Genomic DNA, 115,343 nt, shown 5'->3' with positions numbered 1-115,343 from the left:
AAAAGCCGCGCCACTGCGGGTGCTGGCGATGCACGCCTGCGGCACACCACGAATCCGCAGCCAGCCTTCCAGGTCGCTCATCAGCGCACGTCCTGCGCCACGGCGAAACCATTCCGGCTGCACATGGCAAAAGCCGATGTCACCGCTGGCTGTGGCCATGCCGACCCCCACCGGTTTGTCCTGTAGCAGGGCGACGTTCAGGTAGCAATGCGAGTCGACAAGTCGCGCACTGATGATGTCGGCGGATTGCCGGTCAATCCAGCGGTTGACCTGCTGCGGGTCGTTGCGGTGTTCCAGCGCACAACCGACGCGAATCGAGCGCTCGATGATGCGACTGATGAGGCCGGCGTCGGCAGGTTTCGCTGGACGAATGCAGATCGGTGCTTGCATGGCGCGTTCCCTCAATCCATTGAGTCAGAGCAGCCCCGACCTTAGCGTCGAGAGCTGTGAATCACTAATGGAGAGAAGTTACATTTGATGTAGACCAACACAAATCCCCTGTAGGAGCTGCCGCAGGCTGCGATCTTTTGATTTTGATTTTTTCAAGATCAAAAGATCGCAGCCTGCGGCAGCTCCTACAGGGGGGAAGTGTTTTCAGAGGGGCTGTAGCGGCATGGTCAGCTCAACGCGCAGCCCATCCGCGCGGCTGTCGAAATGCAGGGTGCAGGCGCAGCGCTGGACGATAGCCTGGACGATGGCCAAGCCGAGGCCGCAGCCGGTGCTCTGGCCGTTGCGCCAGAAGCGTTGGGTCAGGTGCTGCAGATCTTGCGCCGCAATCCCCGGGCCGTGGTCGCGCACCACAAAACGGGCGCGTTGGCCGACCGTTTCCAGACTCAGCTCGACCTCAGCATCCGCCGGGGTATGGCGCAGGGCGTTGTCGAGCAGATTGCGCAACGCGGCAATCGACAGCACCGCCGGCATTTGCACCGGCGCACTGGAGAGCTGCTTGGGCAAGTGCAGTTTGATGCGCTGACGCTCACCGCCCGCTGCATCCTGCATCGCCAGTTTCGCCACCTGCTCGGCGCTGCACTGCACGCCATCATCGAACGACAGACTGCCCTCGACCCGCGCCAGCAACAGCAGTTGCTCCAGCGTGCGGTGCATGCGGTCGGCGCCCTCCTCGGCCCGCGCCAGCGACTGATCGCGGGCACTGCCTTCGGTCATGCGCGCCACTTGCAGGTGGGTCTTGATCGCGGTCAGCGGGCTGCGCAGTTCATGCGCGGCGTCACCGGTCAGGCGTCGCTCGCGCTCGATGGTCTTGCCGATGCGCTGGAACAGCTGGTTCTGCGTATCGAGCAACGGTTTCAGTTCGCTGGGAAACGACTGCAACTGCAACGGTTCCAGCGAATCGGCGTTACGCCGCATCAAGGCTTCGCGCAGGCGATTGAGCGGCGCCAGGCCCTGGCCGATGCCCAGCCACAACAGGCACAGACAACCGAGCAACGCCACGCCGACCGGCACCGAGGCCGCCAGCAGGATCGACATGTTCAGCGCTTCGCGTTCGATCTGCCGATCAGCCGTGGTGATCCGCACGTCGCCTCGCGCGAGGGTAAAACTGCGCCACGGCGCGCCATCGATCATCTGGTCATGGAAGCCCATTTTTTCTGCTTCCAGGGTTTGCTCGGGACTGCTGTGACTACGCGCGAGAATCTCCCCGCGCAACGAACTGACCTGACAGGCCATGCCGCCGGGAATGTTCAATTGTTCGGCGCTGAAATGGGTGCCCTCGCCCTTGCTCGGCAGCGCCGGCAGTTGCTCCAGCAGCCCGGCGACCATGCGCGCCGAAGCCACCAACCGCTGATCAAGGGAAAACATCATCTGATTGCGCAAGTCGCTGAGCATCCAGGCAGCGGCCAGGGCCCAGATCAGGGCAAACGCGGCGCCGAGGGTCAGACTCAGGCGCAGACGCAGGCTCATCACTTCTGTTGTTCTCCACCATCGGCCGGCCCAAGGCGATAACCCAGACCGCGCACGGTTTCGACGATGCCCTTGCCGAGTTTGCTGCGCAGGTGGTGGATATGCACGTTGAGGGCGTTGCTCTCCAGTTCATCATTGAAGCCGTAGACGCTGTCCTTCAACTGCTCGGTGGACAACACCCGGCCACGGTTGTGCAACAGCGCCTGCAACAGCGATTGCTCGCGGCGCGACAAATCCACCGGTTGCCCGGCCAGAGTGGTTTCGCGGCTGCTTGGATCGTAGGTCAGCGCACCGTGCTCAATCAGGTTGACGCTACGCCCGGCGACCCGGCGCAGCAGGGTTTGCAGGCGCGCGAACAATTCACGCAGATCGAAGGGTTTGAGCAGGTAATCGTCAGCCCCGGCTTGCAGGCCGTCGACCCGATCGGTCACCGAATCGCGCGCAGTCAGGATCAGCACCGGAATTTCCAGGCCCTGTTGACGCAGTTGTTGCAGCAACTTGAGGCCATCTTCGTCGGGCAGGCCAAGATCGAGCACCATCACGTCGAATTCGGCGACCTTGAGCATCGCCCGTGCTTTCGAGGCGGTATTGACGTGCTCGACCGTCAAGCCTTGGGCTGTCAGGCCGGCGACGATGCCACTGGCGATCAACTCATCGTCTTCGCAAACCAGTACGTGCATGGTGGTTCCCTGAAATAAAAGGCAAGTCGAACAGAACAGGATTAAGCCGCAATTATGGCAGGGCGACAACCAACACGGCAGCGACTCGTTTGTTCGCCGGGTCCGGACTCAAAACTGCCAACAGACAACTTGCGCAAGAACAAGGCTCAATCAACATAAAAACAAACTAGCCGACATGAAATTCAACACCTTCAAACTATACAAACCCACAACTAAAAACTAATCTCGCTTTCGCAAGTTACATACAACTAATCAAAACTTTAAAAACATAAATCAACCTATTAAAGGAACCATGAATGAGCATTACAAAAAACTTCGTAGCCGTTGACTGGCGCACCGGCCCCGACCGCATTTATTTCTTCTTCCCGGAGAAAAACAGTTATTCCCGTTTCGACTTCGAGGATAACAAAGTACTTTCCGGCTTCCCCAAGCCGGTGGATGGCAAATGGGAAGGCTTCGACAAGACCGCTGCAGACTTGCGCTTTGGCTTTACCACGACGACCACCCACTGGAACGGTGGCGTCGACACGCTCTGGCTGTTCTACGACGAAGGAACAACACCCTCCGTTTGTGAGTTCAGCCAACAATCCGACAAGGCACTCTCGAAAACCCCCATCGCAAAATCAAAGTGGGAAAAAATATTGCCTTACTACGACAAAATCGTTGGCGTCATGTGGGCTGAAAGCACTGCGCAAAGAGAGAGTTACTGGTTCTTGTTAAATGACGGAAACTATCTGATCTACGAAATATACTCAAAGACCCTGGAACTACTACCTCTTAAAGGTTCGCCCTGGGCATCGCTGGAAGAATATAAAAGCCAAATGATGACAGCCGTCACCAATGACTACCCGACCTTCGACACTTACTTTTATGTTTTCCTGAACGACAACCGCTACCTGCGTTATGAACAGAGCGCGAAAAAAGTATTTGGCCCGTATACAATCTCCGACTCAACCTGGCCGGGACTGCTGAAGGACTGAGCCACTCGCAGGCACCAGTGAATCGGCGTCGGGTCGCCCATCCGACATCGTGCGGGGCGGTTAATCATCGGTTAATCGCCACCCGCCACTGTGCACCAGACTTGCACAGGGACAAGGCTCCTCCATGCGTCATTTTTTTCTTTTGTTTGCACTGCTGATCTCCAGCCTGGCCCAGGCCGGGAACAATCCATTCGAGACCAAACCGGAATTTCTGCCGGTCGACAAAGCCTTCGTGCTGACCTCCGAACGCCTGGAATCCGGGGAAACCCAGCTGTTCTGGCAGATCACCGACGGCTATTACCTGTACCAGAAACGCCTGAAATTCGACGGTTTGTCGGCAGAGCAGCAGCCGACGTTGCCCGAGGGCGAGTCGCACAGTGACGAATTCTTCGGTGAACAACCGGTGTATCGCCAAGGGCTGGAAGTGAAAGTCCCGGCCTCGGCCAGCGGTCAGATCAAGGTCAGCTATCAGGGCTGCGCCGATGCCGGCCTGTGTTATCCGCCGCAGACCCGGGTCATTGACCTGGGCGGCAAAGCAACGCCAACGGCCAGTGCTGAAGCGCCGGATCAAGCCTTGGCCAGCAGCCTGCAACAACGGGCGCTGGGCTGGAGCCTGCTGGTGTTCTTCGGCCTCGGCCTGTTGCTGGCGTTTACCCCGTGTTCGTTGCCGATGCTGCCGATTCTGGCGGGCATGATTGTCGGCAGTGGTGCCACCCCGCGCCGTGGGTTCGCCCTGGCCAGCAGCTATGTGATCTGCATGGCGCTGGTGTATGCCGCGATGGGTGTGATCGCCTCGTTGCTCGGCGCCAACCTGCAGGCGTGGCTGCAAAATCCGTGGCTGCTGGGTGCCTTTGCGGCGATTTTCGTGGTGTTGGCGCTGCCGATGTTCGGCTTCTTCGAATTGCAATTGCCGGTAGCCTTGCGTGATCGCCTCGAACACGCTTCGCGCAGCCGTAACGGCGGCAGCCTGATCGGCGCCGGAGTGCTCGGCGCGTTGTCCGGTCTGCTGGTCGGCCCGTGCATGACCGCACCGCTGGCCGGCGCCTTGCTGTACATCGCGCAGAGCGGCAATGCGCTGCACGGTGGCTTGATCCTGTTCGCGCTGGGCATCGGCATCGGTGTGCCGCTGTTGCTTTTGGTGACCGTCGGCAACCGCTTCCTGCCCAAACCGGGGGCGTGGATGAACCTGCTCAAAGGCATCTTCGGTTTCCTGTTCCTCGCGACCGCGCTGCTGATGTTGCGCCCGGTGCTGGACTCGTCGCTGTGGCTGGGCCTGTGCGGCGCGCTGCTGCTGATCGCGGCGTTCTGCGCCTGGAAGCAATCGGAAGGCTTCGGCCGCGTCGCCCAGGTGTTCGGCGCCAGTTCGTTGCTGCTCGGTCTGTGGGGCAGTCTGTTGCTGATCGGTGCCGCTGGCGGCAGTGACGACCCGTATCAACCGTTGCAGGTGTACAGCGCTGGCCGGGTCGCCAGCACCACGCCGAGCGGGCATGACGCGTTCACCACGATCAAGGATCCGGCAGCCCTGCAGCGCGAACTGGATAGCGCCAAGGCTCAGGGCCAATGGGTGCTGCTCGATTACTACGCCGACTGGTGCGTGTCGTGCAAGGTCATGGAGAAACAGGTGTTCGGCAAGGACAAGGTCATGCAGGCACTCAGCGATGTGCGCCTGCTGCGCCTCGACGTCACTGCCGACAATGCCGCCAGCCGCGAGCTGCTTGGCCGCTACAAAGTCCCGGGGCCACCGAGTTTTGTCTGGATCGGCACCGACGGCGAAGAGCGGCGCAGCCAGCGCATTACCGGCGAAGTGGATGCCGAGACGTTCCTGCAACACTGGACCACCACCCGAGACGCCAATTAAATGCTGACGTTCACCCTCGGCACCTTTGCCATCGCGCTCAACCACCTGTTGCTGATCAGTGCCTTGGCGCTGGCGACCTTTGTCGGCTGGCGGGTGGCCAAGCGTGGTGGCGATAACCCCGAGTCGGCGCTGTTCAGCCTGTTCCTGCTGGGCATGCTCGCGGCGCGCGTGGCATTTGTGACCCTGTACTGGGGCCACTATCGCAACGATCCGTGGCAGATCATCGACCTGCGCGATGGCGGTTTCCTCGCCTGGCCGGGGGTGATCGTGCTGCTGCTCGCCGCTCTCTATCGCGGCTGGCGTCGCCCGGGGCTGCGTCGGCCACTGGGCTTTGGCGTGGCCAGTGGCGTGCTGTTCTGGCTGTTGGCGACCCTGTCACTGAATATCTACGAACAAGGCACGCGCCTGCCGGACATCACTCTGCGCAACGCCGCCGGGGAGACCATCCAGCTCAGCGACTATCAGGGCGGCCCGCTGGTGATCAACCTGTGGGCAACCTGGTGCCCGCCGTGCCGGCGCGAGATGCCAGTGCTGGAAAATGCGCAACAACAACGCCCGGACCTGACCTTTCTGTTCGTCAATCAGGCCGAAAGCATGCAAAGCGTTGCGACTTTTCTTGAAACCCAGGGCCTGAGCCTGAACAACGTGCTGTTCGACCGCAGTGGCCGATTCGGCCAGGCCGTGGGTTCCATGGCGCTACCAACTACGCTGTTCTATAGCCCTGACGGCCGCTTGCTGAGCAGCCATCTGGGCGAACTGTCGAACGCCAGTCTGGCCCGCGCCCTGGAAAACTTCGACACCCCGAATCCAACTGCCGCACCGGCCACCTCTGCAAGGAAACTGCCATGCCCCGCCTCCGCCACCTGCTGACGCTGACCCTGGGCACTGCCCTGCTGCACCTGCCGTCGGTGCAGGCTGCCGAAGAATTGCCCGCCGCGATCAAGCAGATCGAAGCCAAGGGCGCAAAAATCGTCGGCCAGTTCGACGCCCCGGACGGCTTGCGCGGCTATGCGGCGCAGTACCAGAACCGTGGCATGGCGCTGTACCTGACGCCGGACGGCCAGCATGTGTTGCTCGGCAATCTGTACGACGCCGACGGCAAGGACTTGAGCAGCGAACCGCTGCAAAAACTGGTCTACGCGCCGATGGCCAAGGAAATCTGGGGCAAGTTCGAAGCCAGCAACTGGATTCAGGACGGCAACAAGGATGCGCCGCGTACCGTGTACCTGTTCAGCGATCCGAACTGCCCGTACTGCAACATGTTCTGGGAACAGGCGCGGCCATGGGTCAAGGCCGGCAAGGTGCAACTGCGGCACATCATGGTCGGGATCATCCGCGAAGACAGCCCGGCGAAATCCGCCGCCCTGCTGGCCGCGAAAGATCCGGCCAAAGCCCTGGAAGACCATGAGAAAGCCGGCAAGGCCAGCACCCTCAAGCCCTTGAAAGACATTCCAAAAGCGGTGCAGACCAAACTCGCCGCCAACATGCAATTGATGGAAGACCTGGAACTGCAAGCGACGCCGGCGATTTTCTATATGGATGACAAGGGTGAGCTGCAACAGCAGCAAGGCGCGCCTTCGCCGGAGAAACTGGCGAAAATTCTCGGGCCGAAATAAGCCAGATCAAGAGATCGCAGCCTGCGGCAGCTCCTACAGGGGAACGCGTTTTCTGTAGGAGCTGCCGCAGGCTGCGATCTTTTTCAATGTCGCTCAGCCAGGAAGGCGAACAACACCTCAGTAACAAACTGCGGATTCTCCAGACTGGAAATATGCCCCGCCTCCGGCACCAGCACCCACGGGCAGCCGATCAATTCGGCCATTTCCTGTGCTTCGGACGGCGGTCGCGGTTTGTCCTGATCGCCGCACAGCACCAGCGTGGTTGCGGCATTCAATTCGCCCAGACGCGGCAGCAGGTCATCCCGACTGAAGGTGATACGCCCCATGGGCACGATGCTTTCGCGCAGGCGATCCGCGGTGTACGCCGCCAGTTTCGCGCGGAAGTCCTGATACAGCGCCGACTGCGGATCGATGCCCGGGCGGAAGAAGATCGGTACCACGATGTCGAGCAACTGTTCGGAGATCTCGCCGCTTTCCTCGATCTGCTTGAACAGCGAAAAGTAGTACTGGCGGGTGGGTTCCGGCTCCATGCCAACGTACGTATCCATCAGCACCAGGCCATTGAGCCGCTGCGGTGCCGACAAGGCCAGGCGTACGCCCCACATACCGCCGACGGACAATCCGATCAATGTGACCCGGTCGATACCCAGATGATCGAGCAAGGCCTCGACTTGCCGCGCGATGTCATCCAGCGACGTGGTGCCTGAAGGTAAACGCCCGGACTCACCATGGCCCCACAAATCCAGCGCAATCACCCGATAGTGCGGTGACAGTGCAGCGATCTGCGGCGCCCACATGGCCGTGTCCCACAGATAACTGCCCGCCAGCAACACGGCCGGGCCGGTGCCTTGATCAATGTAGTGCAGCGCTTGTCCGTCAACCATGAAGAAAGGCATCGACCACCCCCGCGATGAAAAAGAGAACCGGCAGACTGAGCTGCCGGTTGTTGATCGTCAACCCTGGATATGTACGTGAATATGCCGGTTTATCGGTGTTGAATGCACTGACGCCATCGCTGGCAAGCCAGCTCCCACAGTGATCGAATGTGTACACAAATCATGTGTTCACCATGAAACTTGTGGGAGCTGGCTTGCCAGCGATGGGGCCGGAACAGGCGCTGAAGATTACAAGCCTTCCAGCTCCGCCATCAGATCATTCAAGCGATCCACCTTGTCCTCGGTCATGTCACTCGCCGCCAGGCCTTCGATGTACTCGGCCAGCGCCTGCACCGTGCTGCACTCGAACATCGCTCGCAGCGGCACATCGCGTTGCAGGGTTTTCTGCACCCGCGAGGCGATCTGCGTGGCCAGTAGCGAGTGACCGCCCAGCTCGAAGAAGTTGTCGCGCACGCCGACCTTGTCGACCTTGAGCACTTCGCCCCAGATATCGGCCAGGGTCTGCTCCAGCTCGTTGCGCGGGGCCAGGTAATCCTGGCTTTGCAACTGGCCGATCTCCAGCGCCGGCAAGGCCTTGCGGTCGAGTTTGCCGTTGGCGTTGTGCGGCAGCTGATCGAGCCACAACCAGTGCAGCGGCACCATGTACTCCGGCAATTCGCTGCGCAGGCGCTGCTTGATCCGCTCCAGACGTTCGCTCGAATTCAACGTGCTATCAGCCGCCACCAAATAACCCACCAGGTGCTTGCCGTTCGCCCCCTCCTGCACGCCGACCGCCGCATCGCGGACTTCCGGTTGTTCGTGCAGACGCGCTTCGATTTCACCCAGTTCGATGCGGTAACCGCGAATCTTCACCTGATGGTCAACCCGGCCGACGTACTCCAGCACCCCGTCACTGCGTCGCCGCGCGAGGTCTCCGGTGCGATACAGACGCTCGCCCGGCGCGCCGAACGGGTTCGGCACAAACACCGGCGCGGTGCGCAACGGATCGCTGACGTAACCGCGACCGACGCCGGTCCCGGCCACGCACAACTCACCCACCGCGCCCAGCGGCACCAGTTCCAGCGCGCCATCGACCAGGTACAGCAAGTTGTTGTCGGTCGGCGTACCGATCGGCAAATAGCTGCCGCGAGTCGAGGCCAGGTCGACGCGGAAGAACGCCACGTCATCGGAGCATTCCGCCGGGCCGTAAGCGTTGACCAGACCGATGTCCGGATAACGCAGCAGCCATTGGTGCGCCAGTTCCGGCGGCATTGCTTCACCGGTCGGCAGCATCCAGCGCAGACCATCGAGGCTCAGGCGTTCCGAGGCGAGCATGCCTTGAATCAACGACGGCACGCTCTCCAGCACGGTGATGCCCTGCGCCTGCACATGCACCAGCAGACCCTGCGGATCGTGAGCGATAGTGTTCGGCACAATGTCCACCCGCGCACCGAACAGCGGCGCGGCGAGGAACTGCCAGACCGAAATGTCGAAGCTTTGCGAAGCGGTCTGCGCGATCACGTCGGCGTCCGTCAGTTGCAGGTACGGCACCTTGCTCAACTGATTGTTGAGCATGCCGCGCTGCTCGACCATCACGCCTTTCGGCAACCCGGTCGAACCCGAGGTGTAGATCACGTAGGCCAGGTTGTCCGGGCCACAGTAGATCCCCGGGTTGTGCAGTGATGTCGCCAGCGCCTGCACGTCTTCCCAGACCAACAGCCGTGGTCGATTGGCGCAGCTGAATTCATCGAGCAAGGTCTGCGCCTGTTCGCGGCAGGCTTCGCTGCACACCAACACCGGCGTGCGGCTCAGCTCGATGATCCGCTGCAGACGCTGGCTCGGCAGGCCCGGATCCAGCGGCAGGTAACCGGCACCGGCCTTGAAGCTGCCGATGATCATCCCCAGCAGATCCAGATTGCGCTCGCCCAGCAGCGCCACCGGTTGATCCATCTGCACCCCGGCCGCTACCAGCGCATGACCGAGACGGTTGGCGTTGTGGTTGAGCGCCGCATAGCTCAGTTGCTGATCAAGGCACGTAGCGGCGATGCGCTGCGGATGCGCCGCGACCTGCGCTTCGAACAGCGCCACGTAGCTCTGCTCCAGCGGATAATCGTGCGCGCTCTGGTTGCAGCCGTGCAGCAGGAAGTCCTGTTCCTCGTGGCCCACCAGCGGCAGGTCGGCCATGTCGCCGTGGAAACCATCGACCAGCGCCAGCAGCAGGCGCTTGAACTCACCGAGCATGCGCTCGATGGTCGATTCGTCGAAGTAACGCTGGTCATACGACAGATGCAGACCGAGGTCATCGCCCGGGTAGCACACCGCCGTCAGCGGGAAGTTGGTGTGGGTACGACCGGAGTCCGATGTCGCGTTGAGGCTCTGCGCACGGTCCAGCACCGAGACTTCCACCGGCGCGTTCTCGAACACAAACAGACTGTCGAACAGCGGCTGGCCTTTCGGCAGTTCGCTCTGTTCCTGAATGCTCACCAGCGGCAAGTATTCGTACTCGCGCAGTTGCATGTTGCTGTCGAGCAGTCCGCTCAACCACTGCCGCACGCTGGAGCGTTGGTCGTCCGCCGGGATCTGCACCCGCAACGCAATGCTGTTGATGAACAGGCCGACGGTGCGTTGCATCTCCGGCAACTCCACCGGGCGCCCGGCCACGGTCACGCCGAACAGCACGTCGCGATCACCGCTCAGGCGTCGCAGCACTAAGGCCCATGCCGCCTGGGCGAAGGTGTTGATGGTCAGTTGATGAGCCTGGGCCAGCTCGCGCAGACGGGCGCCATCTTCAACGTTCAATCGGGTATAGCGGTCACCAACGATCATGCCGCCGCTTTCACCCGCATGTTCACGCAGGAACGGCCGGTCGCTCGGGATCGGCGTGGTGCGCTCGAACCCTCGCAGGTTCTGCTGCCACCACTGGCGTGCCTCGGCCAGGCTCTGGCGTTGCAGCCAGCCGATGTAGTCGCGGTAACGCGGCGGCAGCGACAACTGTGCTTCGCGACCTTCACCGAGGGCGGTGTAGATCTCGAAGAAATCGTTCATCAGCAGCGAACGGCACCAGGCATCGATGAGGATGTGGTGGTTGCTCATCATGAACCAGTAACGCGCCGCGCCGACCTTGATCAGGCGCAGGTGGAACGGTGCCTGATTGAGCAGATCGAACCCGGCCTCGCGCTCGCTTTTCAGCAGCGCCTGCAGCTTCGGTTCTTGCTCTTCTTCGGCAACGGCGCTCCAGTCCAGGTACTCGATCGGCGTGCGCCCCGGCGTGTGGATCACTTGCAGCATGTCTTCACCGACGTTCCAGCAGAACGATGCACGCAGCGCTTCATGACGGGCGACCACCGCTTGCCAGGCCTGGGCGAAACGCTCGGGATCGAGCTCGCTGTTGATGCGGTAGCGATCCTGCATGTAGTACAGACCGGTGCCCGGTTCGAGCAAGGTGTGCAGCAACATGCCTTCCTGCATCGGCGTAAGCGGGTAAACATCTTCGATCTGCGCCGCCGGCACCGGCAGTGCATCGAGTTGCGCCTGGGTCAGTTTCGCCAGCGGGAAGTCCGACGGCGTCAGGCCGCCAGAGTCGTCCTGCAAACAATGTGCGATCAGGCTTTGCAGCTCGCCGAGGTAGGCGTCGGCCAAATCGCTGATGGTCTGCGCGTCATAACGTTCGGCGCTGAAGGTCCAGCGCAGCAACAGTTCACCGCCATACACCTGACTGTCGATGCTCAGCTCGTTTGGCAGCGGCGCCTGCGGATCGTGGGCTGCACCGACCGGCTCATCCAGCGGACGGAACAGTGCATCGCTGGCGAAACTCTGGTCGAACTGGCCGAGGTAGTTGAAGGTCACCGGAGCATTCGGCAACGCCGCCATGCTGCGCTGGCTGAGGTCATCGGCCAGATAACGCAGCACGCCATAACCGAGGCCTTTGTGCGGCACGGCGCGCAGTTGCTCCTTGATCGCCTTGATCGAAGCGCCCTGCCCGGCGGCCTCTTCGATGTTATGCGGGGTCAGGCGTAATGGATAAGCGCTGGTGAACCAGCCGACGGTGCGGGTCAGGTCGATCTCGTCGAACAGGGTTTCGCGGCCGTGGCCTTCCAGTTGGATCAATGCCGACGGCTGCCCGCTCCAGCGGCACAGCACGCGGGCCAGCGCGGTCAGCAGCAGATCGTTGACTTGCGTGCGGTAGGCGCGCGGCGTCTGCTGCAGCAATTGTCCGGTACGCTCGGCATCCAGGCGCACGCTGACGGTTTGCGCGTGACGATTCTGCTGTCCGCCCTGCGGGTTTTCGCACGGCAGCTCGGCGTTCGGCCCGGCCAGTTGGGTTTGCCACCAGTTCAGTTCCTCGCGCAGCGATTCGCTGCCGGCATAGGCCTGCAAACGTGCTGCCCAATCCTTGAAGGCACTGGTTTTCGCCGGCAGTTGTACCGACTGTTCGGCGTCGAGCTGGCGATACACGGTTTGCAGATCGTCAAGCAGCACGCGCCACGACACACCGTCGACCACCAGGTGATGGATCGCAATGAACAGGCGTTGCTGACCTTCGGGACCATCGACCAGCAAGGCGCGCAGCAACGGGCCATTTTGCAGATCGAGACTGCGCTGGGCATCGGCAAACAGCGCTGCGCACTTGTCCATCGCCGCCACCCGCACCTGCCACAACACCTCGGCGTCGGACACCGGTTGATGCGTGGCCTGCCATTGATCGTTGGCCTGAGTGAAGCGCAGACGCAGGGCGTCGTGCTGTTCGATCACTGCCAGCAGCGCCTGCTCCAGACGATGCGGTTCCAGCGCCACGCTCGGCTCCAGCAGCAGCGCCTGGTTCCAGTGCTGACGCTCGGGGATTTCAGTGTCGAAGAACCAGTGCTGAATCGGCGTCATGGCCGACTCACCGAGCACCAGTCCCTGCTCGGCAGTGACTTGCTCGCTGCGGCTGGCAACAGCGGCCAGGGTCTGCACCGTCTGATGCTGGAACAGATCCCGTGGACTGAAATGAATGCCCTGCTGCCGCGCCCGGCTGACCACTTGAATCGACAGAATCGAGTCGCCACCGAGTTCAAAGAAGTTGTCGTTGAGACCGACCTGTTTGACGTTGAGCACCTCGCACCAGACCTGCGCCAGGGTCTGCTCCAACTCATTGCTCGGGGCGACGTAGTGCTGACGGTTCAGCTCGGGATCCGGCGCCGGCAAGGCGCGGCGGTCAAGTTTGCCGTTGGCGGTCAGCGGCATGCTCGCCAGCAGGATCAGGTGCGTCGGCACCATGTAATCCGGCAGTTGCGCCTTGAGGTGTGACTTCAGTGCTTCACGCAGTTCGGCCTGTTGCGCTTCGCCTTGCTCGGCGACGTCGCTGACCAGATAACCAACCAGTTGCTTGCCGCTCGGCGCATCCAGCGCCAGCACCACCGCTTCGCGGATCGAGTGGTGATCGAGCAGACGGGTTTCGATCTCGCCCAACTCGATGCGGAAACCACGGATTTTCACCTGATGGTCGATCCGCCCCAGATATTCCACCAGCCCATCGGCACGCTGGCGCACCAGATCGCCGGTGCGGTACATGCGCCCGCCATCGGCGGCAAACGGGTCAGCCACGAAACGCTCGGCGCTGATGCCTGGACGGTCGTGATAACCCTGGGCCAGACCGGCGCCGCCGACGAACAACTCACCGGTCGCGCCTTGCGGCACCAGTGCCAGATCGGCGTCGAGAATGTACGCCACACGGTCACCGATCACGCTGCCGATCGGCACGCTGCCGGCGCCCTCTTCCAGCACTTCCGGCGCCAGACTGGCCAGCGGCATGACCACGGTTTCAGTCGGGCCATAGGCGTTGAAGAACAGGCTCGGTTTGAACGCGGCGCGAATCCGTTGCAGGTGCTCGCCAGTCAGCGCTTCGCCACCGGTGATGATCATCCGCACCGGCAGAACCTGGTTTTGCGTCGCGAGGAACTGCGCCAGCTGGCTGCCGTAGCTCGGGGTGAAGCCGAGCACATTGATCCGATGAGTGTGGATCAAGTCGCAGATTTCTTCCGCGTCCCACTGCCCTTGCGCTCGCAAAACCACCTGCGCGCCGCTGAGCAACGGCACCAGCAGACGCTCGGTGGCAGCGTCGAAGTTGATCGAATAGAAGTGCAGTTCGCAGTCGTCCGGACGCATGCCGAAACGTTCGATCACGGCCTGGCAATGCATAGCGATTTCACCGTGGGACACCACCACGCCTTTCGGCTTGCCGGTCGAGCCCGAGGTGTAAATCAGATAGGCCTGATGCTGCGGCAGGCTGATAAAAGGCAACTCGCTGACCGGGTAATCCACCAGCGCCGCGCTGTCATCTTCCAGGCACCAGCGCGCCACGCTCGACGGCAAATCGCCGAGGGCGTTGAACATCGCGCGGTCACTGAGCAGCAGACCGATGCGGCTGTCTTCGATCATGTAATGCAGACGGTCGAGCGGGTATTCCGGGTCCAGCGGCACATAAGCGCCACCGGCCTTGAGAATCGCCAGCAGGCCGACGACCATTTCCAGCGAGCGCTCCAGCGCCAGACCGACCCGCACCTGAGGACCGACCCCACGCTCGCGCAGGGCCCAGGCCAGACGATTGGCGCGGGCATCGAGTTCGGCGTAGCTCAACGTCTGCCCGGCGAATGTCAGCGCCGGCGCGTCTTTGCGCGCCAGCGCCTGCTCGGCGAACAGGTGATGGATGCACTGGTCGAGACGACGTTCGCCCGGTTCGACGCCGAGGCTGTCGAGCAATTGCTGTTGTTCAGTCCGGTCGAGCAGCGGCAACTGGCTCAAGCGCTGTTGCGGATCGGCGATCAGCGCTTCCAGCAGGTTGCGCCAATGCCGGGCCATGCGTGCGATGGTCGGCTCGTCGAACAGATCGGTGCTGTAGGTCAGGCAGCAGCCGAGGCGATGGTCGAGGTCGGTGACTTCCAGGTTGAGGTCGAATTTGGTCGCCCGCGCATCGTTGGCCAGGTACTCGACGGTCATCCCGGCGAGCATGCGGCTCTGCTGGAATTCCCAGCGCTGCACGTTGCACATCACTTGGAACAGCGGGTTGTACGCCGCACTGCGTGGCGGTTGCAGTGCTTCGACCAGATGATCGAACGGCAGGTCCTGATGCGACTGGCCTTCGATCACGGTGTGGCGCACTTGCTCGAACAATTCGCCCACCGACATCTGCCCGTCGAGCTGGCAACGCAGCACCTGAGTGTTGAGAAATGCGCCGATCAGCCCTTCGCTTTCCGGGCGGATCCGGTTGGCCACCGGTGCGCCGATGCGCAGGTCGGTCTGGCCGCTGTAGCGGTAGAGCAAGGTGGCGAGCGCGGCGGTCATGGTCATGAACAGGGTCAGACCGTTTTGCGCATTGAACGCTCGGACGCGGGCGGCGAGATCATCGCTGAGATCAAAACGGAACAGTTCGCCCTGATGGCTTTGCACCGGTGGCCGCGGACGGTCCCCGGGCAGTTCCAGCAACGGATGTTCGCGACCGAGTTGCGCGGTCCAGTAGTCGAGTTGGCGCTGACGTTCGCCGGACTCCAGCCACTGCCGCTGCCAGACGCTGTAATCGAGGTACTGCACCGGCAACGCTTCCAGCGGCGAGTCGCGTTCATCGACGAAGGCTTCGTACAGCGCGCTGAGCTCGCGGGCAAAAATGTCCATTGCCCAGCCTTCGGTGACGATGTGGTGCAGGGTCAGCACGAAGTAGTGCTCGTGCTCGGCGGTCTTCACCAGGCAGGCGCGCAGCAGCGGGCCGCTTTCCAGGTCGAACGGCAGATGCGCTTCTTCGTCGGCCAGTTGCTGGACTTTCTGTTCGCGCTGGTCAGCCGGCAGTTTCGAGAAATCCTTCCAGTCCATGCGCACGCCAGTCTCGGCATGCACCTGTTGACGGGCCACGCCATCGACGCTCGGGAATGTGGTGCGCAGGGTTTCGTGGCGCAGAATCAACGCCTGCAACGCCGCTTCGAAATGCTCAACGTGCAACACGCCGCGCAGGCGCGCCATGCCGCCGACGTTGTACGCCGGGCTGTCCGGCTCCATCTGCCAGAGGAACCACATGCGTTGCTGCGAATAGGACAGCGGCACCGCCTGGCGGCGATCGACTTTGGCAATCGGCGGCTGTTGGTTGGTCTGACCGCTGGCCTGGATCAGGCGGATCTGTTCGGCGAAATCACCGAGTTCGCTGTGTTCGAACAAGGCGCGCAGCGGCAGCTCGACGTCACAGGCCTGACGGCTGCGCGAGATGATTTGTGTGGCCAGCAGCGAGTGCCCGCCAAGGGCGAAGAAATCGTCGCGCAGACCGATCCGTGGCAGACCCAGCACTTCACGCCAGATCGCGGCGATCTGTTGTTCCAGCTCGGTGGCCGGCTCGACGTGCTCACGCACTTGCCACTGTGGCTCCGGCAAGGCGCGACGGTCGAGCTTGCCGCTCGGGCTCAGGGGCATCGCGTCCAGGCGCATCAATTGCGCCGGGACCATGTATTCCGGCAGTTCGCCGGCCAGTGCGGTTTTCAGGCGGGCGATCTGTGCGTCCTGATCTTCGCTGGCGTCGACAGCGGTGAAGTAGCCGATCAATTGCGCGCCGGCCGCGGTTTCGCGCACCAGCACCACGGCCTGGGCGACGCCGTTTTGAGCCAGCAGGCGCGCTTCGATTTCTTCCGGCTCGACGCGGAAGCCGCGCAGTTTGACCTGCTGATCGAGACGGCCGAGGTATTCGATCACGCCGTCAGCGCTCCAGCGAGCACGGTCACCGGTGCGGTACAGACGCGCGCCCTGCTCGCCCAACGGGTCGACCACAAAGCGCTCGGCCGTCAGTGCCGGACGACCAAGGTAACCCCGGGCCAGACCGATGCCACTGATGCACAGTTCACCCGGTACACCGGCCGGCACAGGATTGAGATCGGCGTCGAGCACGCGGCAGATCACGTTGCCCAGCGGCCGGCCAATCGGCGAGCGCTCGCCATCGGCCGTGGTGCAGTGCCAGTGAGTGACGTTGATCGCGGTTTCGGTCGGGCCGTAACGGTTGTGCAGTTGCACCGCCGGCAGTTGCGCCAGTACGCGGTTGCGCAGTTCCGCCGGCAGCGCTTCACCGCCGGAGAATACCCGGCGCAGGCTGGTGCATTCGGCGCTCAGCGGCTCGTCGATGAACAGCGAAAGCAGCGGCGGTACGAAGTGCAGCGTGGTCACACCGTATTCCTGCACCAGTTGCGCGATGCGATGCGGATCGCGATGCTCGCCCGGCGCGGCAATCAGCAAACGCGCGCCAGTGATCAGCGGCCAGAAGCACTCCCACACCGACACGTCGAAACTGATCGGCGCCTTTTGCATCAGCACATCGCTGTCGTTCAGGCGATAGCTGTTCTGCATCCACTGCAGCCGTTCGGCCAATGCGGCGTGGGTGTTGCCGACGCCTTTCGGTTGCCCGGTGGAACCGGAGGTGTAAATCACATAGGCGAGGTTGTCGCCGTGCAGGTGCAGACCGGGCGCCTGGCTCGGCCAGTTTTCCAGGTGCAGCGCGTCCATGGCGATGACGCTGACGCCGTCACTGGCAGGTAGACGCTCGAGCAAAGCAGTCTGGGTCAGCAGCAGTTCGACGCCGCTGTCGCTGAGCATGTAGGCCAGACGTTCGGCCGGGTAATCCGGATCCAGCGGCACGTAAGCGCCACCGGCCTTGATGATCGCCAGCAGGCCGATCAGCAGTTGCGGCGAACGCTCGGCAGCGATTGCCACGCACACATCCGGGCCCACACCTTTGTCGCGCAGATAGTGCGCGAGGCGGTTGGCCTGGGCGTGCAATTCGGCGAAGTCGAGGCTGCCGCCGTCCCACACCAGCGCGGTGCGTTCCGGAGTCTGCCGCGCCTGTTCGTTGAGCAGTTCCGGCAGCCAGTGTTGCGCCGGGGTGCAGGGGGCGATGCTCCATGCCTGTTGCTGTTCGTGCTCGCACGGCGTCAGCAGTTGCAGGTCGCCGATCGCCTGTTGCGGGTGTTCGCACACACTGCGCAGCAGGTTGCTGAAGTGTTCGGCCAGACGCTCGATGGTCGGCGCCTCAAACAATTCATCGGCGTAGTCGAAGGACAAGGTCAGGCGTCCGTTGCGATCTTCTTCGCTGTGCAGTTGCAGGTCGAACTTGGCTTCGCGGCTGTGCCACGGCAGTTCTTCGGCGAGCAGGCCCGGCAAACGCTTGAGCGCACTCAGGTCGCGTTGCTGGTGGTTGAACATGACCTGAAACAGTCCCTGTTCGCGAGCCTGCGGGAACGCTTCGAGCAGTTGTTCGAACGGCAGATCCTGGTGGGCCTGCGCACCCAGCGCAGCCTCGCGGGTCTGCGCCAGCAACTCGACAAACGACAGCCGCGAATCAACCTCGGCACGCAGTACCTGGGTGTTGATGAAGAAGCCGATCAGGCCCTGGGTTTCCAGGCGCGGACGGTTGGCATTGGGGATGCCGATGCGGATATCGCGTTGACCGCTGTAGCGATGCAGCAGACTCTGGAACGCCGAGAGCAACAGCATGAATGGCGTCGATTGATGCGTCTGCGCAGTCTGCTTGATCGCATCGCTGAGGCTGACACCGAGGCGCACGCTGTGGCGCGCGGCGCTGTGCAATTGTCTGGCCGAGCGCGGGTGATCGGTGGCCAGCTCCAGCACCGGATGGTCGTCGCCCAGCCGGGCTTTCCAGTACGCCAGTTGCCGCTCGCCCTCGCCTTGCGCCAGCCATTGGCGCTGCCAGCTGCCGTAGTCGGCGTATTGGGTGAGCAGCGGCGCGAGTTCGGCGCGCTGCCCCTGGGATGCCGCAGCGTACAGGCGCGAGAATTCATCGATCAGCACGTTCAGCGACCAGCCGTCGGCGATGATGTGGTGCAACGTCACCAGTAACTGGTGATCTTCGTCGTCGAGGCGCACCAGCGTCACCCACAGCAGCGGGCCTTTTTCCAAGTCGAATTGTGTGCGTGCTTCGTCTTCGCGGATCTGTTGCGCGCGGGCTTCACGCTCGTGCACTGGCAAGTCGCTGAGGTCAATCAGTTGCAGATTGAATTCAGGCGCCGCCTCGACCTGTTGCAGCGCCACACCATCACGTTCGAAAAAGCGCGTGCGCAGCGATTCGTGGCGTTCGATCAGTTGCTGGAAGCTGGCGCGCAGCACATCTTCATCCAGCTCGCCACGCAGACGCAGGGCGCCGGGAATGTTGTAGGCGCTGCTGTGCGGATCGAGTTGCCAGGTGATCCACAGACGGTTTTGCGCCAGCGATTGCGGCAGTGCTTCGTTGCGCGACAACGGGGTGATTGCGCCTTGGGCGCTGCCGCCGTCCTGTTGCTGTTGCGCCACGGCAGCGGCGAACGCGGACAGGGTCGGCGCCTCGAACAGCAGACGCAGGTTCAGCTCCAGGCCCAGTTCTTCGCGCACCTTGGCGATCACTTGAGTTGCTGCAATCGAGTTGCCGCCGAGCAGGAAGAAGTGGTCGTCGGCGTTGACCTGTTTGAGATTGAGTTGCTCGGCCCAGAGCTTGCCAATCAAGGCTTCCAGCTCGGAAGCCGCCAGGGTCGATTCGGTATTTTGCACCTCGGCGGACGGGAACACCGCGTAGCTGTCGAGGCTGCCATCGGCCAGCCGCGTGCGGCACGCCGAGCGTTGCAGCTTGCCGCTGGACGTCTTCGGCAATGCGCCGGGGTTGAGCAGCACCACCACGCTCGGCGCTTCCTGACAGGCCTCGGCCACCGACTGGCGAATGGCTTTGATCAGCGCTTCGGGCGGCAGGATTTTCTGCACGCTGCGGCTGATTTCCGCCGCGATGCCAATGCCTTCTTCACCGCCCTGATTGACCGCGAATGCGGCGACGCGACCTTTGCGCACCACTTCCACTTCACGCTCGACGGTTTGCTCGATGTCCTGCGGATAGAGGTTGTGACCGCGCACGATCAGCATGTCTTTCAGGCGCCCGGTGATGAACAGTTCACCGTCGCGGATGAAGCCCAGATCGCCAGTGCGCAGCCAGGTCTGCCCGGCGTGCTGGACAAAGGTCCTGGCGCTGGCCTCGGGGTTGCGCCAGTAGCCGTGAGCGATGCTCGGCCCGGCTGCCCAGACTTCACCGACGAAGTTGTCAGCTCGTTCTTTGAGCGTGACCGGGTCGGCAATCAGCACCGCGTGATCGGGCTGGCTGATGCCACAACTCATGATCGCACTGCCGTCGCCCGGCTCGGCACGATTTTGCGCCAGCGCTTGATCGTCCACGCGTAATGCAGGAATACCGGTGCCACGCGGTGTGCCGGCAACGAACAGGGTCGCTTCGGCCAAACCATAGGACGCCATAAAGCTGTCTTCGCTGAAGCCGCACGGGGTGAACTTCTCGGCGAAGCGCTCGAGGGTGTCGAGACGGATCGGTTCGGAACCGGAATAGGCCACGCGCCAGCGGCTCAGGTCGAGTCGTTCCAGCGCCGATTCGCTGACCCGCTCGCTGCACAAACGATAGGCGAAATCCGGCCCGCCGCTGATGGTGCCGCCGTATTGGCTGATCGCTTCAAGCCAGCGCAACGGGCGACCGAGGAAGTACGCCGGCGACATCAGGATGCACGGCACGCCGCTGAAAATCGGCTGCAGTAATCCGCCGATCAGGCCCATGTCGTGGTACAGCGGCAGCCAGCTGACGATCACGTCGTCGGGGTTCACGTCAATGCCGAAACCGTGGCGAATCAGCAGCTCGTTGGCCACCAGATTGCCGTGGCTGACCTGCACGCCTTTGGGCAACGCGGTGGAGCCGGAGGTGTATTGCAGAAAGGCGATGTGGTCCTGCGGCAGGGTCGGCTCAACCCAGGACTCGGCCAGCGTGTTGTCGAGCGTATCGACGCACAGCAATGGCGGCGCGCCTTCGATGTGTTGCAAGGCATCGCGCAGGCCGGCGCTGGTCAGCAGCAAACGCGGTTCGGCGTCGGCAATGATCGACAGCAGGCGTTCCTGATGATGACGACGGGCGGACTCCGGGGGATAGGCCGGCACCGCGATCACCCCGGCGTACAGGCAACCGAAAAACGCCGCGACGTAATCCGCACCGCTGGGGAACAGCAGCACCGCGCGATCACCGAACTCAGCCTGGGCCTGCAATGCGGCAGCAATGGTGCGCGCGCGTTGATCCAGTTCGCGGTAACTGAGCACCACGCCCTGCTCCTCGGTTTCGGCGAGAAAGCGCAGGGCCAGGCGCTCCGGCGTGTGTGCCGCACGGCGCTGGAGGGCTTGGACCAGAGTGCTGGGGAGTTCGAACGCGTCGGTCATGAGGTTTCCTGCCTGAATTCGGCTTGCTAGTGGAATCGAGGTGCTGCGTCACGCCGGTCGAGGGCGTGCAGGGCGTGGTCTGTGCCGACCGCGCAAGGCTTGGGAATGCTGTCTGGCCGGGGCTGTGCGCCCGAAGCCATTCACCAATGAGAACGGATGACGTCTGCAAATAATTAGTCAGCGGGCAGGATCGCCAACGGGGGCCGGGGTGTGGCGGTGTGTCGCAGTTCTCGATTCGCACCTTTACGGAGCATTAGTTCTCTTTCTCAATTGACAATCATTATCATTCAACATAATTTGTCGCTCGATGTGTAGGACGGCCTCGTCCCCCGGCGTCCCACTAACCTATTGGCAGCAAGGTGATTTCCATGACGGAACAAGTATCCACAAGCAGGTGCGATTCACCGCTACTTCAGGCCTTCGTCGACAATCGACTGATTCTGGTCAAGATCGCAGCGCGCATTACCGGTTGCCGTTCGCGCGCCGAAGACGTGGTGCAGGATGCGTTCTTCCGCTTGCAATCGGCGCCGCCGATCACCTCGTCGATCAAGGCGCAATTGAGTTACCTGTTCCAGATCGTGCGCAACCTCGCCATCGATCACTACCGCAAACAGGCGCTGGAACAGAAATACTCGGGCCCCGAAGAGGAAGGGTTGAATGTGGTCATTCAGGGCGCTTCGCCGGAAACCTCGCACATCAATTTCTCGACGCTGGAGCACATTGCCGACGCGCTGACCGAACTGCCCAGCCGCACCCGGTACGCCTTCGAGATGTACCGCCTGCACGGCGTGCCGCAAAAGGACATCGCCAAGGAACTCGGCGTCTCGCCGACCCTGGTCAACTTCATGATTCGCGATGCACTGGTGCACTGCCGCAAGGTGTCGGGCAGCCGTGGGGATGCGGCCTCGATGGGTCGGCGCTAAGTCCGGTTCATCGCAGAAAAAAGATCGCAGCCTTCAGCAGTTCCTACAGAGGAATACCTTTCATGTAGGAGCTGCCGAAGGCTGCGATCTTTTGCTTTTACGCCAGCTTGCACCGATCAAAAAACCGCTCACGCCCCAGAATCATCAACGCCGCGCGCTTGTGCGGAAAGTCGAACTCCTTCTCGCAGTGGAAGCACTGGTTGTGCATGTGGCCGATCATCTTCGCGTTATCGGCACGCGGTTCAGCGACCACCCGCTGGGTCCGCGGATCATCCAGAAACAGGTAGTGCACCAGCGCCGACAGCCAGCTCGCGACCTTGTGCGGGCCACGGTGGTTTTCCTCTCCCACCAGCATGTGAATGCCACGGTCGTAATTGTCGGCGTCGTAGAACGGCGCGATACGGTCTTCCTTGGCCCAGTAGGCCTCGAAATAGGCAAACGGTTGATCGTCGAAACAGCCGATCAGCGTCAAGGTGTGCGGATCGGCATCGAGCTTGCTCAGGTACTCGCGATGCTGCTCGAGACTGCCCTCCTCCTGCCAGAAACTGGCGACTCGCGGGCTGTTCTGCCAGCGATTGAAACGCGCCAGATCCTGCTCGATCTCCACCGTACGCAGGGAAATCCACGCACCGAGACGCGCATCGAAACGCCGATAGACCTCGCCACGCGGCTTCGCCGGGCGCAGCGGATGGCGCTTGCCGTGACTGATCACCATTTGTTGCGGGTAGCTGCCGGTCAGCGACGTGCCCAGCCAGGGTTGCGGCAACTGCCAGAACAGGGTGCGTTCGCAGCGGTATTCGCCAGCCACTTCGGTGCTGACCAGCAAACCGCTGAGCAACGCTTCAGTGGGTGGTTGATCGAGTTGCCAGAGCAGTTGCTGACAGTCCGGATCGCGTGCGAACAACCAGTAACAGGCCGCCCACAGCGCCTGCCCCACAGGCAGTGCATAACGCTCGTCGAGCTGGATCGGGCCTTTGCCCAGACGATCCAGGCGCAGGCGAATCAGCGGTTGCCCGTCCAGGCTCAGGCTCAGACGGCTTTCAGTGGCATCGGCTACCAGTTGGCTGCCCGAAGGCAGGGCCAGGGCAGCCAGGTCATTCAGATTGGACATGGGTCGGGCTCACGATAATCGTCGACAGTTCAACGATGGGACGTGAGCCGAGAGGAGAAATTTAGCCGCCTGGATGAAAATCGGTCAGGGATGAGCCACCGGCACCACGGCAATCTTGTAAGGATCGAAGATCTTCAGCATCTGGCCATTGTTGCGCAAACCCTGCAGCAACTTGCCGAACGCCTCGCCAGTGATCGGTGCCGTCGGACGCAGAATGGCGTAATGGTGGTAGACCTGATCGATGCGTTGCGACACCAGCAATTCGTCACGCACTTTTTCGTTGCGCAGCAGATAATCGAACAGGTACGAGCGCGTGACCAGAGCGATGTCGGCGCGCCCGCGCAGCACCATCAGCAGGTTGCTGTCGTGGGAATAGGTCAGCGTCGCGTTGAAGGTATCGGCGAGGTATTTGGGATCGGCGTTGAAGTTGGCGAACTCATAGTGATAACCGCTGTAGAGCGCCAGGCGTTTGCCCTTGAGGTCGGCGAAATAGTTCTGCTGGCGACCGTCTTCACGTTGCGCGACGAAAATCTCGGCATCTTCCAGGCCCATATCGACGTCGGTATGAGGAATCTCCTTCCAGCCCCAATCGGGGTTCTCGAAGATCGCCATGTCGATCCGGCCCTGCTTGAAATCACCGAAACGCCGAGGAATCGAAGTCGGTACCAGTACGAACTGATAGTCCGCCTGCAGTGCATTGAGCGCCTCGACCAGTTGCGGCAGCAGGCCAGTGTCGGCACCACTTTCCGGACGCACGGTGTAAGGCGGAAAATGCGCCGCGCCCACCCGAACCAGTTGCGCTGCCTGTGCGGGTAGCACCCAAAATACCGCCAGCGCTACGAGCAAAAGCCCTGCGGTCGTCCGAATTGGCGAAGACTTCAAAACACCCCACTCCCCGAAAAAATGGCAATCAATGCATTCAAGCTAGGCGGTTTCGCCCAGTTAGCCAGTTTCCCGGCCTGTTAGAAAGTGGACTGGCGCTCTTCGAGCACCAGAATCAGCGCTTCATCGGCCAACTGATCAAGGCTCAGGCTGCCGCCAGCGCGGAACCAGGTGGTGGTCCAGGACAGTGCGCCGGTGAGGAAACGTCGGGTAATGAAAACATCGCCACGGATAAACCCGGCGTCCTTGGCTTCGCCCAGCACTTGCAACCAGATCTCTTCATAGACGTCACGCAGGGCCAGCACTCGGGCCTGCCCCTCCTCGGACAACGAACGCCACTCGTAGACCAGCACCGCCATCGCTTCGCCGCTGCCGCCCATGATCGACTGCAACTCGCAACGAATCAGCGCCAGCACCCGCTCCCGCACACTGGCGGCTTCGGCCAGCGCGGCGCGCATCAACGCGGTGTTGTAGACGATGGTCTCTTCCATCACCGCACGAAGGATTTCATCCTTGCTTTTGAAGTGATGAAAAATGCTCCCGGACTGAATCCCCACCGCCCCGGCCAGATCGCGCACGGTGGTGCGTTCATAGCCTTTGTTGCGGAACAGGTGGGCGGCCACTTGCAGCAGTTTGCCGCGAGCGCTGTCAGGGTCGGTCAGTTGGCCTTGGTCGACCAGTTCGCGCATGACCCTCAGGGCTTTTTGCTCGTCCACCCGTTCTCTCCTACAGTCGATCAGTCTGTTGCCCCCTGAACACGCAGGGTTGCGCGCAATTTAAGCCGCGGACCGCGACCAAGCAAGCGCTTGGGCAGAAGATATTTCAGCTGTTTACAAACCAAGCGCTTGCTTGGTAGCCTCCAGACACTTCTGTCGCAGGTTCCTGAGTCGGAGATCACCATGCCCACGACCGTTCGCATCGGATGCGCCAGCGCATTCTGGGGTGACACCAGCACCGCCGCCGCCCAGCTCGTGGCAGGCGGGCGCCTGGATTATCTGGTGTTCGATTACCTGGCCGAGATCACGATGTCGATCATGGCCGGCGCCCGCATGAAGGACCCACAGGCCGGGTTCGCCGGGGATTTTGTCGAAGTGCTCGCGCCGCTCCTGCCGCAACTGGTCGAACAGAAGATTCGCGTGATCAGCAACGCTGGCGGGATCAATCCGAAAGCATGTGCCGCCGCCCTGCAGGCCGCCTGCGACAAGGCCGGGGTCAGTCTGAAAATCGCCGTGCTGCTCGGCGACGACCTGCAACCGCAATTCAAGCAACTCGCCACTCAAGGCATCCACGAAATGTTCAACGGCGCACCGCTGCCGCCGATGTGCGTATCGACCAACGCCTACCTCGGCGCGCCGGGCATCGTCGAGGCTCTGCGCCTGGGCGCCGACATCGTCATCACCGGGCGCGTGGTCGACAGCGCGGTGGTCAGCGCGGCGCTGGTGCATGAGTTCGGCTGGGCGTGGCACGACTACGACAAACTCGCTCAGGCGGCGTTGGCCGGGCACATCATCGAGTGCGGCGCACAATGTACCGGGGGCAATTTCACCGACTGGCGCGATGTGCCGGATTACGAACACATCGGTTTTCCCATCGTCGACGTCAGCGCCGACGGCCAGTTCATCGTCAGCAAACCCGAGGGCTCCGGCGGGTTAGTGACGCCACTGACGGTTGGCGAGCAGATACTCTATGAAATCGGTGATCCACAGGCGTATCTGTTGCCAGACGTAGTCTGCGATTTCACTCAAGTGAAACTGCAGCAACAGGGCAAAAACACCGTGCATGTGCACGGTGCCAAAGGCTTGCCACCCAGCGATAAATACAAGGTCAGCGCCACTTACCCGGACGGCTTTCGCTGCACCGCCAGTTGCCTGATCGCCGGCATCGATGCGGTGGACAAGGCCCGGCGCGTGAGCCAGGCGATCATCGACAAAACCTCGGAAATATTCAGCCAGCGCGGCTGGCCGCCCTACAGCGAAGTCAACATCGAACTGCTCGGCAGTGAAGCCACTTACGGCCCTCACGGTCAGCGCCGTGACAGCCGCGAGGTGGTGATCAAACTCGCGGTGCGCCATCCACTGAAACCGGCGCTGATTTTGTTCTCCCGGGAAATTGCCCAGGCCGCGACCGGCATGGCGCCGGGACTGACCGGCATCGTCGGCGGGCGGCCGACGGTCTATCCGCTGATCCGCCTGTTCTCGTTCCTGATCGACAAAAACGCCTGCACCCTGCAAATCGACATGGCCGGTGAGCAATACCCCTGCGCCCTGCCTGCGCAAACACCACTCGACAGCCACGCTCTGCCAACTCCCGAACAGCCACCCAAACCCCAAGGCCGCGCCGACGCCAGCGTGGCGTTGGTCAAACTGGCGGTGGCGCGCTCCGGCGACAAGGGCAACCACAGCAACATCGGCGTCTTGCCGCGTCGGCCGGAATACCTGCCGTGGATCGCCGAAGCGCTGACGCCGGCGGTGATCGTCGACTGGATGCGCCACGTGCTCGACCCGATCCATGGCCGGGTCGAACGCTGGTACCTGCCCGGCACCCACAGCCTGAATTTCCTGCTGGAAAACGCCCTCGGTGGCGGTGGTGTGGCAAGTCTGCGCATCGATCCACAGGGCAAGGCCTTCGCCCAGCAATTGCTGGAAATCCAGATCCCGGTGCCGCAGAGCATCGCCGAACAACTCGACTAGAGGTTGGGCTTCATGGCTTACGCATCGATTTTCAAAGCCGATCTGTTCAACGGCCAGACCCTCATCGTCACCGGTGGCGGCAGTGGCATCGGCCGTTGCACCGCCCATGAACTGGCAGCGCTCGGCGCCAGGGTGCTGCTGGTCGGGCGCAAGCCGGAAAAACTGCAAAAAGTCGCCGCCGAAATCGCCGAAGACGGTGGCCGCGCGCACTGGCACGCCTGCGACATCCGTGACGAAGACGCGGTAAAACAACTGGTCACTGAGTTGATCGCCGAGCACGGGCCGATCCACGGCCTGGTCAACAATGCCGGCGGCCAATACCCGTCGCCACTGGCCGCGATCAATCAGAAAGGCTTCGAAACCGTGCTGCGCACCAATCTGGTCGGCGGCTTCCTGATGGCCCGGGAAGTGTTCAACCAGTCGATGAGTAAACACGGCGGCAGCATCGTCAACATGCTCGCCGACATGTGGGGCGGCATGCCCGGCATGGGCCATTCCGGCGCGGCACGTTCGGGGATGGACAACTTCACCAAGACCGCCGCATTCGAGTGGGGTTACGCCGGGGTGCGGGTCAATGCGGTGGCGCCGGGGTGGATCGCGTCCAGCGGCATGGACACTTATGAGGGCGCGTTCAAAGCGGTGATCCCGACCTTGCGCGAACACGTACCGCTCAAGCGCATTGGTACCGAATCCGAGGTCAGTGCGGCGATCGTTTTCCTGCTTAGTCCGGCGGCGGCGTTCATCAGTGGCAGCACCTTGAAAATCGATGGTGCGGCCAGCCTCGGCAGCCGTGCATGGCCGCTGCACAAGGCGAGCCACAGCGAGTCGTTCAACGGGTTCCATCGGGCGTACCTGCCGGACGTCCTCAAGGACAAGGAGTAAGCCATGCCGCAGATCCAGTCCCAACTCGATCCGCACAGTGATGCTTTCGCCCGCAACCGCGCGGCAATGCTCGCGGCCATCGAGCACGTCCAGCAACTGGAACAGAACCTGTTGAACAAGGCTGCCGAAGCCAAGGGCAAATTCGACAAGCGCGGGCAACTGCTGCCCCGCGAACGCCTGAACCTGTTGCTCGACGCCGGCGCACCGTTCCTCGAACTGGCGAGCCTGGCCGGCTACAAGCTGCACGACGACAAGGACGGCAGCGCCGCCGGCGGTGGCCTGATTGCCGGCATCGGTTACGTGTCCGGCATACGCGTAATGGTGGTGGCCAACAACAGCGCGATCAAGGGCGGCACGATCTCCCCCACCGGCCTGAAAAAATCCCTGCGGCTGCAACAGATCGCCCTGGAAAACAAACTGCCGGTGATCACTCTGGCAGAGAGCGGCGGCGCCAACCTCAATTATGCGGCGGAGATATTCGTCGAAGGCGCACGCAGTTTTGCCAATCAGGCGCGCATGTCAGCCATGGGCCTGCCGCAAATTACCGTGGTGCACGGTTCGGCCACGGCCGGTGGCGCGTATCAACCGGGGCTGTCGGATTACGTGGTGGTGGTACGGGGCAAGGCCAAGCTGTTTCTTGCCGGGCCGCCGCTGCTCAAAGCCGCGACGGGCGAGGTCGCCACCGATGAAGAACTGGGTGGCGCCGAAATGCACGCACAGGTTGCCGGCACCGCCGAATACCTGGCCGAGAACGATGCCGATGGCGTGCGCCTGGTGCGCGAGATCCTGCGCATGCTGCCGTGGAACGAACAACTGCCGTGGCTGCCGGAGCCGCAATACAAGGCGCCGCTATACCCGATCGACGAGTTGCTCGGGCTGATTCCCGAAGACCCGAAGAAGCCCTACGACGTGCGCGAAATCATTGCGCGGATTGCCGATGAATCGGAGTTTCTCGAATTCAAAGGCGAGTTCGATCAGCAGACCATCTGCGGCCAGTTGAAAATCCACGGCCGTGCCTGCGGCTTGATCGGCAACAACGGCCCGATCACCCCCGCCGGGGCGAGCAAGGCCGCGCAGTTCATTCAACTGTGCGATCAGAGCCAGACGCCGCTGCTGTTCTTCCACAACACCACCGGGTTCATGGTCGGCACCGAGTCCGAGCAGCAAGGCGTGATCAAACACGGCTCGAAACTGATTCAAGCGGTGGCCAATGCCCGAGTGCCTAAACTGACGATTGTCGTCGGTGGCTCCTACGGTGCCGGCAACTATGCGATGTGCGGGCGCGGTCTCGATCCACGCTTCATTTTCGCCTGGCCCAACAGCCGCACCGCGGTGATGGGCGGAGCACAGGCCGGCAAGGTGCTGCGCATCGTCACCGAGGCCAAACAGCTCAAGGAAGGCCTGGTACCGGATCCGAAAATGCTCGACATGCTCGAACAGGTCACCGCGCAGAAACTCGACAGCCAGTCCACCGCGCTTTACGGCAGCGCCAACCTGTGGGACGACGGCCTCATCGACCCGCGCGATACGCGCACCTTGCTCGGTTACCTGCTGGATATCTGCCACGAAGCCGACATCCGCACGTTGCAACCCAACAGCTTCGGCGTCAGCCGCTTCTGACTGCCACGGATCCCAAGGAGAACAATAAAAATGATCTTCACCCCGGAACACGAAGCACTGCGTCGCACCGTCCGCCAATTCGTCGAACATGAGATCAATCCACACGTCGATGAATGGGAAAAGGCCGGGCGCTTTCCGATCCACGAGATTTTCCGCAAGGCCGGCGACCTTGGTCTGCTGGGGATTTCCAAACCGGAAAAATTCGGCGGCATGGGCCTCGACTACAGCTATTCGATTGTCGCCGCCGAAGAGTTCGGCACCATTCATTGCGGCGGCATTCCGATGTCGATCGGCGTGCAGACCGACATGTGCACTCCGGCGCTGGCCCGCTTCGGCTCCGATGAATTGCGCGACGAATTCCTCCGCCCCGCGGTTACCGGCGAGCAGGTCGGTTGCATCGGCGTCTCGGAAGTCGGTGCCGGTTCCGATGTCGCGGGTCTAAAGACCAGCGCGCGCAAGGACGGCGACGATTACGTGATCAATGGCAGCAAAATGTGGATCACCAATTCACCGAGTGCCGATTTCATCTGCCTGCTGGCCAACACCTCGGACGACAAGCCGCACATCAACAAGTCGCTGATCATGGTGCCGATGAACAGCCCGGGCATCAGCCTCAGCTCGCACCTGGACAAGCTCGGCATGCGCAGCTCGGAGACCGCCCAGGTGTTTTTCGACAACGTGCGTGTGCCGCAGCGCAACCGCATCGGCCACGAAGGCGCCGGGTTCATGATGCAGATGCTGCAGTTTCAGGAAGAACGTCTGTTCGGCGCGGCCAACATGATCAAAGGTCTGGAATATTGCGTCGACAGCACCATCGAGTACTGCAAAGAGCGCAAGACCTTCGGCAACGCGCTGATCGACAATCAGGTGATCCACTTCCGCCTCGCCGAATTGCAGACCGAAATCGAATGCCTGCGGGCGCTGGTCTATCAGGCCACCGAGCAATATGTGAAGGGTCAGGACGTCACGCGTCTGGCCTCGATGGCCAAGCTCAAGGCCGGGCGCCTCGGTCGTGAAGTCAGCGACAGTTGCCTGCAATATTGGGGCGGCATGGGCTTCATGTGGGACAACCCGGTGGCCCGCGCCTATCGCGATGTGCGGCTGGTGTCGATCGGCGGCGGCGCCGACGAAATCATGCTGGGGATCATCTGCAAACTGATGGGCATTCTGCCGGGGAAAAAGAAATGAGCCCCCTGCCGGAATGCCAGACACTGCTGCTGGAGCTGCATGGCGGCGTATTGCACATCACCCTCAATCGCCCGGACAGCCGCAATGCGATGAGCCTGCACATGGTCGCCGAACTGCGTGCGGTCTTGGCGGCGGTACGCGATGAGCGCAGTGTTCGCGCCCTGGTGCTCAGTGGCGCGGGCGGGCACTTCTGCGCTGGCGGCGACATCAAGGACATGGCCAATGCACGCGCCCGGGGCGCCGATGCCTATCGCGATTTGAACCGCGCTTTCGGTGCGCTGTTGCAAGAGGCGCAGCAGGCGCCGCAAGTGCTGATCACGGTATTGCAAGGCGCAGTGCTCGGCGGTGGTTTCGGGCTGGCATGTGTGAGCGATATCGCCATGGCCGATCATCAGGCGCAATTCGGCCTGCCGGAAACCAGCCTCGGGCTGCTGCCTGCGCAGATCGCGCCGTTCGTGGTGCAACGCATCGGCCTGACCGAAACCCGTCGGCTGGCACTGACCGCCGCGCGTTTCGATGGTCATCAAGCGCGACGCCTGGGGCTGGTGCATTTTGTCGAGCAGGATCCGCAGGCATTGGCCGAACGCCTCGACGAAGTACTCGACCATGTTCTGTGCTGCGCACCGGACGCGAATGCGATGACCAAAAAGCTGTTGCTGGCCAGCGCCGGACAGCCATCGAATGAACTGCTGGATGACGCAGCGCAATGGTTCAGTGAAGCGGTGACTGGTGTCGAAGGGATCGAGGGCACGATGGCTTTCGTGCAAAAGCGTAAACCGCGATGGGCCACCTGAAAGCTTCACGAGCAGGCCCGCTCTCACAGGTTTTGTGAACGATGCAAATTCCTTGTGGGAGCGAGCCTGCTCGCGAAGAGGCCAGCCAACCCACCGCCAAATACTCAGGAAGATCACCATGCCCGCCCTCCACAAAATCCTGATCGCCAACCGCGGTGAAATCGCCTGCCGCATTCAGCGCACCGCCCAGGCCCTCGGCTATCGCACCGTCGCCGTATTCAGCGATGCCGACGCCGATGCCCTGCACGTGCAGATGGCCGATCAAGCGGTGAACATCGGCGCCGCACCGGTACACCAGTCTTACCTGAACATCCCGGCGATCCTCGCTGCCGCGCGCCGCAGCGGCGCCGACGCGATCCACCCCGGCTACGGCTTTCTCTCGGAAAACCCAGGATTCGCCCGCGCCTGCGCAGAAGCCGGCCTGACCTTTATCGGCCCCAGCACCGACGCCATCGAGCTGATGGGCAGCAAGCGCCTGTCGAAAATCGCCATGCTCGACGCCGGCGTTCCCTGCATCGCCGGCTATCAAGGCGCCGCGCAGGACGACGCTACCTTGCTGCGCGAAGCCGAACGCATCGGCTACCCGCTGATGATCAAGGCCAGCGCCGGCGGCGGTGGACGCGGCATGCGCCTGGTGCACAGCAGCGACGAGTTGCCGGCGCAATTGCGCACCGCGCGCTCCGAGGCACTGAATGGTTTTGGCAGTGACGAACTGATCCTCGAGCAGGCACTGATCGAACCACGGCACGTCGAGGTGCAACTGTTCGGCGACTGCCAGGGCAATCTGATCTACCTCGGTGAGCGCGATTGCTCGGTGCAGCGTCGCCATCAGAAAGTCATCGAGGAAGCACCCTGCCCGGTGATGACCGGTGAGTTGCGCCAGGCCATGGGCGAAGCAGCGCTCAAGGCTGGTCGGGCGGTGAATTACGTCGGTGCCGGCACCGTCGAGTTTCTGCTCGATGCCCGTGGGCAATTCTACTTTCTGGAAATGAACACCCGTCTGCAGGTCGAGCATCCGGTGACCGAACTGATCACCGGGCAGGATCTGGTCGCCTGGCAATTGGCCGTTGCCGAGGGGCAGCCGCTGCCGTTGACTCAGGATCAGGTCGCGCTGAACGGTCACGCCATGGAAGTGCGTCTGTATGCCGAAGATCCGACGCAGAATTTCCTGCCGCAGACCGGTCGTGTACAGGCCTGGGAACCGGCGTTGGGTCCCGGCGCGCGAATCGATCACGGCGTGCGCGAAGGTCAGTTGATCAGCCCGTTCTATGACCCGATGCTCGGCAAGCTGATCGCCCACGGCGCGACCCGCGAAGAGGCACGGCGCAAGCTGTTGCGCGCAGTGCAGGACAGCGTGCTGCTCGGTGTTCAGAGCAATCAGCGTTTGCTGGTCAGCCTGCTGCAACATCCACAGTTCATCAGCGGTGAATTCAGCACCGCATTCATTGCCCAGCATTTCACTGACCACCCGTGCCTGCACACTTACGCCCCCACCGCCGAGGAACTGGCCATCGCCGCCGTGCTGTTTTATCAGTCTGGCGCGCAGGCGCATCGCGCGCCGCTCAAGGGTTGGCGCAACAATGTCGGCGCGCCGCTCGATTACCGCCTCGGGCTGGAACAGCAGGACTGGAGCTTGCAACTGCTTGCGAACGGCGCTGGCCGCTTCACCGTGAACGTGATGCAGCGCGCACTGGCGCTGACCGTCATTGAGTGCAACGAACGCTCGGTGACGCTGGAAGTCGACGGCCTGCGCCAGCGTCATGCGTATCGGATCGCCGGCGAAGAACTCTGGCTGTTCACCCACCCCGGCAACCTGCGCCTGGAGGATCGAACTCATGCGCTGATCAGCAGTCAGAGCAGCGTCAGCTCCGGCACACTGAAAGCGCCGATGGACGGTGCCATCGTCGACGTGCTGGTCAGCGAAGGCAGTCGGGTCAGCAAGGGTCAGTTGCTGGTGGTGCTGGAGGCAATGAAAATGGAGCATCCGCTGAAGGCCGGTATCGACGGCGTGCTCAAGCGGGTGCAGGTCAAGGTCGGCGATCAGGTAAAAAATCGTCAGGTTCTGTTGCAGGTCGAGTGAGTCGCCAGGCGCAAACGCAAGGTTTGACTACGCTCTGATCTATCAGGACGCGTAAATCAGGAAACCTGCGATGCCCCATTGGCTGGTCATTGATCTGGAAGCCACCACAGATGAAGGTGGCTGGCCGGTTACGGAAATGGAAATCATCGAAATCGGCGCGACGCTGGTCGATCGAGCCGGTCGCGAGCAGGATCACTTTCAGCGGTTCGTCAAACCGACCCGGCGGCCGTTATTGACGGCATTTTGTCGTGAACTCACGCACATCACCCAGGCCAATATCGATGCCGCGCAGCCGTTGAACGAGGTCTGGCCAGTCTTTGAGCGCTGGCTCGGGCAACACCAGACGCGCCTCGAGGGCTGGGCCAGTTGGGGAGATTACGACCGCAAGCAGTTACTTCAGGAATGGCAGCGCCTGCAGCTCGACAGCGTGCTGGGCCGAGTGCCGCACATGAATCTCAAACAACGCTTTGCCAAGGCCCGCCGCCTGGAACGACCGTTGGGCCTGAACGGCGCGCTGCAACTGGCCGGCATGCAGTTCAGCGGTCAGCAGCATCGGGCCCTGGAAGATGCGCGCAATACCGCGCGGTTGCTGCCGTTGGTCTTGCCACTCTGAAGTCGGGGCGAGAACTCGTCGGACACGCCCCGGGCAGGTGACGGCGCCGGGAGCGTTGTGCATACTGGCCAGCCTTTTTTAACCCTTTTTTGCCCTTTTCGAGAGGAATCGCCCATGTTCAAAGTCAACGAGTACTTCGACGGCACCGTCAAGTCGATCGCTTTTGGCACCGCTGAAGGTCCGGCGACCATCGGCGTCATGGCCCCGGGCGAATACGAATTCGGCACCGCTCAGCGCGAGATCATGCACGTGGTCTCCGGTGCGCTGACCGTCAAACTGCCGGACAGCAGCGACTGGGAAACCTTCGCCGCCGGCAGCCAGTTCAACGTTCCGGCCAACAGCAAGTTCCAGCTGAAAGTCGCCGTTGATACTGCTTACCTGTGCGAATACCGCGGCTAAGCCCACGGCTTTTCCCGGTAAAAAAATGCCCGTGTCCATGGACACGGGCATTTTTCATTTCCGGCCTCGGTTATTCGAGGATTTCCACCGGCATACCGACTTCCAGCCGACCATTGCTGTCGTTGACCAGATTCTGCCCGAACATCGCGCCATCAGCCTGGGCACGGTACTTCTGCAAGGTCGCCAGCGGTTCGCGATCGGCACTGCGCTCGCCAGTCTGCGGATCAATCGTGGTCAGGATGCAGCGCGAGCAAGGCTTGACCACGCGGAACTCGACATCGCCGATGCGGATGCGCTTCCAGCCATCTTCGGCAAATGCCGTACTGCCTTCGATCACCAGATTCGGCCGAAAGCGCAGCATCTCCAGCGGTCGTCCGACCTTTTGCACCAGATCGTCAAGCGACGCCTGGCCAATCAACAACAGCGGGAAACCGTCGGCGAACGCGACCTGATCGTCGTCGCGGCCATACCCGGCCTGCGTCATACGCGCGCGATCAAGTGGCACCTGCACCAGACGGGTCGGTTTGCCGATGAAATCGCTGACCCAGCGGGCCGCTGCATCACCGGCATCCGGAACGCGCAGGGTGTCGCGCCAGATGGTCACACCGCGCAACTCGGCATCGTCCTGCGGTAACGCAATATCCAGCGCGGCATGGTCGGGCGCACTGAGGGTCAGCCCGCCCTGCGCATTCCACAATGCCGACAGCTGGCTCATTTTCGCCTCGGCCCTTTGGGTCAGGAAGCGGCCGCTGGCCTCGTCCACCAGCATCCAGCGTCGGTCCCCTTCAAGGCCCAGTTTATCCAGGCCAATCGATTGCAGAATCTCGGGCTTGCCGGATTTCAACGGGTAACGATAAAGCGCACTCAGACGCAGCATGTCCAGCTTCCTGATGGGCAAAAAAGCCACCCTATACGAGCTTTATCTGTGAATCAAAGCCTGATGCACGCGCCTGCAAAGATAGTTTGTGGCGAGGGGATTAATCCCCGATGGGGCGCGAAGCAGCCCCACTTGAATCAAGAAAGCGGGACTGCTGTGCAGTCCATCGGGGATAAATCCCCTCGCTACAGGATTTCCTCAGACCGGCACTTCATCCAGCATCAGACGCTGACGCACGACATCGACCAGTTTGTCCGGCTGGAACTTGGAGAGGAAGTTATCGCAGCCGACCTTCTTCACCATCGAATCGTTGAAGCTGCCGGACAGCGAGGTGTGCAGCACCACATACAGACCGCGCAGGCGCGGGTCGTTGCGGATCTCGGTGGTCAGGCGATAGCCGTCCATTTCCGGCATTTCCGCGTCGGTGAACACCATCAGCAGTTTGTCGGTCATGTTCACGCCGGTATCGGCCCAGGCCTTGAGCATGTTCAGCGCCTTCAGGCCATCACTGGCGATGTGCATTTTCACCCCGAGCTGGCCGAGGGTGTCACGCAATTGCGAAAGCGCCACGTTGGAGTCGTCCACCAGCAGTACTTCGCGACCACGGGCACGCTCCAGCACCGGATCGTCGAGTTTGTCGCGCGAAACCTTGGCGTTGTACGGAACGATTTCGGCGAGCACTTTCTCGACGTCGATGATTTCCACCAGTTGATCGTCGACCTTGCTGATCGCGGTCAGGTAATGCTGGCGTCCGGCGCTGGTCGGCGGCGGCAGGATGGCTTCCCAGTTCATATTGACGATGCGATCCACGCCACCGACAAGGAACGCCTGCACCGAACGGTTGTACTCGGTGACGATGATGGTGCTGTTCGGGCCCGGCACCAGCGGGCGCATGCCGATCGCCTGGGACAGGTCGATCACCGGCAGCGTCTGGCCACGCAGGTTGACTACACCGCAGACAAACGGGTGACGTTGCGGCATCAGGGTCAGCTTCGGCAATTGCAGAACTTCCTGAACCTTGAACACGTTGATCGCGAACAATTGGCGTCCGGCCAGTCGAAACATGAGAATTTCCAGGCGATTCTCACCCACCAGTTGCGTGCGTTGGTCTACCGTGTCGAGAATGCCGGCCATCAATGACTCCTGGGCTTGTTCTGATGAATTCACTACTAAGTGGGGTTATCGGCTGTTTATGGCGATTCTTGACCCCCACAAAATCACCATCAAAATGCCACACGCAGGCATTGATGTCACATTAACATCATGGTTTACTGGCCCGGCGTTTTCATCTGCTACATTCTCTTCTGGCGCGACCACAGTTTGCGCCACAGGTTCCCGCGTGTAAGGGAATCCCCTAGTAACAATCAGGCCCAACCTGATGTTCGCAATATCCAATAGCCATTAATGTGACGCCATTCTCATTGCATGAACGGAGTCAGGCTATTGTGTGCGATCGCAGGTCAGTGGAAACCCACCCTCTGGAAAACCTCAGCCAGTGCACTTGCACGGCGGGGCGCGATCTCCCGACGGTTCATGATCGTCGACACACACGGCATTCCCTCATCAGACATGACGCTGTGGAGATAAGCATGCCAATCGACCGTAAAGACTGGGCACAACGCTTTCCCGAATTTCTCGTCGAAGCGGAAACACTCCTGGCCAAGTCGGAAGAATGCCTGAGCCACCTGCAATTGATCAGCAACGACAAGGATGCGATCGACTGCATGCGCAGCACCCTGCTCAAGCTGGCGAGCCGTGCAGAAGCGTTGGCACTGGAAGCGATTTCCGAGTTTTCCCTGCACATTCACAGCTTGCTCGATCATGCCCCGGACTCTATCGATCTGCACGCTCAGGCACTGAATGCGCTTCAGGACTGTTTCACCCTGATGGCCTGGCAGATTGAACTGGTCGATCACAATACCGGGCAACTGAGCCTGGATAGCAGCGAGCAAACCTCGCTGATCGAAGCCTTCGCGTTCCAGGTCGGTCAACACCAGTTTCAGCCTTCGCTTTCGCCCCGGCCAATCCCGCTCTTGTCTTATTCCGAGCGCCAGGCCTGATTCGCAGCGGTTAATGCGCACATCGCGGCTGTAGAGCCGAATCGCTGAATGTCGCAAATGAATAGTTCATGCCCGCCAGCGACAATTCGAATTAAATAATCACACCTGACACCCGCAGAAATTTTCCCGCGCCTCAGGGTTTGCCTGTGTCCGTGTAACGATCAACTTCAAGCGACACGGGATATCTATCCAGCATAATAAGGTGACTTTTTTCCATTATGGAACTCACGTCCAACATGGCGACTTTCCTGACCCTTTGGACATATATGGCAAACGCGACCAACGGTATCTTAAGTGGTATTATGCCGCCCGTTAGTTGCTATCAATTAATGGCAAAGTGATTCAGTGACAGTCCTCCCCAACGAAGTTGGCGGTCAAACATCGTTCACTGAACCTCGTTCAAATCAATAACATAATTGACAGCATTTTCAGACAGAGACCCGCCAGCCAACGGCCGGTCTGCCCGCAGCGAATATCCATTGGCTCCATCCGATATGTACGCCAGCCTCAAGTCAATCACCACTTGGCCACCGTCCCGGGAAAATGCACGCCGGTTCACACTCATATTGTGTGTCACTGCCACCGCCGGCTGCCTGCTGACCTACGGTTTGTCTGCACCGCTTTCGCTGGGACTGCTGCTGTTGAACATGGCCGCCACTGCTTGTGTCTGGGTGCAATATCGGCTGTCGCGCAAATCGATCAAGTTCCAGCCCCAGGAACTCGCCGACCGCTTGCTGGAAGTCCAGGAAAACGAACGCCACCGCCTCAGCCGTGAACTGCATGACGACATCGGTCAGTTACTGACAGCAGCCAAACTGCAAAGTGAATGGCTGAAAAGACGTTTGCCAACCGACTTGCAAGAGCAATGCTCGACACTCTGCGACACCCTCGAAGAAACCCTCAACAAGGTGCGCGACGTCTCAGCCATACTCAACCCACGCCAGTTGACCAGCCTCGGACTGGAAGCCAGCCTGCGTGCGCACTTGCTCAAGACTCTGGCCAACACATCGGTGCACTGGAGCCTCGATTGCCAGCAGCGACTCAACGGCATTCCGGAAGAAATGGCGGTCGCCGCCTTTCGCATCACCCAGGAAGCGGTGACCAACATTCTGCGCCACGCGCAGGCCAGCAACCTGTTGATCCGTGTGCAGCGCCTGCCACAAGGGCTGACGTTGTTGATCAGCGACGACGGCCAAGGCTTCGCGCCTGCTGCAGATCCGGGTCGGGAAGGACAGCGTGGAATGGCCGGGATGGCCGAGAGGATCGAACAATTGGGCGGCACGCTGAACGTCATCAGCGAGCCGGGCAAAGGCACTCAAATCGAAGCACTATTCCCCTGGGCGCCCCGTGCACTCGAGCGGGCCAGTACGAATAAGGTTATGCGTTGACTTGTAACTTACTTCTGGTGGATGACCACTCGCTGATCAGAGCCGGCGTGCGCGCTCTGGTGCTCGACATTCCCGGTTACGCCGTCGTTGGCGAAGCCAGCGATGGCTCGCAGTTGCTTGAAATGGTCGAACAACTGGCCCCCGATATCGTCTTGCTGGATATCTCGATGAAGGAAACCGGTGGCCTTGAAGCCCTGCAACGGCTCAAGCGGGTGCGGCCCCAAAGCAAAGTGTTGATTTTGTCGATGCACACCGATCCGGCGCTGATCATGCAGGCACTGGAATCCGGAGCGCATGGTTATTTGCTCAAGGACACCACGGCCACCGAACTTGAACATGCCCTCGAAGCCCTGCGTAACAACGAACGCTACCTGAGCCCGGCGATCGCCCACACCGTGATCAACCAGGCCCTGACCCGCACGCAGAAAAACCCGCCGGAAGTCGCCGATTCGCACAACCTGACAGCCCGTCAACTGGAAATCCTGCGGTTGATCGTGCGCGGCAAATCCACTCGGGAGATCGCCAACGGCTTGGGCCTGAGCATCAAGACCGTCGAAACCCACCGCTCGCAGATCATGAAACGCCTGCAGATCTACGACGTGGCGGGTCTGGTCCTGTTTGCCGTGCGCGAACAGATCATCAGTCTTGACGACTGATCGACCCGGCACCGCCCAATAGCGGCGAATGCTCGGGCAAATGCACCCGCAAGGCCGCAGGCCGCGCCTCGAAGCGCAGGCTGTCGCCTTCAAGCGGCTCACCGTCAAGATTGATGCTCAAGCCCTCGGCGACCTTGATTTCGACCCAGGGCAGGCGGGCTCTTACAAACATATTGTCGATGCCGAAGCCGTCACTGAGCAGGGTCTTCAGCGTACCGACCAACTCCTGCGGTGCCGGCAAAATGCTGATGTCCAACAGGCCATCATCCGCCAGTGCCTGCGGACACAATTCATGCCCGCCACCCGCCTGACGGCCATTGCCGATTCCCAGCGCCAGCAGCTCGCCACTCCAGTGAAAGTCCGGTCCCTGCAGTTCGCCGTAGGCCGCGTGCAACTCACTGAAGCGCGATAAACCGGTGAACAGATAGGCGGCCCCGCCGAGTACTTTTTTCAGATCCTCGGATGTATTGGCTGTAACCTGACTACCGAAACCACCGGTCGCCATGTTGAGGAAAATCTGCTCGCCGACTGCGCCCAGGTCAATGTCGCGCGGCGGTACATCGAGAAGCTCAAGCGCCTCGGCCGGCTCCAGCGGAATCCCCGCCGCACGGGAAAAGTCGTTGGCCGTGCCCAGCGGTAACAGCACCAGACTGGCCTTGTGCGGATGCCTGGCAAGGGCTTCAGCGATATCGCGCAATGTCCCATCCCCGCCTCCCGCAATGATCTGCGAGTAGCCACCCGCCAAAGCTTCTTCCACCAGACGCTGAGCGTCACCGGCCTCCCAGGTCAGGCGTACTGCCAACTCCCATCCCTGCTTTCGCTTTGCTTCGACAGCGGCGCGAACCGCCTCATTGAGTGCCTGCTTGCCATGCAGAATCAACAGCGCCCTGCGTTCACTCATAACGGTCACTCCCCACAATTGAATCGGTATGAAACATCTTGACCACCGGCACAGGCAAAAAAGCCATCGGAGCACCATTTAATTCAAGCGCCCGGCTTGTCACGTCCTACACAGCGGTATTTTTTCTTACAACAGGTAAGGAATCGGCTCAATTGACCGGACTCGATCCTTGATACACCTTGTACAGGCAGTATCAATTTTCGTTTTTTTAACAACACAAGGATGTGCAGGGAATGAGTGGATACCCCCTCGGAGCTGGTGACAGTTCGAATGACGGAAAGGCCAGCGCGCTGACAGTGAAAACAGCCGACGGATATTTCCATGTCCAGCCATGAAGCCAGAGTTTCAACCCGTCCGATTGCCCCTCTCAACGAAAGTCGCAGCAGTCACAAATCCGATTTCAAAAAGAGCACCAGAACCGCTGGAGAAGCACAAATGGAACCGCGCGTGACCGAACTGGAAACCCACCTCAGATACATACGCCGGGATATGGATGAAGTGCGCGCAGATGTAAGAACAATCAAGCACCGACTCGCCTATTCGGCAGGTGCAACGGCAGTGATAATGGGACTGTTGGGTTGGGTTGCCAACAGTCGCTTCGATCAGTTGGTCACGCTGATGAGCAATTGACCCGGGAGAATGCAGGATCGACGCTTTCAGGCGTCGAGCCTGCACTTGCAAGGTCAGGCTCAGCGAGGATCAGAGTCAGTCGAGCAGGTCGCTCAGGGGAATGAACCCGACTTCATCATCTTCTACGAGCGTGTGGCCCTCCAGCACTTCTACCAGGCCATCCGCCCAGGCAGCGCTGCGCAACACACCAGAGCTTTGATTGCGATAAATGATGGCCCGTCCTTGCTCGAGTCGACCACGCAGATATTCACGCCGATGGCCGGCCACAGGCCAGACGAAACCTGCTGGCACCGTAAACTTCAGCGGCACAACGTCTCTTACACCTTGACGCCGCAGCAAGTAAGGTCGCGTCAGCAAGGCAAACGTCACCAGCGTCGAAGCGGGGTTTCCGGGCAGGCCAATGACTGGCACGTTGCGAAAATGGCCGAACGTCAGCGGCTTGCCTGGCTTGATTGCCAGTTTCCACAATGCCAGCTCGCCCTCTTCCCTCAATGCAACACCCAGAAAATCTGCTTCCCCGACCGAAACCCCGCCGGTTGAAAGAATCAGGTCGACATCCTGCAAGTCGCCCAGACGCGCTCGGGTGGTGTCCAGATCGTCCGGCAGAATGCCCGCATCGATCACCTCACAGCCCAATCGCTGCAACCAACTGCACAACACCACCCGATTACTGTTGTAAATCTGCCCCGGCCCGAGAGGCTGGCCCGGCTCAACCAGTTCATCGCCGGTGGACAGCACCGCCACTCGGACCTTGCGCACCACATTCAGCCCGTCACATCCCAGCGATGCCGCGAGACCTTGTTCGATCGGTCCCAGCCTTGTGCCTGCCGCCAGGATCAACTCACCCACGGTGGTTTCCTGGCCTTGTGGACGAATGTTCTGGCCGAGGCTCATGATTTCGACGAAGCGCACACTGCCGTCGGCTTGGACTTCGGCGTTCTCCTGCATTTCCACACAGTCGGCACCGGCAGGCACCGGCGCACCGGTGAAGATCCGCGCGCAGGTGCCGGGCTTCAAGGGGGCAGGCGCTTGCCCGGCGAAAACCTTCTGGCTGACCGGCAGCGGTGCGCCGGTCCAATCCGCCAGCCTCAAGGCATAACCATCCATGGCGCTGTTTGGCCAAGGCGGCAGGTCCAGCGTTGAAACCAGGTCTTCGGCAAGCACTCGCCCCTCGACCTGCGCCAATGGCAGAAACTCGCGCTCGACAATCGGCGTGGCCTCGGCCATTTGCAGCAGGCGAGCCAGCGCTTCCTCGACGGGCATCAGGCTGCCGGTCTTGCCCGGCTTACCCACGGGATTCACAAGGCGCCGCCTGTTTCAGGTGAGGAACGAAGTTGCATGGCCGATGCCGCGAATCCAGCTGTTCAGCGAGAATGCCGTCCCACCCGGTGCGCACCGCATTGGTCGAACCTGGCAGGCAACATACCAGCGTGCCATTGGCCAGACCGGCCAGTGCCCGCGATTGCACGGTTGAAGTACCGATATCAGCCACCGATATCTGTCGGAACAACTCACCAAACCCGTCAACCTGCTTGTCGAGCAGACAAGCCACGGCTTCAGGCGTGCTGTCACGCCCGGTAAAACCGGTGCCGCCGGTAATCAATACAACCTGTACCACGTCCTCGGCAATCCAGTGGGCAACTTGTGCGCGGATCTTGTACAGGTCATCTTTGAGCAGGACCCGTTCGGCCAGACGGTGGCCGGCAGCAGTCAGGCGGTCGACAAAGACCTGGCCTGAGGTGTCGGTTTCCAGGGTTCGGGTATCGCTGACAGTCAGCACCGCAATATTCAGCGGTGCGAAAGGTACATCGGCCTTGGCTTTCATTAGGCTCGTCCAGTTGTAGGAGAAACAGCCCGGTGTTATATCACAGCGCCTGAATTTTTCGCCGCCCTGCTGGAGAGCTGCCATGACCCCGAATACGCCATTGCCCCCCTGCTCCATTCTGCTCTTGGCAGGCGGACGCGGCCAGCGCATGGGTGGCCAGGACAAAGGGCTGGTCGAATGGCAGGGTGAAGCGCTGATTGCGCATTTGCAGCGCAAGGTGCGACCGCTGACTGACGATCTGATCATCTCCTGCAATCGCAATCGCGAGCGTTATGCTGCCTACGCCGACCAACTGGTGAGTGATGAAGAAGAGGACTTTCCAGGCCCCCTGGCCGGCATCCTCGCGGGGCTAAAGGCTGCGCGCTTGCCCCATCTGCTGGTTTTGCCCTGCGATGTGCCGCGCATCGACGCAGCGCTACTGCACGACATGCGTGCAACTGCCGGCCAGTTTCCTGACAAACCTTTAATGTTGCGCCATGACGACCATTGGGAGCCCCTGCTGTGCGTGATTCCGGTGGCCCTGTTGCCCGCGTTCGAAACCGCCTGGAACGCCGGTGAACGCAGCCCCGGCCGGGTCATGCGCAACCTCGGCGCAACGGCCCTGCAATGCCCGGACAACGACCCGCGACTGGCCAACCTGAATACCCCCGAACTGTTAAATGCGCATAACACTGTGTCAGACTGACAGCATTCAAGGAACTCTCACGCCTTGTATACGTCTCAAGCTCAGTAACCAAAAGTATTCCCATTCGGAGACACACTCATGACTCAACGGACCCTCGCCACTTTCATGCTCGCACTGGGCCTGGCAACGCTCGCTGGTTGCTCGTCGCCAACAGTGATCACCTTGAATGACGGTCGCGAAATCCAGGCCGTCGACACCCCGAAATATGACGAAGATTCGGGCTTCTACGAGTTCAAGCAGCTGGACGGCAAAGAGACTCGCATCAACAAGGATCAGGTTCGTACCGTTAAAGAGCTGTAATCTTTACGTCGACACCGGATACAGAAAAGCCCGCATTGATGCGGGCTTTTTCATGGGTACGTAAAAGTAAATGGTGTCACCACTGCAGGGTGATCTGGCTCTCGAACTCGCGCTTCTCACCGGTGACCGGGTCGACAAACCGCAGCCCTTGCGCCAGCAGTTTGAGCGGATTGGCGTAGTCATCCTCAACGTCTTTCAACACCTGCGGATAAAACGGATCGTTGCAGATACTCGCGCCCAGCGCGGTCATGTGCACCCGCAACTGATGCTTCTTGCCGGTCACCGGATACAGACCGTAGCGCCACAGATCACCGTTCTTTTCCCGGACCTCCACCGCCGTTTCAGTGTTCGCCAGACCCGGGCCTTCCTGCATGCGGAAGAACGGTTCGCCGTCGATCAAGCGACTTTTGTGAACCAGGGGAAACTCCAGCTCCGGCAGCGCACGGGCAATCGCCTCATAGCGTTTATCGATCTGCCGGGTCGGAAACAGCGACTGATAAGCCGAGCGGGTTTGTGGGTTGGCCGAGAAGATCACCAGTCCGGCGGTGTGCCGGTCGATGCGGTGCAATGGCACCAGATGGGGGTTGTCCAGGCGGCGGATCAGGCGGCGCAGCAACGTCTGCTCGACATACTCACCGGCTGGTGTCACCGGCAGAAAATGCGGTTTGTCCGCTACCACCAGATGTTCATCCGCATACAGGATCGACTCGACCGCTGGAATCGGCTTTTCATCCGGCACTTCACGGAAGTAGTGAATGCGAAGCCCTTCCTTGTACGGCAAATCCAGCGCAATCGGCTGACCCTGAGCATCCAGCACCCGGCCGCGGACGATCCGGTCCAGCCATTGCTCGCGACTGATCGCCCTGAAATGCTCACACAGGCAGTCAAGGACGGTCGCCCAGGACCCCGGAGGAAGGTAAAGGGTGCTGGCCTGATTCTGCGCAGCAGAAAACGTTGGTGTGGACATACGGAAATTCGATCCCTCAATGCAGGCCGGCATTATCCAACACTGAGCGAAACGAACCTAGTGCGCAATCTGCGGCCCGCCTCAGGCCGGAATCGACTTGAGTGCCGCCGCTTCGGTGAACTCCTTGAGCCAGCGCAATACATCGACCGCCTCCCAGCGTCCCGGGTCATACAAGGCGTACAACAACCCCTGATAACCGACCACATCCAGTTGCTTGTGATAACCGGCACGCTGGAAAAGCGCTTCGATCTCGGCAAAGCAGGTGTTGAAGTGCAGTTTGTTGAACGGCGTCTTGCCCTCCGTGACCAGCCCGTCCAGGCGCAACTCGAGGACCGCCTCGCGCACCACGTCAACCGACATCCGGTTCACGCTGTTCTTCAACTGTTCGACATTGACCACGGTTCGTCCCTCTGACTGCCGGATTCACCTGCTCAAGACTTCACAAGCAGCAGGTCAACCCAATTACTGTATGCGCATACAGTAAACGAATAATCCGCAGAGTGCCAACGGGAGGATGGTCGCTCGCGACCAGCGGATGACAAATCGCTTAGCGCAGGAATGCCACCACCTGATCGGCACTGAACGGCCAATTCAGTTCTGCGCCAGTATCCACTCGGCGCAATACAGGGATCCGCAGGCTGTAAGCCTCAAACCAGGATTCATCCTCTGCAATATCCACCAGCTCCACCAGCAGACCGTGCTCGACAAACGGCATCAACTCGGCTTCTGCCACCTCGCACAGATGGCATCCCAAGGTGCCGAACAACTGACATTCAGGAAGCATGATCGCTCAACCGAAAAAATGAGCGTTCATTCTAGGCCCGCCTCGAAAACCCGTCGAGCCGGCGCAGCCAGATGGCCGGCGCACCGCAGCAAACAAGCAAAACCGTGATGCAAATCAGTCCACGGAAAAGCCAATCAGGCGATGCTTCCGCGCTTTTTGCCTCTACGCTTGAGAAGCCTGAGCCTGACATCGGAGTGTCTTGTGTTTGCCAACCTGTTGATCATCCTCGCCTCATCCCTGGTGATGATTGCCCTGTTCCGCCGCCTGCGCTTGCCGCCGGTGCTGGGCTATCTTTGCGTGGGCCTGATGGTGGGACCGACCGCTTTCAACTGGGTTAACGAGAGCGAACATCTGCCGGACGTGGCCGAACTGGGGGTGGTGTTTCTGCTGTTCTCGCTGGGCCTGGAGTTTTCCCTGTCGAAGATGATCGCGCTGCGCCAGGTGGTGTTCCGCCTGGGCAGTCAGCAGGTATTGCTCAGCACCGGATTGCTCGGGCTGGTGCTGCTCCTGTTGGGCATGCCGCTGGCCCCGGCCCTGCTGCTCGGCGCCGGGCTGTCGTTGTCGTCGACGGCGATTGTCACCAAGGAGTTGGGCAGCCTGGGCGAAGTGTTCAGCAGTCACGGGCAGAACGCGGTCGGGGTCTTGCTGTTTCAGGACGTGGTGGCGGTGTTGCTGCTGACCCTGGTGCCAGTGTTCGCCGGAAGCAGCTCGCAAGCCTGGTACTGGGCCTTGCCGCTGACATTGGTGAAGACCGTGGTGCTGTTTTTCGGTCTGTTGCTGGCCAGCCGCTGGTTGCTGCCACGGCTGTTTCATGAAGTGGCGGCCTCGCGTTCGGCGGAATTGTTCGTGCTGCTGGCGCTGGTGATTGTGCTGTTGACCGCATGGCTGACGCACCTGCTCGGCCTGTCCCCTGCCCTTGGCGCATTTCTGGCCGGGATGCTGCTCGGCGAAAGCCACTACCGCCATCAGATCGAAGCTGACATCCGGCCGTTTCGCGACATTCTGCTTGGGGTGTTTTTCGTCAGCATCGGCATGCTGATCGACCTACAACTGTTCGTCAGTCACAGTGTGTTGATTCTCGGCCTGACCCTCGGCCTGATGCTGATCAAGGGCACGGTCGTCGCGCTCTTGGTGAAATGGCGCGGCAGTGATCACGAAACCGCCTGGCGCAGCGGCCTGGCCCTGGCGCAGGGTGGGGAATTCTGCTTCGCGTTAATGGCGCAAATGCAGCAAAACCAGATGCTGCCTAACGAGCTGGGCGCCCTGCTGCTGGCGGCAACCTTCTGCTCGATGCTGCTGACGCCACTGCTATTGCGCGCCGCGCCGCAAATGGCCGCGCGCCTGCACCGCAAGCCGAACCAGGAGGCGCAAATCGAGGAAATCAGCGCCCTCAATGCCGGGCTGGATCAACATGTGGTGATCTGCGGTTACGGCCGTGTCGGTCAATCCATCGGCCGCTTCATGCGCAATGCCAATCAGCCTTATATCGCGCTGGATAACGATCCGGTACGTGTGCAGGAAGCCGCAGCCGGCGAAAGCGAGGTGCATTACGGCGACTCTGCGCGCGGCGACCTGCTGACCGCCGTCGGACTGTTGCGCGCCCGGCTGCTGGTGATCGCCGTGGATCAGAGCGATGTCAGCCTGCGGATTCTCAAGGAAGCGCGCCGGCTCAATGCGCGGATACCGATTCTGGTGCGTACCCGCGACGACAGCCAATGGGCTGAACTCAAAGCCGCCGGCGCCAGCGAAGTGGTGCCGGAGCTATTGGAATCGAGCCTGATGCTCGCCTCCCACGCCTTGGTCATGCTTGGCCTGCCAGCGCATAAGGTGCAGGAGCAAATCGATCAGGTGCGCATTGATCGCTATCGTCTGCTGCACGGCTTCTATCCCGGCGCGGAAGACGAGGAAGCCTAGTCCTGGCTCACCGCGCCGATCTTGTGCAGCGACAGGTCGGCGCCGTAATACTCTTGTTCCTGACTCAGGCGCAGGCCGTGCAAGGCCTTGATCACGCCGTAGACGGCGAATCCGCCGATCAGTGCGACCAGCACACCCAGCGCGCTGCCGATCAACTGACTGATCAGGCTGACCCCGCCAAGCCCCCCCAGCGCAGTCTGGCCGAAGATGCCGCAGGCGATCCCGCCCCACACGCCGCACAGACCGTGCAACGGCCATACGCCGAGGACGTCGTCGATGCGCCATTTGACTTGCGCGGCGGTAAAACACCAGACGAACAAGGCACCGGCCAGTGCGCCAGTTACCAGCGCGCCTACCGGATGCATCAGGTCGGAACCGGCGCAGACGGCTACCAGCCCGGCCAGCGGGCCGTTGTGCAGGAAGCCTGGGTCATTGCGCCCGGCGATCAGTGCCGCCACGGTGCCGCCGACCATGGCCATCAACGAGTTGACCGCCACCAGACCGCTGACGCCCTGCAAGGTCTGCGCGCTCATCACGTTGAAGCCGAACCAGCCGACGATGAGAATCCACGAACCGAGCGCCAGAAACGGAATGCTCGATGGCGCGAACGCCACCAAGCGCCCTTCGCGATAACGCCCGTTGCGCGGACCGAGCAGCAAAACCGCTGCCAGTGCCAGCCAGCCGCCCATGGCGTGCACCACCACGGAACCGGCGAAATCATGGAACGCCGCGCCAAAGCGTGCCGTCAGCCAGGCTTGCAGACCGTAGTTGCCGTTCCAGATCATGCCCTCGAAAAACGGGTAGATGAACGCCACGATCAGCGCTGTCGCACACAACTGCGGAACGAATCGCGCACGCTCGGCAATCCCGCCGGAGATGATCGCCGGAATCGCCGCGGCAAAGGTCAGCAGGAAGAAAAACTTCACCAGACCATAACCGTGATCCGCACTCAGCACCGCCGCCGGCTGCATGAAGGTCACCCCATAGGAGATCCAATAGCCTATAAAGAAATAGGCCAGCGTCGAAACGGCAAAGTCGCTGAGAATTTTCGACAGCGCGTTGACCTGATTTTTCTGGCGCACCGTGCCGACTTCAAGGAAGGCGAAACCGGCGTGCATCGCCAGCACCATCACCGCACCGATCAGAATGAACAACGTGTTGGAGCTGTGGACCAGCGTGTCCACAGCGCTTTGCAGATTTTCCATAAAGAGGCAGACCTGAAGGCTAAAAAGGCACCAAAGCGGTTCGCGCGGACAATTCATGCACCAAGTTGCGCCCCGCCGGACACCGCAGTGGCGCTGCAGTGAACCGCTTTGGCGCACAAGGTCGATGTCCTGACACGGACCAGGATTATTTGAGTTAAGGTTTTGCTGCATGTACGCCCGCCAACAGCGCACGAGCGCGGCAGAACGCACCAGTACATAGCAAAAGCTGTACCAGTCATTTGTACTGAACCTTCGCGCAAGGCTCATACTCGAACGCTTCAGACGTCACTTACGGAGATCCACCCATGGCCAGCATCAAGGCAAAGACCGCTCAAGAAATCCTGATGAACGACTTCCAGACTCTGGTCGCCGACACCGAGCGGTTGCTCGAACACACCGCGACGCTGGCGGGCGATCAGGCCGATGAGCTGCGTGAGCAGATCCACGACAGCCTGTTGCGCGCCCGTGAAACCCTGAAGCTGACCGAAGACACTCTGCGCGATCGCGGTCAGGCTGCGGTCACCGCCACCGAAGACTACGTGTCGGCCAATCCCTGGCAGTCGGTGGGCATCGCTGCCGGCGTGGGCTTTCTGATTGGCCTGCTGGCCACTCGGCGCTGATCATGTCGATCGGCGAATCCGGCCTGGGGTCGGGCACTTCATCCTCCACGCGGCGCCTGGGCGCCGCTGTTCTCGGCTTGCTGCACAGCCATGTCGAACTGTTCGGCATCGAGTTGCAGGAGCAGAAAGCACGCACCGTCAGCCTCTTGCTGTTCGCAGGCCTGGCGCTGGTGTTTGCCCTGCTGTTGCTGGTCGGTCTGTCGACGCTGGTGCTGATCGTGTTCTGGGACACTTATCGCCTGGCGGCAATCATCGGCCTGTGCGTGTTCTACACCTTGGCCGCCGCTTTCTGTGGGCTACGCCTCAAAGCAGCCGTCTTCGATGAATCCTCGCCCTTCCACGGCACGCTGGAAGAGTTGGCCAACGATCGGGAGCGCCTGTTGCCATGAGCTTGCCTGAACTGCCACACAACAGCTCGCGCCGGGAAATGCGCAAGGCACTGATCCGCCTGCGTATGGAAATGCACCGGCAGGAAATCCGCCATGAAGCCGGGCAAGTGCTGCAACCCTTGCAGCGCATGCGCGGGATGACGCAAAACCTGCAAGCAGGTTTCGGCATCAAGCACGCGCCGCTATGGGGCGTGGCTGCTGTGACCCTGTTGGGTTTTATCACCGGCAAGGGCGCGAAAAGCGGTGGCGTCGGCGGCCTGACCCGGCTGATACGTCTGGGCACCAGCCTCGGGCCGCTGATCAGACTGGTGATGCAGAGCTCGGGTAAACGCTGAGCCGGCGCATCTGGCTGCATTCTTGCAATATCCGCGGGATGAACCTCTTTACCCGGAGGTTCAATCCCGCGCGCCTACCCGGTCGGCGGGGTTCACCCAGAACAAGAACGACTAAGGAGGCCCCGTGATCGACGGGCAACCGCTCGCCTGCTTTCAACCTTTCATCGATACCGCCACCGGGCGTATTGCAGGCGTCGAAGCATTGGGTCGCCTGCGCCAGTCCGACGGCCAACTGGCCTCGGTCGGGCCGTTGTTTGCCGACCCGCGCACACCCGCCATCGCTCTGCGCCGCCTCGACCGGCAGATCCGCGATAACGCCCTGAGCCGACTGCATGAAGCCCCCCCGGAGTGGTTTCTCAGCCTGAACATGTCGCCACGCTGGATCAGTCGCCTGCGCGCCGAACAGCCGCTGCCCAGCCTCAAGCAAATGTTGCGACACGACGTCGACCCGCAACGCATCGTGTTCGAGATCACTGAGCTGGGCGGCAACAGTCAGCGTCTGGCCGAAGTGGTGGCCCGTTATCGCGACGCGGGAGCGCGGATTGCGATTGATGATTTCGGCGCCGGTTATTCGCAGCTCGATCGGGTGCTGGCCTTGCAGCCGGACATCCTCAAACTCGACATGCGCCTGTTCCAGGCTGCCGCACTCGGCGGGCCGAGCAGTGACGTGGTCAAGGCACTGGCGCAAATGGCCGAGAAGACCGGCTGCTGGATCATTGCCGAAGGTGTGGAAACCGAGGCCCAGCTCAATTTCGCCCTGGAATGCGGTTCGCGCTACGTTCAGGGCTTCCTGTTTGCCCGGGCGCAGGAGGCGTTCTATCCAACGGATGCCTTCGTGCAGCGCTTCGCTCAATTGCGCCAGCGTTACGTGCGGCAGAAACTGGCTGAACGCGGGCGCCTGATGCAAATGCGTCAACAGCTCAGCGAACTGATGGCGATTCTCCAGGCCTGGGCTCAGGCCCACGCACCGCTCAGTGCGCTGCCGCAACTCGAAGCCTTTCCGTGGTTGCTGCGGTTCTACCAATGCGACCGGCATGGCACCCAACTCACGCCTAACCTTGAATGGCGGAACAACGGCTGGGTCGCCGATAACCGCTACCTGGGCCACAACTGGTCATGGCGTCCGTACTTCTATCATTTGCTGGCCGAAGGCTGGGAGGAGCGTCGCCTGACGCTGTCCAGCACCTACCGCGATGCCACGAGCAACCAGTATTGCCTGACCGCCGGGCAGTTCTTCGATAACGGCGAGCGCCTGCTGTTGATCGATATCGATGCCGCGGGCCTGTAGTTCCGCTTGCAGGTGCGAGCCTGAACCCGGAAGCTAGGGCAACAGTCATCCCAGTCACCGACGGAGAGAACCAGCCTTGGATTGGCAGACCCTGCTCAACCGCGAACGCCTTGGAAAACCGCTGCACAGCCCGCAAGAGCTAGGCCGCAGCCCGTTCCACAAAGACCACGACCGCATCATCTTCTCCGGCGCCTTCCGCCGCCTGGGGCGCAAGACCCAGGTGCATCCGGTATCGAGTAACGACCATATCCACACCCGTCTGACCCACTCGCTGGAAGTCAGCTGCGTCGGCCGCTCGCTGGGCATGCGCGTCGGCGAAACCTTGCGCAGTGCCCTGCCCGACTGGTGCGATCCGAGCGATCTGGGCATGGTCGTGCAATCGGCCTGCCTGGCCCATGACATCGGCAACCCGCCGTTCGGCCACTCTGGTGAAGACGCCATTCGTCACTGGTTCCAGCAAGCCGCCGGGCGCGGCTGGCTCGACGGCATGAGCGAAGCCGAGCGCGGTGACTTCCTCAATTTCGAAGGCAACGCGCAGGGCTTTCGGGTGCTGACTCAGCTTGAGTATCACCAGTTCGACGGTGGCACCCGCCTCACTTACGCCACCCTCGGCACCTATCTGAAGTACCCGTGGACCGCACGTCACGCCGACTCGCTGGGCTACAAGAAGCACAAGTTCGGCTGTTATCAGAGCGAACTGCCACTGCTGGAGCAGATCGCCCACAAGCTCGGCCTGCCACAACTGGAAGACCAACGCTGGGCGCGGCACCCGCTGGTCTACCTGATGGAAGCGGCTGACGACATTTGCTATGCGCTGATCGACCTCGAAGACGGCCTGGAAATGGAACTGCTGGAGTACACGGAGGTTGAATCGCTGCTGCTCGGCCTGGTGGGAGACGATCTGCCGGAAACCTATCGCCAGCTCGGCCCGCAGGATTCGCGTCGACGCAAACTGGCGATCCTGCGCGGCAAGGCCATCGAGCACTTGACCAACGCCGCCGCCAGGGCGTTCGTCGAACAACAGGACGCATTGCTGGCAGGCACTCTGCACGGCGACCTGGTGGAACACATGCACGGCCCGGCCAAACGCTGCGTGCTGAATGCCAAGGACATTGCGCGCAAGAAGATTTTTCAGGACAAGCGCAAGACGCTGCATGAAATCGGCGCCTACACCACCCTGGAAATTCTCCTCAACGCATTCTGCGGCGCCGCGCTGGAGCAACATGGCGGCCGCACGCCGTCGTTCAAGAGCCGACGCATCCTCGATCTGCTGGGCAACAATGCGCCGGATCCCCATGGCCCGTTGCACACTTCGTTTCTGCGCATGATCGACTTCATCGCCGGGATGACCGACAGCTACGCCAGCGACATGGCGCTGGAGATGACCGGACGCTCCAGCCACTGACAGAACACCGCGCTCACCGGGTCGCCATGACTGCCCGGTTGAGTGCATGGTCTATTGAACCGGCGTTACGGTGCGCGATACTTGGGACTTTCACAGGTCATTTGTTTAACACTCAAAAAAGCCCGGACAAATCCTGCTTGTTCAATACTCTACAAGCAACTTACAACATTCAGATAAACAAATAACCTAAACACTTCCTTACGCGACACTGAGTTTGATCGTAGTCGCTTTCCCTTTAGTGTGTAGGACTTATCCTATATCGCTGCTAGAGCCGTGGGAGTTCATGCGGCCGCTCATTTATCTGAGCTAAGGTGCGCGCTTTATTCGCGCACGTATGGGATTTGATTATGAACTCCGTTTTTATTGTCGATGATCACCCCGTCATCCGGCTTGCCGTTCGGATGCTGCTCGAGCATGAAGGTTACAAGGTCGTCGGCGAAACCGATAACGGGGTCGATGCCATGCAGATGGTCCGCGAATGCATGCCCGACCTGATCATCCTTGATATCAGCATTCCCAAACTCGACGGCCTGGAAGTCCTCGCCCGTTTCAACGCCATGGGAACTCCGCTCAAGACCCTGGTGCTGACCGCACAATGCCCGACCCTGTTCGGCATTCGCTGCATGCAGTCCGGCGCATCCGGTTATGTGTGCAAGGAAGAAGACTTGAGCGAACTGGTCAGTGCGATCAAGGCGGTACTTTCCGGTTACAACTATTTCCCCAGCCAGGCGTTGAATCCGGTGCGCAGCGATGATGTGCGTTATGCCGAACTGGAGTTATTCAAGTCCGTCAATGACCGGGAACTCATGGTTCTGCAGTTATTTGCCCAAGGGCGCACCAACAAGGAAATTGCCAAAGGCATGTTTCTCAGTAACAAGACTGTCAGTACCTATAAAAAACGCCTGATGCAGAAACTGAAAGCCAGGTCGCTGGTGGAACTTATCGAGATGGCCAAACGCAACGCACTAGTGTGAGAGCCCGAATGCCCAGTCGTTTAAAGATCTATCTTGCCCTCTTGTGTGCGAGCCTGTGCCTGGCGACTCAGAGCCATGCCGACCTCGTTACGGCGCAAGAGTATGTGCTGCGCAGCCGTTCGGGTCATGAAGCACTGTCCGTGACACTGGAGCCTGCGCAGCGACAATGGCTGCAGACGCGCAGCGAACTGATACTGGGCACTTCCGCACCGGATTATCCACCGTTCGACATGACGGCCAGCGGTCGCGATTATGAGGGCTTTACCGCCGATTACGCCGGCCTCCTCGAACAGGCCAGCGGACTGCCAGTGCGGGTCCAGCGCTTTGCCTCACGGGAAGCCGCCTTGCGCGCATTGAAAGCCGGTCAGGTCGACATGCTCGGTACCGCCAACGGTTTCGAAGCCAGTGACGCTGACATCCTGCTTTCAACGCCCTACGCCATCGATCAGCCGGTACTGGTCACCCGTGAAGACGAATCCCGCACACTCACCCAGGGACTGGCCGGTCTGCGCCTGAGCATGGTCTATCACTATCTGCCCCAGGACGAGGTCCGGGCGCTGTATCCCAAGGCCATCCTGACCTCCTATCCGTCCTACCAAAACGCAATCAACGCGGTGGCGTTTGATCAGGCCGACGTGTTTCTGGGCGATACCATTTCCACCCACTACATGATCAACAAGGGCTATCTGAACAACATCCGCATGGCCAATTTCGGCAAACAGGAAGCCCACGGTTTCAGTTTTGCCGTACACGCCGAAAACCCGCAACTGCTGGCCATCATCAACGCCGTGCTACAGGCCATACCGACCAGTGAACGGGACAGCATCGCCAAGCGCTGGAGCGCCGGCAGCGACATTCTGCTGACCGACCAGAAGCTGCAACTGACCCATCACGAAGAGCAATGGCTCAAACAGCACCCGGTGCTGCGTGTGGTGGTGAACGAAGCGTTCGCCCCGCTGACGTTCTTCGACAGCGATGGCAATCTGCGCGGCATTACCGCAGACCTGCTTGAGCTGCTGCGCTTGCGCACCGGCATGCGCTTCGAACTGGTGCGCAGCCGCAGCGACGGCGACATGGTGGAGCAGATCAATCAGCATCGGGCCGATCTGATCGCGGCGCTGCTTCCCAGCCCGCAGCGGGAAAAAACCCTGCAATTCAGTCGCCCCTATCTGGAAAACTCCTTCGTCCTGCTGACCCGCAAATCCCCCGACAGCCCGACGCATCCGGCTCAGCTCAGGGGCAAATACCTGGCGATTGCCCAGGGCAGCCCCATGACCGATTACCTGCGCCGCGAGTTTCCCGATATCCGCCTGACCGAAACCTCGGACACCTTCGGCGCCGCGACATTGCTCGCTGAAGGCAGGGCCGATGGCGCGGTCACCTCACTGGTCATCGCCAATTACCTGATCTCGTCGCGGATCTTCGAACATCAGTTGCAGATCACCACGACTCTGGGCACTCGCCAGGCCGCCTTCTCGCTGGCCACGGCGCGTGACAACCGCGAGCTGAGCTCGATCCTCGACAAAGCGCTGCTGAGCATCAGCCCCGAAGAACTGGGCGTCATCAACAGCCGCTGGCGCGGTTTTTCCAATGCCGCGCAAAGCAACTGGCATCAATACCAGCGCCTGTTTTACCAACTGATCGGGGCGGCATGCCTGCTGCTGTTGCTGTCACTGCTCTGGAACGCCTACATGCGTCGCCAGATCAAGCAACGTCAGGCCGCCGAGCGCGCGCTCAACGATCAGTTCGAATTCATGCGCTCGCTGGTCAACGGCACCCCTCACCCGATCTACGTGCGTGACCGCCGGGGTCTGCTGCAAAGCTGCAACGACAGCTATCTGGAAGCCTTCAACGCCAAACGCGAAGACGTGATCGGCAAAAGTGTCATGCAGGGCACCCTGAGCAATGCCTTCGAAGCCCAGGCCTTCCAGGCGGATTACCAACGGGTGGTGGCCGAAGGGACGCCGCTGCTGCTCGACCGTCCGCTGCACATCGGTGGCCGGCGCCTGACGATCTATCACTGGATCCTGCCGTACCGCGACTCCAGCGGCGAAGTACAAGGGATCATCGGTGGCTGGATCGACATCAGTGAACGTCGCCAATTGTTCGATGAGCTGCGCACGGCCAAGGAGCAGGCGGACAACGCCAACCGCGCCAAAAGCACCTTTCTGGCGACCATGAGCCACGAAATCCGTACGCCGATGAATGCCATCATCGGCATGCTCGAACTGACGCTCGAGCGCATGAGCGATCAGGCACCGGATCGCTCATCCATCGAAACCGCTTACTGTTCGGCCAAGGATCTGCTGGGCCTGATCGGCGACATCCTCGATATCGCACGAATCGAGTCCGGGCACCTGAGTCTGAGCCCCGAGCGGGTCAATCTGGTCGAAACCGTGGCGTCAGTGGTCAGAATTTTCGACGGTCTGGCCCGCCAGAAAAACCTCGCCTTGCCCCTGACGGTCAATCCTCCCGGACTCGCCGTCGACGTGGAGCTGGATCCGTTGCGCTTCAAGCAAGTCCTGTCGAATCTGATCAGCAACGCCATCAAATTCACCGAGCGCGGACAAGTGCGCATCGCGCTGGACGTACGACCCAACCACGCGGGCGTGTATTCCCTGATCCAACTGACCATTCACGACACCGGAGTCGGAATCAGCACCGAAGATCAACAACGCCTGTTCGAACCGTTTTCCCAGGCCAACAGTGGTCGGCAACAGGCTCGCAGCGGTGCGGGCCTGGGGCTGGTCATCAGCCGCAACCTCTGTGAAATGATGGGCGGTCAACTGCAGTTGAGCAGTCAGCCCGGGATCGGCACCCAGGTCTGCCTGTCGTTGCCGTTGCAAACGCTGCCGTGCAAGGCCACCGTAGCGAAAACCGCACAGCCGATCGCCCCGTCTGCGACACCGTTGAACATTCTGGTGGTTGATGACCATCCGGCCAACCGCCTGCTGCTGTGCCAGCAGCTGGAATTCCTCGGTCATCGTTTCAGTGTTGCCGAAGAGGGGCAAAGCGCATTTGCAGTCTGGCAGGCCGGCGAATTCGATCTGGTCATCGCCGACTGCAACATGCCAGTGATGAACGGCTATGAACTGACCGAGGCCATCCGCCAACAGGAACGGCGCACCGGCCGCGCACCTTGTACGGTGCTGGGCTTCACGGCCAATGCCCAGCCCGAAGAGGTCAAGCGCTGCAAACAGGCTGGCATGAATGACTGCCTGTTCAAACCCTTGAGCCTCAGCGCCCTGAACCATTGGGTCAACGGGTTGCGACCGGCATCGCCGGGGCCGGCGTTCAATCTTCAGGGCCTGAATCAGTTGACCGGTGGCAATCCGCAGCAAGCCCGGCGCCTGCTCACGCAACTGCTAAAGAGTAGCCGTCTGGATCGCGAGGAGCTTCTGGCCCTGGCGCCGCACAATGACCGTGAAGCATTGGCGGTCGTGGCACACAAGATCAAGGGTGCCGCCCGGATCGCCCAGGCCTCGCGCCTGATTGCCTGTTGCGATGCGCTGGAACAAGCCTGCCTGCAGACAACCTCGCTGGCGACCATCGTGCGCTGCACCGAGGCCACCGAAGCAGCGATTGTCGAACTGGAGCAGGCATTGCAGCGACAACTGGAACCTTTAGAAGAAGGCACACTGGGCGAGCCTTAACTATGCTTGGACGCTGAGCAGTGTGTTTACTTCAATGGAGAGTCAGCAATGCCCAGCCCACTGCGCCCGGATCAACGCCGATTCCCGTTGCACGTGCACATCAGCGTCATGTTCACCTTCCTGCTCTTGCTGACAGGCGTTGTGCTGGGGTTGTTCAATTATCGCCAGACCACCCGGATCATCCTGTCGAGCAGTGAAAACCTGTTCAATCGCATCGAACAGGACGTGCGCCTGGACCTGCATTCAACTTACGAACCGATCCGGCACCTGCTGAGCCTTCTGGCCAACGATCAGGCAGCCGATGCTTCGAACCTGCAGCAGCGTCTGGCGCTACTCAAGCCGTTCACTCAGTCACTCAAGGACAACAGCGATCTCGCGTCGCTGTATCTGGGGTACGGCAACGGCGACTTCTTCATGGTTCGACCCTTGCGTACCAACGCCCTTAAAACCCTGCTCAAGGCGCCGCCGACCGCGGTCTATCAGGTCTGGAGCATCGAGCACGACGCCAGCGGCACCGTATCGTCGCAGTCACTGTTCTTCGATCAGACACTGGCGCCGGTGGGGCGCGACGTCAACTCCGACGACCGCTACGACCCGCGTACCCGCAACTGGTACATCAACGCCCTGCAACAGGGTGACCAGATCACCACTGAGCCCTATGTATTTTTCTCCACGCACAATGTGGGCACCACGCTCGCCCGTCGCAGCAGCGCAGACTCCGTCATCGGTGCCGACCTGACCCTTGAAGCACTTTCCGCCACCTTGCTCAAGCATGTCGTCACCCCCTCCACCGAAATCGTGTTGTTCGATGCCGATGGCAATGCGGTGGCCTATCCCGATAGCCGCCGGCTGATTGTCGACGACCGCAGCGCGCGCCTGGCCAAGGCCGCCGACCTGAGCCCGAACCTGCACGCGTTGCTGTCCGCGCCCCACCAGGGCAAACGGCTCGACGTCAATGGGCGCCACTGGATCGTCGCCCGCAGCAACCTGCAGGAAGGAGGGCCGAAAGGTTTGCAGATGGCCCTGCTGGTGCCGGAGGACGAACTGCTGGCCGACGCCTACCGCATGCGCTGGCAAGGCGCGCTGATCACCCTCGCGATCTTGCTGCTGTGCCTGCCGCTGGGCTGGCTGATCTCGCGGATTCTGGTCAAACCGTTGCACGCGCTGGTCAAGGAAGCCGACGCGATCCGCAGTTTCGATTTCAATTTTCCGGTCACCCGCCGCTCGCCGGTGCTGGAGGTCGACCAGTTGAGCCTGTCGATGGCGCGCATGAAAGACACACTCGCCAGCTTCTTCCGCATCACTGACAGCCTCAGCGCCGAAACCCGCTTCGCCCCGCTGCTGCAACGGGTGCTGTTCGAAACGGTGCAGATCGCCCAGGCCCAGGCAGGGTTGATCTATCTGCGCGAAAGCGACGGCAACCGGATGGAACCCTATGGGCTGGTGATCGACGGTGTTTCGCAGGAGCCGGGCAGGCTCAACGTAATCGGCCAGGACCTGCTGGCAGATCAGGGCCCGGCTTGGTTTCAGCAACTGATCCACGCCGACAACGTGGTCAGCAGCCTTGGCTTCGAGCAGGCCGCAGACTTGCAGAACGTCCTGTTGGCCATGCAATCGCCGCGCATCCACCTGATCGGTATCCGCCTGCGTAATCGCCACAACGAGACCATCGGCCTGTTGGTTCTGCTGATCAACGACAGCGGCAACGCTCAGGATCTGGAAAAACTGCGCCCGGACCGCATCGCCTTCCTGCAAGCAGTGTCCGGTGCGGCGGCGGTGAGTATTGAAAGTCAGCGTCTGCAAGCGAAACAGAAGCAGTTGCTCGATGCGTTCATCCAGTTACTGGCCGGCGCCATCGACGCCAAGAGCCCCTACACCGGCGGCCACTGCCAGCGTGTGCCGGAATTGACCTTGATGCTTGCGCAAGCCGCTGCCGCCAGCCAGGCACCGGCGTTTCAGCGTTATCAGCCCAGCGAAGACGAGTGGGAAGCCCTGCACATCGCGGCCTGGCTGCACGATTGCGGCAAGGTCACCACACCCGAATATGTCGTCGACAAGGCGACCAAACTGGAAACCCTCAACGATCGCATCCACGAAATTCGCACCCGTTTCGAAGTGCTCAAGCGCGATGCCTGGGTCAGTTATTGGCAGGCGCTGGCGCTCGGCGGCAACGCGGTGCAACTGAGCGAACAGCGTGACGCCGCGCTGACGCAACTGGACGATGACTTTGCCTTTGTTGCCCGTTGCAATCTGGGCGGTGAGGCCATGGCGCCCGCCGATCTGCAGCGCCTTGAGCGCATCGCCGAGCGGCGCTGGATGCGCTCCCTCGATGATCGCCTGGGGGTGTCATGGGAGGAAAACCGCCGTCAGGCGCAGACGCCTGCGCCAACGCTGCCAGTCAGCGAACCACTGCTGGCGGACAAGCCCGAACACCTGATCGAACGCGCCGAGAGTGAACTGATTCCGGAAGACAATCCGTGGGGGTTCAAACTGGATGTGCCGCGCTACAAATACAATCGCGGCGAACTGTACAACCTGAGCATTGCCCGGGGCACGCTGACTCGCGAAGAGCGCTACATCATCAATCACCACATGGTGCAGACGATCCTGATGCTCAGCCACCTGCCCTTCCCCGGGCACCTGGACAGCGTTGCGGAAATCGCCGGCGGGCATCACGAAAAAATGGACGGCAGCGGCTATCCAAAGCGCCTGAAACGCGAAGACATGAGCCTGCCGGCACGGATGATGGCGATTGCCGATATTTTCGAGGCGCTGACGGCTGCGGATCGGCCGTACAAGAAAGCCAAAACCCTGAGCGAGGCATTGGCGATCATGGCCACCATGTGCCGCGAGGCGCACATCGACGCCGAGCTGTTCGCGCTGTTCATCAATGACGGGGTTTACATGCAATACGCTGCGCGGTTTCTCGATCCGCGCCAGATCGATGCGGTGGATCCGGCCAGCCTGCTGCGCAAGGCTGGCCTGAGTGCCTGATCAGCAGTCGGTCAGACGCAGGAAGATCGCCGCCAATTGCTCGATACCCGCCTGATCGTCGGTGCCAAAACGCGCCAGTTTCGGGCTGTCGAGATCGAGTACGCCGATCAACCGACCGTCCTTGACCAGCGGCACTACCAACTCGCTGTTGGAAGCGCTGTCGCAAGCGATATGGCCCGGGAACGCATGCACGTCTTCGACGCGCTGAGTCTGCAGACTGGCCGCCGCTGCGCCACACACGCCGCGCCCGAACGGAATGCGCACGCAAGCGATCTGGCCCTGGAACGGACCGAGCACCAGCTCTTCATTGCGATTGAGGTAGAAACCCGCCCAGTTCAAGTCATCGAGCTGGTTGAACAGAAACGCCGAAAACTGCGCGGCATTCGCGATGAAATCGCGCTCGTCCGCCAGCAGCGATTCCAGTTGTGCGGCCAACATGCCATAGCCTTCGAGGCCCTGGCCGCTTTGTTGCAAATCAATCATGCCTTGTGCTCCAGCAATTTCAGTCCCACCCAGTAACGGGCGAATTGGTACGCGCAACGGCCGTTGCGATTGCCGCGCCCGGTGGCCCAGCGCACGGCGAGGATGTCCAGTTGTTCGTCGCGCTGCCAGCTCAGGCCAGCCTTGGCGGCCAACTGGCCGATCCAGTGTTCGACGACATTGAGAAAATGTTCCTGGGTAAACGGATAAAACGACAGCCACAGACCGAAACGGTCCGACAAGGCGATCTTGTCTTCCACCGCCTCACTCGGGTGCAGCTCGCCGTCGACACGCTTCCAGTTTTCGTTGTCGCTTTCCTTCTCCGGCACCAGATGGCGGCGATTGGAAGTGGCGTATAGCAGAACGTTGTCCGGGGCCTGCTCGAGCGAGCCGTCGAGCACGCTTTTCAGCACGCGGTAATCGCCTTCGCCGGATTCGAACGACAGGTCATCGCAAAACAGCACGAAGCGCTGTGGCAGTTTGCCAATCTGCTCGACCACGCGCGGCAGGTCGGCCAGATGATCGCGTTCGATCTCGATCAAACGCAGGCCGGCCTTGGCGTGCTCAGCCAGCAGCGCGCGCACCAGCGAGGATTTACCGGTACCGCGCGAACCCCAGAGGAGCGCATGGTTAGCCGGCATGCCGTCGAGAAACTGCTGGGTGTTGCGGCCCAGTTGCTCCAGTTGACGGTCGACACCGATCAGGTCGGACAGGCGCATGTCGAGACTGACGTCCAGCGGCAGCAAGTACCCGCTACGCCCGTCTCGCTGCCAGCGCGCCGCCAGGCAAGTATTCCAGTCGATCAGCGGACGTGGCGCCGGCAGCAAGGGTTCGATCCGCGCCAGAACCGACTCGGCGCGTTCAAGAAAAGCATTCAATCGGGAATCCACGTCTTCTCCTCGGGTACGTTCACAGTGATGATGTCGATACAGCGACGACAGACAGATCTCAATCCCCGCTCAGGCCTTGTTACAAGGCGATTCGGGAACCTCGGTATCCATACATGATCGACTATGCTTGAGCAGCGAAGGGAAACGGAAGTGGTTCAACACCCCATGGATATCAAATTCACCCACCGGCTGTCTTACAAGCAAGCCAGATTCACTGTGCTGGTCGGGTTCATTCTGGGCACGCTGCTCAGCCTGCTGCAAATCGGCATCGATTATGCCAGCGAAGACGCCTCCATCAACCGTGAAATCCTGTCTTTGCTGGAAATCAGCCACAATCCGGCATCGCGGATCGCCTACAACATCGACGCGGAACTGGCGCAGGAACTGACCCTGGGGCTGTTGCGTTCGCCGGCGATCATCTCGGCGCAACTGACGGACAACAACGGCAACGTGCTGGCCAACGTCAAACGCCCGGAGCTGCAAAGCGGCTATCGGGTGATCAGCGACTTCCTGTTCGGCGCCAAACGCCAGTTCGAAGACCGTCTGTACCTCGACCACCTGCCCGACGAATCATTGGGCATCCTCAGCCTTGAAGTCGACACGTACGCGTTCGGCAGCCGTTTCCTGCGCCGCGCCGAAGTCACTTTGCTCAACGGGTTTGCCCGCAGCCTGATCCTCACCGGGATCCTGCTGGCGTTGTTCTACGTGATGCTGACCAAGCCACTGGTACGGCTGATTCGTGAACTCAGTGCGCGCGACGCACGCAGTGCAGAACCGACAACGCTGGAATGCCCGGCCGGACACGCCAATGACGAAATCGGCGTGCTGGTCAAAGTCGCCAACCAGCAGTTCGAAAACATCGCCACGGAAATCCAGCAGCGCCGCAACGCCGAAAACCGCCTGACCGACTACCTCGGGCAGCTGGAGCACATCGTTTCGGCCCGCACCGCCGAGCTCAAGGCGATCAACACCCGGCTCAGCCAGTCCAACGAAGAACTGGAGATCGCCCGCAGCACCGCACTGGACATGGCCGAAGCACGCTCGGCGTTCCTTGCCAACATGAGTCACGAGATCCGCACCCCGCTCAACGGTCTGCTGGGCATGATCGCCCTGTCCCTTGACGGCCCGCTGAACGCCGAACAACAGCAACAGCTGTCAATTGCCCATGACTCGGGCAAGGTGCTGGTGGAGCTGCTCAACGATATTCTCGACCTGTCCAAGTTCGATGCCGGGCAACTGGAGCTCGAGCACATCCCGTTCGACCTCGGCTCGCTGATCGAGGATACCGCCAACCTGCTGTCGCAGAACGCCGCGCCGAGCGTCGAGCTGACCTGCCTGATCGATCCGCACTTCCCCGCTCTGGTGCTGGGAGACCCGACCCGGGTGCGGCAGATCGTCAGCAACCTGTTGTCCAATGCCCTGAAGTTCACCCGCTTCGGCCGGGTTGATGTGCGTCTGTCAGCCCATAACGACGGGGTCCGTATCGAGGTCCGCGACACCGGTATCGGCATCGCCCAGGAAGCCCAGGTGAAAATCTTCCAGCCGTTCACCCAGGCGGGCGCCGGTATCACCCGGCAGTATGGCGGCACCGGTCTCGGCCTGGCGCTGACCTACAACCTCTGTGAAGCCATGCAGGGTCGACTGACCATCAGTTCCGAGGCCGGATTCGGCAGTCAGTTTTGTGCCGACCTGCCGCTGCCGTGCCATACCCGGGCGATCATGCCGCCACCGCTGCACGGCAAGGTACTGGCGATCACCGCGGCCAGCAGCGGCTTGGCGGAACTGCTCAAAACATTGCTGCCGGTGTGGGGCGTGACTTATGAACAGCGCACCATGGACGATCCGTTGCTGGGCCTGTCACCCGATCTGCTGATCACCGATTGCCCGGAATGCCTGTTCAGTCTGCGCCCGACCCTCAGCGCGCCGATCCTGGTGGTGACCGCTTATGGCAGCTTCATGCCCAGCGAAGAGGCCGCAGCGCTGGCGCCATTGCAGCAACAGGCCCGACCACTGGCACGCAACGCGCTGTATCAGATCCTGCGGCGCATTCTGCTCGCAGACATCACCACGAACAACGATGCGCAGCAGGAAAGCCAGCCGGTTCAACGCCGCGGACGCGTGCTGCTGGTGGAGGACAATCCGGTCAACCAGTTGGTGGCCAAAGGCATGCTTGGCAAGCTCGGGTGCGACGTGGTGGTCGCCGCCCACGGCGCCGAAGCGCTGGATCAACTGGAGCACGATGAGTTCGACCTGGTGCTGATGGACTGCAACATGCCGGTGATGGACGGCTACGAAGCGAGCCGGCAGATTCGCCAGAGCGGGCGCTGGCCGCACCTCCCGATCGTGGCACTGACCGCCAACGCCATGTCCGAGGAGCGCGAGCGCTGCCGTGCCGCCGGCATGAGCGATTATCTGGCCAAGCCGTTCCGCCGCGAAGAGCTGGCGGCCCTGCTCGACCAGTGGATTCCGACTACGTCAGCGCCTTGATCTGCCCCAGCAGGTGATCGAGACCGTTACGCAAATCATTGAGCCGATCAAGATCCACGCCGCTGTCGCACAACAATCGGGCCTTGAGCGGCCCAACCTGCTCGCGCAACGCCTGGCCCTGGGTGGTCAGGCTTAGATGCACTTCACGCTCGTCACGCGTCGAGCGCTGGCGCTGCACCCACTGCAATTGCTCAAGCCGCTTGAGCAACGGCGTCAGAGTGCCGGAGTCCAGCGCCAGACGCTCGCCCAATGCCTTGACCGTCGGTTGCTCCGGCGCTCTGTCCTGCCACTCCCACAGCACCAGCATCACCAGGTACTGCGGGTACGTCAGGCCGAGCTGATCAAGCATCGGCTTGTAAGCGCGAATCACCGCCCGGGACGCGGCATACAACTTGAAGCACAACTGACTGTCGAGCTTCAGCGAATCGTCGGGCAGGCCGTTCATTTGAGCAGGGCTTCGATCTCGCCGCTGATGTCCTGCGGCTTGGTGGTCGGGGCAAAACGCTTGACCAGTTGCCCATCCTTGCCGATCAGGAACTTGGTGAAATTCCACTTGATGCCCTCGGAGCCGAGCAGACCCGGAGCGCGTTTTTTCAACTGTACGAACAGTGGATGCGCATCAGAACCGTTGACATCGATCTTCTTGAACAACGGGAAACTCACGCCGTAATTCAGCTCACAGAATTCGCTGATCGCACCCTCGTTGCCTGGCTCCTGCTTGCCGAACTGATTACATGGAAACCCCAGCACCACCAGGCCCTGATCTTTGTAGGTCTGCCACAGCTCTTCCAGGCCTTTGTATTGCGGGGTGAAGCCGCATTTGCTGGCGGTGTTGACCACCAGAACGGCCTTGCCGGCGAAATCGGCCAGGGTCTTTTGTTCACCCTTGATGGTGGTGACAGGAATATTCAGCAGGTTGTCGCTCATGACACGGCTCCACGGGTTATCGGCAAAGGCCAAACATAGCGAGCAATTAAATTGTGTGCAATTTAATTAATTGAGTTGCCATCATGTAGGAGCTGCCGAAGGCTGCGATCTTTTGATCTTTAAAAATCAAGAGATCGCAGCCTTCGGCAGCTCCTACAGGGTGGATCAAACCAGCCGGTCGAGTGAGCAGTTCAATCGCGCGGCTCGAGATTCAGACACACCGAGTTGATGCAATAACGCAGGCCGGTCGGTGGCGGACCATCGGGAAACACGTGGCCCAGATGCGCGTCACAGCGAGCGCATTTGACCTCGGTGCGGATCATGCCGTGACTGGTATCGCGGATTTCGGTCATGGCGCTTTCGCCGATCGGCGCGTAGAAGCTCGGCCAGCCGCAGCCGGAATCGAATTTGGTTTGGGAGTCGAACAGCGGCTCATTGCAGCAGACGCAATGATAAATGCCGTCGGTTTTGGTGGCGTTGTATTTGCCGGAGAACGGCCGTTCGGTCGCACTGAGCCGGCACACGTTGTACTGCTCGGGATCGAGCATCGCACGCCATTCTTCCAGGGTTTTTTCCAACTTTTCCATCATCACACCTCAACGGCTGAAAAAGCCCGATCTGTACCTTTTCCACGGATCGGGTGGCACGTATGATTGCGCCTCGTCACACGCCAGTCTGGCAGCCAGACCGGGTGCATTCAAACGGATTATTGGCGCCACCGCGCAAGACTCCGCCTGTGCGAAGACGCAGGAATCCCAGTACGGTTGGCCATCCGCCGTCTGGATCGTTCATTTTCGGGATCACATCGCCATGCAGTTCAGCAAATCGAACAAGCTCGCCAACGTCTGCTACGACATTCGCGGACCGGTGCTCAAGCACGCCAAACGTCTGGAGGAGGAAGGCCAGCGCATCCTCAAGCTGAACATCGGCAACCCGGCACCGTTTGGTTTCGAAGCGCCGGACGAAATTCTCCAGGACGTGATCCGCAACCTGCCGACCGCCCAAGGCTACAGCGACTCCAAAGGCCTGTTCAGCGCCCGTAAAGCGGTGATGCAGTACTACCAGCAAAAGAATGTCGAAGGTGTCGGCATCGAAGACATCTACCTGGGCAACGGCGTGTCCGAGCTGATCGTGATGTCGCTGCAGGCGCTGCTCAACAACGGTGACGAAGTGCTGGTACCGGCCCCGGACTACCCGCTCTGGACCGCCGCCGTGAGCCTGGCCGGCGGCAATGCCGTGCACTACCTGTGCGACGAGGGTGCCGACTGGTTCCCGGATCTGGCCGACATCAAGGCCAAGATCACGCCGAACACCAAGGCCATGGTGATCATCAACCCGAACAACCCGACCGGTGCGGTGTACTCGAAGGAAGTACTGCTGGGCATGCTGGAAATCGCCCGCGCGCACAACCTGGTGGTGTTCTCCGACGAGATCTACGACAAGATTCTTTATGAAGATGCCGTGCACATCTGCACCGCCTCGCTGGCGCCGGACCTGCTGTGCCTGACCTTCAACGGGCTGTCGAAATCCTACCGCGTGGCGGGTTTCCGCTCCGGCTGGATCGCCATCTCCGGGCCGAAACACAATGCCCAGAGCTACATCGAAGGCATCGACATGCTGGCCAACATGCGCCTGTGCGCCAACGTGCCGAGCCAGCACGCGATCCAGACTGCCCTCGGCGGTTATCAGAGCATCAATGATCTGGTGCTGCCGCAAGGTCGCCTGCTGGAGCAGCGCAACCGTACCTGGGAGTTGCTCAACGACATTCCGGGCGTCAGCTGCGTCAAGCCGATGGGCGCGCTGTATGCATTCCCGCGGATCGACCCGAAGGTCTGCCCGATCCACAACGACGAAAAATTCGTCCTCGACCTGCTGCTCTCCGAGAAGCTGCTGGTGGTGCAAGGCACGGCCTTCAACTGGCCGTGGCCGGATCACTTCCGCGTGGTGACCCTGCCCCGCGTCGACGACCTCGAGATGGCCATCGGACGTATCGGCAACTTCCTCAAGTCCTACCGCCAATAACCGGTCGACAGTGCGCAACGGCCCGAACGTTGCGCACTGTCTGATTCAGCAACACTTCTGCCCTCCCCGCCTCGCAGGGCCTTCTACACTTGCGATTCGTATAGTCCACACGCCTCTGGCGCAGTGGTGGCGGGTGGCGGCTGGCTGTCATCCCTTTCGGTTTCGGTCGTGGGCAATGGCCTGCAGCCCCGGAATCCGCTGTAGGACACAGTTTGAAATAGTCACTCAGTTGAATCACCCCGTGCCGCACCTTATATACCCCGCAGTACGCTACATCTTTAGCTTGAGGAGATTTCTACAACCATGATGCGCATCCTGCTGTTTTTGGCCACTAACCTGGCGGTCGTGCTGATAGCCAGCATCACCCTGAGCCTGTTCGGCTTCAACGGGTTCATGGCGGCCAACGGGGTTGATCTCAACCTCAGTCAGCTGCTGGTTTTCTGTGCGGTCTTTGGTTTCGCCGGTTCGCTGTTCTCGCTGTTCATCTCAAAGTGGATGGCCAAGATGAGCACCGGCACCCAGATCATCAGCCAGCCACGTACCCGGCATGAACAATGGCTGCTGCAAACCGTCGAGCAACTGTCCCGCGAAGCCGGGATCAAGATGCCCGAAGTCGGTATTTTTCCGGCCTACGAGGCCAATGCCTTTGCGACCGGCTGGAACAAGAACGACGCTTTGGTCGCAGTCAGCCAGGGCTTGCTCGAGCGTTTTTCGCCGGATGAAGTGAAAGCCGTTCTGGCCCACGAAATCGGTCACGTGGCCAACGGTGACATGGTCACCCTGGCGCTGATCCAGGGCGTGGTGAACACCTTCGTGATGTTCTTTGCGCGGATCATCGGCAACTTCGTCGACAAGGTGATTTTCAAGAACGAAGAAGGCCAGGGCATTGCCTACTACGTGGCGACCATCTTCGCCGAACTGGTCCTGGGCATCCTCGCCAGCGCTATCGTCATGTGGTTCTCGCGCAAGCGCGAATTCCGTGCCGACGAAGCCGGCGCACGTCTGGCGGGCACCAACGCGATGATCGGCGCGCTGCAACGCCTGCGCGCCGAACAGGGCCTGCCGGTACACATGCCGGACACTCTGAACGCCTTCGGCATCAACGGTGGCATCAAACAGGGCTTTGCCCGCATGTTCATGAGCCACCCGCCGCTGGAAGAGCGTATCGACGCGCTGCGTCGTCGCGGTTGATCCGACCGGCGTAACAATAAAAAGGCCCGCAGTGATGCGGGCCTTTTTTGTGCTCGGGATTGTGTGTTGGCTGATCTGGACCCATCGCTGGCAAGCCAGCTCCCACAGGGTTTTGTGGTGTTTTCTGGATTCGAGGACGAAGCAGATCACTGTGGGAGCTGGCTTGCCAGCGATGGGGCCCGCACAGCCAGTACAAACCTATCGACCAGAAACCCGGTAAACCCGCTCCTCCAACCGCGTCACCCCCGCCTGCAGAAACTTCCAGCTCTCCCCCAGCACATCCTGCTCTTCCAGCATTCGCACCTGCCAGGCACCCGCCAGCAAGCGCTGCACCTCATCATCGCTCACCGCAAACGGTGGCCCGGACATCTGCGCCTGATCGTAATCCAGTGTGATCAACAGCCCTTGCACAACCGGCGGCAGGATTTGCTGCAGATGCGCCGCATAGCGTTCACGCATCGCAGGCGGCAAGGCGATCAACGCTGCGCGGTCGTACAATGCCGCGCAGTCCGCTACATCGTCTGCAGTCAGCGCGAAGAAATCACCGCACCACAACTCGATGGAATCGCCGCGATAGACCTTGAACGGTCCCTCGTCGCTGACCTGCGGCGTTACCTGATGCTCACTGAAGAAGTCCTCGATGGCCTTCTGCGACAACTCGACCCCGAGCACCTGATGTCCGCGCCCGGCCAGCCACAACAGATCCAGGCTTTTGCCGCACAACGGCACCAGCACCCGCGCCTGCATCGGGATCGCCAACTGCGGCCAGTGACGCTGCAAATACGGGTTGACCTCAGGCAGATGAAAGCCGATCTGATTGGATTCCCACTTCTTGTGCCAAAACTCAGGCTGCATGCTTCACCCCAAAAATTCGATCAAAAGGCGTTAAAACTTATATTAGATTTAGATCAATGATCTGACTGAAGATGGCACCATCTTACCGCTCAGGAACCCATCATGTTTCCCAGCCTGTTTATTTCCCATGGTTCACCCATGCTTGCTCTGGAGCCAGGCGCCAGCGGCCCGGCTCTGCAGCGCCTGGCGGCTGAACTGCCCAAACCGAAAGCCATCGTGATTGTCTCTGCCCACTGGGAAAGCCAGGAATTGCGGGTCAGCAGCCATTCGCAACCCGAAACCTGGCATGACTTCGGCGGTTTTCCCCGCGCCCTGTTTGAAGTGCAATATCCGGCTCCGGGCAATCCGCAACTGGCCACCGAAGTGGCCGAACTGCTCAACGCTGCCCATCTGCCGGCTCGCCTCGATGCGCAACGACCGTTCGACCACGGCGTCTGGGTGCCGCTGTCACTGATGTACCCGCAGGCGGATATTCCGGTGGTGCAGGTATCGCTGCCGAGTCGCGGCGGCCCGGTGTTGCAAACCCGTGTCGGGCACGCACTGGCGAGTCTGCGCGAGCAGGGTATTTTGCTGATCGGCTCCGGCAGCATCACCCACAACCTGCGCGAGCTGGACTGGCATGCCGGCCCGGAAAGCGTCGAGCCGTGGGCGCGGGATTTTCGTGACTGGATGATCGACAAGTTGGCGGCCAATGACGAAGCGGCGTTGCACGACTATCGTCAGCAGGCACCAAATGCGGTGCGCAGCCATCCGAGTGATGAGCATTTGTTGCCGTTGTATTTCGCCCGTGGCGCGGGAGGTGAGTTCCGCGTAGCGCATAAAGGCTTCACGATGGGTGCACTGGGTATGGATATCTATCGCTTCGGCTGACGTCATCGCTGGCAAGCCAGCTCCCACAGGGTTGTGGGGCGAGGCAAAAAGCAGACATAAAAAATCCCCGAACCAGTCGGGGATTTTTCATGTTTGATCAATCAGCCCGAGGGCAGATCAATCTTCGCGGTAGCGACGCAGTTTCAGTTGCTTGCCAGCGACGCGAGTGTCCTTCAGCTTGGTCAGGAGTTTGTCCAGACCATCTTCCGGCAGCTCGACGAGGCTGAAGCTGTCACGCACCTGAATGCGACCGATCGCTTCGCGGGCCAGACCACCTTCGTTGAGGATGGCACCCAGCAGGTTCTTGGCGGCGATACCGTCACGCGCACCCAGCGCGGTACGGCAACGGGCACGGCCTTCGCCCAGAGGCATTGGCGCGCGACGCTCGCGGTCACCACGATCAGGACGATCACCGGAACGCTCAGGACGGTCGCCACGCGGTGCGTTGTTCGGCACCAGTGGACGTTCCTTCTCGATCGCTGCCAGGTTCAGCGCTTGACCGTTGGTTGCCTTGCGCAGCAGGGCTGCAGCCAGTGCACGCGGGGTGCAACCGATGTCAGCGGTCAGACGATCGAGCAGCTCGCCGTGAGTCGATTCGGCATCGGCAACCAGCGGCGACAGGCTGTTGGTCAGTTTCTTGATGCGTGCATCGAGCACAGCTTGAGCGTCCGGCAGACGCACTTCGGCAACTTTCTGGCCGGTGACACGCTCGATCACTTGCAGCATGCGGCGTTCACGTGGAGTCACCAGCAGCAGCGCACGACCTTCGCGACCGGCACGGCCGGTACGGCCGATACGGTGCACGTAGGATTCCGGATCGTACGGCATGTCCACGTTGAACACGTGGGTGATGCGCGGAACGTCCAGACCACGGGCAGCCACGTCGGTCGCGACAACGATGTCCAGACGGCCATCCTTGAGCGAGTCGATGACGCGCTCACGCTGGTTCTGGGCGATGTCACCGTTCAGCGCAGCGGCTTTGTAGCCTTTGGCGTCCAGGGCACTGGCCAGATCCAGGGTCGCTTGCTTGGTGCGCACGAACATGATCAGCGCGTCGAAGTCTTCCACTTCCAGCAAGCTGAGAACGGCAGAGGTCTTCTGGTCAGCGTGAACCAACAGGTGAGCCTGTTCGATCGCGGTAACGGTCTGAGTCTTGCTCTGGATCTTCACGTGCTTCGGATCGCGCAGGTGGCGCTCGGCGATGGCACGGATCGACTGCGGCAAGGTTGCCGAGAACAATACGGTCTGACGGGTTTCCGGCATGGCCTTGAAGATCACTTCCAGGTCATCCATGAAGCCCAGTTTGAGCATTTCGTCCGCCTCGTCCAGAACCAGGTGGTTCACGGTAGCGAGGACTTTTTCGTCGCGACGCAGGTGGTCGCACAGACGGCCCGGCGTGGCGACAACGATCTGTGCGCCATTACGGATTGCTTTCAATTGTGGGCCCATCGGCGCGCCGCCGTAGACAGCCACAACAGTTACGCCCGGCATTTGCTTGGCGTAGGTTTCGAAAGCGGTTGCAACTTGTAGCGCCAACTCACGAGTTGGGGCCAGGATCAGAGCTTGCGGCTCGCGCTTGGACGGATCAATGCGGTGCAGGATAGGCAGGGCAAAGGCAGCGGTTTTACCGGTACCGGTTTGCGCCTGACCAATCATATCGTGACCGGCGAGGATGATCGGGATCGACTGCTGCTGAATGGCCGAAGGCTCTTCATAGCCGGTAGCGACTACTGCAGCGACAATATTGGGATGAAGTTCAAGAGCGGCGAAGCCGCCGATTTCCTGGGTCATGGGTCTGCCTCTAAGTGCATCCGCAAAGACCCATGCTCCAAAGCTGCGCATGCCGTGTTGAGACTCAAGAGTCGCCCTGGCAGCTTTGTCGGCGGGGATTTGCGAAAACGTATGAATGAAAAAGAATCGTCAAGGAAGAGCCCGCAGTGCGGACGTGCAGCCGAAGCTGACTTCGGGGAATTGCGCTACCTAAACGCGGCCCGGTTAAAGGCCGGCGCGCACTATACCGGAATTTGCCCAAAAAGGGAGCTTTTTTTATCAGCTGAATCGCTGTGTCACCGCTGTGTAACGGGGTTTTGCGGATAATCGTGCGAAGGTCTATTTTGCAAAGGCCCGGCCTTGCGGGTGATGACGCTTAAACGATTCATCGATGTGCGGCATACCGTCGCTGCACCCGCCCTTCCCGCCCGAGGATCTACCCATGAATCAGCCCTGCCCCGGCCGCGTCAGCCGCGAACATCGTGGTCATGTCCACTTGATTGGCCTCGACCGGGCCGCCAAACGCAATGCCTTCGACCTCGATCTGCTCAATGACCTGAGCCTGGCCTATGGTGAGTTCGAGGCCGACAGTGACGCGCGAGTGGCCGTGGTGTTCGGGCATGGCGAGCACTTTACCGCCGGTCTGGATCTGCTCAACACCAGCGCCGCCCTCGCCGAAGGCTGGCAGGTTCCGACGGGCGGTTGCGACCCGTGGGGTGTTTTCGTCGGGCCGCGAGTGAGCAAACCGGTGATTGTGGCTGCACAAGGCTACTGCCTGACCATCGGCATCGAGTTGATGCTGGCCGCTGACATCAACCTGTGCGCGAGCAATACCCGCTTCGCGCAAATGGAAGTGCAGCGGGGGATTTTTCCTTTTGGTGGCGCGACCTTGCGTTTTCATCAGGTGGCCGGCTGGGGCAACGCGATGCGCTGGCTGCTGACCGGCGATGAGTTCGATGCGCATGATGCATTGCGCCTGGGTTTGGTACAGGAAGTAATGGCCAGTGAGGATCTGTTGCCACGGGCGATCGAACTGGCCGAACGGATTGCCCGGCAGGCACCGTTGGGGGTGCAGGCAACGCTGATGTCGGCGCGGCAGGCACGGTATGAAGGTGAGACGGCGGCGGCACAAGGATTGCCGGCAATGGTGAAGAAGTTGCTGGGGAGTGAGGATGCCAAGGAAGGCATCAGCTCGCTGGTTGAGCGGCGGCCAGGCATCTTCAAAGGGATCTGATGAACTCCTCCCTGTAGGAGCTGCCGAAGGCTGCGATCTTTTGATCTTGTTTCTAAAATCAAAGTCAAAAGATCGCAGCCTTCGGCAGCTCCTACAGTTGACCGAGTCGCCGCTCAGGTGGCTGGGCGAATACTGTTGATCAACGACTGCAACGAATACCCCAACCGCGGCGCCAGCGCTTCAGCGCGGGCGGTCAACGCCTGCATGTCGAGCTCCTGATCGAGATCCGCCGGCACAATCAGAATCACATTGCCCTCCTTCACCGGCAGTTCCCAGTAATGCCGGTGGTAGAGCCCACGCAGCAACGCGGCGCCCAAGGGTTTGCCATCATCGGTGGCCCACTGGTTGATCACCAGCCAGCCGCCCGGATTCAAACGCTTCTGACAGTCACCGAGAAAACTCCAGGCCAGATGCCCGACACCCGGGCCGACATCGGTGTACAGGTCGACAAAGATCAGATCCGCAGGCTCGGCCGTCGGCAGCAATTCCAGCGCATCGCCGACCCGAATGTACAAACGCGGATCGTCATCCAGCCCCAGGTATTCGATGGCCAAACGCGGCACGTCCGGGCGCAGTTCGATGGCTTCGACATCTTCCAGCGGCAGGAACTTGAGGCAGGCCTGGGTCAGCGTACCGGCACCGAGGCCAAGAAACAGCGCGCTCTCCGGTTGTTCATGGCACAACGCGCCAATCAGCATCGCCCGGGTGTAGTCGTATTCCAGCCAGCTCGGATCGGCGGTGAACACGCAGCTCTGCTCAATAGCATCGCCGAATTCCAGAAAGCGGTAATCGGCTACTTCCAGCACGCGAATCACGCCGAACTCATCCTGTACCTCGGCGAGCAACAGCTCGACGCGCTCCTCAGTCATTTCGTCTCCTGATGGTCACCGGGCGCGGTGACGCGATGGCACCGCTGCGGCGCCGTGGCAAAGCGGCGATTGTCGGTGATGGGGCGGGAGCAGGTCACGCACTAATTGCTGCTACCATGGCCTTCCCGTGCGTAGAACCCATTAGAGACCGTGATGAGCCAACCCTGGAGTCCTGACAGCTGGCGCGCCCTGCCGATCCAGCAACAACCCCAATACCCCGACGCCGCGCATCTGCGCCAGGTCGAGCAGACCCTGGCCAGCTATCCGCCGCTGGTGTTTGCCGGTGAAGCACGCGAGCTGCGCCGCCAGTTTGCCGAAGTGACTCAGGGCCGGGCGTTCCTGTTGCAGGGCGGCGATTGCGCGGAAAGTTTTGCCGAGTTCTCGGCGGCGAAGATTCGCGACACTTTTAAAGTGCTGCTGCAAATGGCGATCGTTATGACCTTCGCCGCCGGTTGCCCGGTGGTCAAGGTCGGGCGCATGGCTGGCCAGTTTGCCAAGCCGCGCTCGGCCAACGACGAGACCATCGACGGTGTGACCCTGCCGGCCTACCGGGGCGACATCGTCAACGGCATCGGTTTCGACGAAAAGAGCCGCGTGCCGGATCCGGAGCGCCTGCTGCAGTCCTATCACCAGTCCACCGCCACCCTGAACCTGTTGCGCGCCTTTGCCCAGGGCGGCTTTGCCGACCTGCATCAGGTGCACAAGTGGAACCTGGATTTCATCGCCAACTCGGCACTGGCCGAGAAATACAGCCACCTCGCCGACCGCATCGATGAGACCCTCGCATTCATGCGCGCCTGCGGCATGGACAGCTCGCCGCAACTGCGCGAAACCAGTTTTTTCACCGCCCACGAGGCGCTGCTGCTGAACTACGAAGAAGCGTTCGTGCGTCGCGACAGCCTGACCAACGATTACTACGATTGCTCGGCGCACATGCTGTGGATCGGTGACCGTACCCGTCAGCTCGACGGTGCTCACGTCGAATTCCTGCGCGGGGTGAACAACCCGATTGGCGTCAAAGTCGGCCCGAGCATGAACCCGGACGACCTGATCCGCCTGATCGACGTGCTCAACCCGGACAACGACCCCGGCCGCCTGAACCTGATTGCGCGGATGGGCGCGAACAAGGTCGGCGATCACCTGCCGGCGCTGATCCGCGCGGTACAGCGTGAAGGCAAGCAGGTGCTGTGGAGTTCCGACCCGATGCATGGCAACACGATCAAGGCCAGCAGCGGCTACAAGACCCGCGACTTCGCGCAGATCCTGGGTGAGGTGAAGCAGTTCTTCCAGGTGCATGAAGCCGAAGGCACTTATGCCGGCGGGATTCACATCGAGATGACCGGGCAGAATGTCACCGAGTGCATCGGTGGCGCGCGGCCGATCACGGAAGACGGGTTGTCGGATCGTTATCACACCCACTGCGATCCGCGGATGAATGCCGATCAGTCGCTGGAACTGGCGTTTTTGATTGCGGAAACTCTGAAACAGGTCCGCCGCTAGACCGAGTCGCCCCATCGCCAGCAGGCATGGATTGACCTCTATCCCTGTAGGAGCTGCCGAAGGCTGCGATCTTTTGATCTTGAAAAACAAAATCAAAAGATCGCAGCCTTCGGCAGCTCCTACAGGGGTCAAAATCACTCAAAGATCTCTGTGGGAGCCAGCCTGCTGGCGATGAGGTCGTTCAGGCACCCTCAATTTGCGCCAACGCCACCCGCAACCGCGCCGCACTCTCACGCTGACAATTAAGCTGAACCCGCGCAAGCCCCAGCCAATCGGCCATCTGCCGCAGATTCAACGCCAGCGCCAGCATCCCCTCTTCATCCAGCCCCGGCACTTCCTCGTGCACCGCGTGCACCGCCAGGCGCCCCGACGCTCGCTCGGCCCGCAGGTCGACCCGCGCGGCAATCCGCTCGTTGTGCAAGAACGGCAGCACGTAATAGCCATAGACCCGCTTGTCTTGCGGCGTATAAATCTCCAACCGATAGCGGAAATCAAACAGCCGCTCGGTGCGACTGCGTTCCCAGATCAACGAATCGAACGGTGACAACAGTGCACTGGCAACCACTTTGCGCGGCACCTTCGGTTCCGGCAGGCAGTAGGCGATCTGTCGCCAACCGGCGACTTCACAGGTCTGCAACTGCCCGTCCTCGACCAGCTCCGCCAGACGCGGGCGCGCATCCGCAGGATTCAAACGGAAATAATCCCGCAGATCCTTTTCCGTACCGACGCCGAGCGCCTGCGCCGCGTGCAGCAACAAGCCACGTTGCGCCTCAGCCTCGTCAGGTAACGCTTGTTGCAGAATCGAGGAGGGAATGACCCGCTCCGGCAAATCATACAAACGCTCAAAACCGCGGCGACCGGCCACGGTCACTTCACCTGCAGCGAACAACCATTCCAGCGCATGCTTTTCCGCACTCCAGTCCCACCACTGCCCGGCCTTGTCCTCGCGGGTCGACAGACTGCCGGCACCCAATGCACCACGCTCCTCGACCGCACTCAAGACCCGGCGCACAACGCTCTGCTGCTCCAGACCAAACTTTGCCAGTTGCTGATAAATGTCCCTGCCATTCCTTGCCCGCTGCATGCGCCAACCCATCAACGGATACTTGGTCAATGGCAGCAACGACGCTTCATGACCCCAGTACTCGAACAACGTGCGACGTCGCCCCGTACTCCAGGCGGCCTGGTCGAGCAAATCAGCGGAATAGGAACCCAAACGGGAAAACAGCGGCAGGTAGTGCGAGCGCACCACGGCGTTGACGGAGTCGATCTGCAGCAGACCCAGCCGTTCGATCAGCCGGTTAAGTTGCGACGCCTTGACGGTTGGCGGCTGGCGCCCGTTGAATCCTTGGGCGGCCAGCGCCAGACGTCGCGCCTGTTTGAGAGAAAAGGCCAGAGTCGCGGGCATGAGCATCTCCTTGTCTGCTCGCAACCTACCTCACCTGAAAGTGGTTTGTGTAGTAAGGCCCTGATCATTTATGCATCGGATCGTCCCAGAACGGCCGGATGGCCTCGTGCTCGACGTCGGCACGGCTGACCCCGATGTCCTTCAGCGCTTCGTCGCTCAGACTGGCGAGCAACTCGCGCTCACGGTGCAGTTCGTACCAGCGGCTGAACCTGTGCAGCAGATCGGAAACAATATGGCCGTGGCCGGAAAATTTTGCGTCGTCTACATATTCTCTTTGACCTTTCATCGTGTTGCCCTCCTTGTGGATGGCTCAAGTCTCGCGCTGGCGCTAAGATCAATCCAACGAATGTTTCTGATGGCATTCATCACGGAGATTCATCAATTGTCGGCCTACCCCAGTATCGATACCGATGTCCTGCGCACCTTCGTCGCGATTGCCGATCAAGGCGGGTTTACCCGCGCCGGCGAAATGGTCAACCGCACGCAATCGGCGGTGAGCATGCAGATGAAGCGCCTCGAAGAAGATGTGCTGCAACGCCAGCTATTCGAGCGCGACGGCCGCCAGGTGCGCCTGACTGCCGAGGGCCAGGTGCTGCTGGGTTACGCGCGGCGCATCCTGAAATTGCACAGCGAAGTGTTCAACACCCTGCGCGAGCCGCACATGGTCGGCACCGTGCGCATCGGTACGCCGGACGATTACGTGATGCGGTTTCTGCCGGGGATCCTGTCGCGATTCGCTCAGTTCTACCCGCTGATCCAGATCGAAGTGCATTGCGAGTCCAGCAAACAGCTGTTGCAGCGCACCGATCTGGACTTGTCGATCGTCACCCGCGAGCCGGGCAACGAGATCGGCCAGTTGCTGCGCAAAGAGCGTTTCGTCTGGGCCGAGGCGCAGAATTTCAGCGCGCACGAGCAGACGCCGCTGCCGCTGGCGATGTTCAACAGTGATTGTTTCTGCCGCTTGTGGGCTTGCAATGCGCTCGACGCGATGGGCCGCGATTACCGCATCGCCTACAACAGCACCAGCCTGTCGGCACTGATGGCGGTGGTGAGCGCGGGTCTGGCGATCACCGCGCAACTGGAGAGTTTGATCACCCCGGACATGCGTATTCTCGGAGCCAACGAAGACCTGCCGCTGCTGCCCGAGGCCAGCATCATGCTGATCCGCAACCTGAACAACCCGTCGCCGATCACCGAATGCCTGGCCGAGCACATCGTCGAAGGCTTCAAACTTTAAACGCGAGCATCACCGCACACAGCACCAGGAAACCGCAGAACAGCCCGCGCAGCAGTTTTTCCGGCATGGCGTGGGCGACTTTGACGCCCCAACTGATGCTCGCCAGACCGCCGATGGCCAGGGGCAGGCCGATCATCCAGTCGACCTCGTGATGCACCGCATAGGTCATCAGGGTCACGCCGGTGCTGGGCAGCGCCAGTGCCAGCGACAGGCCTTGAGCAACCACCTGGCTAGTACCGAACAGACTGGTGAGGACCGGCGTCGCCACCACGGCCCCGCCGACACCGAACAGACCGCCCATGGTTCCGGACGCCGCGCCAAGCACACCCAGCCATGGCCATGAGTAACGCATCTCTGAGCTCACTGCAGGTTTTTTGCCGAACATCTTCAGCAGGTTGTACGCCGAGAGCACCACGAGGAAAGCGACAAAACCGATCCGCATGGTTTGCGCATCAATGCCCACGGCCCAGATCGAACCGATCCACGCAAAGCAAAAACCCATGATCGCCAGCGGCAGCGCGTGGCGCAGTTCGATGCGATTACGCTGGTGATAACGCCACAGCGCCAGCATCACATTGGGCACCACCATCACCAGCGCCGTGCCTTGGGCGATCTGTTGATCGAGGCCGAACCACACGCCCAGCAGCGGAATGGCGATCAGCCCGCCACCAATGCCGAAGATCCCGCCCAACGTGCCGAGGGCGGCGCCAAACAACAAGTACAGCAAAAACTCGATCACAGCGTTATTCCTCAGACGTCAGGCGACCCATCCTACGCAGTCAGCGCTGGCACGGAAACGCACAGCAACGCACAATGGCTGTGCCAAAACCGCATAGGCATCGAACGGATTGATGAATCCCAATCAATTGACCGAACAACTTGGGCTGTTTCTCGATGTGCTGGAGAGCGGGAGCTTTTCTGCGGCTTCGCGTCGACATCCGCTGACGCCATCCGCCGTCGCCCGACGCATCGACAGCCTGGAAAGCGCGGTCGGCAGCCAGTTGTTTATCCGCAGCACTCATGCGGTGCGCGCCACGCCGGCCGGGCTGGCATTTGCCGAACGGGCGCGGCGCATTGTCAGCGAACTGCAACTGGCCCGTGCCGAAGCGGTGTCGTTGAGCAGTGCGCCGGAAGGCTTGATCCGCGTCGATGCCCCCGCCGCTTTTGGTCGCCGCCATCTCGCGCCGGTCATCGCTGACTTTCTGGTGCTGTACCCGGGCCTCGACGTGCAATTGCACCTGATCGACAGCTTTATCGACATGCACGGCTCGAATCTGGGCAAAGTCGATCTGGTGCTGCGCGCCGGGCAAATGGCCGATACACGGCTGGTCGCCACGCCGCTGGCGAGCATGGTGCGCATTGCCTGTGCCAGCCCCGATTACCTCAAACGCCGTGGCGCACCGCGTCATCCCGCGCAGTTGAGTGAACATGACGGACTTGATTGGGAAGGTCTCGCCCCGCCCTTCGCCTGGCGCTTCGAACTGGACGGGCAAATGCAACTGCATCGCCCCGCGCGCATCCGCATGAGCGCCAACAATGCCGAAGCGCTGGTGTGCGGGGCACTGGCCGGGCTGGGCATCGCGCATTTGCCCACTTGGCTGGCCAGTGAATACCTGCTGCGCGGCGAACTGCTGCCGCTATTCTGCGAGAACGGCCTACCGCCACCAGAGACCACCGGCATCTATGCGCTGCGCATGGAACAACAGACCCATTCGCGTAGCCGCCTGCTGCTGGAATACCTCAAGACCCGCTTCAGCCCGGTGCCGCCGTGGGATATTGCGCTACAGCGCGAACTGGGTCGGCACTAGATTCCGGATAATTATCTGGCGCATTAAACATTCGGGCGCTAGATTCAAGCCCATCACCGAACAAGGCTTTGCCATGACCACCGAACGCGACACCTGCGACGACCTGCTGCTCGACAATCAGGCGTGCTTCGCCCTGCATTCCACTTCACTGATGATGACCAAGGTCTACAAGCCGCTGCTGCAAGCGCTGGGCCTGACCTATCCGCAGTATCTGGCGATGATGGTTCTGTGGGAAAAGGACGGTTTGACCGTGGGCGAAATCAGCACGCGCCTGCTGACCGATCCGGGCTCGCTGACCCCGCTGCTCAAGCGGCTGGAAGGTGAAGGCTTGCTCAGCCGAACCCGCAGCCGTGAGGATGAACGCGTGGTGATCGTTGAACTGACTGCCCAGGGACGCGCCTTGAAGAACAAGGCCCGAACCGTGCCTCAATGCATCCTGGGGGCCAGTGGCTTCACGCTGGAGCGCCTGCAAAACCTGCAAGCTGAATTGCAGGCATTGCGTGGTCATTTGCAAGACAGCCTCGCTTAAGACTCCCCTTCCCTGTGGGCGCAGCCTTGCGCCTGCAGGCGAATCGCACATTCCCCGCTTACCCCCCGAAAATTTTTCCTCTCGTTTTACGTTCAAAAAAACCTTCTATATCAAAAGCTTGAGATCACGACCCAGCCCGATCCAAGCGCTCATTCCCACTTTCTTCAAAAAATTATCTTGCGCACTAAACATTAGCGAGCTACATTCACTTCGTACTTACTTAGCGCGCAAACAATTAGCGCAAATAAACACACTCAATGAGGCTCACACCATGCAAACGCTCTACACCGCAATCGCAACCTCCACTGGCGGCCGTGATGGTCGTGCGATCTCCAGCGACAACATCCTCGACGTCAAACTGGCTACTCCGAAAGAACTCGGCGGTGCCGGCGGCGCGGCCACCAACCCTGAGCAACTGTTCGCTGCCGGCTACTCGGCCTGCTTCATCGGCGCCCTGAAATTCGTTGCCAGTCAGACCAAACGCAAAATCCCGGACGATGCCTCAATCACCGCTCACGTCGGTATCGGCCAGATTCCTGGCGGTTTCGGTCTGGACATCGACCTGCACATCAATCTGCCGGGCCTGGAACAGGCTGACGCACAAAGCCTGGTCGACGCTGCCCACCAGGTCTGCCCGTACTCCAACGCCACTCGCGGCAACGTCGATGTGCGTCTGCACGTCACCGTGTAATCACTGACACTCTGGCCCGTACAGGAAATGAACATGAACACTTTCAGCAAAGTCTTGACCGGTACCCTTCTCGCCCTGTCCATCCAGAGCGCATTTGCCGGGGAGGTTGAACACAACACCCAGGCGTTCCTCGATGCACTGAATGCCGGCACTGGCAAACCGATAGAACAGCTGACGCCCAAGGATGCCCGCGCCGTGCTGACAGGCGCGCAGTCCGGGGTCAAACTGACGCTGCCCAAAGCGGACGTCAGCGAGAAGACTATCCAGGTCGATGGCCAACCGTTGAGCCTGACCATCGTCCGGCCGGCCGGGGTCAAGGGCGAGCTGCCGGTGTTCATGTTCTTCCATGGCGGTGGCTGGGTACTGGGGGATTTCCCGACCCACGAACGTCTGGTGCGGGATCTGGTGGCCGGTTCGGGGGCGGCGGCGGTGTTCGTCAACTACACCCCTTCGCCGGAAGCGCATTACCCGGTAGCGATCAACCAGGCTTACGCCGCGACCAAATGGGTGGCCGAACACGGCAAAGAGATCAACGTCGACGGCAAGCGTCTGGCGGTGGCGGGCAACAGCGTTGGCGGCAACATGGCGGCAGTCGTCGCCTTGATGGCCAAAGACAAAGGCACCCCGGCGATCAAATTCCAGGTGCTGCTGTGGCCGGTGACCGATGCCAATTTCGACACCGGTTCGTATAACCAGTACGCCGAGGGGCACTTCCTCACCCGCAACATGATGAAGTGGTTCTGGGACAACTACACCACCGACGCCAGTCAGCGCAACGAGATCTACGCCTCGCCGCTGCGGGCCACAACCGCGCAATTGAAAGGCCTGCCGCCTGCACTGGTCCAGACCGCCGGGGCCGACGTCCTGCGTGACGAAGGCGAAGCCTACGCCCGTAAACTCGACGAAGCCGGCGTGCCGGTGACCTCAGTGCGCTACAACGGCATGATCCACGACTACGGATTGCTCAACGTGGTCAGCCAGGTACCGGCAGTGCGTTCGGCAATGCTGCAGGCTTCGGAAGAACTGAAACAGCACCTGAAGAAGTAATTCATCAGGCACAAAAAAGCCCGACTCAATGGTCGGGCTTTTTCTTTCCGTAAAAAGCAGTGCTTATTTGGCACGGCCTTTGTAGGAACCGCCTTCGCGGGTATCGATCTCGATCATGTCGCCGATTTCGATGAAGTCAGCAACCGACAGCTCGGTACCGTTCTTCAGTTTGGCAGGCTTCATCACCTTGCCGGAAGTGTCACCGCGAGCGGAACCTTCGGTGTAGTCAACCTGACGCACGATGGTGGTCGGCAGTTCTACCGACACCAGACGCTCTTCGAAGAACACGGCTTCGCAAACGTCGGTCATGCCTTCTTCAACGAAAGGCAGAACGCTTTCGATGTCTTCGGCGTTCAGCTCGTACATGGTGTAGTCAGTGGTGTCCATGAACGTGTAGGTGTCACCGCTGATGAAAGACAGGGTGGCTTCTTTACGATCCAGGATCACGTCGTCCAGCTTGTCGTCCGCACCGTAAACGGTTTCGGTCTTGTAACCGGTCAGCAGGTTCTTCAGCTTGGTCTTCATGATCGCGCTGTTACGGCCCGACTTGGTGAATTCAGCTTTCTGAACCAGCCAAGGATCGTTGTCGATACGGATCACGGTACCGGGTTTGAGTTCTTTACCAGTTTTCATTGCGAATATCCGAATTTGGATGGGATTTACAAAAATCTAGGCCGCGTATCATATCCAATTTAGGTAAAACTGTACCAGCGCCGTGGCAAGATCCGCCTGCAAGCCTTGTTCCAGACACCACGCCTCGGCGTTTTCCTGCAGCTCTGGCCAGTGTTTACGGGCCTTGAGCCAGTGCTCGCCGATCGGTTGCCCGGCACTCCAGGCCCGCCACAGACCGCTCGTCGCCTCGGCAGCGGCCGGGGAAAGCCCTTTGGTGTAGAGCGCGAGAAAGGCATCGAGCTTGTCGAGGTGGATGTCTTCGTCCTGCTGATAAATGTGCCAGAGCATCGGTCGCCCAGCCCATTGTGCGCGAACAAACGAGTCCTCCCCGCGCACCGCGTTGAAATCGCAGCACCACAACAACTGATCGTATTGATCCTGACGGACAAACGGCAGCACCTGCACCGTCAGTGCCTGACGCACGTCCAGATCGCCGACAGCCAACGCATCGACCCCGAGCCAGCGCGCAACGTCACCAAGAATCCGCCCTTCCGGCACCAGCAGATGGGTCGGCGTGCTGTCGGCCGCCAACGCATCCAGCCAACTGTCCAGCCCGGCATTTTCATAGGCGAACAACGAGATCAGCAGTGCGTCCGCTGCGCGATCTACGCCCAGGCCTTGCAGGAATTGTCGCTGCGCAGCCGCGTCCTGCTGAAATTGCCGGCGCCGCTCAAGCAGACCGCTTTCACGCAGCAAGCCGCCGGTCCCCGGTCGAAATCCGGGAAAGAAAAAGAATTTCTGCACCGACTTGTACTTCACCGACGGTAAACCGTGACAACCGGTGACCCAGTCTTCAGCGCTGAGGTAATCGAGGTTCATCCACAGCGGCGGCCGTTGCCGCTCGGCCATGGCGTCCATATAAGCAGCTGGCAACTGACAAGCAAACGCGGCGATCACCACGTCCGCCGCTTCCGTCTGCGGCCAGTCGCTCGGCCAGTGCCACACCTCGACGCCCTGCTGCGATTGCTGCGCAAGGTGGATGTCGATCTCGGGGCAGATGCGTTCGAAGGCGCGCAGGTCATCAACCCACAAGCGCACTGCCAGTCCATGTTCGGCCACCAGTTGCCGGGCCAGACGCCAGGTCACGCCGATGTCGCCATAGTTGTCGACCACGGTGCAAAAAATATCCCAGCGGGTTTTCGGTACCGACATGCAAGACTCCCGTTGGCAAAAGCGCTGATTGTCCGCATAAATGACCTCGCGCAGAAGAGCCGACGGCGATTAATCTTCGTGCGACAATCGCCACTTGCCCGCAATCATCCGCCAGGAGGCAGCCATGCCCTATCGTCCCGACCCGCGTCGTCCCTTGCCCGTTCAGCTCAGCGCGTTGCAACTGACCGGCAGTATTGCCCTGGGCATGTGGCTGGGCTTTCTGGCCATCGCCCTGACCTGCTGCCTGATTTCGCGTTTTGTGTTGACCGAACAACTGGCGCCGGTTGCCCAGGCCGTGCAGCAACTGGCCAAGCCGCCAGCGGCCGTCCAGGTACAACCGGACATTCCGCCACAGAGTCCCCTGTTCGAACAGTACGAAGAAAACCTGCGCAAGAACGAGCAGCAGGCACGCCTGGATCAGGCTCGCGGCAGCAGTCGCAACCAGTCGAATCCGAAATGCCAGTTCTGGCTGCAACAGGACCAGACTGCGCCGAGCGAAAAGAGCCGCGCCAACGTTTTGCAATTCTGCGATTGATCATGAACAAACACACCGTCCACCAACTGATCCTCGACAAACTGCGCGCCGACCTCGACATCGCCGAGCGCGCCGCGCAGACCGCTTATGAAACCGCGACCCACGAAGAGAACATCGCCGAGAACAAGTACGACACCCTCGGACTTGAGGCTTCCTATCTGGCGGCGGGTCAGGCGAAACGCGTCGAGGAAATCCGCCAGTCACTGGCGCTGTGCCAGAACCTGACGCTGCGCGCCTACGACGAAAATCGCGGCATCGAGATCGGTGCCCTGCTCGGTCTGGAGGACGAAAAGGGTCGCGAACAATGGCTGTTTCTGGCCCCGGATGCAGCGGGCTTGAAAGTCGATGTGGTGGGTCAGCCGATTACCGTCATCAGCCCACGCTCGCCGCTGGGCAAAAGCCTGCTGGGCAAGCTCGAGGGCGATGAGGTGGAGATTCTGGTGGCAGGCACCCGGCAACAGTTCGCTGTCACCGAGGTGCTTTGAGGCGGGGACTTAGTGGACCGGCAATTCGACGCCGTCGAACAGCTCTTCCAGTTCCTGTTTGTTGTGGCACTGGATGGCTTTGGCCATCACTTCGCGGGTCAGGTGCGGGGCGAACTTCTCGATGAAGTCGCACATGAAACCACGCAGGAACGTACCGCGACGGAAACCGATCTTGGTGATGCTCGACTCGAACAGTTCGCTGGCATCCAGCACCACCAGGTCGTTATCGAGCTTGGTGTCGACCGCCATTTTGGCGACGATGCCCACACCCAGACCCAGACGCACGTAGGTTTTGATCACGTCGGCGTCGGCCGCGGTGAACACCACTTTCGGCGTCAGGCCACGATGACTGAAGGCTTCGTCGAGTTTCGAACGGCCGGTGAAACCGAACACGTATGTCACGATCGGGTATTCGGCCAGCGCTTCGAGGGTCAGCTTCGGCAACTTGGTCAGCGGATGGCCCTGAGGCACGACCACGCAACGGTTCCAGCGATAGCACGGCATCATCACCAGATCACCGAACAGCTCGAGCGCTTCGGTGGCGATGGCGAAATCGACCGTGCCGTCAGCCGCCATCTCGGCGATCTGCATCGGCGACCCCTGGTGCATGTGCAGCGCCACGTCCGGGTATTGCTTGATGAAATTGCTGATCACCGGCGGCAATGCGTAACGTGCCTGGGTGTGGGTGGTGGCGATCGACAGGGTACCTTTCTTCTCGTTGGAGAATTCCTGAGCGATCTGCTTGATGCTTTCGACCTTGCGCAGGATTTCGCCTGCGGTGGTGATGATGCGCTCGCCGGCCGGGGTGACGCGGGTCAGGTGTTTGCCACTGCGGGCAAACACTTCAACGCCAAGTTCGTCTTCCAGCAGACGGATCTGTTTACTGATACCCGGTTGCGAGGTGTAAAGGCTTTGGGCGGTAGCGGAAACGTTGAGGTCGTGGTGCGCCACTTCCCAGATGTAGCGCAATTGTTGAAGCTTCATATGTATCCCTCAAAGCAGGTAGACGCCACGGGCATCAGCGACGGTATATAACTATATTAATGGTTTGATTAATAAATCTAGAACTTTTTTATCAAAACGCCATTATTCCCGCTTCAGCGATCCCCCCGGCGCCGACGCTCCACCAACGGCACCAGATAGACCGGCACCTTGGCCAATTGCAGGACCCGGGTCGCCGTGCGCCCCAAAGGCGTTTCCGCCCCTACGCCGTGACTGTGAGTGCCTACGATCAACAAATCCACAGAGAGTTTCTGCACCTGGTCGAGAATCACCTGCGCCGGATCGCCCTGCACCACCCGAACCGCGCAAATCCGCTGCAGATCCTGCTCGCCCTCGTCGCCCAGCTCTTCGCGAAAACTGTCCAGCACCCGTTGCTCGATACTGGCGATGACAGTTTTCAGACCCTGACTGTGAAATTCGTTCAATGCCTGTTCGTCGAGATAACTCTGCAATACCGACTCGGCAAACAGCCCCATGGGCTCCACTGCATGCACCACGTACAAGTCGGCATTGAATGTCCGCGCCAGTGCCAGGGCATGCTGCATCACTAACGGTGCGTACAGACCGAGGTCAGTGGCATACAGCATCGAACGAATCATATGACCTCCTCGCGTGCCAACATGGCGGAGATTTGATTCAGCTTAGCAGTGCCTTGGCGACTACGACGTGCGACGCAACGTCTTGAAGCACAGGGGCTTTAGATCGACGTTTCGTTGCTGATGCCATGCGGCACATGGCCGGTGGCGACCACTTCACGGGCGAGCTCGCAGTGCCCGGCCTGATCGTCGAAAAACACGTCGGCGGCAAAGGCTTCGAGGAATGCCGATTTGGTCAGACCGCCGAGGAACAGCGACTCGTCGAGGCGGATATCCCACTCGCGCAAGGTGCGGATCACCCGCTCATGGGCCGGTGCCGAACGCGCGGTGACCAGCGCCGTGCGGATCGGGCAGTCGTCCTCCGGGAACTCGCGTTGCAGCGCATTGAGCGCCGCCAGAAAACCTTTGAACGGCCCACCGCGCAATGGCTCGCGTGCCGACTCGCGTTCCTTCGCCTGGAACGCCTCCAGCCCGCCGGACTGATAAATGCGCTCGGATTCGTCGGAGAACAACACCGCGTCACCGTCGAAGGCGATGCGCAACTCATCACTCGCGGCACGGCTGGCGCCACCAGACAGGATTGTCGCTGCAGCAAATCCGGCATCCAGTGCGGCGCGCACGTCCTCGGCGTGCGTGGACAGAAACAGGTCACAGCCAAAGGCCTTGAGATACGGATACGGGCTGCGTCCGCCGACGAAGGCCGCCCGGGAAATGTCCAGTCCGTAGTGATGAATCGAGTTGAACGCGCGCAGGCCGGTATCGGCACTGTTGCGCGAAACCAAAATCACCTCGACCCGGGCGCGGTCGAGGCGACTGTTGAGGCTCAGGAGTTTTTCCACCAGCGGGAACGCATCGCCGGGCGCGAGAATTTCGTCTTCGTGTTCGATCTGGTATTGCCGATAGGCTTCAACGCCGCTCGACAGGTAGACCTTGTGACTCTCGCTCAGGTCGAACAAGGCGCGAGACGAAATCGCTAGCACCAGTTTGTCATCGATGTTCTTGGCCATGCCTTCCCCCCACTCCCGCAAAAAACCGACTCAGGTGTTGCGTCGGTCGATGAAACCCAACGTGCGATGCAGCGCATCGATTCGCGGCAATTCACATCCTGCCGCCTTGGCGGCGGCCAGTGGCCGGGCGTAAATCGCTTCCAGCTCCAGCGGCCGCTTGTGCAGAAAATCGTGGTACATGCTCGGCCAGTAATCGGGCATTTTCTCGGTCATTGTGAACAAGTACTCGGCGTAACCGGGCGGCATATCGTGACCGCAGGCCTTGGCGCCCTTCACGACTTCAGCCATCAATGCCTGAATCAACGCGCGACTGTCAGCGTCGACCATCAGCGGCGTGGTGCCGGCGCCGAGCAAAACCGAGAGACCGTTGTAGGGAATATTCCACACCAGTTTCTGCCAGCGTGCCTGTTGCAGATTGGCCATCGCCTGCGAATCGATGCCCGCGGCGCGGAACAGACTGGCGCCCTCTTCAACGAGCGCCATGCGCGCCGCATCGTCCGTCGCCGGGCCGCTGTGATAGCCGACGTTCACCGCCCCCAAGGCCTGATGGGTGATATGCCCCGGGCCTTCGCGATGCACGCAGATCAGGCACAGACCGCCGAGCAGATGCAGGGAGTCAGGTAGCAACTCACGCAAGCTGTCTTCGACGTCCAGACCGTTCTGCAGCACCAGCACTTTCGCACCGGGCCTGGCCGCGGCAATGATCGCTGGGGCCAGACCCGCGCTGCTGGTGGTCTTGGCGCCGACCAGCAACCAGTCGCAGGCCGGCATGTCCTCGGCCTTGGCATACGCTTGCACCGGGTTCAGTGTCAGCGTGCCATGCACGGCACTGTCCACTTGCAACCCCCGCTCGGCCACCGCTGAAAACTCACTGCGCAGTAAAAAGTGCACATCGAAACCGGCGCGCGCCAGCACCAAACCGTAAAACCCGCCAATTGCGCCGGTGCCGATAATCCCGATCACCGGTTTGCTGTGTGCTCCCACCATCTATGGCAACTCCTCTGCAATTCGACCCAGCGCCTGCGTAACTGCCGCGTTCAGCGCAGCGGCGGCCAGGCGCGTGTGCAATGCTCCAAAGAACTCGCCGTCGCGCACCACAAACAGCGCCGGCAAATGAAAGACCTGATAGCGTTCCACCAGCCCGCCGTTGTTGCCCGCATCGATCCAGCACAGGCGATCCACCGCCAGCCCGAACCCGGGCAACACCTCTCTGGCATAGCGGCAACTGGAACAGCCGACGCTGGTGAAAATCACCAGCGAAACGCCGCTCATCGCCAGCAGCCGCTGGTCGGCGTCGAAATCGGTCAGCTCCGATTCGACCACTATACTGGGGGAAACAATGTCAAATGGCCGACACAGGGAGTCTGTGCTCATGGGACGTTTCATTCCTCATCCGGACGAAGTGCCGGTTGAATTAACCTTGCTCAAGCCCGAGTGTATTTCCAGGCAACAGCTGCACACTATCAGCCTCGGCGGGATCGCTTGCAATTATCACCGCGCCTGGCGCCACGGCACCGCCCTTGAAGTGCGCTTGCCGACGCTCAATGCCGACCTCTGTTTTCCGGGCTATGTGGCGTGGTGCCTGCGACGCAAAAAGGGCTATCTGGTGGGGATCGCGTTCACTGATGAGCAGACGCTGTTCAGCGCCCGGATGGGCGAACAGGTGTGCCAGATCGAACGTTATTGCCGCATGAACGAGGCCCATGACGACCTGCAGGACATTCAGGCGCTGGCCCTGCAATGGGTCGAACAACACGCCAACGAGTTCTCCCACGACAGCGTGCGCAAGGCTTTTGCCCAGCCAGTGCTGGATTAAAGCGGCGCTTGCCCATTGTCGAGCCGCGTCTGACGCGCTAAGGTTCGGCTCCCCGACGCGCTTAAATCTGCTGTGCTCCGCCGCGCGGGGATCGCTGGCGGCCGGCACCCGTGACCTGACGAGTAAACGATGGCTGATTTACCGATCAACGACCTAAACGTCGCCTCTAACGAGACCCTGATCACTCCCGATCAGCTCAAGCGTGATATCCCTCTGAGCGATGCTGCGCTGCGCACCGTCACCAAGGGCCGCGAAGTCATTCGCAACATTCTTGATGGCACCGACCACCGTCTGTTCGTAGTGATCGGCCCGTGCTCGATCCACGATATCAAGGCTGCCCACGAATACGCCGACCGCCTCAAGGTGCTGGCGGAGGAAGTCTCCGACACCCTGTATCTGGTCATGCGCGTGTATTTCGAGAAGCCACGGACCACCGTCGGCTGGAAAGGCCTGATCAACGATCCGTACCTGGATGACTCGTTCAAGATTCAGGACGGCCTGCACATTGGTCGCCAGTTGCTGCTGGACCTGGCCGAGAAAGGCCTGCCGACCGCCACCGAAGCCCTCGACCCGATCTCCCCGCAGTACCTGCAGGATCTGATCAGTTGGTCGGCCATCGGCGCGCGTACCACCGAATCCCAGACCCACCGTGAAATGGCTTCCGGCCTGTCTTCGGCTGTCGGCTTCAAGAACGGCACCGATGGCGGCCTGACCGTGGCGATCAACGCCTTGCAATCGGTTTCCAGCCCGCACCGCTTCCTCGGTATCAACCAGGAAGGTGGCGTGTCGATCGTCACCACCAAGGGCAACGCCTACGGTCACGTGGTGCTGCGTGGTGGCAACGGCAAGCCGAACTACGATTCGGTCAGCGTCGCCCTGTGCGAGCAGGCGCTGAACAAGGCGAAGATCAAGCCGAACATCATGGTCGATTGCAGCCACGCCAATTCCAACAAGGATCCGGCCCTGCAACCGCTGGTGATGGAGAACGTCGCCAACCAGATCCTCGAAGGCAACCAGTCGATCATTGGCCTGATGGTCGAGAGCCATCTGAACTGGGGCTGCCAGGCCATCCCGAAAGACCTCGCCGACCTGCAATACGGCGTGTCGATCACCGATGCCTGCATCGACTGGTCCGCCACCGAGAACACCCTGCGCAGCATGCACGCCAAGCTCAAGGATGTGCTGCCTAAGCGTCAGCGCAGCTGATCAGCGTTTCGCAGGCATAAAAAAACGCCGGGCATTGCCCGGCGTTTTTGTGTGTAGGGGTGATCAGATTTTCGCAGCGCGCTTCTGATGGCGCTCCATATAGCGCTCGACGTAGGAGCACGACGGAATCACCGTGTAACCCATTTCTTCGGCGTACTGCAGCGCGCTTTCGGTCAGCGCTGCCGCGATGCCTCGACCGCGCAAGGCGTTGGGCACGAAGGTGCGGTAGATATCCAGGGTCTGTTTCCCCAGATCCATATAGGTCAGGTAGGCACGATGACCGTCCACATTGGTCTCGAACTGATGACCAGCCTGGTCATGGTGGATGGACAACGCCTCGCTCATCACTACTCCTCGCGGGTCTTGAATTCTGACCCCTACCTTACCGATGTTTTTCCGGCGAAGGAACATCTACGCCACCCCGTGCCTGATGGACACCGAGAAAAGCCACACCGATCTCGCGCAACCGAGCACGTGATAAATAGTAGGCACCATTGGCAAAAATGCTCAAGGTGCGCTCGTCATCGTGCAGGTTGTACGGATAACTCCGATGGGCGTAGTGGCAGGCGCGGGGAACATATCCCGAGGCGCTCACCTGAACATTGCCGGATGTCGAGACTTAAGACGCAGGCTCTTCTTTAAAGTCACCTCAAGAGCGACAAAGATATGTGAGGCGTCATGCAAAATCGGAACAAAAGTGTAGACGAATTCATCTAGGCAGACTTGGTGCAAGACGCCGAAAACAGCACGTGACAGCGGGAACTTTTTCTCATTAACTCGCTCAGGCAGGGGCTTGCAGCTGGATATTTTTTAATCAGCCCCGTTAAAAGTTGCTCGAAAAAGAATCAACGCCTACAATTTTTTTTGCTTCTTGCGCTACGTCAGTTTACTTACTACAAGTAATGGGTAGTATGTACGCCGGCTATTTCCTCAATCGGAGGAGAAAGCCACTTAATTGAAAGTCCTTGAAGGGGAACACGATGAACAACGTTCTGAAATTCTCTGCTCTGGCTCTGGCCGCAGTTCTGGCTACCGGTTGCAGCAGCGCATCGAAAGAAACCGAAGCACGTCTGACCGCTACTGAAGACGCAGCTGCTCGCGCCCAGGCTCGTGCAGACGAAGCATACCGTAAAGCTGATGAAGCTCTGGCTGCTGCTCAAAAAGCACAACAGACTGCTGACGAAGCTAACGAGCGTGCTCTGCGTATGCTGGACAAAGCTAGCCGCAAGTAATAATCCCTCGGGATTGTTATCAAGCCGACCCAGTTTCTGGGTCGGCTTTTTTGTGCCTGCAGCTTTTGTCCGGACAATAAAAAACCCGCCGACGCTTCTTGCATCGGCGGGTCTGGGTCGGCCTTATTGCTGCAGGTCGATCGGCGCACTCGAGACAATCGGTGCCGAGGTATTCGGCGTGCCGATTTCGGTTGGCAAACCGTCTTCGGCCGCCACCACATCACGCACCACATCCCAGTTCACGCGCAGATTGTTGGTCACGTCTTCGCGCTTGAGCATCGCGTTGATCACCGCCGTGTGCTTGTCGACCACCGAGGGATTGCCCTTGTCGTCGATTGGCGTGTGCGCTTCCAGATAGACCTTGCCGCCACTGCTGCCGAACTTGTACGCGTCATTGAGGATGCGCACCGAAGTCCCGACCGGCACCATGGCCGCCATTTCCAGGACGTTGTTGTTGAACATCCGGAAGCAGCCGTGGCTGGTGCGCATACCGATGCCGAACTTCTTGTTCGAGCCGTGGATCAGGTAGCCCGGGGTGCCCAGGGTGAACTTGAACGGGCCCAGCGGATTGTCAGGACCGGCCGGCACCACGTTCGGCAGCGGATCACCATCAGCGGCGTGCTCGGCCTTGATCGACGCAGGAGGGGTCCAGGTCGGGTTCGGCGTCTTGGCGGTGATCGAGGTATGCGCGATTGGCGAACCCCAACCTTCACGGCCGATACCCAGCGGGAAGGTGTACACCACGTTCCGGCCTTTCGGGTAGTAGTAGAGACGGTATTCGGCGAGGTTGATCACGATGCCCTCGCGCGGCCCCGGCGGCAGAATGAACCGCGTCGGCAGAACGATTTCAGTACCCGCGCCCGGCAGCCAGGCATCGACACCCGGGTTGGCCGCGACCATTTCCGAATAGCCCAGGTCGTACTTGGTCCCCAGGTCAGCAAAGGTGTCTTCGTACTTGGCCTTGATCACCTGCACCTGACCGATGATGTCCTCACCAGGCGGTGGCAGGGGAAACTCCAATGCAGCAACGGGACCGGCCACACACAGGGCGGCAAGTGACAGGCAGCGGGTGACGGCAGGAAAGCGCGGCAACATCCGGAAAATCCTTCGCATGATCAACAAGGGGTATAAGGGCGCGATTGTACACCGCACCTCGGGAATTCGGGGAGATGCGCCGATGGGCAGCCAGAAGTCTTCATGCAGGCGCTGCCGCAGGCTGCGATCTATTGGTCCTAAAGCTCGAAACGCAACTCAGGCCAGATCGGCGAGGTGCCACGTTTTTGCGACTCGAGAATCGCCCGGCACAACGAACACAGACGCTGATCCTGGAACACCCGGCGATCGACGCTGGACCAGCGCGGTTGCGCCGGCAACAGACTGCCACACAACGTGCGGTCGGCCGAGCCACCGAGTTCGAGCTGACGGGTCACCAGATGCACCCGCACTTCCTGGCAGGCGAACAGATCCAGCTGTTCGTCAGGCTCGATCAGTTGGTAGGCAAACAGGGACCAGGCAGGACGCGGCATCGGGGCCTCCAAATAAGGGGGCGCCACATTAGCCGAAAGCCTGTCACTAGAAAAGCCTCATAACAGCGGTTTTAGCGTCGGCCAGACATTTTCCAGCAACTTGCCCTGAGCCCCGGCGGCCGGGTGCAGACCATCGGCCTGCATCAGCTCGGGATGCCCGCCCACGCCTTCGAGGAAAAACGGTACCAGCGGGATGTTTTTCTCGTCCGCAAGTTTGCCGTATACCTCGGCAAAGGCATCGGTGTAACGCTTGCCGTAGTTGGGCGGCAATTGCATGCCGAGCAGGAGCACCTTGGCACCGGTCTGGCGCGAGCTGTCGATCATTGCCGCAAGGTTTTGTTGCAATTGCGTTGGCGGCATTCCGCGCAGGCCGTCATTGCCGCCCAATTCGAGGATCACCAGTTCCGGCTTATGCTCTGCAAGCAGCGCCGGCAGGCGCGCCTGGCCTCCGGCACTGGTGTCACCGCTGATGGAGGCATTGACCACTTTGTCGTCAAAACCTTCAGCCTTGAGCCGTTGCTCGAGCAGCGATACCCACCCCAGGCGGGTATCCAGTCCGAAACCGGCGCTGATACTATCGCCAACGATCAGGACAGTACCCGCCGCTGCGTTCTGGGCCATGCACATCAAGGCCAGGCCAGCACTCAAAAACCACACACGCATCGGATTCTCCATGGGCGCAAGCATTCTCACCGCGAAGAACCTCAGCAAAGTGGTTCCCAGCGCGGAAGGTGAACTGACTATCCTGCACGAACTCAGCCTGGAACTGAACCAGGGTGACAGCCTGGCCATCGTCGGCGCGTCCGGTTCCGGCAAATCCACCCTGCTCGGCCTGCTCGCCGGTCTCGATTTGCCGAGCAGCGGCGAAGTCATTCTCGCCGGACAAGGCCTGAGCAGTCTCGACGAGGACCAGCGCGCGCGCATCCGTGCCGAGCACGTAGGCTTCGTCTTTCAGTCGTTCCAGTTGCTCGACAGCCTCAACGCCCTGGAAAACGTCATGCTGCCGCTGGAACTCGATGGCCGCAAGGACGCCCGTGAGCGCGCCACTGAATTGTTGCAGCGCGTCGGCCTCGGCCAGCGCCTGACGCACTCGCCGCGCCAGCTCTCCGGTGGTGAACAGCAGCGCGTGGCGATTGCCCGCGCCTTCGCTGCCGAGCCCGACGTGCTGTTCGCCGACGAACCCACCGGCAACCTCGACAGCCACACCGGCGAGCGCATCAGCGACTTGCTGTTCGAACTGAACAAGGAACGCGGCACCACGCTGGTACTGGTGACCCACGACGAACGCCTGGCCCATCGCTGCCGGCGCCTGATTCGACTTGAAGCCGGGCTGCTGGTCGCCCCTCTGGAGCCTTGATGGCACGTCTGCCGCTCTTGCGCCTGTTCAGTCTCGCCCTTCGCCAATTGCTGCGCGATGCTCGCGCCGGCGAACTTCGCGTGTTGTTCTTCGCCCTGCTGGTGGCGGTGGCCGCGAGTTCCGCCATCGGTTACTTCGGCGCCCGTCTCAACGGCGCAATGATGCTGCGCGCCACCGAGTTCCTTGGCGCCGACCTGGTCCTCGAAGGCAGTTCGCCAGCCCGCGACGAACAGATTCGCAGCGGCACCGAGCTGCGTTTGAATCATGCACAGGTGGTGGAGTTTTCCAGCGTCGTCGCCACCGACAACGGCATTCAGTTATCGAGCATCAAAGCCGTCGACCGCGCTTATCCACTGCGCGGCGAACTGAAAAGTGCCCCGGCGCCGCTTGCCGCCGAGACAACCGGCGGCGAACCGCAACCCGGTGAAGCGTGGGTCGAGGCACGCTTGCTGACCGCCCTGGACCTGAAAATCGGCGACAGCATCGACGTCGGCATGAAAACGCTGAAACTGACCCGCGTGCTGACCTACGAACCGGATCGCGCCGGCAACTTCTACAGCCTCACGCCTCGGGTGATGATCAACCTCGATGACCTCGCCGCCACCGGCGTAGTGCAACCCGGCAGCCGCGTGAGTTATCGCGAACTGTGGCGCGGCGAACCGCAGGCGCTGGAAACCTATCGGCAATTGCTCAAACCGGGCCTTGCCGCCAATCAGCGCATTCAGGATGCGCGTGACGGCAACCGGCAGATTGGCGGCGCACTGGGCAAGGCCGAGCGTTATCTGAACATGGCCAGTCTGGTCGCGGTACTGCTGGCCGGCGTGGCCGTGGCACTGTCTGCAAACCGCTTTGCCAGTCGTCGCTTCGACGCCAGTGCCTTGCTGCGCTGCCTCGGTTTGTCGCGTCGAGAAACCATGCTGTTGTTCAGTATTCAACTGAGCGTACTGGGTTTGTTCGCCGCCCTCAGTGGCGCGGTGCTTGGCTGGCTGGCACAACTGGGGCTGTTTGCTCTACTGCATGATCTTCTGCCCGCGGATATCCCGCCAGGCGGCCTGTTTCCGGCGATGGCCGGCATCGGTACGGGCCTGGTCGCACTCGCCGGTTTCGCCCTGCCACCGCTTGCTGCGCTGGGTCGGGTACCTCCACTGCGCGTGCTGCGCCGTGACATGCTGCCGATTCCGTCGAGTACCTGGATGGTCTACGGCGCGGCACTGGGCGCACTGGGTCTGATCATGTGGCGCCTGAGTCTGGATCTGTTGCTGACTTTCGCCCTGCTGGGCGGCGGTGTAATCGCGGCGCTGGTATTGGGTGGTTTGCTGTTGTTGCTGCTCAACAGCCTGCGACGGATGCTCGCCCGTGCGCCGCTGCCGTGGCGCCTCGGTCTGGGTCAGTTGTTGCGTCATCCGCTGGCGGCGGCCGGGCAGGCGCTGGCGTTCGGTCTGATCCTGTTGTCGATGGCATTGATCGCTCTGCTGCGCGGCGAGCTGCTCGACACCTGGCAAAACCAGTTGCCGAAAAACGCACCGAATTACTTTGCCCTGAACATCCTGCCAGCGGACAAACAAGCCTTCACCGACCACCTGATCAAAGTCTCGGCTCAAGCGGCACCGTTGTACCCAGTGGTGCCCGGACGGCTGATCAGCATCAACGGCGAACCGGTGCAGCAGATCGTCAGCAAGGATTCCGCCGGCGACCGCGCAGTGCAACGCGACTTGAGCCTGACCTGGGCCGCCGACTTGCCGGCCGGCAACACGCTCACCGCCGGTGTGTGGTGGACCGGGCAACCCTCGGAAGACATACCGGGCGTGTCGGTGGAAGGCAAAGTCGCCGAAAGCCTCAAGCTCAAACTCGGCGATCGCATGGTGTTCAGCGTGGGCGGGGTCAATCGTGAAGCCAGGGTCACCAGTCTGCGCGAAATCAATTGGGACAACTTCCAGCCGAACTTCTTCATGATCTTCCAGCCCGGCACCCTGAGGGATCTGCCGGCGACTTACCTGACCAGTTTCTATCTGGCACCCGGTCACGATCAGCAGATTGTCGAACTGTCACGGGCATTCCCGGCGGTGACCATCCTTCAGGTCGAAGCCTTGCTCGAACAGCTGCGCAGCATCCTCGCTCAGGTCACCCTGGCGGTGGAATACGTGTTGTTATTTGTGCTGGCGGCGGGGATGGCGGTGCTGTTCTCTGGCTTGCAGGCCACGCTGGACGAGCGCATTCGCCAAGGCGCGTTGTTACGCGCACTGGGCGCGCAACGGCAGTTGCTAGTCAAGGCGCGGCGTATCGAGTTCGGTCTGCTCGGCGCGGTCAGCGGTTTGCTGGCGGCGATCGGTTCGGAAGTCGTGAGTCTGGTGTTGTATCGCTTTGCCTTCGATCTGCCATGGCATCCGCATCCATGGCTGCTGGTGCTGCCATTGATTGGCGCCGCACTGATTGGCGGTGCCGGCGTGTTCGGCACGCGTCGAGCACTGAATGCGAGTCCGCTGACAGTCTTGCGCGAGGGTTGATAGACTCCAGCCTTCGTCACCACAAGAAGTTACCATGAGCCGTTATCGCCCTCCCCGCACCGCCGGCACCGCGCTGATCACCCCTGAAGGTGAAGCGCGGATGCGCGCCGAATTCCATGAACTGTGGCATGTGCGCCGCCCGCAAGTGACGCAGGCAGTCAGCGAGGCAGCGGCGCAGGGTGATCGTTCGGAAAACGCCGAGTACACCTACGGCAAGAAAATGCTGCGCGAGATCGACAGCCGCGTGCGTTTTCTCACCAAGCGACTCGAAGCACTGAAGGTCGTCAGCGAAAAACCCAGCGATCCGAACAAGGTGTACTTCGGTGCCTGGGTGACCATCGAGGACGAAGACGGCAAGCAGTCGCGCTACCGTATCGTCGGCCCTGATGAACTGGATCTGAAACTGGGTCTGATCAGCATTGACTCACCGCTGGCTCGTGCCTTGATCGGCAAGGCGCTGGACGCCGAGGTTCGGGTGCAGACGCCAACCGGTGAGCAGTTTGTCTATATCGTGGCGATCGACTATCCCTGAGCGTTTCAGCGGCGGGTGATCAAACCTTGCCGCGCGACGCGAACCAACTGCTTGATCATTTCCGGAGCGTCTTCAGCGCTTGGTGCCTGAATCACCGCCAGGTCAAAACTGTCACTGGCAAACCGCGCCAGCGACTCGCCATCTTCAACGAACTGGATCAGGAACGCGGCAGGACCGCCGCTGCGACGTGGCCAGCCATCGAGATAACGCAACAGCGTCGGCTGGTGTTTGCCGCCAAGCAGGATTTTTGGATTGCGTTGGGTGATGTGTGCCGTGATCGGCGCGGGACGTGCTGGAGGGCGTAGTGCATTCATCGTGTCGTGTCTCTGCCTCAAAAGTCTGCATGGCAGGTGAGAGGCAACACCGAACCAGCGCTTTAGCGGTATTTCGAAGCCCTGTTCCGGCTTCTGACGGTAACTGTCTGAGTCACCTGGCGCCCCGCAAGTAGCTGTTTAAATCGGCGCATGAGCAACATCCTAGAGAACGTGACCGATGAGTGTCAAGAATCAGCCACAACAAAAAAAGGCCCGCACAATGCGGGCCTTTTGCTTGATCCAGAGCGCTCAACCGGCGATGGCGCGATCCACCGACAGCTTGCCGGCGCCTTCGATCATCACCGCGAGGCTGCCACCGAGCAGCGCCAGGGCGAACTCGTAACCGTTGTTGGCCATGAACAGACCATTGCTGATGTGCACGGTGAAGATCGCCACCAGCGACAGGAAGGTCAGACCCAGCGCCGCCGGGCGCGCCAGCAGGCCGATAATCAACGCCAGACCGGCAAAAAACTCAGTACCGCCGGCCAGCGTGGCCATCAGGTAACCCGGGTGCAGACCGATGCTGTCCATGTATTGCGCGGTGCCCGCCAGACCGTAACCACCGAACAGACCAAACAGTTTTTGCGAACCGTGCGCGGCGAAGATCACGCCGACCGCGATGCGCAGAATGGTCAGGCCGTAACCGGCGCGGGTGAACAGAACCTTGTTGATCAGTGAGCTCATGAGGCATTCCTTGTTTTGCGAGAAGTGTGTTGGGATTGGCCGCTATATTAATCAGTTAAATTCATGTTAAAAGCGCAATTATTCCGCCATAACAATCAAATTATTAGATCATTTACGTGAGGCGACTTTCTGTCCCCGGGGCTCCAGCGACTCCCGCTCCCGGTCGAACGCCAGGTAATACTTGTTCACGCTATTAACATAGCTGACGGGGCCCATGCCCACCTGCTCCATGGCGATGCGCTCGACCTGAAAGAACCACTGGTTCGGATTCAGCCCGCGCCGGCGCGCCTCGGCGCGCATGCCTTGCACCCGCTCCGGGCCGATGTTGTAGGCCGCCAGGGTGAACGCCATGCGCTCGCGCTCATTGAGTTTCGGACTGTTGAAAAACTTGCGACGGATCATCGCCAGATACTTGGCCCCGGCCTGCACATTCGCATCGAGATTCTGGATGTTGTTCACACCGACCCGCTGCGCCGCGGACGGAGTGATCTGCATCAGCCCGGTCGGGCCGCTGCCGCTGCGGGCGCCGGGTTGCAGGGCCGACTCCTTGAAGGCCAGCGCCGCCAGATTCAGCCAATCCATGCTTTGCGCGTCGGCGTGTTTTTGCAGGGTCGGGCGCAGTTTTTCCAGACGCTGACGGTCAGCCTTGGCCAACGGATAGTGCACTTGGTAGAGGCGCCGATAGATCCGCAGGAATTCGGCATCCTCGTTCGCCGGCTTCCTGTAGCCGACCAGGAAGCGATCGATGCTCGCCCGCAGCATCGAGGCATCACGGCGTACGAACCAGTACTCCTCACCCGGTTCACTGATCATCAATTGCCGGTCGAAACGCAACTTGGGCAGGATCTTGCCCCAGCGCTCGGCGATCGGTTGCTCAACGATAGTCAGGTGGAAAATTCCGCCCTGCACCATCTCCAGCACGTCCTCGACCGCCAGCGTCGGATCGACCCATTCGATCTTGATCGGCGCCAGTTTGTGCAGCGCCAGTTTCTGATTGAGCTGGCTCACCGCGTCCCCTGCCGCACTGCCGGTTGGCAAGGCCAGGGTCTTGCCGGAAAGCTGCTCGACCTTGGTGTAACGACGCTCGCCCTTGATACCGACCAGCACCAGCGGCACATTGCTGGCGATCGGCTCGCTGCTGGCCACCGCGTGGCCGGGCTGCAGATCAAGCAGCTCGCCGGGCGCCACCAGATCACCTTCGCCGCGTTGCAACGCGCCGAGCAGTTGATCCTTGGCTTTGGGAATGATCTTGAGAGTGACTTCCTGGCCGTCGCGGGCGTGGCCATTGAGGTACTGCTCGAAGGCGCGCAGGCGATGGTATTCGACACCGATGGCCTGGCCCTGGACTTCTCCGGAGCTGTTGCGACTCTGGTTGACCAGCACTCGCAGTACGCGGCTGCTGCGTATCTCCGACAGGTCGCGGACCTTGGCGGCCGGCACGGCTTGCTGTGGCCCGGGCAAGCGCGCAACCGCCGTTATCGGCAGTAGCAGCGACGCACACAACAGGAGCAAAACCGAGGGACGATGCATCCACTCTCCGGAAAGAATACAGGGCGTTTCTTAACCGCTGAACGGTCAAAATCGCCGACGAAAACAGAGCGCCTGGAGCGCTGGCAAAGTGCGAGAGACTGGCACAGTGATGGCTTTTGCGCCAACCCGGGCTCTGTCACGGCATCAAAAGACAGCTATAACTCTTTGTAGTTCTTGGCTTTTCTTATAAATCTACAGCTCTGGTATGCTTTCCGGCCTTCGGCCCGAGGTAGAACCATGCAACTCATCGATATCGGCGTCAACCTGACCAACCCCGGTTTTGCTGAAAAACATCAGGCCGTGCTCGACCGCGCCTACGCTGCCGGGGTCTGCCAACTGGTGCTGACCGGCACCAGCGTCGAAGGTAGCGAACAGGCGCTGGAGCTGTGCCGGCAACTGGATGACGGCGGCCAACAGCTGTTCGCCACCGCTGGCATTCACCCGCATTCGGCCAGTGACTGGAATGCTGACAGCGCGCGCCGGTTGCGCAGTCTGCTGCACGAGCCAAACGTGGTCGCCGTGGGTGAATGCGGGCTGGATTTCAACCGTGATTTCTCGCCGCGCCCGCAACAGGAAAAAGTCCTCGAAGAACATCTGGCGCTGGCAGTAGAACTGCAAATGCCGGTGTTCCTGCATGAGCGGGATGCCAGTCAGCGTCTACTGGAAATCCTCCGGGACTTTCGTGATCAACTGCCCGCCGCTGTGGTGCACTGCTTTACCGGCGAGCAAAAAGCCTTGTTCAGTTACCTGGATCTGGACCTGCACATCGGCATCACCGGCTGGATCTGTGACGAGCGCCGCGGCACGCACCTGCACTCGCTGGTCAAGGAGATCAAACGCGGACGACTGATGCTCGAAAGCGACGCGCCGTACCTGCTGCCCCGCACCCTGCGGCCAAAACCGAAGAACGGTCGCAATGAGCCGGCGTATCTGACCGAAGTATTGCGCGAAGTGGCGTTGCACCGAGGCGAGAGCGAGGAAGACCTGGCGGCGCATACCACGGCGTGTGCCCGCGCGTTCTTCAACCTTCCCGCCCTTCCCTGACACACCAGAATCCCCCTGTGGGAGCGAGCCTGCTCGCGAAAGCGGTGGTTCAGATGTCAATGATGTTGGCCGACACGCCCTCTTCGCGAGCAGGCTCGCTCCCACAGGGGGGATGAGTTCTTTTGATGTGTATCAAGATCCGCAGATCTGCATAGCGGCACAATGCTGGCACCTTGCCAAAACTGTTTCCGCTATCAGAGAAGACCTCCATGGGTGCCTGGCTTAGCAATATCTCGCTGAAATACAAATTCTGGGCGGTCAACGCGGTCGCTTTCGTCACCACCCTGTTGCTGGTGCTGTACGCCGTGCAACTGGAACAGCAGGCGCGCAGCCACGCGGCGCAGGCATCCGCCCAGGCCCAGGCACAATTGCTCAAGGCCTGGCCGGCCGGGCAGGCATTGCCCAAGGCTGAACAGATTCTGACCTTCAAACGCGGGGAAGCGCCGCGCCTCAACGATCAGCCGGTGCTGGAGATCAGCGACAACAACGGCTGGAACGAAATCAATCACCTGCCATTGTTCGGCAATAACCCGTTAATGGGCGCCGAAGTGTTCAGCCGTGCCGACGGCCAGCAGGTGGCAGTCATTGCCTATGGTCCAAGCCTGGCGCAAGTGTTCAGCGAACGTTTTGCCAACTACGCGGTGGCAGTGTTCATCCTGATGCTGGCCATGCTCGGCGCTTCGCAACTGCTGATCCGCTTCCTGCTCAGCCAACTCAACACATTGAAAGACGTGATGCTGCACGTCGAGAAAAGCGGTGACCTCTCGGCCCGTGTGCCGCTGGCGTGCAAGGACGAAGTCGGGCAGATGGCCAATGCGTTCAACGCGATGCAGGCTGGCTACCAACGGGTGGTCACCACCGTCGCCAACACCGCGCGGCAACTCGACGTCGGTGCCGCGCGTCTGGCGGCGAGCATGAACGAAGTGCGCCACGGCATGCTCGGTCAGCAAAGTGAAACCGATCAGGCCGCCACCGCAATCAACGAAATGACCGCCACGGTTTATCACATCGCCCAGCACGCCGGCGCCACCCGCGATCTGTCGCAGACCGCCGATGGTCTGGCCGGCAGCGGTCAACAAGTGGTCAGTCGCGTACAGCAGTCGATTGCCGGACTCTCCAGCGGCGTGCAGCAGACCGCCGAAATGATCCAGCGCCTGGCCGAAGACAGCCAGAAGATCAACGGCGTGGTCAGCGTGATCCACAGCATCGCCGAGCAAACCAATCTGCTGGCGCTGAACGCCGCCATCGAAGCAGCCCGTGCCGGCGAGATGGGCCGCGGTTTTGCGGTAGTCGCCGATGAGGTGCGCAACCTGGCGAAACGCGTGCAGACCTCCACCGATGAAATCACCACCATGGTCTCGGCGCTGCAGGCCGGCACCCGCGATGCGGTGGACTTCATGCAGGAGAGTTCGTACAAGGCCGACGACTGCGTGCAGCAGGCACAGGAGGCTGGCGAGGCGCTGGCGGAAATCACTGGCGCCGTGGCGCAGATGCGCGAGAGCAACACGCAGATTGCGGTGGCGGCCGAGCAGCAGAGCCAAGTGGCGGAAGAGATGAATCGGGCAGTGGTGAGTATTCGTGATGTGACTGAAAACACCGTGCAGCAGACTGTGGATTCGGCGACCACCAGTAATGAGTTGGCGACGTTGGCCGGGGAGCTCAACAAGGCAATCGGGCAGTTGAAACTCTGAAGATCAAAAGATCGCAGCCTTCGGCAGCTCCTACAGGTATACGCATTTCAATGTAGGAGCTGCCGAAGGCTGCGATCTTTTTTTGTTCACCATTACTATGATGCCAATAGCCAACCTTGATTCGCCGCCCCACCCGCCCCGGCCTATTCTTCAAGCATGTGTTCAACATGGATCGAGGAGTAGTCAACATGGGCAAACGTCACCCCAACCTTCCCGCGTGGCAATGGCGCGCGTACCCGAACAATCACCAGCACCCGACCAATCTGGTGCTGCACTTGATTGCCGTGCCGTTGTTCATCGTCGCGTTTCTGTTGATCGTGTCCGGAGTGTTCAGCCTGAGCCTGGCCAGTGTCGCCATCGGCGTAATCGGGATTGTCGCGGCGCTGGGTCTGCAGCGCCACGGCCACAGCCTGGAGGCGCAAGCCTCCGAGCCGTTCAGTGATCGCCAGGATGCCGTGTCACGCTTGCTGGTCGAGCAGTTCCTGACCTTTCCACGGTTTTTCCTCAGCGGCGGCTGGTGGCGCGCCTGGCGGGAGCGCCATCGTCGGCACTGAGTGACTCAGGCAAAAATCGTCACGGTCTGGCGACTCATGGCAATCAACTCCCCCTCCGCGCTCCACAGCTTGGCGGCCACATGGCCGTAACCGTCGGCAGCGTACTCGATATCCGCCAGGTATTTGCACCAGTCCAGCGTGCTCAAGTCGCGTAGCGGCTGCACGAATTCGATGGTCCAGGTCAACGTGCTGCCCGGTGCCGGTTTCTTCAGATACGGCAACAGTGCCGGAGGCCAGGCATCCACCAGCGCCAGCAGATGCGCCTCATTGACCGGTTCTTCCTTGACGTCCCCACGCAAGCGCACCCAGCCGCCCATCTGCCGCGATTTATTGCCAGTGAAGGGCATGCCGCCAACACTCCAGCGCATCGCCAGGTGCCGCATGAACTCCGGGGTCACGCCTTTGATATAGGGCAACTCCTGGCATTCGTCCCAGTGTTTCATTTCCACCGCCGGGTAGGCCTCGACCGCGACTTCCGAAGGCCGCGAAGCACCGAAGCTGCCCTGCACGATCGTCACCACCTGACCGTTCTGCATCGCACGTCCCAGCACCTGACTGACCGCTTTGCCTTCACGCAGCACATCGACTTCGAAACGCACCGGGACGTCCGGCTCCACCGGGCCGACAAAGGTAATCGCCAACGAACGCACCGGGCGATCGGCCGGCACTTTCGCGCGCATGGTTTCGTATTGCAGCGCCGCGACCAGGCCGCCAAAACTGGCCCGGCCCTGACCCCACTCGGCGGGAATGGTCACTTCTGGCTGGCGACGAACCGCCTCGAGCAGATCGGAAAAGCGCATGACAACCTCGGCAAGCGAAAAAGGAATGCAGCGATCTTAACCAGCATGGCAGAGCGCCGCAGCGTCTATTCCGGTCAAATGGACTGACAGAAAGGCCTTACCCCGATTTCCCACTCAAAGAAAAACCCCTGTAGGCGCTGCCGAAGGCTGCGATCTTTGTTTTTTAAAATCAAAAGATCGCAGCCTTCGGCAGCGCCTACAGGGGCCGGGTGATATCGAGGTTATTTGAAGCAGGCTGAACTGAGTTTTTCCAGCACCCGATCCGCCTTGGCTTCAGCCTTGATCAGGCCCGCCTGCCAGGTCGCGACGCAGGGTTGCAGATCGCTTTCCTGCTCGGCCCGCGCCAGCCACTGCCAGCAATCGTGCCAGTCGCCCAGCGCGCCCTGCGCCGACTTCAGCCGCTCCAGCGCCGGCTCAGGCAGGCGATCGAGTTCCGGATAGGCTTCGATGCCATACCGCACGCGCTTGATCAGCAAGCGCAGACGATGCCGATCATGGGCCGGATCGTGCAGGGCCTCGTCGAGTTTTTTCCATTGTTTGTGCAGGCGTTTTTCGATGCGTTTGCCCAGCCCATTGAGCAGACCCTGACGCTCGGAGGCACGCAAAAATCGCGGGAAAGCGTCGAGGATGATCAGCAGCGAAGCCACTTCGGCGCTGGCTGCCAAGGCTGGATAAGCTTCGTCCATTTGCGCCATGCGCCGCTGCGCCGCTTGCGGTTGATCATGCTTGAGCAGGTACGCCGCCAGCACCTCGCGGTCACGCCACGGCGTGGTCAACTGCCCCACCGCGGATGCCGCCACTTCCAGTTGCTCGACACCGGGCAAGCCACGCAAGGGTCGCAACAGGCTGCGCAAGCGCCGTACCGTAGTGCGCAAGTCATGCAGCGCCTCGGGGTCGGTACGCGCGGTCAGGCGCGCCTGACAGGCCAGCAAACGCACTTCCAGACTCAGGACATGAGCCACCAACCGGTCAACCAACGCAGACATCACTTGCTCCTGATTCACATGGCTTGAAGGATGAGTCTGCCGTCAGAAGGCACGCGCATCCTTGCGTCAAGTCAGCAGCTTAGCGTCCGGCGCGGGATTCGCGAATATAGAAACGGGCTTTCTCGGCCTTTTTGCTGCAGCCTTCGAAGCCTTCGAATTGCTGTTGAGTCTTGGCCGCCGTCAGCAACGACAGCGCCTTGGAGTAACTGACCGTGCCGGCAAAACCTTCGGCCTTGGCCAGGTCCAGTTCATGCCACGCCGCATCGAGCTGACTGCCACAGCTGTCACGATAAGCAGTCTTGCCAGCGCAACCGGCCAATGCCAGCGCAATCAACGGCACACAGATCCAGGCTTTCATCACTCACACCTCAAAATAGGTCAACAGTCGTGCAGGTAAGACGTTACGGCGCGGGAAAAGTGCCTTGGCGCCCCATGAATCTGCGGTGACCAAAGCATAGCGCCGAGTGATCACGCCGTAGCGAAAAACGACGCGCCTGCGGCCCCGAACGACCCTGACGATTGTCGCCCGCCCCCGGATGGGTGCATTGTGAAGCCTTGTCGGGGAGGAAGCTTGATGAAAAAGCGTGTCGCACTGGTGCTGGGCTCCGGTGGCGCCCGGGGTTATGCCCATATCGGAGTCATCGAAGAGATCGAAAGACGCGGTTACGACATTGCCTGCATTGCCGGTTGTTCGATGGGGGCGGTGGTCGGAGGAATCTATGCGGCCGGCAAACTCGATCAGTATCGCAACTGGATCGAAACCCTCGACTATCTGGACGTGCTGCGGCTGGTAGACGTGAGTTTTCGTCTCGGGGCCATTCGCGGCGAAAAGGTCTTCGGGCAGATCCGCAAGATCGTCGGCGAAATCAACATCGAAGACCTGCGCATCCCCTACACCGCGGTCGCCGCCGACCTGACCAACCAGCAGGAAATCTGGTTCCAGGAAGGCTGCCTGCATCAGGCGATGCGCGCCTCGGCGGCGATCCCCAGCCTGTTCACGCCGGTGATGCAGGGCAATCGGATGCTGGTGGACGGCGGCATTCTCAACCCGTTGCCGATTGTGCCGGTGGTGTCCAGCCACTGCGACCTGATCATCGCGGTCAACCTCAACGCCACCAACCAGCGGCATTACAAATTGCCGGTGATCCAGCGCCCGCCAGCGTTTCGTTCGCGCTTCGACAGTCTGCTCAGTTCGCTGGGTTCGAAGATGCCGTTCCGTCGCAAACAGGCCGAGCAATTGCTGCTGCTTGAACAGGAAGCCCGGCGTGCGGAGGCGGCCGACATCAACCCGTGGCTGGAAGGCAGCGAACCGGAAAGTCAGCAACCGGCAGCGGCCCCCGAGCGCGAAGGTGCGCCGAAATCCGCCACCGGTTCGTTCATCATCGACAACGTCGGGCCGGCGTCACTGCTGGACCTGATCAACCAGAGTTTCGAGGTGATGCAGACCTCGTTGGCGCAGTACAAGATCGCCGGCTATCCGCCGGACATCCTGATCAACGTGCCGAAGCGCGTGTGCCGGTTTTTCGAATTCTACAAAGCGCCGGAACTGATCGCGCTGGGGCGGGAGATTGCGCGGGATACGCTGGATCGGTATGAGAGTGAGCAGAGTAGAGAGCCCTGAGTTCTCGGCTGGCTGTCAGGGCCTCATCGCTGGCAAGCCAGCTCCCACAGGGTTCTGCGCAGTTATTGAAATTTGTATTTCACACCGTCCACTGTGGGAGCGGGCTTGCCCGCGAAGGCGTCAGCTCAGCCAACCCGAAACCTACAGACTGTTATCACTGATCAGCCGATACCCGACGCCAGCTTCAGTGACAATAAACCGCGGCCGAGTCGGATCATCCGCCAGCTTCTGGCGCAAATGCCCAACGACAATCCGCAAATAATGACTGTCCTCGGTATGCGTCGGCCCCCAGATGTCCTTGAGCAATTGCTGTTGGGTGATCACCCTGCCCGGATGCCGTGCCAGTTGCGCCAGCACCGCGTATTCCTTGCGGGTCAGCGCCACTTCGGCGCCATCGAGCAACACCCGCCGATAGGCCAGATCCACGGTCAACGGGCCGAACGACAGCGCCGCCTGTTGCGCCTCGCCAGCCGGTGCCTGACGCAACAACGCGCGGACCCGGGCGAGAAACTCCTGAATGCCGAACGGTTTGGTCACGTAGTCGTTGGCGCCGCCATCCAGCGCCTGGACTTTCTGCCCTTCGCTGGCCCGCACCGAGAGCACCAGCACCGGCGCAGTGGCCCACTCGCGAAACTCGCGCAGCACCTGCTGGCCGTCCATGTCCGGCAGGCCGAGGTCGAGCACCAGCAAGTCCGGCTTGTTCAGCGCCGCCTGCGCCAGGCCCTCGGCACCCGTGCCGGCCTCGAGCACTTTGTAGCCTTGTGAGGCGAGGCTGATGCGCAGGAATTTACGGATCTGCGGTTCGTCATCGATGACCAAAATGGTCGCGGTCTGGCTCATGAATTCACATCAACACAAAAGATTGGCAAGAGAGTAGCGCAGTCGCGATCAGGCTTCATTGTCCATCCCCGGTTGCGTCTGCAACGGCAGGTGCAGGGTGATGCAAGTGCCGCGGCCGTCGATGCCGTCGGCGACGCTGATCCGCCCGCCATGCGCGCCGACCATGCCCTGACAGATCGCCAGCCCCAGACCGGTGCCCTGCCCGCCGCGATCACCACGGGCGGCGGTGTAGAACATGTCGAAAATCTTCGCCCGCTCGTCCTCGGGAATTCCCGGGCCTTCGTCGCTGACCGAGAAGAAAATCTCTTCGTCATTGGCGCCGGCACTCAGTTGCAAACGACCGTGTGGCGGCGAGAAGCGCGCAGCGTTTTCCAGCACATTGACCAGCGCCTGCTCGATCAGCGCGGCGTGCACGAACAGCAGCGGCAACTCGGCCGGCACATCGGTGCTGACCTGCAACGGCGCGAGCACTGCACGCAGGCGATTGAGCGAGCTGCCGACGATGTCCGCCGGCGCTACCCAGTCGCGCGCGAGCTTCAATGCACCGTGGCCGAGGCGGGTCATGTCCAGCAGGTTCTGGATGTAGCGGTCGAGGCGTTCGGCTTCATCGCGCGTGCCTTCGAGCAACTCGCGGCGATCCTCCAGTGGAATGGCTTCGCCGAGGGCCAGCAAGCTGTCGATGCTGCCGCGCATGGCGGTCAGCGGCGTGCGCAGATCATGCGATACCGAGGCCAGCAGCGCACTGCGCAATTGCTCGGTTTCGCCGTGCAGGCGCGCGGCTTCCAGATCGTCCGCCAGTTGCGCCCGGGCCAGCGCCTGCGCCAGCGGCTGACTCAACGCGGTGAGCAGGCGTCGACGCTGGCCGCTCAAGGTCTGGCCCTCTTTGGCGCAGACCCCGAGCAGCGCCAGCGGCCCGTCTTCCACCGACAGCGGCCACCACCACCAGCGACCGAACGGCAGCGTGCCGGTGCCCATGCCCGCCGGTTGATCGTGCTGCCAGGCCCAGTCGGCGGCAGCACGTTCGGATTCGCTGAATTCCAGCGGCCCGCCGGTCTCGACTTTCCAGCCGCCCTGGCCGTCGCGGTTGAGCAGGCACAATTGCAGATCACTCCAGCCATTGAGGTGCTGCGCGGCAGCGCTGATCACGGCCTGACGATCCGTCGCCGCCGTGAGTTTGCGCGACAGGTCAAGCAGCTCGGTGGTCTCTTCCTGCGTGTCGCGCAGCGCCTGCAACTGCCGTCGCTGACGCGCAGCGAGATTACCGGTGAGCGCCGCCATCAGCAGGAAGAACAGCAAGGTCAAAACGTCTTCTTCGCGCTGGATGGCGAAGGAAAAATTCGGCGGAATGAACAGAAAATCGTAGGTCAGAAACGACAGCGCCGCGCACGCCAGCGCCGGCCCCAGACTGCTGCGCACCGCCACCAGCAGCACCGCCGCGAGAAACACCAGCGAGATGTTCGGCAGCGGCAAAATACTCGAGACAGCCCACGCCAGGGCACTGGCCAACACCGTGGCAACCAGCGCCAACAGATAGTCGAACCAGACCAGCGTCGGCGTCGCCCGCAGACGCGGCTGCGGGTGTTCATGGTCGTTATCGAGGACGTTGATTTCAAGGCCGTGGGCCTGGCGCAACAGACGCGCGGCGAGTCCACCACCGAACAGACGACGGCGCAGACTCGGCCGCGACTGACCGACCAGCAGCAGGCTCGCACGGCGTTCGGCGGCATGCTGGATCAGGGTTTTCGCCACTTCGCCGGCGCGCAATAACACCACTTCGCCGCCGAGGCGTTCGGCCAGTTGCTGGGCGTTTTGCAGGCGCAGGCGCGATTGCTCGTCGCGCACCGTGCCGTTGTCGACATGCACCAGACTCCACGGCAAATGCCGGCGCTGGGCCACGCGGCTGGCGTGACGCACCAGGCGTTCGGCATGCGCGTCGCCATCAACGCCGACCAGCAAACGCCCGCGTACCGCCGGAGCCGCCTGACCGAGTTGGCGATAGCCTTGCGCAAGATCGTTATCAACCTGCGCGGCCGCCGTTTGCATCGCCAGTTCACGCAACGCGGTGAGGTTGGTCTGGGTGAAAAACGCATCGATCGCCGCTCGCGCCTGTTCCGGCACGTAGACCTTGCCTTCGCGCAGACGCTCCAGCAGCTCGCGCGGTGGCAGGTCGATCAGCAGCAGTTCGTAGGCTTCCTGCAGCACCCAGTCCGGCAGGGTTTCGCGCACCTGCACACCGGTGATGCCGCGCACCTGATCGTTGAGACTTTCCAGGTGCTGGACGTTGACCGTGGTGTAGACGTCGATGCCGGCGGCGAGCAGTTCCTGAATATCCTGCCAGCGCTTGGCGTGACGACTGCCCGGGGCGTTGGTGTGCGCCAGTTCGTCCACCAGTACCAGTTTCGGTTTAGCCGCAAGCAGACCGTCGAGGTCCATTTCTTCGAGCATCACGCCACGGTATTCCGAGCGCACCAACGGCTGCTGCGGCAAACCGCCGAGCAGCGCTTCAGTCTCCGCGCGGCCGTGGGTTTCGACGACGCCAGCGATGACTTTCACGCCCTGGCGCAATTGCGTGTGTGCGGCCTGGAGCATGGCGTAGGTTTTGCCGACGCCGGGGGCGGCGCCGAGGAAAATCTTCAGCCGACCACGGCCGTCGCGGGGCAGGTCTGCTAACAGCGCGTCGGCGCGGCCGGAGTCGCTCATGCTTGATCTCTTCAGTCAGATGTTTATGTGTTGCCAGTTGTGGCCTCTTCGCGAGCAAGCTCGCTCCCACAGGTTCAGTGTTGCTCTTGTGGGAGCGAGCCTGCTCGCGAATGGGGCGCCGCCGAATTACAGCTTTTCCAGCGCCATGTTCAATTCCAGCACATTCACCACCGGCGGCCCCACCAGCGGCTGTTCGATGTGCGCATCGAGCAGTTGCTGCAAGGTCGACACCGGCAGGTTGCGCGCTTGCGCGACACGCGCCAGTTGATAGGCAATTGCCGCCGGTGGCAAGTGCGGATCGAGGCCACTGCCGGAGGTGGTCAGCAGCGCCAAGGGCACTGGCCCCTGGCCGGGCACCTGCAACTTGTTGGCGTCGTCGATCACCCGCGTGGCCAGTGCCGGATTGCTTGGTGCGAGGTTACTGGCACTGCTGGACACGGTCGCAAACGCGCCCGCCGAAGGACGCGGATGGAACCACGCATCACCGACGAAATCCTGGGCGATCAGCGACGAGCCGCGCACCTTGCCGTCGGCATCGTGCACCAGGCTGCCGTTGGCCTGTTCAGGGAAGGCGACCTGGGCGACGCCGGTCACCACCAGTGGATAGACCACGCCGGTGACCAGGGTCATCAGCACCAGCAGGCTCAGGGCCGGACGTATCATTGTGGACATTGCAAAATCCTCGAATTCAGAAAGCGGATACCGCGTTAATTCAGGTGGATCGCTTCGATTTCATCGCCAGCAGGCTGGCTCCCACAGGGGACCGCATTGCAACTGTGGGAGCGAGCCTGCTCGCGAATGGATCACACCAGATGCAGCGCCGTCAGCAGCATGTCGATCGCCTTGATCCCCACGAACGGCACCAGAATCCCGCCCAGTCCGTAGATCAGCAGATTGCGTCGCAGCAATGCCGCGGCGCTCGCCGCCTGCACGCGCACGCCCCGCAATGCCAGTGGAATCAGCACGACGATGATCAGGGCGTTGAACACGATGGCCGAGAGGATCGCGCTCTGCGGACTGGTCAGGTGCATGATGTTCAGCACGCCCAGTTGCGGATAAATCGCGGCGAACAGCGCCGGCAGAATCGCGAAGTATTTGGCCACGTCGTTGGCGATGGAAAACGTCGTCAGCGCGCCACGGGTCACCAGCAACTCCTTGCCGATCTGCACCACGTCCAGCAGCTTGGTCGGGTCGCTGTCGAGGTCGACCATGTTCGCCGCTTCACGTGCCGCTTGTGTGCCGTCGTTCATCGCCATGCCGACGTCAGCCTGGGCCAGCGCCGGGGCGTCGTTGGCGCCGTCGCCGCACATGGCGACCAGACGGCCGTCGTTCTGCTCATGGCGGATACGCGCCAGTTTTTTCTCCGGGGTGGCTTCGGCGAGCACGTCATCGACGCCCGCTTCAGCCGCGATGGCCGCAGCGGTCAACGGGTTGTCACCGGTAACCATCACCGTGCGAATCCCCAGTTTGCGCAGCTCGGCAAAACGCTCGCGAATGCCTGGCTTGACCACGTCCTTGAGGTGGATCGCACCCAGCAGCTTGCCGTCGGCGCAGACCAGCAACGGCGTACCGCCGCTCTGGGCGATCTTGTCGATTTCCCGCGACAGCGCCGGGGCCAGATCGGAGCGTTGTTGACCAAGGAACGCCAGCAGCGAATCCACGGCGCCCTTGCGGTATACGCGGCCCTGATAGTCGACACCGGACAGGCGGGTTTCCGCGCTGAACGGCACGGCAGTCAAGGTATCCAGCGCTGGTTCGGATTGCGGGTGCAGACCGCGCAGGTACTCGACGATGGATTTGCCTTCGGCGGTTTCGTCCGCCAGCGAGGCGAACAACGCACCTTCGGCCAACTCGCGACCACTCACGCCCGGCGCGGCATACACCGCGCTGCAACGACGGTTGCCGAAGGTGATGGTACCGGTCTTGTCCAGCAGCAGCACGTGCACGTCACCGGCCGCTTCCACGGCGCGACCGGACTTGGCGATCACGTTCAGGCGTACCAGTCGATCCATCCCGGCAATACCGATGGCCGACAACAGGCCTCCGATGGTGGTCGGAATCAGCGTGACCAGCAGCGCCACCAGGAACACCAGCGGCAGGCTGCCATTGGCGAAGTGGGCGAACGGTTGCAGGGTCACCACCACCAGCAGGAAGATCAGGGTCAGGCCGATCAGCAGGATATCCAGCGCGACTTCGTTCGGGGTTTTCTGGCGTTTGGCACCTTCGACCAGTGCGATCATGCGGTCGAGGGTCGACTCACCGGGGTTGGCGGTGATTTTCACCAGCAACCAGTCGGACACCAGGCGCGTGTTGCCGGTGACCGCCGAGCGATCGCCGCCGGACTCGCGAATCACTGGCGCCGACTCACCGGTAATCGCCGCTTCATTGACCGCCGCGATCCCTTCGATGACTTCGCCGTCACCGGGGATCATCTCCCCCGCTTCGACGCGCACCACATCACCTTTGCGCAGGTTGGCGGCAGGCACTACCTGAAAGCTGCCATTGGCCAGTTTGCGCCGCGCGCTGAGGCCTTCGCTGCCGGCCTTGAGGCTGTCGGCGCGGGCCTTGCCGCGCCCCTCGGCCAAGGCTTCGGCGAAGTTGGCGAACAGCACCGTGAACCACAGCCACAGGGCAATCTGCGCGGCTACGAACGTCGGCACGACGTTGTCCGGAATGAAGCACAGTACGGTGGTGAAAATCGCCGTCAGTTCGACCACCAGCATCACCGGCGAACGCACCAGTTGGCGCGGGTCGAGCTTGACGAAAGCTTGCACCAGCGCCGGACGCCACAGGGCCGAGATCGCGGTTTTCGCTTGTTCCGGCGCCTTGACGGCGGCGGGTTTGATTGCGGGCATATTCATCATTGACTCCTTAGAAGCCCATGCTCAGATGTTCGGCGATTGGGCCCAATGCGAGGGTCGGCAAGAACGTCAGGCCGCCCACCAGCAAAATGGTCACGGTCAGCAGCGTCACAAACAGTGGCCCGTGGGTCGGGAAGCTGTTCTGGCCGATCGGTGCGGTTTTCTTCATCGCCAGGCTGCCGGCCAGGGCCAGTACCGGCAGGATGTAACCGAAGCGACCGATCAACATGCCCAGACCGAGCATCAGGTTGTGGAACGGTGTGTTGGCGCTCAAGCCACCAAACGCCGAACCATTGTTCGCGCTGGCCGAGGTATAGGCGTACAGCAACTGGCTGAAACCGTGCGGGCCGGGGTTGCTGATGGTCGCAGCGGGGCCAGGCAGAGCAGCGGCGATCGCGCCGAGTACCAGCACGCCCACCGGCATGACCAGCAAGGTCACCACCAGCAATTGCACTTCCCGCGCCTGCAGTTTCTTGCCGAGGTATTCCGGGGTGCGGCCAATCATCAGGCCAGCGAGGAACACCGCGATCAGCACGTTGAGCAACATGCCGTAGAGCCCGGCACCGACGCCGCCGAAGATCACTTCGCCGACCATCATGTTGACCAGCGCGACCATGCCGCTGAGCGGGTTGAGGCTGTCGTGCATGCCGTTCACCGAACCGTTCGACGCCGCAGTCGTAGTCACCGACCACAGCACGGTGGCGGTGGTACCGAAGCGTGCTTCCTTGCCTTCCAGCGGCGCGGTCTGTTCGACCGCGACATTGTTCAGCGCCGGGTTAGGCTGATATTCGGCCCACAGCGACGTCGCGCCGCCGATCAGGAACAGTGCGAGCATGCAGGCGATGATCGCGCGGCTCTGACGCTGGTCTTTCACGTAATGACCGAAGGTGAACACCAACGCCACCGGGATCAGGATGATTGAAGCGACTTCGAACAGGTTGCTCCACGCGGTCGGGTTCTCGAACGGATGTGCCGAGTTGACACCGAAGAAGCCACCGCCGTTGGTGCCCAGTTGCTTGATCGCAATCTGGCTGGCCGCCGGGCCGAGCGGGATCACTTGATCGACGCCCTGCATCGTCACCGCGTTCATATATTGCGCGAAGGTCTGCGGTACGCCCTGCCATACCAGGTACAGCGCCAGCAGCAGGCACAGCGGCAGCAAGCCGTAGAGCGTGGCGCGAGTCATGTCGACCCAGAAGTTGCCCAGAGTCTTGGCCGACTTGCGCCCGATGCCACGGCACAACGCAACCAGCACCGCCAGACCGGTGGCAGCGCTGACGAAGTTCTGCACGGTAAGGCCGACCATCTGACTCAGGTAGCTGAGGGTCGCTTCACCGCTGTAGGACTGCCAGTTGGTGTTGGTCATGAAACTGACCGCGGTGTTGAACGCCTGGGTCCATTCCTGGCCTGGCAGGTTTTGCGGGTTCAGCGGCAAGTGATCCTGAAACAACAGAATCGCGAACAGCAGCAGGAAACCCGCGAGGTTGAACGCCAGCAAGGCCAGCGTGTACTTCTGCCAGCTCTGCTCAGCTTGCGGATCCACCCCGGCAATCCGATAGCAACCGCGCTCGACCGGGCCGAGAATCGGTGTCAGCCAGGTGCGCTGACCTTCCATCACCTTGTAGTAAAAGCGCCCGAGGAACGGCGCCGGCAGCAAGACCACCGCAAAAAAAGCGAGGATCAGCCAATAGTCATAACTGTGCATAGCCGCTCCTAGTTCCGATCCGCGCGCAACAGCGCAACCAACAGATAAATGAACAGCCCGGCTGCCAACAGCAGGGACACCCCGTCCAGAACGCTCATGGAAGATCTCCGTGTTACGGCGTATTGCCGCGTGTGGAGGCATTGTCGGAAAGGAGGCTGTAAAGGAACGAGACCGAGGGGTGCAGCGAGGCATAAAGAAAGCGTAAAGAGTGGGTTTATGCTGGCGTTACAGCGGGGTTTTGCAGCGTCAGGTCGGGCCTCATCGCGGGCAAGCCCGGCTCCCACAGTTTTTTGCGTGGTCCGCAGAGTTTGATTCCAACGCCAAACCTGTGGGAGCAACTGTCTTACTGCCACCGTTCGTCATCGCCATT

The 115,343-nt window shown here is 61.0% G+C and carries 102 protein-coding genes (1 of these 102 running past the window's edge); 51 read left to right on the top strand and 51 right to left on the bottom strand.

Features of this window, described 5'->3' with window-relative positions; genetic code table 11:
* From B1722_RS22610 to B1722_RS22600, 3 genes are all read right to left on the bottom strand, one after another.
* Window positions 1-390, bottom strand: the 5' portion of a protein-coding gene (locus tag B1722_RS22610) for a GNAT family N-acetyltransferase (protein ID WP_086794331.1). It extends 96 nt beyond the left edge of the window; only the first 390 of its 486 coding nucleotides appear in the window; the start codon lies at window positions 388-390; its stop codon lies off the left edge, out of view.
* 204 nt (window positions 391-594) lie between these two features.
* Window positions 595-1,917, bottom strand: coding sequence for an ATP-binding protein (locus tag B1722_RS22605; protein WP_041069713.1), 1,323 nt, complete (start codon window positions 1,915-1,917; stop codon window positions 595-597).
* Window positions 1,917-2,597 carry a response regulator gene (locus B1722_RS22600; protein ID WP_007969056.1) on the bottom strand — a complete coding sequence of 227 codons (681 nt, stop codon included), beginning with the start codon at window positions 2,595-2,597 and terminating at the stop codon, window positions 1,917-1,919. Before B1722_RS22600 ends, B1722_RS22605 begins: the two co-directional genes overlap by 1 nt.
* 296 nt (window positions 2,598-2,893) lie before the next feature.
* Between B1722_RS22600 and B1722_RS22595 the strand changes: the two genes are divergently transcribed.
* The 4 genes from B1722_RS22595 to dsbG all read left to right on the top strand — a co-directional run bounded on the left by B1722_RS22595 (window position 2,894) and on the right by dsbG (window position 7,051).
* Window positions 2,894-3,577 carry a hypothetical protein gene (locus B1722_RS22595; protein WP_041069709.1) on the top strand — a complete coding sequence of 228 codons (684 nt, stop codon included), beginning with the start codon at window positions 2,894-2,896 and terminating at the stop codon, window positions 3,575-3,577.
* A gap of 124 nt (window positions 3,578-3,701) precedes the next feature.
* Window positions 3,702-5,435: a protein-disulfide reductase DsbD gene (gene dsbD / locus B1722_RS22590; protein WP_086794329.1), complete on the top strand. Its 1,734-nt coding sequence runs from the start codon at window positions 3,702-3,704 to the stop codon at window positions 5,433-5,435.
* Entirely contained in the window at window positions 5,436-6,305 is an 870-nt protein-coding gene (locus B1722_RS22585; protein ID WP_086794327.1) for a TlpA disulfide reductase family protein, read from the top strand.
* Window positions 6,281-7,051 carry a thiol:disulfide interchange protein DsbG gene (gene dsbG, locus B1722_RS22580; protein WP_041069700.1) on the top strand — a complete coding sequence of 257 codons (771 nt, stop codon included), beginning with the start codon at window positions 6,281-6,283 and terminating at the stop codon, window positions 7,049-7,051. Before B1722_RS22585 ends, dsbG begins: the two co-directional genes overlap by 25 nt.
* An 83-nt stretch (window positions 7,052-7,134) precedes the next feature.
* On the opposite strand, the gene B1722_RS22575 is transcribed toward dsbG, so the two are convergent.
* Together B1722_RS22575 and B1722_RS22570 are read right to left on the bottom strand one after the other, a co-directional pair.
* Window positions 7,135-7,947: an alpha/beta fold hydrolase gene (locus tag B1722_RS22575; RefSeq protein ID WP_086794324.1), complete on the bottom strand. Its 813-nt coding sequence runs from the start codon at window positions 7,945-7,947 to the stop codon at window positions 7,135-7,137.
* Window positions 7,948-8,175: 228 nt separating this feature from the next.
* Window positions 8,176-21,174, bottom strand: a complete 12,999-nt coding sequence (locus B1722_RS22570) for a non-ribosomal peptide synthetase (protein ID WP_086794322.1) — start codon at window positions 21,172-21,174, stop codon at window positions 8,176-8,178.
* A gap of 368 nt (window positions 21,175-21,542) precedes the next feature.
* Between B1722_RS22570 and B1722_RS22565 the strand changes: the two genes are divergently transcribed.
* Window positions 21,543-22,097, top strand: a complete 555-nt coding sequence (locus B1722_RS22565) for an RNA polymerase factor sigma-70 (protein WP_027613402.1) — start codon at window positions 21,543-21,545, stop codon at window positions 22,095-22,097.
* Between the two features lie 97 nt (window positions 22,098-22,194).
* Here B1722_RS22565 and B1722_RS22560 read toward each other — a convergent pair whose 3' ends face one another.
* The 3 genes from B1722_RS22560 to B1722_RS22550 form a co-directional block, all read right to left on the bottom strand.
* On the bottom strand, window positions 22,195-23,208 hold the full coding sequence (locus B1722_RS22560) for a GNAT family N-acetyltransferase (protein WP_086794320.1): 1,014 nt from the start codon (window positions 23,206-23,208) through the stop codon (window positions 22,195-22,197).
* 84 nt (window positions 23,209-23,292) lie between these two features.
* Window positions 23,293-24,090 (bottom strand): ABC transporter substrate-binding protein, encoded by a 798-nt coding sequence (locus B1722_RS22555; RefSeq protein ID WP_041069688.1) that lies wholly within the window; start codon window positions 24,088-24,090, stop codon window positions 23,293-23,295.
* Between the two features lie 80 nt (window positions 24,091-24,170).
* Window positions 24,171-24,806 (bottom strand): TetR/AcrR family transcriptional regulator, encoded by a 636-nt coding sequence (locus B1722_RS22550; protein WP_041069685.1) that lies wholly within the window; start codon window positions 24,804-24,806, stop codon window positions 24,171-24,173.
* 183 nt (window positions 24,807-24,989) lie between these two features.
* Between B1722_RS22550 and B1722_RS22545 the strand changes: the two genes are divergently transcribed.
* The 8 genes from B1722_RS22545 (at window position 24,990) to B1722_RS22510 (ending at window position 34,356) form a co-directional block, all read left to right on the top strand.
* Window positions 24,990-26,780, top strand: coding sequence for an acyclic terpene utilization AtuA family protein (locus B1722_RS22545; protein ID WP_086794318.1), 1,791 nt, complete (start codon window positions 24,990-24,992; stop codon window positions 26,778-26,780).
* Between the two features lie 12 nt (window positions 26,781-26,792).
* Window positions 26,793-27,662, top strand: a complete 870-nt coding sequence (locus B1722_RS22540) for an SDR family oxidoreductase (RefSeq protein WP_086794317.1) — start codon at window positions 26,793-26,795, stop codon at window positions 27,660-27,662.
* A 3-nt stretch (window positions 27,663-27,665) separates the two neighbouring features.
* Window positions 27,666-29,282 carry a geranyl-CoA carboxylase subunit beta gene (gene atuC, locus B1722_RS22535; protein ID WP_086794316.1) on the top strand — a complete coding sequence of 539 codons (1,617 nt, stop codon included), beginning with the start codon at window positions 27,666-27,668 and terminating at the stop codon, window positions 29,280-29,282.
* A 30-nt stretch (window positions 29,283-29,312) separates the two neighbouring features.
* Window positions 29,313-30,470, top strand: a complete 1,158-nt coding sequence (gene atuD / locus B1722_RS22530; RefSeq protein WP_086794314.1) for a citronellyl-CoA dehydrogenase — start codon at window positions 29,313-29,315, stop codon at window positions 30,468-30,470.
* Window positions 30,467-31,264 carry an enoyl-CoA hydratase/isomerase family protein gene (locus B1722_RS22525; protein WP_041069670.1) on the top strand — a complete coding sequence of 266 codons (798 nt, stop codon included), beginning with the start codon at window positions 30,467-30,469 and terminating at the stop codon, window positions 31,262-31,264. The genes atuD and B1722_RS22525 overlap by 4 nt, the downstream gene beginning before the upstream one ends.
* A 118-nt stretch (window positions 31,265-31,382) precedes the next feature.
* Window positions 31,383-33,344, top strand: a complete 1,962-nt coding sequence (locus B1722_RS22520; RefSeq protein ID WP_086794312.1) for an acetyl/propionyl/methylcrotonyl-CoA carboxylase subunit alpha — start codon at window positions 31,383-31,385, stop codon at window positions 33,342-33,344.
* A gap of 70 nt (window positions 33,345-33,414) precedes the next feature.
* Window positions 33,415-33,957, top strand: a complete 543-nt coding sequence (locus B1722_RS22515; RefSeq protein ID WP_041069664.1) for an exonuclease domain-containing protein — start codon at window positions 33,415-33,417, stop codon at window positions 33,955-33,957.
* A gap of 114 nt (window positions 33,958-34,071) precedes the next feature.
* Window positions 34,072-34,356, top strand: a complete 285-nt coding sequence (locus tag B1722_RS22510; protein WP_003226701.1) for a pyrimidine/purine nucleoside phosphorylase — start codon at window positions 34,072-34,074, stop codon at window positions 34,354-34,356.
* Window positions 34,357-34,426: 70 nt separating this feature from the next.
* On the opposite strand, the gene B1722_RS22505 is transcribed toward B1722_RS22510, so the two are convergent.
* Both B1722_RS22505 and B1722_RS22500 read right to left on the bottom strand, forming a co-directional pair.
* Window positions 34,427-35,233 carry an MOSC domain-containing protein gene (locus B1722_RS22505; RefSeq protein ID WP_041069662.1) on the bottom strand — a complete coding sequence of 269 codons (807 nt, stop codon included), beginning with the start codon at window positions 35,231-35,233 and terminating at the stop codon, window positions 34,427-34,429.
* 198 nt (window positions 35,234-35,431) lie between these two features.
* Complete coding sequence (locus B1722_RS22500) at window positions 35,432-36,367, bottom strand: chemotaxis protein CheV (RefSeq protein ID WP_041069659.1); 936 nt, start codon at window positions 36,365-36,367, stop codon at window positions 35,432-35,434.
* Between the two features lie 455 nt (window positions 36,368-36,822).
* Between B1722_RS22500 and B1722_RS22495 the strand changes: the two genes are divergently transcribed.
* The 3 genes from B1722_RS22495 (at window position 36,823) to B1722_RS22485 (ending at window position 39,337) form a co-directional block, all read left to right on the top strand.
* A complete protein-coding gene (locus B1722_RS22495) occupies window positions 36,823-37,293 on the top strand; it encodes a hypothetical protein (protein ID WP_041069656.1) in 471 nt (156 codons plus the stop codon).
* Window positions 37,294-37,787: 494 nt separating this feature from the next.
* A complete protein-coding gene (locus tag B1722_RS22490) occupies window positions 37,788-38,681 on the top strand; it encodes a sensor histidine kinase (protein WP_041069652.1) in 894 nt (297 codons plus the stop codon).
* Window positions 38,678-39,337: a response regulator transcription factor gene (locus B1722_RS22485; protein ID WP_041069648.1), complete on the top strand. Its 660-nt coding sequence runs from the start codon at window positions 38,678-38,680 to the stop codon at window positions 39,335-39,337. Before B1722_RS22490 ends, B1722_RS22485 begins: the two co-directional genes overlap by 4 nt.
* Here the strand turns inward: B1722_RS22485 and yegS are convergent.
* The gene (yegS, locus tag B1722_RS22480) at window positions 39,321-40,238 is read right to left on the bottom strand and encodes a lipid kinase YegS (RefSeq protein WP_041069646.1); all 918 of its coding nucleotides are present in this window, start codon (window positions 40,236-40,238) and stop codon (window positions 39,321-39,323) included. The genes B1722_RS22485 and yegS overlap by 17 nt on opposite strands.
* Before the next feature lie 321 nt (window positions 40,239-40,559).
* Between yegS and B1722_RS29615 the strand changes: the two genes are divergently transcribed.
* Window positions 40,560-40,868, top strand: a complete 309-nt coding sequence (locus tag B1722_RS29615; RefSeq protein ID WP_174377176.1) for a hypothetical protein — start codon at window positions 40,560-40,562, stop codon at window positions 40,866-40,868.
* 75 nt (window positions 40,869-40,943) lie between these two features.
* On the opposite strand, the gene glp is transcribed toward B1722_RS29615, so the two are convergent.
* Together glp and moaB are read right to left on the bottom strand one after the other, a co-directional pair.
* Complete coding sequence (glp, locus tag B1722_RS22470; protein WP_086794310.1) at window positions 40,944-42,170, bottom strand: gephyrin-like molybdotransferase Glp; 1,227 nt, start codon at window positions 42,168-42,170, stop codon at window positions 40,944-40,946.
* The gene (gene moaB / locus B1722_RS22465) at window positions 42,154-42,693 is read right to left on the bottom strand and encodes a molybdenum cofactor biosynthesis protein B (protein ID WP_003226719.1); all 540 of its coding nucleotides are present in this window, start codon (window positions 42,691-42,693) and stop codon (window positions 42,154-42,156) included. The genes glp and moaB overlap by 17 nt, the downstream gene beginning before the upstream one ends.
* An 82-nt stretch (window positions 42,694-42,775) precedes the next feature.
* On the opposite strand from moaB, the gene mobA reads away from it, so the two are divergent.
* Entirely contained in the window at window positions 42,776-43,378 is a 603-nt protein-coding gene (gene mobA / locus B1722_RS22460) for a molybdenum cofactor guanylyltransferase MobA (protein WP_041069637.1), read from the top strand.
* Between the two features lie 78 nt (window positions 43,379-43,456).
* Window positions 43,457-43,678, top strand: coding sequence for a YgdI/YgdR family lipoprotein (locus B1722_RS22455; RefSeq protein WP_003226722.1), 222 nt, complete (start codon window positions 43,457-43,459; stop codon window positions 43,676-43,678).
* 76 nt (window positions 43,679-43,754) lie between these two features.
* On the opposite strand, the gene B1722_RS22450 is transcribed toward B1722_RS22455, so the two are convergent.
* The 3 genes from B1722_RS22450 to B1722_RS22440 form a co-directional block, all read right to left on the bottom strand.
* Window positions 43,755-44,645, bottom strand: a complete 891-nt coding sequence (locus B1722_RS22450) for a pseudouridine synthase (protein WP_041069634.1) — start codon at window positions 44,643-44,645, stop codon at window positions 43,755-43,757.
* A gap of 81 nt (window positions 44,646-44,726) precedes the next feature.
* The gene (locus B1722_RS22445) at window positions 44,727-45,044 is read right to left on the bottom strand and encodes a transcriptional regulator (RefSeq protein WP_003226726.1); all 318 of its coding nucleotides are present in this window, start codon (window positions 45,042-45,044) and stop codon (window positions 44,727-44,729) included.
* A 148-nt stretch (window positions 45,045-45,192) separates the two neighbouring features.
* Window positions 45,193-45,429 (bottom strand): glutaredoxin family protein, encoded by a 237-nt coding sequence (locus B1722_RS22440; RefSeq protein ID WP_041069630.1) that lies wholly within the window; start codon window positions 45,427-45,429, stop codon window positions 45,193-45,195.
* A gap of 201 nt (window positions 45,430-45,630) precedes the next feature.
* On the opposite strand from B1722_RS22440, the gene B1722_RS22435 reads away from it, so the two are divergent.
* Window positions 45,631-47,343 carry a monovalent cation:proton antiporter-2 (CPA2) family protein gene (locus B1722_RS22435; protein WP_041069626.1) on the top strand — a complete coding sequence of 571 codons (1,713 nt, stop codon included), beginning with the start codon at window positions 45,631-45,633 and terminating at the stop codon, window positions 47,341-47,343.
* Here the strand turns inward: B1722_RS22435 and B1722_RS22430 are convergent.
* Complete coding sequence (locus tag B1722_RS22430) at window positions 47,340-48,548, bottom strand: ammonium transporter (protein WP_041069622.1); 1,209 nt, start codon at window positions 48,546-48,548, stop codon at window positions 47,340-47,342. The two genes, B1722_RS22435 and B1722_RS22430, sit on opposite strands and share 4 nt — an antisense overlap.
* A gap of 305 nt (window positions 48,549-48,853) precedes the next feature.
* On the opposite strand from B1722_RS22430, the gene B1722_RS22425 reads away from it, so the two are divergent.
* From B1722_RS22425 to B1722_RS22390, 8 genes are all read left to right on the top strand, one after another.
* Complete coding sequence (locus tag B1722_RS22425) at window positions 48,854-49,168, top strand: YqjD family protein (protein WP_025113166.1); 315 nt, start codon at window positions 48,854-48,856, stop codon at window positions 49,166-49,168.
* Window positions 49,169-49,170: 2 nt separating this feature from the next.
* The gene (locus B1722_RS22420; RefSeq protein ID WP_041069617.1) at window positions 49,171-49,557 is read left to right on the top strand and encodes a phage holin family protein; all 387 of its coding nucleotides are present in this window, start codon (window positions 49,171-49,173) and stop codon (window positions 49,555-49,557) included.
* Window positions 49,554-49,892, top strand: coding sequence for a hypothetical protein (locus B1722_RS22415; RefSeq protein WP_041069615.1), 339 nt, complete (start codon window positions 49,554-49,556; stop codon window positions 49,890-49,892). The genes B1722_RS22420 and B1722_RS22415 overlap by 4 nt, the downstream gene beginning before the upstream one ends.
* 124 nt (window positions 49,893-50,016) lie before the next feature.
* The gene (locus tag B1722_RS22410; protein ID WP_086794308.1) at window positions 50,017-51,180 is read left to right on the top strand and encodes an EAL domain-containing protein; all 1,164 of its coding nucleotides are present in this window, start codon (window positions 50,017-50,019) and stop codon (window positions 51,178-51,180) included.
* Between the two features lie 76 nt (window positions 51,181-51,256).
* On the top strand, window positions 51,257-52,585 hold the full coding sequence (locus tag B1722_RS22405; protein ID WP_086794306.1) for a deoxyguanosinetriphosphate triphosphohydrolase: 1,329 nt from the start codon (window positions 51,257-51,259) through the stop codon (window positions 52,583-52,585).
* A gap of 347 nt (window positions 52,586-52,932) precedes the next feature.
* The gene (locus tag B1722_RS22400; RefSeq protein ID WP_041069609.1) at window positions 52,933-53,559 is read left to right on the top strand and encodes a response regulator transcription factor; all 627 of its coding nucleotides are present in this window, start codon (window positions 52,933-52,935) and stop codon (window positions 53,557-53,559) included.
* Between the two features lie 8 nt (window positions 53,560-53,567).
* Window positions 53,568-57,212: a transporter substrate-binding domain-containing protein gene (locus tag B1722_RS22395; protein ID WP_086794305.1), complete on the top strand. Its 3,645-nt coding sequence runs from the start codon at window positions 53,568-53,570 to the stop codon at window positions 57,210-57,212.
* Window positions 57,213-57,260: 48 nt separating this feature from the next.
* A complete protein-coding gene (locus tag B1722_RS22390; protein ID WP_086794303.1) occupies window positions 57,261-60,206 on the top strand; it encodes an HD domain-containing phosphohydrolase in 2,946 nt (981 codons plus the stop codon).
* Here the strand turns inward: B1722_RS22390 and B1722_RS22385 are convergent, their stop codons facing one another.
* Together B1722_RS22385 and B1722_RS22380 are read right to left on the bottom strand one after the other, a co-directional pair.
* Window positions 60,207-60,689, bottom strand: a complete 483-nt coding sequence (locus tag B1722_RS22385) for a GAF domain-containing protein (RefSeq protein ID WP_039770434.1) — start codon at window positions 60,687-60,689, stop codon at window positions 60,207-60,209. It abuts the gene before it with no gap.
* Entirely contained in the window at window positions 60,686-61,576 is an 891-nt protein-coding gene (locus B1722_RS22380; RefSeq protein ID WP_047295439.1) for an ATP-binding protein, read from the bottom strand. Before B1722_RS22380 ends, B1722_RS22385 begins: the two co-directional genes overlap by 4 nt.
* A gap of 165 nt (window positions 61,577-61,741) precedes the next feature.
* Here B1722_RS22380 and B1722_RS22375 point away from each other — a divergent pair, with 165 nt between their 5' ends.
* Window positions 61,742-64,063, top strand: coding sequence for a response regulator (locus B1722_RS22375; RefSeq protein ID WP_086794301.1), 2,322 nt, complete (start codon window positions 61,742-61,744; stop codon window positions 64,061-64,063).
* Here B1722_RS22375 and B1722_RS22370 read toward each other — a convergent pair.
* The 3 genes from B1722_RS22370 to msrB form a co-directional block, all read right to left on the bottom strand.
* On the bottom strand, window positions 64,047-64,508 hold the full coding sequence (locus B1722_RS22370; protein ID WP_086794299.1) for a MarR family winged helix-turn-helix transcriptional regulator: 462 nt from the start codon (window positions 64,506-64,508) through the stop codon (window positions 64,047-64,049). The two genes, B1722_RS22375 and B1722_RS22370, sit on opposite strands and share 17 nt — an antisense overlap.
* Window positions 64,505-64,990, bottom strand: a complete 486-nt coding sequence (locus B1722_RS22365) for a glutathione peroxidase (RefSeq protein WP_027613435.1) — start codon at window positions 64,988-64,990, stop codon at window positions 64,505-64,507. Before B1722_RS22365 ends, B1722_RS22370 begins: the two co-directional genes overlap by 4 nt.
* Window positions 64,991-65,181: 191 nt before the next feature.
* Window positions 65,182-65,577, bottom strand: a complete 396-nt coding sequence (msrB, locus tag B1722_RS22360) for a peptide-methionine (R)-S-oxide reductase MsrB (protein ID WP_041069831.1) — start codon at window positions 65,575-65,577, stop codon at window positions 65,182-65,184.
* 223 nt (window positions 65,578-65,800) lie between these two features.
* Between msrB and B1722_RS22355 the strand changes: the two genes are divergently transcribed.
* Both B1722_RS22355 and htpX read left to right on the top strand, forming a co-directional pair.
* The gene (locus tag B1722_RS22355) at window positions 65,801-67,012 is read left to right on the top strand and encodes a pyridoxal phosphate-dependent aminotransferase (protein WP_086794297.1); all 1,212 of its coding nucleotides are present in this window, start codon (window positions 65,801-65,803) and stop codon (window positions 67,010-67,012) included.
* A gap of 303 nt (window positions 67,013-67,315) precedes the next feature.
* The gene (gene htpX / locus B1722_RS22350) at window positions 67,316-68,203 is read left to right on the top strand and encodes a protease HtpX (RefSeq protein WP_041069582.1); all 888 of its coding nucleotides are present in this window, start codon (window positions 67,316-67,318) and stop codon (window positions 68,201-68,203) included.
* 198 nt (window positions 68,204-68,401) lie between these two features.
* On the opposite strand, the gene B1722_RS22345 is transcribed toward htpX, so the two are convergent.
* Window positions 68,402-69,058 carry a thiopurine S-methyltransferase gene (locus tag B1722_RS22345; protein ID WP_086794295.1) on the bottom strand — a complete coding sequence of 219 codons (657 nt, stop codon included), beginning with the start codon at window positions 69,056-69,058 and terminating at the stop codon, window positions 68,402-68,404.
* Between the two features lie 102 nt (window positions 69,059-69,160).
* Here B1722_RS22345 and B1722_RS22340 point away from each other — a divergent pair, with 102 nt between their 5' ends.
* Window positions 69,161-69,928, top strand: a complete 768-nt coding sequence (locus B1722_RS22340; RefSeq protein WP_086794293.1) for a class III extradiol ring-cleavage dioxygenase — start codon at window positions 69,161-69,163, stop codon at window positions 69,926-69,928.
* A gap of 117 nt (window positions 69,929-70,045) precedes the next feature.
* Here the strand turns inward: B1722_RS22340 and B1722_RS22335 are convergent, their stop codons facing one another.
* The gene (locus B1722_RS22335) at window positions 70,046-71,719 is read right to left on the bottom strand and encodes a DEAD/DEAH box helicase (RefSeq protein ID WP_007964821.1); all 1,674 of its coding nucleotides are present in this window, start codon (window positions 71,717-71,719) and stop codon (window positions 70,046-70,048) included.
* A gap of 421 nt (window positions 71,720-72,140) precedes the next feature.
* Between B1722_RS22335 and B1722_RS22325 the strand changes: the two genes are divergently transcribed.
* Entirely contained in the window at window positions 72,141-72,932 is a 792-nt protein-coding gene (locus B1722_RS22325) for a crotonase/enoyl-CoA hydratase family protein (protein WP_041069573.1), read from the top strand.
* A gap of 113 nt (window positions 72,933-73,045) precedes the next feature.
* On the opposite strand, the gene B1722_RS22320 is transcribed toward B1722_RS22325, so the two are convergent.
* Window positions 73,046-73,801, bottom strand: coding sequence for a spermidine synthase (locus B1722_RS22320; RefSeq protein ID WP_041069570.1), 756 nt, complete (start codon window positions 73,799-73,801; stop codon window positions 73,046-73,048).
* A 153-nt stretch (window positions 73,802-73,954) separates the two neighbouring features.
* Between B1722_RS22320 and B1722_RS22315 the strand changes: the two genes are divergently transcribed.
* Entirely contained in the window at window positions 73,955-75,301 is a 1,347-nt protein-coding gene (locus B1722_RS22315) for a class II 3-deoxy-7-phosphoheptulonate synthase (RefSeq protein WP_007964815.1), read from the top strand.
* 181 nt (window positions 75,302-75,482) lie between these two features.
* On the opposite strand, the gene B1722_RS22310 is transcribed toward B1722_RS22315, so the two are convergent.
* Together B1722_RS22310 and B1722_RS22305 are read right to left on the bottom strand one after the other, a co-directional pair.
* Complete coding sequence (locus B1722_RS22310) at window positions 75,483-76,709, bottom strand: winged helix-turn-helix domain-containing protein (RefSeq protein WP_086794291.1); 1,227 nt, start codon at window positions 76,707-76,709, stop codon at window positions 75,483-75,485.
* Between the two features lie 64 nt (window positions 76,710-76,773).
* Window positions 76,774-76,995: a DUF1127 domain-containing protein gene (locus B1722_RS22305; RefSeq protein ID WP_041069561.1), complete on the bottom strand. Its 222-nt coding sequence runs from the start codon at window positions 76,993-76,995 to the stop codon at window positions 76,774-76,776.
* 96 nt (window positions 76,996-77,091) lie between these two features.
* Here B1722_RS22305 and B1722_RS22300 point away from each other — a divergent pair, with 96 nt between their 5' ends.
* Window positions 77,092-77,946 carry a LysR substrate-binding domain-containing protein gene (locus B1722_RS22300; RefSeq protein ID WP_047295460.1) on the top strand — a complete coding sequence of 285 codons (855 nt, stop codon included), beginning with the start codon at window positions 77,092-77,094 and terminating at the stop codon, window positions 77,944-77,946.
* On the opposite strand, the gene B1722_RS22295 is transcribed toward B1722_RS22300, so the two are convergent.
* On the bottom strand, window positions 77,936-78,685 hold the full coding sequence (locus tag B1722_RS22295; protein ID WP_086794289.1) for a sulfite exporter TauE/SafE family protein: 750 nt from the start codon (window positions 78,683-78,685) through the stop codon (window positions 77,936-77,938). The genes B1722_RS22300 and B1722_RS22295 overlap by 11 nt on opposite strands.
* 112 nt (window positions 78,686-78,797) lie before the next feature.
* Here B1722_RS22295 and B1722_RS22290 point away from each other — a divergent pair, with 112 nt between their 5' ends.
* The 4 genes from B1722_RS22290 (at window position 78,798) to B1722_RS22275 (ending at window position 82,021) form a co-directional block, all read left to right on the top strand.
* Window positions 78,798-79,754, top strand: coding sequence for a LysR family transcriptional regulator (locus B1722_RS22290; protein ID WP_086794287.1), 957 nt, complete (start codon window positions 78,798-78,800; stop codon window positions 79,752-79,754).
* 73 nt (window positions 79,755-79,827) lie between these two features.
* Window positions 79,828-80,283, top strand: coding sequence for a MarR family winged helix-turn-helix transcriptional regulator (locus B1722_RS22285; RefSeq protein WP_041069550.1), 456 nt, complete (start codon window positions 79,828-79,830; stop codon window positions 80,281-80,283).
* 271 nt (window positions 80,284-80,554) lie between these two features.
* The gene (locus B1722_RS22280; RefSeq protein WP_041069547.1) at window positions 80,555-80,974 is read left to right on the top strand and encodes an organic hydroperoxide resistance protein; all 420 of its coding nucleotides are present in this window, start codon (window positions 80,555-80,557) and stop codon (window positions 80,972-80,974) included.
* 33 nt (window positions 80,975-81,007) lie between these two features.
* On the top strand, window positions 81,008-82,021 hold the full coding sequence (locus tag B1722_RS22275; RefSeq protein ID WP_041069545.1) for an alpha/beta hydrolase: 1,014 nt from the start codon (window positions 81,008-81,010) through the stop codon (window positions 82,019-82,021).
* A gap of 63 nt (window positions 82,022-82,084) precedes the next feature.
* Here B1722_RS22275 and B1722_RS22270 read toward each other — a convergent pair whose 3' ends face one another.
* Window positions 82,085-82,654, bottom strand: a complete 570-nt coding sequence (locus B1722_RS22270; protein WP_003226785.1) for an elongation factor P — start codon at window positions 82,652-82,654, stop codon at window positions 82,085-82,087.
* Window positions 82,655-82,702: 48 nt separating this feature from the next.
* Window positions 82,703-83,845 carry an elongation factor P maturation arginine rhamnosyltransferase EarP gene (gene earP, locus B1722_RS22265; RefSeq protein ID WP_086794285.1) on the bottom strand — a complete coding sequence of 381 codons (1,143 nt, stop codon included), beginning with the start codon at window positions 83,843-83,845 and terminating at the stop codon, window positions 82,703-82,705.
* 124 nt (window positions 83,846-83,969) lie between these two features.
* Here earP and B1722_RS22260 point away from each other — a divergent pair, with 124 nt between their 5' ends.
* Both B1722_RS22260 and B1722_RS22255 read left to right on the top strand, forming a co-directional pair.
* Entirely contained in the window at window positions 83,970-84,380 is a 411-nt protein-coding gene (locus B1722_RS22260) for a hypothetical protein (RefSeq protein WP_086794283.1), read from the top strand.
* A 2-nt stretch (window positions 84,381-84,382) separates the two neighbouring features.
* The gene (locus tag B1722_RS22255; protein ID WP_041069537.1) at window positions 84,383-84,865 is read left to right on the top strand and encodes a GreA/GreB family elongation factor; all 483 of its coding nucleotides are present in this window, start codon (window positions 84,383-84,385) and stop codon (window positions 84,863-84,865) included.
* A 9-nt stretch (window positions 84,866-84,874) separates the two neighbouring features.
* Here the strand turns inward: B1722_RS22255 and cysB are convergent, their stop codons facing one another.
* The 5 genes from cysB to B1722_RS22230 all read right to left on the bottom strand — a co-directional run bounded on the left by cysB (window position 84,875) and on the right by B1722_RS22230 (window position 88,844).
* Entirely contained in the window at window positions 84,875-85,849 is a 975-nt protein-coding gene (gene cysB, locus B1722_RS22250; protein ID WP_007908591.1) for an HTH-type transcriptional regulator CysB, read from the bottom strand.
* Between the two features lie 113 nt (window positions 85,850-85,962).
* Window positions 85,963-86,466: a universal stress protein gene (locus B1722_RS22245; RefSeq protein ID WP_041069532.1), complete on the bottom strand. Its 504-nt coding sequence runs from the start codon at window positions 86,464-86,466 to the stop codon at window positions 85,963-85,965.
* A 98-nt stretch (window positions 86,467-86,564) separates the two neighbouring features.
* Entirely contained in the window at window positions 86,565-87,470 is a 906-nt protein-coding gene (locus B1722_RS22240; RefSeq protein WP_041069529.1) for a 5'-nucleotidase, read from the bottom strand.
* 30 nt (window positions 87,471-87,500) lie between these two features.
* On the bottom strand, window positions 87,501-88,457 hold the full coding sequence (locus B1722_RS22235) for a putative 2-dehydropantoate 2-reductase (protein WP_086794281.1): 957 nt from the start codon (window positions 88,455-88,457) through the stop codon (window positions 87,501-87,503).
* Window positions 88,458-88,844 (bottom strand): thioredoxin family protein, encoded by a 387-nt coding sequence (locus B1722_RS22230; RefSeq protein WP_086794279.1) that lies wholly within the window; start codon window positions 88,842-88,844, stop codon window positions 88,458-88,460.
* On the opposite strand from B1722_RS22230, the gene B1722_RS22225 reads away from it, so the two are divergent.
* Window positions 88,843-89,286 (top strand): PilZ domain-containing protein, encoded by a 444-nt coding sequence (locus B1722_RS22225; protein ID WP_041069521.1) that lies wholly within the window; start codon window positions 88,843-88,845, stop codon window positions 89,284-89,286. The two genes, B1722_RS22230 and B1722_RS22225, sit on opposite strands and share 2 nt — an antisense overlap.
* 129 nt (window positions 89,287-89,415) lie before the next feature.
* Window positions 89,416-90,492 (top strand): 3-deoxy-7-phosphoheptulonate synthase, encoded by a 1,077-nt coding sequence (locus tag B1722_RS22220; RefSeq protein WP_003226802.1) that lies wholly within the window; start codon window positions 89,416-89,418, stop codon window positions 90,490-90,492.
* Between the two features lie 63 nt (window positions 90,493-90,555).
* Here the strand turns inward: B1722_RS22220 and B1722_RS22215 are convergent, their stop codons facing one another.
* On the bottom strand, window positions 90,556-90,837 hold the full coding sequence (locus B1722_RS22215; RefSeq protein ID WP_025113131.1) for a GNAT family N-acetyltransferase: 282 nt from the start codon (window positions 90,835-90,837) through the stop codon (window positions 90,556-90,558).
* Window positions 90,838-91,472: 635 nt separating this feature from the next.
* Between B1722_RS22215 and oprI the strand changes: the two genes are divergently transcribed.
* A complete protein-coding gene (gene oprI, locus B1722_RS22210; RefSeq protein ID WP_025113130.1) occupies window positions 91,473-91,724 on the top strand; it encodes an outer membrane lipoprotei OprI in 252 nt (83 codons plus the stop codon).
* A gap of 123 nt (window positions 91,725-91,847) precedes the next feature.
* Here oprI and B1722_RS22205 read toward each other — a convergent pair whose 3' ends face one another.
* The 3 genes from B1722_RS22205 to B1722_RS22195 all read right to left on the bottom strand — a co-directional run bounded on the left by B1722_RS22205 (window position 91,848) and on the right by B1722_RS22195 (window position 93,913).
* Window positions 91,848-92,819: a L,D-transpeptidase family protein gene (locus tag B1722_RS22205; protein ID WP_041069516.1), complete on the bottom strand. Its 972-nt coding sequence runs from the start codon at window positions 92,817-92,819 to the stop codon at window positions 91,848-91,850.
* Between the two features lie 137 nt (window positions 92,820-92,956).
* Entirely contained in the window at window positions 92,957-93,250 is a 294-nt protein-coding gene (locus B1722_RS22200) for a hypothetical protein (RefSeq protein WP_003226812.1), read from the bottom strand.
* A gap of 57 nt (window positions 93,251-93,307) precedes the next feature.
* Window positions 93,308-93,913, bottom strand: a complete 606-nt coding sequence (locus B1722_RS22195; protein ID WP_086794277.1) for an arylesterase — start codon at window positions 93,911-93,913, stop codon at window positions 93,308-93,310.
* Between the two features lie 10 nt (window positions 93,914-93,923).
* On the opposite strand from B1722_RS22195, the gene B1722_RS22190 reads away from it, so the two are divergent.
* The 3 genes from B1722_RS22190 to greB are packed head-to-tail and all read left to right on the top strand — an operon-like array spanning window position 93,924 to window position 97,643.
* The gene (locus B1722_RS22190; protein WP_041069503.1) at window positions 93,924-94,607 is read left to right on the top strand and encodes an ABC transporter ATP-binding protein; all 684 of its coding nucleotides are present in this window, start codon (window positions 93,924-93,926) and stop codon (window positions 94,605-94,607) included.
* Complete coding sequence (locus tag B1722_RS22185; protein ID WP_041069498.1) at window positions 94,607-97,111, top strand: ABC transporter permease; 2,505 nt, start codon at window positions 94,607-94,609, stop codon at window positions 97,109-97,111. Before B1722_RS22190 ends, B1722_RS22185 begins: the two co-directional genes overlap by 1 nt.
* Window positions 97,112-97,145: 34 nt before the next feature.
* Window positions 97,146-97,643, top strand: coding sequence for a transcription elongation factor GreB (greB, locus tag B1722_RS22180; protein ID WP_007964774.1), 498 nt, complete (start codon window positions 97,146-97,148; stop codon window positions 97,641-97,643).
* 5 nt (window positions 97,644-97,648) lie between these two features.
* Here the strand turns inward: greB and B1722_RS22175 are convergent, their stop codons facing one another.
* From B1722_RS22175 to B1722_RS22165, 3 genes are all read right to left on the bottom strand, one after another.
* A complete protein-coding gene (locus B1722_RS22175) occupies window positions 97,649-97,957 on the bottom strand; it encodes a hypothetical protein (RefSeq protein WP_016985510.1) in 309 nt (102 codons plus the stop codon).
* Window positions 97,958-98,206: 249 nt separating this feature from the next.
* Window positions 98,207-98,641, bottom strand: a complete 435-nt coding sequence (locus B1722_RS22170) for a DoxX family protein (RefSeq protein WP_041069491.1) — start codon at window positions 98,639-98,641, stop codon at window positions 98,207-98,209.
* Between the two features lie 108 nt (window positions 98,642-98,749).
* A complete protein-coding gene (locus B1722_RS22165) occupies window positions 98,750-100,171 on the bottom strand; it encodes a transglycosylase SLT domain-containing protein (RefSeq protein ID WP_086794275.1) in 1,422 nt (473 codons plus the stop codon).
* Window positions 100,172-100,408: 237 nt separating this feature from the next.
* Here B1722_RS22165 and B1722_RS22160 point away from each other — a divergent pair, with 237 nt between their 5' ends.
* From B1722_RS22160 to B1722_RS22150, 3 genes are all read left to right on the top strand, one after another.
* Window positions 100,409-101,215, top strand: coding sequence for a TatD family hydrolase (locus B1722_RS22160; protein ID WP_086794273.1), 807 nt, complete (start codon window positions 100,409-100,411; stop codon window positions 101,213-101,215).
* Between the two features lie 209 nt (window positions 101,216-101,424).
* Complete coding sequence (locus B1722_RS22155) at window positions 101,425-102,906, top strand: methyl-accepting chemotaxis protein (RefSeq protein WP_086794269.1); 1,482 nt, start codon at window positions 101,425-101,427, stop codon at window positions 102,904-102,906.
* 188 nt (window positions 102,907-103,094) lie between these two features.
* Window positions 103,095-103,460 (top strand): Mpo1-like protein, encoded by a 366-nt coding sequence (locus B1722_RS22150; RefSeq protein ID WP_041069479.1) that lies wholly within the window; start codon window positions 103,095-103,097, stop codon window positions 103,458-103,460.
* Between the two features lie 5 nt (window positions 103,461-103,465).
* Here the strand turns inward: B1722_RS22150 and B1722_RS22145 are convergent, their stop codons facing one another.
* The 3 genes from B1722_RS22145 to B1722_RS22135 all read right to left on the bottom strand — a co-directional run bounded on the left by B1722_RS22145 (window position 103,466) and on the right by B1722_RS22135 (window position 105,604).
* A complete protein-coding gene (locus B1722_RS22145; RefSeq protein ID WP_086794268.1) occupies window positions 103,466-104,260 on the bottom strand; it encodes an acyl-CoA thioesterase II in 795 nt (264 codons plus the stop codon).
* Window positions 104,261-104,481: 221 nt separating this feature from the next.
* Window positions 104,482-105,246 carry a CHAD domain-containing protein gene (locus tag B1722_RS22140; protein ID WP_086794267.1) on the bottom strand — a complete coding sequence of 255 codons (765 nt, stop codon included), beginning with the start codon at window positions 105,244-105,246 and terminating at the stop codon, window positions 104,482-104,484.
* A gap of 79 nt (window positions 105,247-105,325) precedes the next feature.
* Complete coding sequence (locus B1722_RS22135) at window positions 105,326-105,604, bottom strand: hypothetical protein (protein ID WP_041069470.1); 279 nt, start codon at window positions 105,602-105,604, stop codon at window positions 105,326-105,328.
* A 216-nt stretch (window positions 105,605-105,820) separates the two neighbouring features.
* Here B1722_RS22135 and B1722_RS22130 point away from each other — a divergent pair, with 216 nt between their 5' ends.
* Entirely contained in the window at window positions 105,821-106,867 is a 1,047-nt protein-coding gene (locus B1722_RS22130; RefSeq protein WP_041069466.1) for a patatin-like phospholipase family protein, read from the top strand.
* 141 nt (window positions 106,868-107,008) lie between these two features.
* Here B1722_RS22130 and B1722_RS22125 read toward each other — a convergent pair whose 3' ends face one another.
* From B1722_RS22125 to kdpF, 6 genes are all read right to left on the bottom strand, one after another.
* On the bottom strand, window positions 107,009-107,707 hold the full coding sequence (locus B1722_RS22125) for a response regulator (RefSeq protein ID WP_041069463.1): 699 nt from the start codon (window positions 107,705-107,707) through the stop codon (window positions 107,009-107,011).
* A gap of 48 nt (window positions 107,708-107,755) precedes the next feature.
* Window positions 107,756-110,407 (bottom strand): sensor histidine kinase KdpD, encoded by a 2,652-nt coding sequence (locus tag B1722_RS22120; protein ID WP_086794266.1) that lies wholly within the window; start codon window positions 110,405-110,407, stop codon window positions 107,756-107,758.
* 126 nt (window positions 110,408-110,533) lie between these two features.
* On the bottom strand, window positions 110,534-111,079 hold the full coding sequence (gene kdpC / locus B1722_RS22115; RefSeq protein WP_041069457.1) for a potassium-transporting ATPase subunit KdpC: 546 nt from the start codon (window positions 111,077-111,079) through the stop codon (window positions 110,534-110,536).
* 131 nt (window positions 111,080-111,210) lie between these two features.
* Complete coding sequence (gene kdpB / locus B1722_RS22110) at window positions 111,211-113,268, bottom strand: potassium-transporting ATPase subunit KdpB (RefSeq protein ID WP_086794265.1); 2,058 nt, start codon at window positions 113,266-113,268, stop codon at window positions 111,211-111,213.
* A 10-nt stretch (window positions 113,269-113,278) separates the two neighbouring features.
* Window positions 113,279-114,973: a potassium-transporting ATPase subunit KdpA gene (kdpA, locus tag B1722_RS22105; RefSeq protein ID WP_086794264.1), complete on the bottom strand. Its 1,695-nt coding sequence runs from the start codon at window positions 114,971-114,973 to the stop codon at window positions 113,279-113,281.
* An 8-nt stretch (window positions 114,974-114,981) separates the two neighbouring features.
* Window positions 114,982-115,071: a K(+)-transporting ATPase subunit F gene (gene kdpF, locus B1722_RS22100; protein WP_007963673.1), complete on the bottom strand. Its 90-nt coding sequence runs from the start codon at window positions 115,069-115,071 to the stop codon at window positions 114,982-114,984.
* Window positions 115,072-115,343 lie beyond the last annotated feature (272 nt).

Source organism: Pseudomonas sp. SCPG-7 (assembly GCF_002156405.1).
GTDB lineage: Bacteria > Pseudomonadota > Gammaproteobacteria > Pseudomonadales > Pseudomonadaceae > Aquipseudomonas > Aquipseudomonas parakoreensis.
This window is presented reverse-complemented; position numbering and strand designations above follow the sequence as displayed.

Bases quoted from the DNA above. Each gene is read 5' to 3' on its own strand.
- B1722_RS22605 (WP_041069713.1), bottom strand. From the start codon at position 1,917: ATGAGCCTGCGTCTGCGCCTGAGTCTGACCCTCGGCGCCGCGTTTGCC.
- B1722_RS22600 (WP_007969056.1), bottom strand. From the start codon at position 2,597: ATGCACGTACTGGTTTGCGAAGACGATGAGTTGATCGCCAGTGGCATC.
- B1722_RS22595 (WP_041069709.1), top strand. From the start codon at position 2,894: ATGAGCATTACAAAAAACTTCGTAGCCGTTGACTGGCGCACCGGCCCC.
- dsbD (WP_086794329.1), top strand. From the start codon at position 3,702: ATGCGTCATTTTTTTCTTTTGTTTGCACTGCTGATCTCCAGCCTGGCC.
- B1722_RS22585 (WP_086794327.1), top strand. From the start codon at position 5,436: ATGCTGACGTTCACCCTCGGCACCTTTGCCATCGCGCTCAACCACCTG.
- dsbG (WP_041069700.1), top strand. From the start codon at position 6,281: ATGCCCCGCCTCCGCCACCTGCTGACGCTGACCCTGGGCACTGCCCTG.
- B1722_RS22575 (WP_086794324.1), bottom strand. From the start codon at position 7,947: ATGCCTTTCTTCATGGTTGACGGACAAGCGCTGCACTACATTGATCAA.
- B1722_RS22570 (WP_086794322.1), bottom strand. From the start codon at position 21,174: ATGACCGACGCGTTCGAACTCCCCAGCACTCTGGTCCAAGCCCTCCAG.
- B1722_RS22565 (WP_027613402.1), top strand. From the start codon at position 21,543: ATGACGGAACAAGTATCCACAAGCAGGTGCGATTCACCGCTACTTCAG.
- B1722_RS22560 (WP_086794320.1), bottom strand. From the start codon at position 23,208: ATGTCCAATCTGAATGACCTGGCTGCCCTGGCCCTGCCTTCGGGCAGC.
- B1722_RS22545 (WP_086794318.1), top strand. From the start codon at position 24,990: ATGCCCACGACCGTTCGCATCGGATGCGCCAGCGCATTCTGGGGTGAC.
- B1722_RS22540 (WP_086794317.1), top strand. From the start codon at position 26,793: ATGGCTTACGCATCGATTTTCAAAGCCGATCTGTTCAACGGCCAGACC.
- atuC (WP_086794316.1), top strand. From the start codon at position 27,666: ATGCCGCAGATCCAGTCCCAACTCGATCCGCACAGTGATGCTTTCGCC.
- atuD (WP_086794314.1), top strand. From the start codon at position 29,313: ATGATCTTCACCCCGGAACACGAAGCACTGCGTCGCACCGTCCGCCAA.
- B1722_RS22525 (WP_041069670.1), top strand. From the start codon at position 30,467: ATGAGCCCCCTGCCGGAATGCCAGACACTGCTGCTGGAGCTGCATGGC.
- B1722_RS22520 (WP_086794312.1), top strand. From the start codon at position 31,383: ATGCCCGCCCTCCACAAAATCCTGATCGCCAACCGCGGTGAAATCGCC.
- B1722_RS22515 (WP_041069664.1), top strand. From the start codon at position 33,415: ATGCCCCATTGGCTGGTCATTGATCTGGAAGCCACCACAGATGAAGGT.
- B1722_RS22510 (WP_003226701.1), top strand. From the start codon at position 34,072: ATGTTCAAAGTCAACGAGTACTTCGACGGCACCGTCAAGTCGATCGCT.
- B1722_RS22505 (WP_041069662.1), bottom strand. From the start codon at position 35,233: ATGCTGCGTCTGAGTGCGCTTTATCGTTACCCGTTGAAATCCGGCAAG.
- B1722_RS22500 (WP_041069659.1), bottom strand. From the start codon at position 36,367: ATGGCCGGCATTCTCGACACGGTAGACCAACGCACGCAACTGGTGGGT.
- B1722_RS22495 (WP_041069656.1), top strand. From the start codon at position 36,823: ATGCCAATCGACCGTAAAGACTGGGCACAACGCTTTCCCGAATTTCTC.
- B1722_RS22490 (WP_041069652.1), top strand. From the start codon at position 37,788: ATGTACGCCAGCCTCAAGTCAATCACCACTTGGCCACCGTCCCGGGAA.
- yegS (WP_041069646.1), bottom strand. From the start codon at position 40,238: ATGAGTGAACGCAGGGCGCTGTTGATTCTGCATGGCAAGCAGGCACTC.
- B1722_RS29615 (WP_174377176.1), top strand. From the start codon at position 40,560: ATGTCCAGCCATGAAGCCAGAGTTTCAACCCGTCCGATTGCCCCTCTC.
- moaB (WP_003226719.1), bottom strand. From the start codon at position 42,693: ATGAAAGCCAAGGCCGATGTACCTTTCGCACCGCTGAATATTGCGGTG.
- mobA (WP_041069637.1), top strand. From the start codon at position 42,776: ATGACCCCGAATACGCCATTGCCCCCCTGCTCCATTCTGCTCTTGGCA.
- B1722_RS22455 (WP_003226722.1), top strand. From the start codon at position 43,457: ATGACTCAACGGACCCTCGCCACTTTCATGCTCGCACTGGGCCTGGCA.
- B1722_RS22450 (WP_041069634.1), bottom strand. From the start codon at position 44,645: ATGTCCACACCAACGTTTTCTGCTGCGCAGAATCAGGCCAGCACCCTT.
- B1722_RS22440 (WP_041069630.1), bottom strand. From the start codon at position 45,429: ATGCTTCCTGAATGTCAGTTGTTCGGCACCTTGGGATGCCATCTGTGC.
- B1722_RS22430 (WP_041069622.1), bottom strand. From the start codon at position 48,548: ATGGAAAATCTGCAAAGCGCTGTGGACACGCTGGTCCACAGCTCCAAC.
- B1722_RS22425 (WP_025113166.1), top strand. From the start codon at position 48,854: ATGGCCAGCATCAAGGCAAAGACCGCTCAAGAAATCCTGATGAACGAC.
- B1722_RS22420 (WP_041069617.1), top strand. From the start codon at position 49,171: ATGTCGATCGGCGAATCCGGCCTGGGGTCGGGCACTTCATCCTCCACG.
- B1722_RS22415 (WP_041069615.1), top strand. From the start codon at position 49,554: ATGAGCTTGCCTGAACTGCCACACAACAGCTCGCGCCGGGAAATGCGC.
- B1722_RS22400 (WP_041069609.1), top strand. From the start codon at position 52,933: ATGAACTCCGTTTTTATTGTCGATGATCACCCCGTCATCCGGCTTGCC.
- B1722_RS22395 (WP_086794305.1), top strand. From the start codon at position 53,568: ATGCCCAGTCGTTTAAAGATCTATCTTGCCCTCTTGTGTGCGAGCCTG.
- B1722_RS22390 (WP_086794303.1), top strand. From the start codon at position 57,261: ATGCCCAGCCCACTGCGCCCGGATCAACGCCGATTCCCGTTGCACGTG.
- B1722_RS22385 (WP_039770434.1), bottom strand. From the start codon at position 60,689: ATGATTGATTTGCAACAAAGCGGCCAGGGCCTCGAAGGCTATGGCATG.
- B1722_RS22375 (WP_086794301.1), top strand. From the start codon at position 61,742: ATGGATATCAAATTCACCCACCGGCTGTCTTACAAGCAAGCCAGATTC.
- B1722_RS22370 (WP_086794299.1), bottom strand. From the start codon at position 64,508: ATGAACGGCCTGCCCGACGATTCGCTGAAGCTCGACAGTCAGTTGTGC.
- B1722_RS22365 (WP_027613435.1), bottom strand. From the start codon at position 64,990: ATGAGCGACAACCTGCTGAATATTCCTGTCACCACCATCAAGGGTGAA.
- msrB (WP_041069831.1), bottom strand. From the start codon at position 65,577: ATGGAAAAGTTGGAAAAAACCCTGGAAGAATGGCGTGCGATGCTCGAT.
- B1722_RS22355 (WP_086794297.1), top strand. From the start codon at position 65,801: ATGCAGTTCAGCAAATCGAACAAGCTCGCCAACGTCTGCTACGACATT.
- htpX (WP_041069582.1), top strand. From the start codon at position 67,316: ATGATGCGCATCCTGCTGTTTTTGGCCACTAACCTGGCGGTCGTGCTG.
- B1722_RS22345 (WP_086794295.1), bottom strand. From the start codon at position 69,058: ATGCAGCCTGAGTTTTGGCACAAGAAGTGGGAATCCAATCAGATCGGC.
- B1722_RS22340 (WP_086794293.1), top strand. From the start codon at position 69,161: ATGTTTCCCAGCCTGTTTATTTCCCATGGTTCACCCATGCTTGCTCTG.
- B1722_RS22335 (WP_007964821.1), bottom strand. From the start codon at position 71,719: ATGACCCAGGAAATCGGCGGCTTCGCCGCTCTTGAACTTCATCCCAAT.
- B1722_RS22325 (WP_041069573.1), top strand. From the start codon at position 72,141: ATGAATCAGCCCTGCCCCGGCCGCGTCAGCCGCGAACATCGTGGTCAT.
- B1722_RS22320 (WP_041069570.1), bottom strand. From the start codon at position 73,801: ATGACTGAGGAGCGCGTCGAGCTGTTGCTCGCCGAGGTACAGGATGAG.
- B1722_RS22315 (WP_007964815.1), top strand. From the start codon at position 73,955: ATGAGCCAACCCTGGAGTCCTGACAGCTGGCGCGCCCTGCCGATCCAG.
- B1722_RS22310 (WP_086794291.1), bottom strand. From the start codon at position 76,709: ATGCCCGCGACTCTGGCCTTTTCTCTCAAACAGGCGCGACGTCTGGCG.
- B1722_RS22305 (WP_041069561.1), bottom strand. From the start codon at position 76,995: ATGAAAGGTCAAAGAGAATATGTAGACGACGCAAAATTTTCCGGCCAC.
- B1722_RS22290 (WP_086794287.1), top strand. From the start codon at position 78,798: ATGAATCCCAATCAATTGACCGAACAACTTGGGCTGTTTCTCGATGTG.
- B1722_RS22285 (WP_041069550.1), top strand. From the start codon at position 79,828: ATGACCACCGAACGCGACACCTGCGACGACCTGCTGCTCGACAATCAG.
- B1722_RS22280 (WP_041069547.1), top strand. From the start codon at position 80,555: ATGCAAACGCTCTACACCGCAATCGCAACCTCCACTGGCGGCCGTGAT.
- B1722_RS22275 (WP_041069545.1), top strand. From the start codon at position 81,008: ATGAACACTTTCAGCAAAGTCTTGACCGGTACCCTTCTCGCCCTGTCC.
- B1722_RS22270 (WP_003226785.1), bottom strand. From the start codon at position 82,654: ATGAAAACTGGTAAAGAACTCAAACCCGGTACCGTGATCCGTATCGAC.
- earP (WP_086794285.1), bottom strand. From the start codon at position 83,845: ATGTCGGTACCGAAAACCCGCTGGGATATTTTTTGCACCGTGGTCGAC.
- B1722_RS22260 (WP_086794283.1), top strand. From the start codon at position 83,970: ATGCCCTATCGTCCCGACCCGCGTCGTCCCTTGCCCGTTCAGCTCAGC.
- B1722_RS22255 (WP_041069537.1), top strand. From the start codon at position 84,383: ATGAACAAACACACCGTCCACCAACTGATCCTCGACAAACTGCGCGCC.
- cysB (WP_007908591.1), bottom strand. From the start codon at position 85,849: ATGAAGCTTCAACAATTGCGCTACATCTGGGAAGTGGCGCACCACGAC.
- B1722_RS22245 (WP_041069532.1), bottom strand. From the start codon at position 86,466: ATGATTCGTTCGATGCTGTATGCCACTGACCTCGGTCTGTACGCACCG.
- B1722_RS22240 (WP_041069529.1), bottom strand. From the start codon at position 87,470: ATGGCCAAGAACATCGATGACAAACTGGTGCTAGCGATTTCGTCTCGC.
- B1722_RS22235 (WP_086794281.1), bottom strand. From the start codon at position 88,457: ATGGTGGGAGCACACAGCAAACCGGTGATCGGGATTATCGGCACCGGC.
- B1722_RS22225 (WP_041069521.1), top strand. From the start codon at position 88,843: ATGGGACGTTTCATTCCTCATCCGGACGAAGTGCCGGTTGAATTAACC.
- B1722_RS22230 (WP_086794279.1), bottom strand. From the start codon at position 88,844: ATGAGCACAGACTCCCTGTGTCGGCCATTTGACATTGTTTCCCCCAGT.
- B1722_RS22220 (WP_003226802.1), top strand. From the start codon at position 89,416: ATGGCTGATTTACCGATCAACGACCTAAACGTCGCCTCTAACGAGACC.
- B1722_RS22215 (WP_025113131.1), bottom strand. From the start codon at position 90,837: ATGAGCGAGGCGTTGTCCATCCACCATGACCAGGCTGGTCATCAGTTC.
- oprI (WP_025113130.1), top strand. From the start codon at position 91,473: ATGAACAACGTTCTGAAATTCTCTGCTCTGGCTCTGGCCGCAGTTCTG.
- B1722_RS22205 (WP_041069516.1), bottom strand. From the start codon at position 92,819: ATGTTGCCGCGCTTTCCTGCCGTCACCCGCTGCCTGTCACTTGCCGCC.
- B1722_RS22200 (WP_003226812.1), bottom strand. From the start codon at position 93,250: ATGCCGCGTCCTGCCTGGTCCCTGTTTGCCTACCAACTGATCGAGCCT.
- B1722_RS22195 (WP_086794277.1), bottom strand. From the start codon at position 93,913: ATGCGTGTGTGGTTTTTGAGTGCTGGCCTGGCCTTGATGTGCATGGCC.
- B1722_RS22190 (WP_041069503.1), top strand. From the start codon at position 93,924: ATGGGCGCAAGCATTCTCACCGCGAAGAACCTCAGCAAAGTGGTTCCC.
- B1722_RS22185 (WP_041069498.1), top strand. From the start codon at position 94,607: ATGGCACGTCTGCCGCTCTTGCGCCTGTTCAGTCTCGCCCTTCGCCAA.
- greB (WP_007964774.1), top strand. From the start codon at position 97,146: ATGAGCCGTTATCGCCCTCCCCGCACCGCCGGCACCGCGCTGATCACC.
- B1722_RS22175 (WP_016985510.1), bottom strand. From the start codon at position 97,957: ATGAATGCACTACGCCCTCCAGCACGTCCCGCGCCGATCACGGCACAC.
- B1722_RS22170 (WP_041069491.1), bottom strand. From the start codon at position 98,641: ATGAGCTCACTGATCAACAAGGTTCTGTTCACCCGCGCCGGTTACGGC.
- B1722_RS22165 (WP_086794275.1), bottom strand. From the start codon at position 100,171: ATGCATCGTCCCTCGGTTTTGCTCCTGTTGTGTGCGTCGCTGCTACTG.
- B1722_RS22160 (WP_086794273.1), top strand. From the start codon at position 100,409: ATGCAACTCATCGATATCGGCGTCAACCTGACCAACCCCGGTTTTGCT.
- B1722_RS22155 (WP_086794269.1), top strand. From the start codon at position 101,425: ATGGGTGCCTGGCTTAGCAATATCTCGCTGAAATACAAATTCTGGGCG.
- B1722_RS22150 (WP_041069479.1), top strand. From the start codon at position 103,095: ATGGGCAAACGTCACCCCAACCTTCCCGCGTGGCAATGGCGCGCGTAC.
- B1722_RS22145 (WP_086794268.1), bottom strand. From the start codon at position 104,260: ATGCGCTTTTCCGATCTGCTCGAGGCGGTTCGTCGCCAGCCAGAAGTG.
- B1722_RS22140 (WP_086794267.1), bottom strand. From the start codon at position 105,246: ATGTCTGCGTTGGTTGACCGGTTGGTGGCTCATGTCCTGAGTCTGGAA.
- B1722_RS22135 (WP_041069470.1), bottom strand. From the start codon at position 105,604: ATGAAAGCCTGGATCTGTGTGCCGTTGATTGCGCTGGCATTGGCCGGT.
- B1722_RS22130 (WP_041069466.1), top strand. From the start codon at position 105,821: ATGAAAAAGCGTGTCGCACTGGTGCTGGGCTCCGGTGGCGCCCGGGGT.
- B1722_RS22125 (WP_041069463.1), bottom strand. From the start codon at position 107,707: ATGAGCCAGACCGCGACCATTTTGGTCATCGATGACGAACCGCAGATC.
- B1722_RS22120 (WP_086794266.1), bottom strand. From the start codon at position 110,407: ATGAGCGACTCCGGCCGCGCCGACGCGCTGTTAGCAGACCTGCCCCGC.
- kdpC (WP_041069457.1), bottom strand. From the start codon at position 111,079: ATGTCCACAATGATACGTCCGGCCCTGAGCCTGCTGGTGCTGATGACC.
- kdpB (WP_086794265.1), bottom strand. From the start codon at position 113,268: ATGAATATGCCCGCAATCAAACCCGCCGCCGTCAAGGCGCCGGAACAA.
- kdpA (WP_086794264.1), bottom strand. From the start codon at position 114,973: ATGCACAGTTATGACTATTGGCTGATCCTCGCTTTTTTTGCGGTGGTC.
- kdpF (WP_007963673.1), bottom strand. From the start codon at position 115,071: ATGAGCGTTCTGGACGGGGTGTCCCTGCTGTTGGCAGCCGGGCTGTTC.